82 protein-coding genes and 1 pseudogene (1 of these 83 cut by a window edge) are annotated in these 86511 nt (G+C 70.3%); 42 read left to right on the top strand and 41 right to left on the bottom strand.

All coding sequences use genetic code 11. The features are described 5' to 3' along the window. The 4 genes from ACIHCQ_RS22475 to ACIHCQ_RS22490 form a co-directional block, all read left to right on the top strand. On the top strand, positions 1–1803 hold the 3' end of the coding sequence (locus ACIHCQ_RS22475) for a putative T7SS-secreted protein (protein WP_399664947.1). The gene continues 2811 nt to the left of window position 1, outside the view; the window shows 1803 of its 4614 coding nt (coding positions 2812–4614); its start codon lies beyond the left edge, outside the window; its stop codon occupies positions 1801–1803. 4 nt (positions 1804–1807) lie between these two features. Then, a complete protein-coding gene (locus tag ACIHCQ_RS22480; RefSeq protein WP_399664950.1) occupies positions 1808–2194 on the top strand; it encodes a hypothetical protein in 387 nt (128 codons plus the stop codon). An 87-nt stretch (positions 2195–2281) separates the two neighbouring features. Then, entirely contained in the window at positions 2282–2473 is a 192-nt protein-coding gene (locus tag ACIHCQ_RS22485) for a hypothetical protein (protein WP_399664953.1), read from the top strand. A gap of 258 nt (positions 2474–2731) precedes the next feature. Beyond that, positions 2732–2995: a hypothetical protein gene (locus ACIHCQ_RS22490; protein WP_399664956.1), complete on the top strand. Its 264-nt coding sequence runs from the start codon at positions 2732–2734 to the stop codon at positions 2993–2995. Between the two features lie 162 nt (positions 2996–3157). Here ACIHCQ_RS22490 and ACIHCQ_RS22495 read toward each other — a convergent pair whose 3' ends face one another. Together ACIHCQ_RS22495 and ACIHCQ_RS22500 are read right to left on the bottom strand one after the other, a co-directional pair. Continuing rightward, positions 3158–3553, bottom strand: coding sequence for a hypothetical protein (locus tag ACIHCQ_RS22495; protein ID WP_399664959.1), 396 nt, complete (start codon positions 3551–3553; stop codon positions 3158–3160). Further along, a complete protein-coding gene (locus ACIHCQ_RS22500; protein ID WP_399664962.1) occupies positions 3550–3828 on the bottom strand; it encodes a hypothetical protein in 279 nt (92 codons plus the stop codon). Before ACIHCQ_RS22500 ends, ACIHCQ_RS22495 begins: the two co-directional genes overlap by 4 nt. Before the next feature lie 244 nt (positions 3829–4072). Between ACIHCQ_RS22500 and ACIHCQ_RS22505 the strand changes: the two genes are divergently transcribed. Further along, entirely contained in the window at positions 4073–4522 is a 450-nt protein-coding gene (locus tag ACIHCQ_RS22505; protein ID WP_399664965.1) for a VOC family protein, read from the top strand. Positions 4523–4570: 48 nt separating this feature from the next. Beyond that, positions 4571–5053 carry a hypothetical protein gene (locus tag ACIHCQ_RS22510; protein WP_399664968.1) on the top strand — a complete coding sequence of 161 codons (483 nt, stop codon included), beginning with the start codon at positions 4571–4573 and terminating at the stop codon, positions 5051–5053. 5 nt (positions 5054–5058) lie between these two features. Here the strand turns inward: ACIHCQ_RS22510 and ACIHCQ_RS22515 are convergent, their stop codons facing one another. Together ACIHCQ_RS22515 and ACIHCQ_RS22520 are read right to left on the bottom strand one after the other, a co-directional pair. After that, complete coding sequence (locus ACIHCQ_RS22515) at positions 5059–5505, bottom strand: subtilase-type protease inhibitor (RefSeq protein ID WP_399664971.1); 447 nt, start codon at positions 5503–5505, stop codon at positions 5059–5061. A gap of 226 nt (positions 5506–5731) precedes the next feature. After that, the gene (locus tag ACIHCQ_RS22520) at positions 5732–6178 is read right to left on the bottom strand and encodes a winged helix-turn-helix transcriptional regulator (protein ID WP_399664974.1); all 447 of its coding nucleotides are present in this window, start codon (positions 6176–6178) and stop codon (positions 5732–5734) included. Between the two features lie 24 nt (positions 6179–6202). Here ACIHCQ_RS22520 and ACIHCQ_RS22525 point away from each other — a divergent pair, with 24 nt between their 5' ends. Together ACIHCQ_RS22525 and ACIHCQ_RS22530 are read left to right on the top strand one after the other, a co-directional pair. Continuing rightward, on the top strand, positions 6203–6643 hold the full coding sequence (locus tag ACIHCQ_RS22525; RefSeq protein ID WP_399664977.1) for a YybH family protein: 441 nt from the start codon (positions 6203–6205) through the stop codon (positions 6641–6643). A gap of 486 nt (positions 6644–7129) precedes the next feature. Then, a complete protein-coding gene (locus ACIHCQ_RS22530; RefSeq protein WP_399664980.1) occupies positions 7130–8323 on the top strand; it encodes an RNA-guided endonuclease InsQ/TnpB family protein in 1194 nt (397 codons plus the stop codon). A 162-nt stretch (positions 8324–8485) separates the two neighbouring features. Here the strand turns inward: ACIHCQ_RS22530 and ACIHCQ_RS22535 are convergent, their stop codons facing one another. Both ACIHCQ_RS22535 and ACIHCQ_RS22540 read right to left on the bottom strand, forming a co-directional pair. After that, positions 8486–8707, bottom strand: coding sequence for a DUF397 domain-containing protein (locus ACIHCQ_RS22535; protein ID WP_399664982.1), 222 nt, complete (start codon positions 8705–8707; stop codon positions 8486–8488). Continuing rightward, complete coding sequence (locus ACIHCQ_RS22540) at positions 8704–9555, bottom strand: helix-turn-helix domain-containing protein (RefSeq protein ID WP_399664985.1); 852 nt, start codon at positions 9553–9555, stop codon at positions 8704–8706. The genes ACIHCQ_RS22535 and ACIHCQ_RS22540 overlap by 4 nt, the downstream gene beginning before the upstream one ends. Positions 9556–9808: 253 nt before the next feature. Between ACIHCQ_RS22540 and ACIHCQ_RS22545 the strand changes: the two genes are divergently transcribed. Continuing rightward, a complete protein-coding gene (locus ACIHCQ_RS22545; RefSeq protein ID WP_399664988.1) occupies positions 9809–10207 on the top strand; it encodes an ATP-binding protein in 399 nt (132 codons plus the stop codon). A gap of 8 nt (positions 10208–10215) precedes the next feature. Here ACIHCQ_RS22545 and ACIHCQ_RS22550 read toward each other — a convergent pair whose 3' ends face one another. The 4 genes from ACIHCQ_RS22550 to ACIHCQ_RS22565 all read right to left on the bottom strand — a co-directional run bounded on the left by ACIHCQ_RS22550 (position 10216) and on the right by ACIHCQ_RS22565 (position 14301). Continuing rightward, entirely contained in the window at positions 10216–11043 is an 828-nt protein-coding gene (locus tag ACIHCQ_RS22550) for a hypothetical protein (protein WP_399664991.1), read from the bottom strand. A 45-nt stretch (positions 11044–11088) separates the two neighbouring features. Continuing rightward, entirely contained in the window at positions 11089–12717 is a 1629-nt protein-coding gene (locus ACIHCQ_RS22555; protein WP_399664993.1) for a transporter, read from the bottom strand. Further along, on the bottom strand, positions 12714–13535 hold the full coding sequence (locus ACIHCQ_RS22560) for an ABC transporter ATP-binding protein (protein ID WP_399664996.1): 822 nt from the start codon (positions 13533–13535) through the stop codon (positions 12714–12716). The genes ACIHCQ_RS22555 and ACIHCQ_RS22560 overlap by 4 nt, the downstream gene beginning before the upstream one ends. A gap of 76 nt (positions 13536–13611) precedes the next feature. After that, complete coding sequence (locus ACIHCQ_RS22565) at positions 13612–14301, bottom strand: bifunctional DNA primase/polymerase (protein ID WP_399664999.1); 690 nt, start codon at positions 14299–14301, stop codon at positions 13612–13614. Positions 14302–14629: 328 nt separating this feature from the next. On the opposite strand from ACIHCQ_RS22565, the gene ACIHCQ_RS22570 reads away from it, so the two are divergent. After that, positions 14630–16012, top strand: coding sequence for a transcriptional regulator (locus ACIHCQ_RS22570; RefSeq protein WP_399665002.1), 1383 nt, complete (start codon positions 14630–14632; stop codon positions 16010–16012). Between the two features lie 60 nt (positions 16013–16072). Here the strand turns inward: ACIHCQ_RS22570 and ACIHCQ_RS22575 are convergent, their stop codons facing one another. Then, positions 16073–16486 carry a hypothetical protein gene (locus ACIHCQ_RS22575; RefSeq protein WP_399665005.1) on the bottom strand — a complete coding sequence of 138 codons (414 nt, stop codon included), beginning with the start codon at positions 16484–16486 and terminating at the stop codon, positions 16073–16075. Between the two features lie 42 nt (positions 16487–16528). Between ACIHCQ_RS22575 and ACIHCQ_RS22580 the strand changes: the two genes are divergently transcribed. Next, positions 16529–17632, top strand: coding sequence for a hypothetical protein (locus ACIHCQ_RS22580; RefSeq protein ID WP_399665008.1), 1104 nt, complete (start codon positions 16529–16531; stop codon positions 17630–17632). Positions 17633–17678: 46 nt separating this feature from the next. On the opposite strand, the gene ACIHCQ_RS22585 is transcribed toward ACIHCQ_RS22580, so the two are convergent. Continuing rightward, positions 17679–19034: an ABC transporter substrate-binding protein gene (locus ACIHCQ_RS22585; RefSeq protein ID WP_399665011.1), complete on the bottom strand. Its 1356-nt coding sequence runs from the start codon at positions 19032–19034 to the stop codon at positions 17679–17681. A gap of 173 nt (positions 19035–19207) precedes the next feature. Between ACIHCQ_RS22585 and ACIHCQ_RS22590 the strand changes: the two genes are divergently transcribed. Both ACIHCQ_RS22590 and purU read left to right on the top strand, forming a co-directional pair. Next, positions 19208–19654, top strand: coding sequence for a hypothetical protein (locus tag ACIHCQ_RS22590; RefSeq protein WP_399665204.1), 447 nt, complete (start codon positions 19208–19210; stop codon positions 19652–19654). A 45-nt stretch (positions 19655–19699) separates the two neighbouring features. Further along, complete coding sequence (gene purU, locus ACIHCQ_RS22595; RefSeq protein WP_399665014.1) at positions 19700–20551, top strand: formyltetrahydrofolate deformylase; 852 nt, start codon at positions 19700–19702, stop codon at positions 20549–20551. A gap of 10 nt (positions 20552–20561) precedes the next feature. Here purU and ACIHCQ_RS22600 read toward each other — a convergent pair whose 3' ends face one another. From ACIHCQ_RS22600 to ACIHCQ_RS22610, 3 genes are read right to left on the bottom strand one after another with little or no spacing between them, the layout of a single operon-like run. Further along, positions 20562–21878, bottom strand: coding sequence for an extracellular solute-binding protein (locus ACIHCQ_RS22600; protein ID WP_399665017.1), 1317 nt, complete (start codon positions 21876–21878; stop codon positions 20562–20564). Further along, complete coding sequence (locus ACIHCQ_RS22605; protein ID WP_399665020.1) at positions 21875–22969, bottom strand: hypothetical protein; 1095 nt, start codon at positions 22967–22969, stop codon at positions 21875–21877. Before ACIHCQ_RS22605 ends, ACIHCQ_RS22600 begins: the two co-directional genes overlap by 4 nt. Further along, positions 22966–26631: a tetratricopeptide repeat protein gene (locus ACIHCQ_RS22610; protein ID WP_399665023.1), complete on the bottom strand. Its 3666-nt coding sequence runs from the start codon at positions 26629–26631 to the stop codon at positions 22966–22968. The genes ACIHCQ_RS22605 and ACIHCQ_RS22610 overlap by 4 nt, the downstream gene beginning before the upstream one ends. Before the next feature lie 141 nt (positions 26632–26772). Between ACIHCQ_RS22610 and ACIHCQ_RS22615 the strand changes: the two genes are divergently transcribed. Beyond that, positions 26773–27078 carry a trypco2 family protein gene (locus ACIHCQ_RS22615; protein WP_399665026.1) on the top strand — a complete coding sequence of 102 codons (306 nt, stop codon included), beginning with the start codon at positions 26773–26775 and terminating at the stop codon, positions 27076–27078. A gap of 175 nt (positions 27079–27253) precedes the next feature. On the opposite strand, the gene ACIHCQ_RS22620 is transcribed toward ACIHCQ_RS22615, so the two are convergent. Both ACIHCQ_RS22620 and ACIHCQ_RS22625 read right to left on the bottom strand, forming a co-directional pair. Then, positions 27254–28507 (bottom strand): zf-HC2 domain-containing protein, encoded by a 1254-nt coding sequence (locus ACIHCQ_RS22620; RefSeq protein WP_399665029.1) that lies wholly within the window; start codon positions 28505–28507, stop codon positions 27254–27256. Then, complete coding sequence (locus ACIHCQ_RS22625; RefSeq protein ID WP_399665032.1) at positions 28504–29085, bottom strand: sigma-70 family RNA polymerase sigma factor; 582 nt, start codon at positions 29083–29085, stop codon at positions 28504–28506. Before ACIHCQ_RS22625 ends, ACIHCQ_RS22620 begins: the two co-directional genes overlap by 4 nt. A gap of 290 nt (positions 29086–29375) precedes the next feature. On the opposite strand from ACIHCQ_RS22625, the gene ACIHCQ_RS22630 reads away from it, so the two are divergent. Together ACIHCQ_RS22630 and ACIHCQ_RS22635 are read left to right on the top strand one after the other, a co-directional pair. Further along, positions 29376–29747 carry an STAS domain-containing protein gene (locus ACIHCQ_RS22630; RefSeq protein ID WP_399665035.1) on the top strand — a complete coding sequence of 124 codons (372 nt, stop codon included), beginning with the start codon at positions 29376–29378 and terminating at the stop codon, positions 29745–29747. Positions 29748–29870: 123 nt separating this feature from the next. Continuing rightward, complete coding sequence (locus ACIHCQ_RS22635; RefSeq protein ID WP_399665037.1) at positions 29871–30386, top strand: EF-hand domain-containing protein; 516 nt, start codon at positions 29871–29873, stop codon at positions 30384–30386. A 33-nt stretch (positions 30387–30419) separates the two neighbouring features. On the opposite strand, the gene ACIHCQ_RS22640 is transcribed toward ACIHCQ_RS22635, so the two are convergent. Then, a complete protein-coding gene (locus tag ACIHCQ_RS22640; protein WP_399665040.1) occupies positions 30420–31940 on the bottom strand; it encodes a class I adenylate-forming enzyme family protein in 1521 nt (506 codons plus the stop codon). A 135-nt stretch (positions 31941–32075) separates the two neighbouring features. On the opposite strand from ACIHCQ_RS22640, the gene ACIHCQ_RS22645 reads away from it, so the two are divergent. The 4 genes from ACIHCQ_RS22645 to ACIHCQ_RS22660 all read left to right on the top strand — a co-directional run bounded on the left by ACIHCQ_RS22645 (position 32076) and on the right by ACIHCQ_RS22660 (position 36236). Then, complete coding sequence (locus ACIHCQ_RS22645) at positions 32076–33269, top strand: amidohydrolase family protein (protein ID WP_399665043.1); 1194 nt, start codon at positions 32076–32078, stop codon at positions 33267–33269. Beyond that, complete coding sequence (locus ACIHCQ_RS22650; RefSeq protein WP_399665046.1) at positions 33269–34402, top strand: acyl-CoA dehydrogenase; 1134 nt, start codon at positions 33269–33271, stop codon at positions 34400–34402. The genes ACIHCQ_RS22645 and ACIHCQ_RS22650 overlap by 1 nt, the downstream gene beginning before the upstream one ends. 6 nt (positions 34403–34408) lie before the next feature. After that, a complete protein-coding gene (locus ACIHCQ_RS22655; RefSeq protein WP_399665049.1) occupies positions 34409–35323 on the top strand; it encodes an acyl-CoA dehydrogenase family protein in 915 nt (304 codons plus the stop codon). A 427-nt stretch (positions 35324–35750) separates the two neighbouring features. Then, positions 35751–36236 carry an ATP-binding protein gene (locus ACIHCQ_RS22660; RefSeq protein ID WP_399665052.1) on the top strand — a complete coding sequence of 162 codons (486 nt, stop codon included), beginning with the start codon at positions 35751–35753 and terminating at the stop codon, positions 36234–36236. Positions 36237–36249: 13 nt separating this feature from the next. Here ACIHCQ_RS22660 and ACIHCQ_RS22665 read toward each other — a convergent pair whose 3' ends face one another. Beyond that, complete coding sequence (locus tag ACIHCQ_RS22665; RefSeq protein ID WP_399665055.1) at positions 36250–37185, bottom strand: cyclase family protein; 936 nt, start codon at positions 37183–37185, stop codon at positions 36250–36252. Positions 37186–37268: 83 nt separating this feature from the next. On the opposite strand from ACIHCQ_RS22665, the gene ACIHCQ_RS22670 reads away from it, so the two are divergent. The 3 genes from ACIHCQ_RS22670 (at position 37269) to ACIHCQ_RS22680 (ending at position 41100) form a co-directional block, all read left to right on the top strand. After that, positions 37269–38183, top strand: a complete 915-nt coding sequence (locus tag ACIHCQ_RS22670; protein WP_399665058.1) for an SDR family NAD(P)-dependent oxidoreductase — start codon at positions 37269–37271, stop codon at positions 38181–38183. Positions 38184–38884: 701 nt separating this feature from the next. Then, on the top strand, positions 38885–40042 hold the full coding sequence (locus tag ACIHCQ_RS22675) for an acyl-CoA dehydrogenase family protein (protein ID WP_399665061.1): 1158 nt from the start codon (positions 38885–38887) through the stop codon (positions 40040–40042). Further along, positions 40039–41100 carry a Zn-dependent alcohol dehydrogenase gene (locus tag ACIHCQ_RS22680; protein ID WP_399665064.1) on the top strand — a complete coding sequence of 354 codons (1062 nt, stop codon included), beginning with the start codon at positions 40039–40041 and terminating at the stop codon, positions 41098–41100. Before ACIHCQ_RS22675 ends, ACIHCQ_RS22680 begins: the two co-directional genes overlap by 4 nt. Positions 41101–41359: 259 nt before the next feature. Here the strand turns inward: ACIHCQ_RS22680 and ACIHCQ_RS22685 are convergent, their stop codons facing one another. After that, positions 41360–42418 carry a GlxA family transcriptional regulator gene (locus tag ACIHCQ_RS22685; RefSeq protein ID WP_399665067.1) on the bottom strand — a complete coding sequence of 353 codons (1059 nt, stop codon included), beginning with the start codon at positions 42416–42418 and terminating at the stop codon, positions 41360–41362. Between the two features lie 60 nt (positions 42419–42478). On the opposite strand from ACIHCQ_RS22685, the gene ACIHCQ_RS22690 reads away from it, so the two are divergent. Continuing rightward, positions 42479–43828, top strand: coding sequence for an MFS transporter (locus ACIHCQ_RS22690; protein WP_399665070.1), 1350 nt, complete (start codon positions 42479–42481; stop codon positions 43826–43828). 30 nt (positions 43829–43858) lie between these two features. Here ACIHCQ_RS22690 and ACIHCQ_RS22695 read toward each other — a convergent pair. The 5 genes and pseudogenes from ACIHCQ_RS22695 to ACIHCQ_RS22715 form a co-directional block, all read right to left on the bottom strand. After that, a pseudogene (locus ACIHCQ_RS22695) lies at positions 43859–44062 on the bottom strand (helix-turn-helix domain-containing protein); the annotation flags it as partial. Positions 44063–44158: 96 nt separating this feature from the next. Next, complete coding sequence (locus ACIHCQ_RS22700) at positions 44159–44770, bottom strand: flavin reductase family protein (protein ID WP_399665207.1); 612 nt, start codon at positions 44768–44770, stop codon at positions 44159–44161. Positions 44771–44947: 177 nt separating this feature from the next. Further along, a complete protein-coding gene (locus tag ACIHCQ_RS22705; protein ID WP_399665073.1) occupies positions 44948–45784 on the bottom strand; it encodes an enoyl-CoA hydratase/isomerase family protein in 837 nt (278 codons plus the stop codon). Positions 45785–45854: 70 nt separating this feature from the next. Beyond that, positions 45855–48086, bottom strand: a complete 2232-nt coding sequence (locus tag ACIHCQ_RS22710; protein WP_399665076.1) for an acetate--CoA ligase family protein — start codon at positions 48084–48086, stop codon at positions 45855–45857. Between the two features lie 189 nt (positions 48087–48275). Beyond that, the gene (locus ACIHCQ_RS22715; RefSeq protein WP_399665079.1) at positions 48276–49433 is read right to left on the bottom strand and encodes a flavin-containing monooxygenase; all 1158 of its coding nucleotides are present in this window, start codon (positions 49431–49433) and stop codon (positions 48276–48278) included. 173 nt (positions 49434–49606) lie between these two features. Here ACIHCQ_RS22715 and ACIHCQ_RS22720 point away from each other — a divergent pair, with 173 nt between their 5' ends. Both ACIHCQ_RS22720 and ACIHCQ_RS22725 read left to right on the top strand, forming a co-directional pair. Next, complete coding sequence (locus ACIHCQ_RS22720) at positions 49607–50056, top strand: DoxX family protein (RefSeq protein WP_399665082.1); 450 nt, start codon at positions 49607–49609, stop codon at positions 50054–50056. Further along, positions 50056–50451 carry a Zn-ribbon domain-containing OB-fold protein gene (locus ACIHCQ_RS22725; protein WP_399665085.1) on the top strand — a complete coding sequence of 132 codons (396 nt, stop codon included), beginning with the start codon at positions 50056–50058 and terminating at the stop codon, positions 50449–50451. The genes ACIHCQ_RS22720 and ACIHCQ_RS22725 overlap by 1 nt, the downstream gene beginning before the upstream one ends. Before the next feature lie 36 nt (positions 50452–50487). Here ACIHCQ_RS22725 and ACIHCQ_RS22730 read toward each other — a convergent pair whose 3' ends face one another. Further along, positions 50488–51174 (bottom strand): pyridoxal 5'-phosphate synthase, encoded by a 687-nt coding sequence (locus tag ACIHCQ_RS22730; protein WP_399665087.1) that lies wholly within the window; start codon positions 51172–51174, stop codon positions 50488–50490. Positions 51175–51240: 66 nt separating this feature from the next. Here ACIHCQ_RS22730 and ACIHCQ_RS22735 point away from each other — a divergent pair, with 66 nt between their 5' ends. Then, positions 51241–51822, top strand: coding sequence for a TetR/AcrR family transcriptional regulator (locus ACIHCQ_RS22735; RefSeq protein WP_399665090.1), 582 nt, complete (start codon positions 51241–51243; stop codon positions 51820–51822). 55 nt (positions 51823–51877) lie between these two features. Here ACIHCQ_RS22735 and ACIHCQ_RS22740 read toward each other — a convergent pair whose 3' ends face one another. After that, positions 51878–53047, bottom strand: a complete 1170-nt coding sequence (locus tag ACIHCQ_RS22740) for a thiolase C-terminal domain-containing protein (protein WP_399665093.1) — start codon at positions 53045–53047, stop codon at positions 51878–51880. Between the two features lie 105 nt (positions 53048–53152). Between ACIHCQ_RS22740 and ACIHCQ_RS22745 the strand changes: the two genes are divergently transcribed. Together ACIHCQ_RS22745 and ACIHCQ_RS22750 are read left to right on the top strand one after the other, a co-directional pair. After that, positions 53153–54436, top strand: coding sequence for an acyl-CoA dehydrogenase family protein (locus ACIHCQ_RS22745; RefSeq protein WP_399665096.1), 1284 nt, complete (start codon positions 53153–53155; stop codon positions 54434–54436). After that, a complete protein-coding gene (locus ACIHCQ_RS22750; protein WP_399665099.1) occupies positions 54436–54912 on the top strand; it encodes a nitroreductase/quinone reductase family protein in 477 nt (158 codons plus the stop codon). Before ACIHCQ_RS22745 ends, ACIHCQ_RS22750 begins: the two co-directional genes overlap by 1 nt. 203 nt (positions 54913–55115) lie before the next feature. On the opposite strand, the gene ACIHCQ_RS22755 is transcribed toward ACIHCQ_RS22750, so the two are convergent. After that, a complete protein-coding gene (locus tag ACIHCQ_RS22755; RefSeq protein WP_399665102.1) occupies positions 55116–55763 on the bottom strand; it encodes a TetR family transcriptional regulator in 648 nt (215 codons plus the stop codon). Between the two features lie 244 nt (positions 55764–56007). On the opposite strand from ACIHCQ_RS22755, the gene ACIHCQ_RS22760 reads away from it, so the two are divergent. From ACIHCQ_RS22760 to ACIHCQ_RS22775, 4 genes are all read left to right on the top strand, one after another. Continuing rightward, entirely contained in the window at positions 56008–56808 is an 801-nt protein-coding gene (locus tag ACIHCQ_RS22760; protein WP_399665105.1) for a VOC family protein, read from the top strand. Between the two features lie 296 nt (positions 56809–57104). Next, positions 57105–59582: a PQQ-binding-like beta-propeller repeat protein gene (locus ACIHCQ_RS22765; protein ID WP_399665108.1), complete on the top strand. Its 2478-nt coding sequence runs from the start codon at positions 57105–57107 to the stop codon at positions 59580–59582. Between the two features lie 439 nt (positions 59583–60021). Next, positions 60022–60591 carry a hypothetical protein gene (locus ACIHCQ_RS22770; RefSeq protein ID WP_399665111.1) on the top strand — a complete coding sequence of 190 codons (570 nt, stop codon included), beginning with the start codon at positions 60022–60024 and terminating at the stop codon, positions 60589–60591. Positions 60592–60699: 108 nt separating this feature from the next. Beyond that, positions 60700–61200: a hypothetical protein gene (locus tag ACIHCQ_RS22775; RefSeq protein ID WP_399665114.1), complete on the top strand. Its 501-nt coding sequence runs from the start codon at positions 60700–60702 to the stop codon at positions 61198–61200. A gap of 15 nt (positions 61201–61215) precedes the next feature. On the opposite strand, the gene ACIHCQ_RS22780 is transcribed toward ACIHCQ_RS22775, so the two are convergent. From ACIHCQ_RS22780 to ACIHCQ_RS22790, 3 genes are read right to left on the bottom strand one after another with little or no spacing between them, the layout of a single operon-like run. Beyond that, positions 61216–61992: an enoyl-CoA hydratase/isomerase family protein gene (locus ACIHCQ_RS22780; protein ID WP_399665117.1), complete on the bottom strand. Its 777-nt coding sequence runs from the start codon at positions 61990–61992 to the stop codon at positions 61216–61218. Further along, positions 61989–62417 (bottom strand): Zn-ribbon domain-containing OB-fold protein, encoded by a 429-nt coding sequence (locus ACIHCQ_RS22785; protein WP_399665120.1) that lies wholly within the window; start codon positions 62415–62417, stop codon positions 61989–61991. The genes ACIHCQ_RS22780 and ACIHCQ_RS22785 overlap by 4 nt, the downstream gene beginning before the upstream one ends. 1 nt (position 62418) lies before the next feature. Continuing rightward, complete coding sequence (locus ACIHCQ_RS22790; protein WP_399665123.1) at positions 62419–63567, bottom strand: lipid-transfer protein; 1149 nt, start codon at positions 63565–63567, stop codon at positions 62419–62421. Between the two features lie 73 nt (positions 63568–63640). On the opposite strand from ACIHCQ_RS22790, the gene ACIHCQ_RS22795 reads away from it, so the two are divergent. Further along, positions 63641–65179 (top strand): FadD3 family acyl-CoA ligase, encoded by a 1539-nt coding sequence (locus ACIHCQ_RS22795; RefSeq protein ID WP_399665126.1) that lies wholly within the window; start codon positions 63641–63643, stop codon positions 65177–65179. 152 nt (positions 65180–65331) lie between these two features. Here ACIHCQ_RS22795 and ACIHCQ_RS22800 read toward each other — a convergent pair whose 3' ends face one another. The 9 genes from ACIHCQ_RS22800 to ACIHCQ_RS22840 all read right to left on the bottom strand — a co-directional run bounded on the left by ACIHCQ_RS22800 (position 65332) and on the right by ACIHCQ_RS22840 (position 74772). Next, positions 65332–66567, bottom strand: coding sequence for a cytochrome P450 (locus ACIHCQ_RS22800; RefSeq protein ID WP_399665129.1), 1236 nt, complete (start codon positions 66565–66567; stop codon positions 65332–65334). Next, on the bottom strand, positions 66564–67781 hold the full coding sequence (locus ACIHCQ_RS22805; RefSeq protein ID WP_399665131.1) for a cytochrome P450: 1218 nt from the start codon (positions 67779–67781) through the stop codon (positions 66564–66566). Before ACIHCQ_RS22805 ends, ACIHCQ_RS22800 begins: the two co-directional genes overlap by 4 nt. 62 nt (positions 67782–67843) lie before the next feature. Next, positions 67844–68485 (bottom strand): GTP-binding protein, encoded by a 642-nt coding sequence (locus ACIHCQ_RS22810; RefSeq protein WP_399665134.1) that lies wholly within the window; start codon positions 68483–68485, stop codon positions 67844–67846. Next, the gene (locus tag ACIHCQ_RS22815) at positions 68460–68819 is read right to left on the bottom strand and encodes a DUF742 domain-containing protein (protein WP_399665137.1); all 360 of its coding nucleotides are present in this window, start codon (positions 68817–68819) and stop codon (positions 68460–68462) included. The genes ACIHCQ_RS22810 and ACIHCQ_RS22815 overlap by 26 nt, the downstream gene beginning before the upstream one ends. Next, on the bottom strand, positions 68816–69238 hold the full coding sequence (locus ACIHCQ_RS22820; RefSeq protein WP_399665140.1) for a roadblock/LC7 domain-containing protein: 423 nt from the start codon (positions 69236–69238) through the stop codon (positions 68816–68818). Before ACIHCQ_RS22820 ends, ACIHCQ_RS22815 begins: the two co-directional genes overlap by 4 nt. Continuing rightward, entirely contained in the window at positions 69235–70740 is a 1506-nt protein-coding gene (locus ACIHCQ_RS22825; protein ID WP_399665143.1) for an ATP-binding protein, read from the bottom strand. Before ACIHCQ_RS22825 ends, ACIHCQ_RS22820 begins: the two co-directional genes overlap by 4 nt. Before the next feature lie 189 nt (positions 70741–70929). Further along, a complete protein-coding gene (locus ACIHCQ_RS22830; protein ID WP_399665146.1) occupies positions 70930–71121 on the bottom strand; it encodes a hypothetical protein in 192 nt (63 codons plus the stop codon). A gap of 213 nt (positions 71122–71334) precedes the next feature. Next, the gene (locus ACIHCQ_RS22835) at positions 71335–71583 is read right to left on the bottom strand and encodes a hypothetical protein (RefSeq protein ID WP_399665149.1); all 249 of its coding nucleotides are present in this window, start codon (positions 71581–71583) and stop codon (positions 71335–71337) included. Positions 71584–71823: 240 nt separating this feature from the next. After that, entirely contained in the window at positions 71824–74772 is a 2949-nt protein-coding gene (locus ACIHCQ_RS22840; protein ID WP_399665152.1) for an AfsR/SARP family transcriptional regulator, read from the bottom strand. Positions 74773–74937: 165 nt separating this feature from the next. On the opposite strand from ACIHCQ_RS22840, the gene ACIHCQ_RS22845 reads away from it, so the two are divergent. The 7 genes from ACIHCQ_RS22845 (at position 74938) to ACIHCQ_RS22875 (ending at position 83414) form a co-directional block, all read left to right on the top strand. Next, positions 74938–76158 carry an amidohydrolase family protein gene (locus ACIHCQ_RS22845; protein ID WP_399665154.1) on the top strand — a complete coding sequence of 407 codons (1221 nt, stop codon included), beginning with the start codon at positions 74938–74940 and terminating at the stop codon, positions 76156–76158. A 125-nt stretch (positions 76159–76283) separates the two neighbouring features. After that, entirely contained in the window at positions 76284–76697 is a 414-nt protein-coding gene (locus ACIHCQ_RS22850) for a PaaI family thioesterase (protein WP_399665157.1), read from the top strand. Between the two features lie 171 nt (positions 76698–76868). Continuing rightward, entirely contained in the window at positions 76869–77813 is a 945-nt protein-coding gene (locus ACIHCQ_RS22855) for an LLM class F420-dependent oxidoreductase (RefSeq protein ID WP_399665160.1), read from the top strand. Between the two features lie 10 nt (positions 77814–77823). Continuing rightward, positions 77824–78576, top strand: coding sequence for an SDR family NAD(P)-dependent oxidoreductase (locus ACIHCQ_RS22860; RefSeq protein WP_399665165.1), 753 nt, complete (start codon positions 77824–77826; stop codon positions 78574–78576). Positions 78577–78669: 93 nt separating this feature from the next. Next, complete coding sequence (locus tag ACIHCQ_RS22865; RefSeq protein WP_399665209.1) at positions 78670–79794, top strand: LLM class flavin-dependent oxidoreductase; 1125 nt, start codon at positions 78670–78672, stop codon at positions 79792–79794. Positions 79795–80211: 417 nt separating this feature from the next. After that, on the top strand, positions 80212–81951 hold the full coding sequence (locus tag ACIHCQ_RS22870) for an amidohydrolase family protein (RefSeq protein WP_399665168.1): 1740 nt from the start codon (positions 80212–80214) through the stop codon (positions 81949–81951). Next, entirely contained in the window at positions 81948–83414 is a 1467-nt protein-coding gene (locus ACIHCQ_RS22875; protein ID WP_399665171.1) for an aldehyde dehydrogenase family protein, read from the top strand. Before ACIHCQ_RS22870 ends, ACIHCQ_RS22875 begins: the two co-directional genes overlap by 4 nt. Before the next feature lie 185 nt (positions 83415–83599). On the opposite strand, the gene ACIHCQ_RS22880 is transcribed toward ACIHCQ_RS22875, so the two are convergent. After that, positions 83600–85114, bottom strand: a complete 1515-nt coding sequence (locus ACIHCQ_RS22880; RefSeq protein WP_399665174.1) for a CehA/McbA family metallohydrolase — start codon at positions 85112–85114, stop codon at positions 83600–83602. Positions 85115–85318: 204 nt separating this feature from the next. Between ACIHCQ_RS22880 and ACIHCQ_RS22885 the strand changes: the two genes are divergently transcribed. Beyond that, positions 85319–86155: an LLM class F420-dependent oxidoreductase gene (locus ACIHCQ_RS22885; protein WP_399665177.1), complete on the top strand. Its 837-nt coding sequence runs from the start codon at positions 85319–85321 to the stop codon at positions 86153–86155. Positions 86156–86511 lie beyond the last annotated feature (356 nt).

Consider the following 86511-nt stretch of genomic DNA (forward strand, 5'->3'; position numbering starts at 1 on the left):
CTCATATCCGAGACCGACTTCGACAACTGCAGGCTGGCGTACACATACGACGGAGCGAACCGCCTGACGGCTCGCACCAACGGCCTGGGCCAGATCCTTCGGTTCGAGCGCAACGAACTCGGCCAGGTCCTGCGTAAGGACGCGGATGGTGCGGTTACCACCTTCGAGTACGACCTCTTCGACCAGCTCGCCATGGCAACCGGTCCTGATACGACGCTGATGCGCCTACGTGACCAGTTCGGACACCTCAAATCCGAGACTGTCAACGGCCGCAAGCTCGTATTCGACCACGATGCCCTCGGCCGCCGAATACGCCGGACGACTCCGAGCGGCGCAGTCAGCTCGTGGAAGTACGACGGGGCCGGGCGCCGCCCCGAGCTGACGACGTCCGGCCGCACGATCTCATTCGAGCGCGACCTGGGGGGCCGTGAACTCGTCCGCCGCATCGGTGAGACAGCCACGTTCAGGCACGCGTTCGACGCCATGGGCCGCCTTACCAACCAGGAGATAACCGGCCAGGGCCGCAGCCTTCAGCACCGCGCCTACACCTACCGCGCTGACGGCAACCTCATCGGGATCGACGACCAGCTCTCCGGCACCCGTAGGTTCGACCTGGACGCGATCGGCCGCGTCACGGCTGTCCACGCGCCGAACTGGACCGAACGCTATGCCTACGACTCGGCGGGCAACCAGACGGAGGCGTCCTGGCCCACATCCCATCCCGGCCAGGAGGCCACGGGTCCTCGGACTTACGTCGGCACCCACATCACTCGGGCCGGTAACATCCGCTATGAGCACGACGCACAGGGCCGTATTGTCCTGCGTCAAAAGATTCGCCTCTCCCGGAAGCCCGACACCTGGCGCTACGAGTGGGATGCCGAAGATCGTTTGGTCGCGGTGGTCACCCCAGACGGCACCGTCTGGCGCTACAAGTACGACCCGCTGGGCCGACGCACCGCCAAGCAACGCCTCACCATTGATGGCCACTTCGTGCTGGAGGAAGTCTCCTTCACATGGGACAGCGCGACGCTGTGTGAGGAGACCACCCACGCCGAGGCTCTGCCCAACCCCGTCACCCTTACCTGGGACCACGACGGCCTGCGCCCGCTTGCTCAGACCGAACGTATCCTCGCGACGGACGCCCCGCAGGAATTGATCGATGAACGGTTCTTCGCGATTGTCACGGACCTGGTCGGCACTCCGAGCGAACTCATCGACGAGTCGGGAAACCTGGCATGGCACACCCGCAGCACCCTTTGGGGCACGACGACCTGGTCAACCGCCAGCACGGCGTACACCCCACTCCGATTCCCCGGCCAGTACTTCGACTCCGAGACCGGCCTCCACTACAACTTCCACCGCCAGTACGACACTGAAACAGCACGGTATCTGACGGCGGACCCCCTTGGTCTGGCACCCGCCCCTAACTCGGCAACGTACGTTCATAACCCTCATACTTGGATCGACCCGCTCGGTCTGGCACCTTGCTTTCCGCAGGAAAAGGTGATTAACACACCAGAGGTCGTTGATCCGAAACCTCGAAAGCCACACCAGGCGATGGCCGAGTGGGAGGAATTTCTAGGCGAGGGACCCTATACAAACATTCACCCGAGAACAGGTCAACCGGACCCTGACAGACTGGTGTCCGCCGATGGGCAGCGCAGCATCCGTATGGGCGATCACGAAATGAATAGCAAGCCTACGAAATTTCATTTCCACAAGGAGACATGGACGTTCATTTCCCCGTCGAATACGTGGGTAGTGGATAATACGATGGTGCGAGTTCCACTAGGATTGAAGTGAGTACGTGAGAATTTCAATTTCCCAGATTCTTGACCTCAAGCTTCGGATCGTTGAGTTCAGTGGACCGGCTGGGTCGGCGTGGGGGTACTGGCGAGGGTCGACCGAACCCCGAGTCGGCGAGTACAATGTCGAATTCGATATCCCAGAATTGGTTACCTCGTGGCACGTAGCCGGCGGGCCGGATCTAATTGAAGGAGACTTTTCGCAACGCGAAGTGACACTTCGCGGATCGGTTCAATCCGTAGGCGATAATGATGACGCCGTTGTGGCAATTCGCATCGACCTTGATATCGTGCTCGTTGAAGTCGGAGACGGCATTCCAGTGACATGTATTGGTGAGTCGATTGAATTTACCGTACCGAATATCTCCCTGTATCCGTACTCGATTTGACGGAATTCTGCGCATTCTCTCGTGGTCCTCTCTTTAGGTCGGCGCCACGCTCTCCGGAGCAGCTTGAGGGGATGGTGGCCGGATCCGTTGCCCGATGCAACCGGGCTGGTGGTAGCTATTCACAGCCTTATCAGAGAGGCTGGGCCGGACGCTCGCGACTTCAATGAAGCGATGGCCGCCATCACGAAGAGCGATCTGGGCTTCTGTGAGGCGACAGCCGTAGACCTTGAGAGGATTCTTCAGGCATTGGCTGCGGCCGACGTCGACGACAATGGCTGACCCTTGCTATGAGCCAGGCGCAAGTTCCCGAAGGGCACCGCCGACGCCGCGCATGCGAAGTTGGCTCCCGACCTGCTGGGGCCGGGCCTGGGTCGCGCAAGGTAGAACTGACATGCCCGGCATGGTGGAATATTGCGGGCAACGGCAAAGCGCTGAATATTGGCTGGCTTGAGAAAAGAGAGAGAGCTTTCATGCTGGTAAAACCCTAAAGGCATGAGACTGGCCGCCCTCTGGCGTTGTGAATGCCATAATGGCGTCATGGGTGATGACACCGACTTCCTCCTCGGCGAGGGCCCCAGCAGCGGGATCTCCGTCACGCTGACCGCCGGAACCGTGCAGGCCATCCGTGAGCGGGTCGGCAAGCACGGGGTCTCCGCCTATCTGGAGCGAGCCGCGCAGCGCCAGATAGAGCGCGACAACCTTGATGAGCTGATCGCTGATTTCGACAAGGTGCACGGTCAGGCGGACCCGGAGGCGGTAGCGGCCAAGCTCACCGGCCCCGCGCCCGAGGCTGCTGCATGAGCGGCTCTCTGGTACTGGACAGCGAGGGCCTCGCACATCCTGACCTCCGATGTGGAGGTCATTGAGATGCTAACCGCCGACCATGCTCGGGTGGTGGCCGAGAAGGTCTGAACCGCCTTGGTCGGTCACCGATTTGGCGGGGCCGGGCGCGTTGCGGTGTGGTCAGCGGTTGAGGTCTATCACCCGCACGCCCAGCCCCTCGTACGCCGTAGGCGCGACCGTGGTGACGAGCTTTCCCTCCGGGAATTCCGCGTCCGGCCGTGCGGCGTGAACGGCCGCCGCGACGCCGAAGGGGATCTGGCGCCGGTGCATTTCCGCGAGGGTGTGAGCGGCTTCGTAGTCGGCTGCGATGGGATGGAGTACATCCAGGATGCCGACGTACTCGACGATGCCCGGCCGCTCACGTTCGGCCTCCAGCATGCTCACCACCGGAACCCACAGTCGCATGTACTGATCGCCGCTCGCGATGTGGATCAGGCCGGAGACCTGCTTGTTCCCACCGAGGGCGAGGAGCGTTTCCGTGTCCAGGACGAAGTGTTCGAGATGATCGAAGGTCACGCCGCATCGCCGGTCCCGCGCAGGGCTGCTCGGTGCGCGCTGTACTCCTCGCGCATGCGGGAGCGCAGCGCGGCGGAGTCCTCGTCACTGAACCGGTGGCCGAATTCCTCGGAGAGGAAGGCGCGCGTACGCTCCGCGCGCTCCTCGAGCTGTTGGGGGGTGAGCGCGGTGGCCGCGAACTCCTCGATCAGGGCACGCATCGTGGTACCTCGGACCTGAGCGAGAGCCGCGAGTTGGTCCCTCGCCTTCGAGTCGATCTTGATGGTGGTGTCCATGGCTCGAGTATACCGGCGGGAATACTGCTCGTCCTCCGGTCCGTTGGCCGCTTCTGCCGACCCCCAACCGCCCACTCCACCTTGCCCTTCCTGTCGCAATCGAACACAAAGACGATCAGTCCGGGCCTTCCGAGGCCGAGTCGGATGTGAAACGAGGAGCGGGGTACACGACGGCGGGGAGAGCCTGACGGAAGCGGTCGAACAAGGCTCTCCCCGATGCCAATCCCACGGAACGGAAAATGTCATGCCGGTTCTCAACCATCACATCGTGGCCGTGCACAACAAGGAGAAGACCGCCACCTTCTTTTCCGAGCTGCTCGGCCTGCCCCAGCCAGTCAGAATGGGGGAATTCGCCGTCCTGCAGGTGAGTAAGGACACAACCCTCGACTTTATGAACAACGACGGCGATTTCGACAAACTGCACTACGCGTTTCTCGTGACCGAGTCCGAGTTCGACGAAATCTTCGCCCGGATCCAGGAGCTGAAGATGCCTTACTGGGCGGACCCCTTCCACAACCAGCCGGACGAGATCAACACCTGGGACGACGGCCGCGGCGTGTATTTCGACGACCCGAACGGCCACCGCCTCGAAATCCTTACCCGCCCCTACGGAAGCGGCGGAACCGAGGCCGCGCACCCGCACCCGCTCATTGCGCCCGTCATCGACACCCCGCAGCAGGGGATTTGGTCGTAAGGGACACCGGACAGGCCTGCCAGTGCCGCAGCCCGGAGTTACGGATATGTGGGGCCCGCCGAGATTCGGGCCGCCGTACGGCCTGGGAGCGAAGGCCGGCTGATCCGCACGCTTCGCGACTTCGAGGAGTGGGTCTCGGAGCAGGCGCTGGACGAGTTGGCGGAGCCGTTCACGTACGTCATCGACACCAGCGAGGACCTGTGGTTGGACCGCGGCGCAGTGAGCACGTCGCGTGCGCTGGGCGCGGGTGGGTGCTTGGTGCGGGAGAGATCGCCTTCAGCCGTGGCGGCAACGGCTGGGGCGGTCAGCGAGGTCAGCAACCAGTCGACCGGCTACTGCCCCGACCTCGGTTCCTGGCCGGCGGTCGCCGATGCCCTGGATCGGGTCGGGCTCGGTCGTCCTGATGGATTCACGTATGAGGTCGTCTTCCGGCGGTGCGTCGGCTGCGGGGAGATCAACGTCGTGCGGGAGGACGACTTCGTGTGCGTCTTCTGTGGGGGCGGACTACCGGCCTCGTGGAACGTCGCGTGACGCGGTCAGAAGGCGAAGACCGTGCTGCTTTCCGCCAGGGTCCCTTCCATCTCGCACGCGTTGCCGAAGGTGGCCGACCAGGAGACGTGCTTGCCGTCCCACACGCCCTGGGCGGTCACGACAACCGGGTCCCACTGGCGCGTGCACATCTTCTGTGACGGCTCCTCGGTGAGGGCGGCGAAGCGACCGTCGACGGAGCGCAGTTCCGCGCAGGCGGAGGCGGGTGCGGGGTGGGTCCCGGTGGGGCGGGGAGCGCAGTTCAGGGTGACGGCGCGCTCGACGGTGGCTGTCGCGGCTCGCTCGCCCTTGCCGATGGCGAGTACGAGGGCGGACGGGGCGTACAGGCCGGCGGGCTGGGCGTGCGCGACGCCCGCCGCCGCGGTGCCGGTCAGGACGAGGGCGGTGGCTGTGGCTATGGAAGCCGCCGTGAGTGTGGTGCGGATGTAACGCATGCGTGGAGCTCCTTCGCTCGCGGTTGTGATTGCGGTCGGGAGTCTTACGTATGCGGACAGTGAGAGCACGTTGGTCATCCCCTTTCCGGCCGCGCGACTCGGGAGCTCGTGACCGAATGGTCGTTCGGGCAGCTCGGGGCGGGTGCGCGAGGGTGTCCAGCATGTGGACGTATCTCGATGGTACAGCGGAAAACTACCCTCTGACCTGCGTAGATGCTCGGGCGGGTCATTTCCCGGGCGACCCGCTTCGACCGGAAAGCGCCGCTTGTGTGCGGGCGGGCGGGCCCCCGGCATCGGCGGCCGTCAGCGCCGCCCCTGTGCGGTACAGCTCGATGAGCAGTGGCCTCAGGGCTGCGCCGGCCGGGGTCAGCTGGTAGCGGGTGCGTACGGGAAATCCGGCCAACCGGTCGTGAGCCACCAGGCCTCGCCGCTCCAGTACGCGCAGGCGTTCGGTGGGCACCTTGGCGCTGATCTCGGGCAGCCGTTCCCGCAGGCTGCCGAAGGAATGCGGCCCGTGCATCAACTTGCGCAGGACGAGCGTGGTCCAGCGGCCCGCTACGGCGGCGAGAGCGACCTCGACCGGGTAGGCGGGCTCGGGGCGGCTGGTGCGCCCGCGCTCCTCGGGTACGAGTGCGTCGTCCCAGTCGTCGTGGGTTTCCGTTTGGTGAGCCACGCTGTGGCCGGGTTGGCTGGTGCCATGAACATTGAGCCGAACGTCGGGCGTGACCATGCCCCCACTGTTTCCTTGACCACCGCCCCGGAGCAACACCCTGCGGTATTCGCCGAGGCCTTCAACACGGGCAGAGCGGATGCGGTGGCGCAGGTGTACGAACCTGGTGCCGTCTTCGTCCCCCACCCCGGTCAGCAGGTCACGGGAGACGCGCTGGCCAAGGCCACGGCCGACTTCCTGGCCCTGGGCCTGCCGATCAGCGTCCAGCCTCGGCATACGTATGTCGCCGACGACATCGCTCTGCTGATCGTCGACTGGGTCATCGATGGCCCGGGGCCGGGGGGGGCGAGCACGTGCACATTGAGGGCACGGCGACGGATGTGGCACGCCGGGGCGCGGATGGCCGGTGGCGCTACCGGAATTAATCGCAGTGCGCCGGGCTTCAGCCCGGTGGTGAAGCGATTCTGAGATGTGCCCTGACCCGCAGGTTTGAGCGGAGGGTTTTGCTGCTCGGTTGCTGGCGGACGATGGAGGCTCTGGCTCCGCAGAGGGACCTGGCGAAGTAGGAGCCGGACCTTGCCCTGCCTTCGGCGGGAAGGCCCCATGCTTGTTGGCCCGGTAATAGTGGGGCACCGGGTCGTGGAACTCCTACGGCATCCGTTGGCAGGACACGCCCTTGAGGAGTCGGCTGGTTTTGGAGACGGCGACCTTGGGCGGAAGTCGATGAGGAGGAGACGCGTTCGGCCTCACCGTTGGACTCGGTCAGTTCGCTCTCGAAGTCCGTGCACACTGCCGGCCTGATTTTCTCGCACCGCGTCAGATGTCAGTCGGTGAACACATTGCGACGATATTTGATCAGGAACATTACGTGCGCGTGCGGGGCGAAAAGAGCAATATCTCCCAGTACTGATCTTTCCGTACTGGGTCATGAACCGGCCGTCATACGGTGCAGGTATGCAGCTTCGTTACTCCTTCCGCATCGAGCCGGGTCCCGGTCAGCGCACCGCGCTGAGCAGGGCATTCGGCTGTGCGCGGGTGGTGTTCAACGACTGTCTTCGAGCGCGGCGGGACGCGCGCTTGGCGGGTTTGCCGTATCCGACGTCGGCGGAACTGTCGAAGCGGTTCATCACCGAGGCGAAGAAGACACCCGAGCGGGCATGGCTCGCCGAGGTGTCGGCGGTGGTGCTGCAGCAGTCGCTGCGGGACCTGGACGCGTCGTATTCCAGCTTCTTCGCGAGCCTCAAGGGGACCCGCAAGGGGGCGAGGGTCGGTGAGCCGCGCATGAAGTCCAAGCGGGACAGCCGGCAGACGGTACGGTTCACCGCGAATGCCCGCTGGTCCATCACAGCGGACGGGAAGCTGAACCTTCCCAGGATCGGCCCGGTGCGGGTGCGCTGGTCCCGCACGCTGCCGTCCGTGCCGACCACCGTGACCGTGATCAAGGACGCGTCCGGCCGGTACTGGGCGAGCTTCGTGGTGGAGAGCGATCCGGCGAACGAGATTCTGTCCCCGCTCGACACCGATCAGGGGATCGACCTGGGCCTGGCCCACTTCGCCGTCATGGCCGACGGCTCCCGGGTCAGCTCACCCCGCTTCTTGCGCAGGGCGGAGAAGAAACTCTGCCGTGAGCAGCGCCGCCTGTCCCGCAAGGCCAAGGGCTCGAAGAACCGCGACAAGCAGCGGGTCAAGGTCGCCCGCGCGCACGCTAAGGTGGCCGATGCACGCAAGGACTTTCACCACAAGCTCTCCACCAAGCTGATCCGCGAGAACCAAGCCGTCAGCGTGGAGACCTTGAGTGTGAAGGGCCTTGCCCGCACCCGGCTGGCCAAGTCCGTCCACGACGCCGGATGGTCGACGTTCATCACCATGCTGGAGTACAAGGCCACCCGGTACGGCCGCACCCTGACCAAGGTGGGCCGGACCTTCCCCTCCTCCCAGGTGTGCTCGGCCTGCGGGCACCGCGATGGACCCAAGCCCCTGCACATCCGCACCTGGACCTGCCCCGCCTGCGGAACCCGCCACGACCGCGACCACAACGCGGGCAAAAACATCAAGCACGAAGGACGGCGCATCCGCGCCGCACAGACACCCTCAGCAGCACCACCCACCCCCGGACCGGGGGCCCTTGCCGGGCAACCAGCAAGGTAAACGCCTGCGGAGCGCATATAAGACCAAGGGGCTTGCCCCGGGCAGCGCGCACAACCCCCCACCCATGGCGGGGAGGAAAACAGGAACCCGACTCAAGGCGCACCACACACGCGGACGCCAGGGAGAGAATCCCCCACATTTCATGTGGGGGAGGAGGTCAAATCATCGACAATCCGTTCGGCACGGCGCGCCCGTCTTGAGGGCGGTGATCAGGGCGCGAAGTGGTGCTGGGCTTGTGGTCAGCACGGCTGTGGGGGCGTCGCTCTCGCGGACGTGGATGCCGGCGGGGGCGCTCGCCAGTTCTATGCAGTTCTCCCCCGAACCTCCGCCCGAGAAGGACGACTTCTGCCAGTGGAGAGGTGTGGGCACGTTGATCCCTTTCACAGTTCGTGAACGATGCGGTTGATGAGGTCTTGGGAGGGCGCGGGTGCGAGGGCGGTGGTCTGGATCTGGCCGTAGCGTGTTCGGTACTGCTTGAGCCGTGGTTCGGCATCCAAGAAGACTCCGCCGTGCGCTGTGTCGAGCTGGACGGTGTCGAGTTGTGGCACGGGGCCGCTGATGTAGAGCATGGAGTGTCCGGCCCCTGCGAAATCCTCCGTGTCGAAGGGGATGACGCCAACGGTTACGTGATCCAGTTCGGAAAGCTCCAGGATGCGCTCAAGCTGGGCCCGGGCCGTCTTCCGGCCACCCACCTTGATGCGCAGGGCGGCCTCGTGGATCAGCGCCTCGAACGGGGTCTGCCCGCTCTCGGTGATGATCTGCTGCCGGCGCGAGCGGAAGGCGACGTGCGCGTCGAAGTCGGCCTGGGGCCAGTCCGGAGACACGTACCGGAACGCCGCCCCCATGTGGTCCTCGGTCTGGAACAGGCCAGGAATGTGGGTGACTTCGAACGTGCGAATTCCGGTGGCGTGGTGCTCCAGTTCCGCAAGATCGAGGCCCGCCGGGGCGATCGTGCCCCGGTACGCCACCCACCAGCCCTTCCCGCGCTCGGTGGCCATCGCGACCAGCGCGTCGATGAACTCTGCGTCGTCGCAGGCGTAGTAGGCGGCGAGTCGTCGGATTCGATCCTCGCTGATGCCGCTACGGCCGGACTCGACGTGGCTCATCTGCATGGGATTGGAGCCAAGCAGCGCGGCAGCGCTCCGAGCCGTGACTCCGGATCGCTCACGCATCTTGCGCAGCTCTGCGCCCAGGCGTTCTTGCCGGGCCGTGGGGTTGCTCCTCGGCGGCATGCGTCAACTCTCCCTGGTGGCCGCGCTCAACGGGTAGGCCGGGCCAGCATGGCACGGGGTCCGGGGGTAATGGCAATCTTCACCATGAGGTTGCGCCACCATTATCTATTCCCCTACGGTGTGTAGCGCGTCCAGTACGGACCGTTGCGGCCGTACTGACTGCCGGTTGGAAGCGCACTCGCCAGGCAACGCTGCGCGGGCTAGGCAACCGACTGGCATCAACGTCACCCATCACCAGTGGAGTTGATGAGCCATGCCCTCGTACACCCTCTTCTGCCCGTGCCTGGACACCTCGCCCCGCATCGCCCGGGACTTCGTCGCCTCCGTCCTGCGCGCCCAGCAACTCCACGACCTCGTCGAGCCCGCCACCCTGTGCACCTCCGAACTCGTCACCAACGCCTGCGTACACGCAAAAGGCATCGGCTCCCTGGTCCGGCTGGCCATCGACGCTTCCGACGTGCGCGTCACCGTGTACGACGGCGAGCAGAGCCCGCCCGTCATGCAGCAGGGCTACGACGGCGAGGGCGGGCGCGGCATGTGGATCGTTGACGCGGTCACCGAAGGCCGCTGGGGAACCGACACAGGGACGCCCCTCGCGCTCGGGGACCTCAACGGCAAAGGCGTCTGGTTCGAGCTCATCAGCCCCAACTGAGCGAGCCGTCAGCCGATCGGCTTCCGGGTCTCCTCGCGGATCTTCGCCGTTGCTTCCGCCACCGCCTTGAGGTCGACCTCCTCCGGGGACTGTTTCGAGGTCTCGACCGTGGTCAGGGCCACGGCCGTGGTCGTGTTTTCGTCGGCCCACGCGCACATCGGGAGCGTGCTGTTGCCGCTGCCGTCCGTCTGTTCGGTCGTCAGTACCTGGCAAGTGATGGTCACGTCCGAGCCGGCCGGAGTGAAGTCCTTTGCCGGTACGGCGATGGTGGATCCGTCCGATTCCCCGGCGCCCTTCAGGATTCTGCTGCGGGCCTCGTCCGCGTCCTTGATGCGGCCGTGCATGCCCGATATGACGAGGACGCCGGCCTCGGACGTCGAGACGTACTGGGCCACGGAGGCCTTGGGATCGCGAATGTTGGCCTCGCTTGTCCCCGCCAACTGCCCCTGACGCTCCGCGGATTGGTCGTCGGACAGCTTGTATTTTCCGCCGAGCAGCGTCTGGGGGCGCGTGAGTTGGTACTCCGCCGCGGGGAAGCTGTCGTCGCTGCCGCCGTCCGATCCGCTGACGATGTTGTTTCCGAACCACGAGAGCGCCAGAAGACCCGCGATCGACGCCAACGTGATCAGCGCGATCTTTGGGCCCTGGTTCTTCTTCGGCTGCGGAGGGAGAGGGGGCGGCGTGGGCCAGCCCCCGTACCCCTGGGTCTGGCCCTGCTGCGGGTACTGCTGCCCGTACTGCTGCGGATATTGCTGCGGGTACTGCGGAGGTTGCCCGTAAGGCCCGTAAGGATTCGGCGGCGGCTGTCCGTAAGGGTTCGGCGGCGGTGTTGACATGATCGGCACGCTACTTCACTGGCGCGAACAGCCGTACGGCCAGGCTCATCCCTTGCTGACCGCCGTCAAGATCTCCGGCAGCCTCGCCGCCGTCTGCGGCGCCGCCACCCGCACCCCCGCGTACCCGATCAGCGCCCCGTACACCGCCCCCACCGGCAGCAGCAGCCACAGCGCCGACTCCGCGTTCGACGCGTTCAGCCAGATCACCAGGGCGATCAGCGGCGCGCACAGCAGCGCCGCCGAGACCATGCCGCCGAGGATCGAGATCCACGCCAGCCCCGCCTGCCCCGGCGCGACATTCTTGTACGCGCTGTCCTGCGGGATCGAGTACGGGAAGCGGGCCGAAGCCACCGCTCCCGTCGCCAGCATCGCGCCCAGCAGCGCGAACGACAGCCCCAGCACCTCCGGCAACGCCCGCCAGTCGCCCAGCAGCGCCGCCGTCACGACGCAGACCAGCACCGTGTACGGGAACGTGATCACCAGCAGTGCCAGTGCCCGGGCGCGCAGTTCCATGTACGCGTCCTTCGTGGACGAGATCGTCAGCGCCACCATCCAGAACGCCGACGTGTCCTGCCCGAACTGGTTGTACATCTGGATGCCGAGCATCCCCGCCGCGAAGCACGCGAAGTACAGCGAGCCCCCGCCCTGAACCGCGTTGAGCACCGGCGCGATCAGGCCGATCGCCAGCGCCGACACCCACGCCGCCTTCGTCTTCGGATCCCGCCAGACATAACGCAGGCTCCGCTGCATCACCGTGCCCGTACGGCCCTCGGGCAGCAGCCGATGCAAGCCGGAGGACGCGCCGCTCTCCTGACGAGTGGGCTCCGACGCCGCCGCCAGGGTCGAGCCGTCCGGGCTCGTCGTCAGCTTCGTCAGGCTGCCCTGCCACCAGCGCAGAAGCAGCAGCAGAGCCGCCGCCGACAGCGCCAGCTGACCCGCGGCCACCGCGTACGCGCCCTCGCTCGCCGAGTCCACCGCGCCGATCGCCGACGCCGGCGGCAGCCACCGTACGAACTCCGCGGCCGGGTCCAGCGCCGACAGGCCGCCCGCGTCGCCGAGCCGCTGCAGGCCGAAGCTGACGAACTGGATGCCCACCGCGATCACCAGGCCGCTCAGCACCGCCAGGTCGCGGCCCTTGCGTGAGGTCAGCAGGCGGATATTGGCCGCGGCGACCGCCCGTGCCAGGGCCACGCACACCAGCAGAGTGAGAGGCACGGCGAGTACGGAGACGAGCAGAGCCGCCGCGCCGTGCGTGAGGGCGAGTGCCGAGCCCACCGCCAGGCACAGCGTGAACAGCGGGCCGATGCCCACCAGGGACGCCGCCAGCAGGGCCCGTACCAGCGGCGCGGGGCGCAGCGGCAGCATCACCAGGCGGGTCGGGTCCAGTGTTTCGTCGCCGCCGGCGAAGAACAGCGGCATGAACGCCCAGCCCAGTGCCAGCACGGCCGTCAGCAGTACCACCGCCGACGCCGCGTCCTCGTTGCCGCGCAGCGCGATCAGGCCGATCAGCTGGAGCGCCGCCAAGAGCAGTGTGACGACGATCGAGGAGATGTACGCGGCCTTCCGGCCGGACGACTGCTTCAGGCCGTTGCGCAGCAGCGACAGCTTGAGGCGGATGAAGATGGGGGTGAGGGCCGTTGACGTACTGCCAGGCCTGCTCGCGGACGTACTCAACGGGTGCCTCCGCCGCCGAGCCAGTCCAGCGACTCCCCGGCCCCCGGGCCGGTCGCCCCCACCAGCTCCAGGAACGCCTCCTGAAGCGTCGGCGCACTGCCCCGTACCTCTTCCAGCGTGCCCTGCGCCCGGATCCGGCCCGCCGCCATCACCGCCACCCAGTCGCACAGCGACTCCACCAGCTCCATCACATGGCTGGAGAAGACGACCGTCGCGCCCGACGCGGTGTACCGCTCAAGCACCCGGCGGATCGTCTGCGCCGACACCGGGTCGACGCCCTCGAACGGCTCGTCCAGGAACAGCACCTCGGGATTGTGGAGCAGCGCCGCCGCGAGCCCGATCTTCTTCCGCATGCCCGTGGAGTAGTCGACGACCAGCTTGTGCTGCGCGCCCGCCAGGTCCAGTACGTCCAGCAGCTGCGTCGCGCGCTTGTCGACCTCCTCGCCGGGCAGGCCGCGCAGCCGCCCGCTGTAGGCCAGGAGCTCGCGGCCGGAGAGGCGCTCGAAGAGGCGCAGCCCCTCGGGCAGTACGCCGATGCGTGCCTTCACCTCGACCGGGTCGCGCCATACGTCGTGGCCCGCGACCTCCACCCGGCCCTGGTCCGGGCGGAGCAGGCCAGTCACCATCGACAGCGTCGTCGTCTTGCCCGCGCCGTTCGGGCCGACCAGGCCGATGAATTTGCCCGCGGGGAGCGTGAGGTCGATTCCGGCGACCGCGATCTGTTCGCCGAACCGCTTCCACAGGCCTTCCACACGAACGGCGGGCCGCGCCGTTCGCGCTTCGCCCGCCTCCGTGGCTCCGATCGCCTGGTCCGGCATGCTGCCCCGCCTTTCGGTGTCCCTGTGGCCATTCGCGCCGCCGTGCAGCCGTATACAGGACCACCCTATGTATGCCCTACCGCCCAGGCCCCCGCCGGGTCCGCTCCGCCGCCGCCTCCCTCCCGCACGCGTACGCCAGCGGGCTGATCAGGTCGTCCGCGTCCGGCAGCCACCTGTTGGCGGGCGTCGGGCGGCGCGCCCACTGCACCGCGCCATGGCCGCCGATCCTGGTCGGGGGCGCCGCGACGTAATGGCCCTCGCCCCGCGCGACCAGATCGATCGTGCTCGGCATCCAGCCCAGCGTACGTACGAGATGAGGTGCCTTGACCGCCGCGCCCGGCAGTACGAAGAACAGCATCCGGCGGTCGGGGGTGCAGGTGACCGGGCCGAGCGGGAGATTCATCCGCTCCAGTCGTGCCAGTGCCAGGAAACCGGCCGACTCCGGGACCTCCAGGGCGTCGAAGGCACGTCCTGTCGGCAGCAGGATCGACGCCCTCGGCTGCGCCGACCACAGTCGGCGGGCCCCGACCGCGCTGCCGGTCGCCAGGTTCTCCCAGTCCGGGCGGACCGGGTGCGCGCCCGGCAGGGGGCAGGCGGTGTCGCCGCACGAGCAGCGTTCCGCGCCCTCCACCGCCTCCAGCCAGGTGCCGGGGAACACGTCCCAGTGCCGCTCTTCCGCGTACCGCACGGCGCTGTCCAGCAGCTGCTCACCTCGCTGCTGCGGGATCCGCGCGGTTTGAGTGAGTCCGATGGTCGTTTCTTCCACGCCCCACTCAACTCCCGCTTTCACCTTGGGTTACGGGCGTCACTCGGCGGTGCGTGAGGCATCGATCCTGCACGCGGGGCGCATGGGTGCACCGGCGGGGGCGCGCATGACGCCATGCGGTGGAGGGCGGGTAACCACAGGCAGGGGGGTGGGGGACGGGGGCGTCATCGCGCACGTAGGACGCCGGGGTGGAGGCTCGTACGAGTACACGTCGTACGGGTGCACGTCGTACGGAAAAAACCGTCCAACGCCTTCTTAAGTCTGCATTCTCCGCATATCAGCCGGGCAGTGATCACTTCATGGATCACCGCGGCCTCAGGGGGTATTCATGGCAGCCAGGCCTCTCATCGCCCGACAGCCGAACGAACGGTTGCAGGCACTCATCCAGGAAGCAGGGTGTTCCAACGCCGGGCTCGCCCGTCGCGTGAACATGGCAGGCGCGGAGCGCGGGCTGGACCTGCGCTACGACAAGACGTCCGTGGCGCGCTGGCTGCGCGGGCAGCAGCCGCGCGGCCGGGCGCCGGGCATCATCGCCGAGGCGCTGGGGCGCAAGCTCGGCCGTACGGTCACGATCGACGAGATCGGCATGGCGAACGGCAAGAACCTCGCCTCCGGAGTCGGTCTGCAGTTCTCGCCGACCGTGGTCGGCGCGATCGAGCAGGTCTGCGAGCTGTGGCGCAGCGACGTCGGCCGCCGCGACTTCCTGTCCGGGTCGGCGGTCGCGGCGTCCGCGCTGGTCGAGCCCAGCCGCGACTGGCTGATCACGGGCGCGGACCAGCAGGTCGCGCGTACGGCGGGGGCACGGGTCGGGGCCTCGGACGTTCAGGCCGTACGGGCGATGACGAGCGCGCTTACCGAGCTGGACCACCGCTTCGGCAGCGGCCATGTCCGGCCGGTCGTCGTGCACTACCTGAACAGCGTGGTCTCCGGGCTGCTTTCGGGCTCGTACCGCGACTCGGTCGGCCGTGAACTGTTCGCGGCGGTCGCGCGGTTGACGGAGCTCGCCGGTTATATGGCCGTCGACACCGGGCAGCCGGGGCTCGCGCAGCGCTACTACATCCAGGCGCTGCGGCTGGCCCAGGCGGCTGGGGACCGGGGGTACGGCGGCTATGTGCTGGCCGCCTCCATGAGCCATCTGGCCGGGCAGCTGGGGAACCCGCGGGAGATCGCCCAACTGGCGCGCGCCGCGCAGGAAGGCGCCCGCGGGCACGTCACACCGCGGGCCGAGGCGATGTTCTACGCCGCCGAGGCGCGCGGACACGCCCTGCTCGGGGACGCCCGCACCTGCCACGAGGTGGCTGCCAAGGCGGTCGCCGCGCTGGAGCAGGCCGAGCCGTCGGCGGGCGACGACCCGGCGTGGATCGCCCACTTCGACCAGGCGTACCTCGCGGACGAACTGGCGCACTGCTACCGCGACCTGGGGCACGCGGACGTGGCGGCGCACCATGCGACGGACGCGCTGGACGGCCACCCGGAGTCGCGGGCGAGGCGGCGGGCGATCGGGCTTGTCCTGCTGGCCACGGCGCAGGTGCAGCAGCGGGAGGTGGAGCAGGCGTGCCATACGGGGACGCGGGCGATGGAGCTGCTGGGGAAGCTGCGGTCCAGCCGGGGGGCGGAGTATCTGGACGACCTTCAGCAGCGGCTTGAGCCGTACGCGGAACAGTCGGCGGTACGGGAATTCGGGGCGCGGATGGAGGTTCTGGCGGCGTGAGGCCCGGTGGGCGGGGCGGTGGGCGAAGCAGTGGGTAAAGCAGCAGTCTTGTCACTGCTTTCACACGTGTGTGCGGAGCGGCTGAGCCAGCCGGTAGCGTGACCCGACGTTCGGTTGTTCCACACGCCACACGTAGGAGTCCCGGTGACGCATAGCGGACAGGGTGACGAACAGCAGCTTCCCGCTGTTCGTCACGCGCACGAAGGCGTCGTGCTGCCCTCCGACGGAAGTGAGCCCTGGATACCAGGAGTCACGGAAGAGCAGGTGGCTCCTACGGGTGGGCAGCCGTGGGGGCAGTCCTGGGGGCCGGAACAGCAATCTCCGCAGCAGCCCGGGCAACAGCCCATGCCCCAGCCCGGGCAACAGCCCATGCCCGGGCAGTACGGGCAATACGGGCAGTACGGGCAGCAGCAGCCCGCGCAGGGTGGCTACGACGGGTACGGCGCCCAGCCGCTGCCACAGCAGATGCCGCATCCGCAGCCGATGCCGCAGGCCTTGCCTCCGCAGGCGCCCGTCATGGGCGCCTCCGACGCGACCCAGTACATCGCGCCGATCACGGGCGCCGGGCCGCTGCCGCCCGAGACTCCCGCCGAGTCCACGCAGTACCTCGGCGTCCAGCCGGGAGCCGCGCCCGCGCCCATGCCCGTACCCCCGGGCGGGTCGGAAGCCGACGCCACGCAGTTCCTCCCGCCCGTCCCGTCCGCGCCCAGCAGCGCGCCCTTCGACGGACGGCCCGGGGCGCCCGGCGAGCGACCGCCGCCCGCCGAGTTCGACAGCCTCTTCCGCGCGGAGGGGGTCCCGGCCCAGGCGCCCCCGGACGCGACGGCGCAGTTGCCCCGCTTCGAGCCCCCGGTCGGCGGTCGCCAGCAGCGTCGGCAGTCCGCGCCGCCGCCCCCGCAGCAATACCAGCAGCAGCACCAGCAGCCGGCGTATCAGCAGCAGCCGCAGTACGGGCACCAGCAGCCCGCGCCCGAGCCCGAGCGGCGCAGGTCCTCGCGTTTGCCGGTCGTGGCCGCCCTTGTCGTCGGATGCGCCGTCCTCGGACTCGGCGTCAGCGCCGTGATGTTCAGCGGCGACGACGACAAGGAGAAGGACCCGGGCGCCGGCAAGAACGTGGCCGCGAGCTCCGCCGCTCCCGACGGTTCCGCCAAGGCAGCCGACGACCCCGCCAAGGCGCAGGCCGAGTCGCTCGACAAGCTCCTCGCGGACAGCAACAACAGCCGCGCCGCGGTGATCCGCTCGGTGGAGAACATCAAGCAGTGCAAGAACCTCGACCAGGCGGCCACCGACCTGACCGGTGCGGCGGAGCAGCGGCGCGCGCTGGTGACGCGGCTGGAAGGTCTGACCATCGACAAGCTGCCCGACAACGCCGCGCTGTCCACCTCACTCACCGAGGCGTGGAAGGCGTCTGCCTCGGCCGACGACCACTACGCGGCCTGGGCCGGGCAGGTCAAGGAGAAGAAGGGGTGCAAGGGCGGCAAGGCGCGCAACACGGAGCACACCGCCGAGGCCACCCGCGCCAGCGGTGACGCGACCAAGGCCAAGAAGGAAGCGTCCGGCCTGTGGAACAAGATCGCGGGCAAGTACGGGCTCACGGAGCGCCGCAGCGAGCAGCTGTAGCGGCAGGGGCAGGGGCAGGGGGCGGGTGGCTGGCGGCGGGCGTCCGTCAGCTGACGGGCTCGGAGTCCGTCAGCGTCTTGCCGACATCCACGAAGCCCGGCTTCTGAGCCACGAGCCGTCCCTTGCGCACCACTTGGAAGGTCACGTCCCGGTTGACGATCCGCGGGAAGCCGGGCGCGCCGAGCATGTCATCGAACTTCCAGCGCAGCGTCGGCGTGAGACCGCCGGTATCCACCTGTACCCCGCGGTCGAGGCTCTGCGCGATCTTCACCGCGCTGATGTCGTCGTCCTTGAGGTGCTCAAGGACCCTCTTCAACGTGGTGTACGCGATCCAGGTGGTCTGCACGCCCGGGTCCGCCGGGTCGATGGCGTTGTCGCCGAAGGCGTGCGTACGGATCACATCCCGCATCGGCGCCCAGAGCGGGTCGGCCGCCTCCGGGTACCAGCTGGTGACGTACGCGCCCTCGAAGGGACCCGTGCGGCCTCCGGTGCGGTCGATGAGCGGCTGGCCGACGCTGCCGATGACCGAGGAGACGCGGATCTTCCGGTCGTCGGGCGGCAGCCGCCGGAAGGAGTCGAAGAAGGTCTCGGTACGGTCCCCGAGCGCGGACGTGACACACCCCGGCCGCTTGTCCGATTCCGAGCCGCCGCTCTCCGGCCCGGCCGCTTTTTTGCGCGCCTGGGTGGCCTGCTTGGTGTAGTTGGTCGCGTCGTCCGGCGCCAGGATGTCCGCGGCCTTGCTCGCGTTGCCCTTGGCGAGGCCGGAGTTGAGGAGCTCGGGCATGTCGTCGCCGGCGAGGGAGTCCGGCCGGACCAGCGCGACCCGCTCGCAGACATCCGCGAGCTGCGTGCCGTTTCCGGCGAGGAGTGCCGCCTGACCGCCGTTGACGGGGTAGGAGAGATAGCTGGTGAACTCTTCCTCGGAGATCCCGTACCCGCCGATGAAGGGGATGCCCGCGGCCTGCAGCGGGGCCATGAAGGCGTTGCCGTGCTGGCTGTACGAGCCGACCACCGCGGCCACGCCCTCCTTGACCGCCTGCCGGGCGCAGGTGGCCGCGCCGATGGTGGTGTTTTTCTCGTTGCAGGTGATGACGCGCAGCCTGTGGCCGTCGATGCCGCCGTCCGCGTTGGCCCAGCGGGCGTACGCCTTCGCCATGGCGGGCATCCCGGCCATGTTCGTCGCCAGGGTCCCCTCCGGAGCGAAGGTCATCACCGTGACGGTCTCCCTGGAGCCCCCCGAGCCCCCAGGGAGCACGCCACAGCCGCCGACCAGCGACGCCCCGGCCGCCACTGCGGCCGTCGTGGTCAGACGCACGGCACGCACGGCACGCACGGCACGTACGACGCGAACACGTGCGGTCCTTGAGGGGCGGGGTGAGGTGGGGCGTCGCCAACCTGTCATGAAGCAGCACGCTTCCGCCTCCCGGGTAACGGGGGAGTGAGCATTGCCCAACGCCAAGTGATGTCGAGGTGAATTACAGGGGGCCGCAGGCCCCCACGGGAGGGGAACGTACGATCGACCGCGTGCAGCAAGCTTCGGACAACCCTTCCCGTCGCGGCCGTCGCTCCTCCACCATGGGCGACATGCCGCTCAATAACATGCCGTGGTGGCGCTGGCGCTGCAATGTGCGCTCGGCGCTGCACATGCTTTCCGACCCTGTTTTCCACGAGGAGTGCTGGCTGGCCGGCCACGAGGGGTACGGCGATGTCACCGACGCCGTGTACCGCCTGGTCGAGGACACCTGGCTGGACAACTGGTCCGCGGAGAGGTACGTCGGGACGATCTTCCGCGACTCGGGCGAGGCCGCCCTGGTGGATGTCGCGGTCCTGCGCGTGCTGCGGATCATGCACCAGGTGGGCGCGGACGCTCCGGTGTCCGCGTATCTGGAGCACCATGGCTGGCCGGAGGCCGTACGGGCCGCCCGCGAGGCGCACGTACGGATGGCGGGCAACGACGGGGACGACCCGGATGTGCCGCCGCGGTCGCTGGATGTGCTCCGGATCATGACCCGGTCCGCCTGACGGACCGGCTCGGGCATTGCCCCGCGGATATGGCACCCTACGAGCATGACCGACCAGTACGTCCTGACGCTCTCCTGCCCGGACAAACCGGGCATCGTGCATGCCGTGTCGAGCTATCTCTTCATCACCGGCTGCAACATCGAGGACAGTCAGCAATTCGGAGACCAGGACACGGGCCTGTTCTTCATGCGCGTCCACTTCTCGGCGGAGCCGCCCGCGACCGTGGAGAAGCTGCGGTCCAGCTTCGCGGCCGTGGGGGACGCGTTCCAGATGGACTGGCAGATGCATCTCGCCGAGGAGCGGATGCGGATCGTCCTGATGGTCAGCCGGTTCGGCCACTGCCTGAACGATCTGCTGTTCCGGTCCAGGACCGGAGCGCTGCCGGTCGAGATCGCCGCGGTCGTCTCCAACCACACCGACTTCGCCGAGCTGGTCGGCTCGTACAACATCCCCTTCCGCCACATTCCGGTCACCAAGGACAACAAGGCCGAGGCCGAGGCGCAGGTGCTTGAGCTGGTGCGCGCCGAGAATGTGGAGCTGGTGGTCCTCGCCCGCTATATGCAGGTGCTCTCGGACGACCTGTGCAAGCAGCTGAACGGCCGGATCATCAACATCCACCACTCCTTCCTGCCGAGCTTCAAGGGCGCGAAGCCGTACCACCAGGCGCACGCCCGGGGTGTGAAGCTGATCGGCGCGACCGCGCACTATGTGACGGCCGACCTCGATGAGGGGCCGATCATCGAGCAGGTGGTCGAGCGGGTCGGCCACGAGGTCACGCCGGAGCAGCTGGTGGCGATCGGCCGCGATGTGGAGTGCCAGGCGCTCGCGCGCGCGGTCAAGTGGCACGCGGAGCACCGGATCCTGCTGAACGGCCGGCGCACGGTCATCTTCGGCTAGGGATCTTCGGCTAGGGATCTTCGGCGGTGCTGGGTGGGTCGCACAGGTCGCCCAGTACGAAGGCGTTCTCCCGCTTCTGAAGCTGCCGTTCCGCCTCCAGCTGGGTGAGCAGCTGGGTCAGCAGGCCGTCGTTCTGCGGGTCGCCCAGGAATTCCAGTACGGAGCGGTAGAACGCGTCGCGCAGGGTCGGCGGCATCGCGTCCGAAGCGTCCAGACAGATCTGCCCCGCGTCGTTGAGCAGCCGCTGAACTTCGCGGGTGCCGGGTGAGGGCTGGGCGGAGACGGTGCCGCCCGGGAAGTACGGGTGGTCCCTGCTCTCCCCGTCCTTCGCGCTCTTCGCGCGCTCCGCCGCCTTCGTCGCCCACGCCTTGCGGGCAGCGCTGGAAGTGAGCTCCCTGAGGAGGTCCCAGGCGGCGTCGCTTTTCTTGAACACCGCGGCCATGTCGCCGGAGACCTCGAAGGCGTTCTCGGCGGTGGGCTTCCCGGTGCCGAGGTAGGCGGTGGTGGGTGTGGGCAGGACGTCGTCGCCGTAGTGGCGGCGGATGAACGAACCCTGGTGCTCGTGGGTGCACCGGCCGCTGTTCAACAGCCCGTGCCGACCGTTGGAGAACCGCTGCTCGTAGCCGGTCCTGAGAGCCTCCGCGCCCCGGTTCTCACCGTTCGCCCGGACGATCTGGTCGGCCCACTCCTCCCACACCCGCCTGGTGTCCTTCCAGTCCATTCTTCCGGTCGCCCACCGCTCGTAGTCCGCCATTCCCCGCCGTTGCAGCAGCAGATCCTCCAGCCAGTCGGTGCCCGGCCAGCCCGAGGTGGCGTCCGCGCCCATGCCCAGGCACCAGTCCGGCTTCTCCCCGGCATCCGCCTTGCGGCTCCACACGATCGACTTCAGGTCCACCCGGACCGGTACCCAGTACGCGCGCGTGCGGGGTTCGCCTTCGTCGTCCCTGAGGGTGATGTGGGGCGCCCATGGCGGCCCCGCGGCGTCCACCACGTCGTCGCGAAGCCACTCCGCCTCACCGGCGCGGGCGTACTCGGCGAGCTCGCCGACGCTGTTCAGGATCGCCAGATCAGGGGGTGCGTCAGCCTCGAGCTGGGCGACCAGGGTCTCGCGCAGGGAACTGGTCCCCTCGTAGTGGTACTCGTCCCCTGTCCGCTCCTCGATGCCGTCAAGTGCCTCCTGGAACGGTTCCTCCTCGCCGTTCGTCCATGGGCCGAGGACGACCAGCGTGCGCTTCTCCCGCGCTTCCGAGTAGTCAGAGCAGCCCCCGGCCGCCAAGGCGACAGCGGCGAGCAGACCGGCGGTCAGCCGTACCCTCAAGCGCTTCATGAGTTGTCCACATACTTCCGTGCGGTCCGGACGGCCGGGTAGGGGCGGGCGTAGACGAAGAGCGTGACGCCGCAGACGACCGCGCCCACCCCGCCGACCGGAACGGTGATGCCCGCGGTCAGCGACCAGCCGCCGGGGTGGGCCGCGCGCATTTCATCCGCCGCGCCGCGGGCCGTGGTCTCGATCCGGCCGAGGGCCTTGGGGTTCTCGCGCACCTGCTTCAGCTTTCCGACGACCTTACGGACGCGCTCCTGCGCGGCGTGTTCCTGCGCGCCGCCGACGGCGAGCAGTACGGGGGTGAGCAGCACCGGCACCGCGGCGAGTGCCAGTTGCAGGCTGATCAGGCGCAGCCGGTCCCGCAGGAAGACGCAGGTGCCGAGGAGTACGAAGGCGAAGAGGACGGCCGACAGGGCGGCGGCGGTCGCGCCGGCCAGGCTGAGGGGGCTGAGGGCGGCCAAGTCGCGTGCCTCGTCGTGGAGATCGCTCTCCAGCTCGTTGATGCGGTCCAGGATCGTGGTGGGATTGTCGGGAGTGGTTGTGCCGGGGCGGCGGCGCAGTATTCCCTCGGCGTAGCCGATCCCGGCGTTGCGCAGCAGCTCACTCGGCCCGCTCGATTTGCCGTCCGTGTTCCGATGCCGGGCCGCCCAGGCGATTTTGTCGTCGTACGCGACGACCAGACCGGACACCACCCGCAGCTTCTGCTCCTCCGCCTTGTCCAGTGCCCCGGTCTGCGCGACCTGGTTGAGGCTCTGTGCGGCCTTGGTGAGCAGGGAGCTGTACCTCTCGCCGAGCTCGACATTCTTGGATTTCTTCAGGCGCAATTCGGCCTGGCTGTGAGCCAGTTCAAGGGCGATCCGTGCCTCCGCCAGATCCGCCAGCGCGGGCGCGCAGCGGTCCCGCACCCGCTCCGTACGGCTGTGGATGTCGCCGTACGCGGCGGTCGAGAGGCTGAGGGCGATCACGGCGAGCGCCGGCAGGACGATCATGCGGCGGCGCAGGAACGCGGCGGTGGGCTGTGCGCCCTCGGGCGTACGGCCCCTGGCGCGGTCCCACAGCGCCCCCAGCAGGCGCGAGGGCGAGGGTGTATTCATCGGCTCTCCCGGGTGCCGGAGGAGCGGGGCCGCAGCAGATCGAGCGGTAACCAGGGGACCAGCGCCGCCCATGGTGTACGCGCCCGCCGCCGCCCCCGGTAGTGCTTGAAGCCCACCGGACGGGTCCGGTACGCCTTGTCCAGAAGCGCCTCCGCCAGGGCCGCGTCCTCGGCCCGGTCGGTGCGCGCGACCTGCTTGGCCAGCAGGCGGTAGCTGGCGGAGAGTTCCTCGCGCAGCTCCCGCTCCGTGGCCGGGACGGGGATCGCGGCGGGCAGCGCCGCCCGTACCTCGGCCAGTGGGCCGGCCGGGGCTTCGGCCTGCGGACCGGCGTGGGCCGGTGGGGCCGCGCGGACCAGTTCGAGGAGCAGCTCCCTCAGCTCCGCGGTGAGCCGCTCGTAGGACTGCCGGTCCGTCAGCCCCTCGTGGCTCACCAGCCGGTGCAGGGCCGTGTACGCGTGTACCGCCGAGGCCACCGTCGGCGCGGACCCGTCGGCAGGCAGGCTCGCGCGGATGCGCAGCATCGCCGTACGAGCCGCGGTGCGGTGCCGGGAGTCCGGCGGGACGCCGGTGAGCGAGGCCAGTGCCCCGTCCGCGCTGCCGCGGGCCAGATGGATCCGGGCGAGACCGAAGGCGGCGCTGCCGAGCGCGTGGTTGCGCCGCCAGACCGTTTCGTAGAACTGCATGGCCCGCTCTTCGTGTGTCTTACGCGTCTCGTCGGCCTGGGGGGCGCTGTCGTCCCCGGCGTCGGGCCAGGCGTCGGCCAGCTTCTCGTGGCAGTAGCCGAGGGCGAGCTTGGGCGCGTACTCGCCCGGTATGGCCCGGTACACCTCGTCGAAGGAGTTCATGGCCCGGCGCAGCCGCCCGTGGGCGAGCTCGGTCAGGCCGCGGTGCCAGTCGAGCCGCCAGTCGTACTGGGCGAGGTCGCCGAGCAGGCGGCGGGCGCGGTCGAGTTCCATGGCGGCGGTGACCAGCTCCTGGTCCCGCTGGCCCTTCCGGTGTCGTACGTGGTCGCGGGCCAGCTCCAGACGGAGGCGGCAGCGCAGCAGATGCAGCTCGGGCGAGGGCAGCCATTCGCCGCTGAGCTGGAGCAGGCCGACCGGGTCGTCGTACGAAGTACGCTGTAGCTCTTTCCAGTTGGGGTCCCGCCGGTCCGCCTTGGGCACGGGCAGGGCCACCGCGGCCTCGGCCGGTTCGGGCACGCCCGCGCCGAGGGGATGGCCCCGGCCGTCCGTCCGCCAGCTGAGCAGTGGCGGGGCCTTGCCCAGCTGTCCGTCCAGGGCGGTGGCCGCCCGGTCGAACAGCGGCGACGGCTCGAAGGTCTCCTCGCCCAGCCGCAGGGAACGCAGTTCGCGCAGCACTCCACGCAGCTGGAGAGCCATCTCCTGGGCCGATGCGTACCGCTGGCGGGGATCGGTGGCCATGGCGCGGTTCAGGGCCCGTTGCAGCGATTCGGTGCCGAGGTCGTCGGGCGGCTCCGGGGCTTTGCCGAGGAGCTCGCTGAGGACCACGCCGACGGTGAAGAGGTCGCCCGCCGTCGTCATCCCGCCCCCGGCGCCGGTCTCCGGCGGCGGGTGGCTGACCGGTCCCGGCGCGTTCGGCTCGCGTACGCCCGCGACGTCGATCAGCTTGATGCCGTTGCCGCAGTGCAGGACGTTGGTCAGGGAGAGGTCGCCGTAGACCAGCCCTTCCTGGTCGTGGAGGTAGCTGAACGCGTCCAGGATGCGCAGTCCGTACGAGACGATGAACTCACGCACCCGGGACCCCGCGAATGGCGGGTCGTGCTGGGCGATCCGGGTCGCGACCCATTCCAGCGAAGCCCCGTCGGCGTACTCCATCACGATGAACTCGGCCGAGGACGACGGATGGCGGGCGTAGTTGACCACCTGGATGATGGACGGGTGGTTGAGGCTGACCAGCCGCAGCCGCTCCTGGTGCGCCTGGCGGACGGCGTCGGGGTTACCGGGGTCGAGGATGCCCTTGAGCGCCACGGGCCGGTTCTCCAGCAGCAGATCGCGGGCGAGGTACACCTGCCCGTGGTTGCCCTGCCCGAACGGGCCCACCACCTCGTACTGCTCGTGGAGCAGGGTGCCGCCCGCCAGGTGGGGCCCGGCGGGGCCGGTGACCAGCGCCTCCGGGTCGCGTACGGCGACGACCGGCAGATCGGTGAGGCCGTCGCCCGGCGGCTCTACGACGAACTCGTGCGGGCCCAGCGGTCCGGCCAGTGCCTGTTCGGCGTACTCCGCGTCCAGCAGCGCTGTCTCGATGGCGACGGCGAGCTGGAACAGGGCGCGCGGCAGGGCGGGAGACGCGTACAACGGTCCTTCGGGGCGTACCTCCTGGAGCTTCTCGCGCAGCTTGGGCGTCTGCGGCTCGGGGCGCCGGGGCGGGGGACGGCCGCCGGTGCCGGGGTGGCGGGGCAGCTGCCACAGCCGGTGCTCGGCCTCGGCGAGCCGGTCCACGCGCCCGGCGAGCCGGTCGGCGCGTACGTCGCGCCAGTCCGGCTCCAGCAGTTCGGCCTGTACGAGGGCGAGCAGCGGGGAGTGGGGATCGCTGAAGACGAGAAGGAGCCGGCTGTCGCCCCCGGCGAGGAGGGCACGCAGGAGTGCGACGATGTCGGCGCCGGGGGCAGCGGAGCGGTCGACGGAGAGGAAGGCGGCGATGAGGGGCGGGCTCTCGTCGGCGATCCGTGCGAGGAGCGCAGGGTATTCCGTACCGGCCGGGTAGTTCAGGCCGATGCGTTCGGCCGCGTGCACGGCGAGTTCCTCGGCGGTGTGGTTGGTGGCGTGGAGGGCGATGTCGATGGACCCCGCTTGTGGCTCGCCCGTCGTCAGGATGCCGGAGGCTGACGGCGGGCTCAGCTCCCGGTCGGCGAGGGTGAGGACCGACCGGATCGTGTGCAGCACGGCGTGCTCGCCCTCACCGGCGAACGCCAGCTCGACGGGGTCGGTGTCGGGCGCGCCGTCCAGCCAGCGGGTCAACCGCCGGTACACCCCCGGGACCCGGCCGGACGCGGTCCTGTCGGGCGGGACGGCGACATCGCGGGATACGGCACGGGGACCTCTCACGTCCAGCCCCAGCCGCTCCAGCGGCAGGTACTTCAGCACGGTCTCCGTCGGGATCATGTACGCGTGCTCGCGCCGTACGCGTGCCTGCGGGGTGCCGAACTGATGGGCCACGATGCCGATGACCCGGTGCGAGTGGCTGTGGACCACGCCGGTGCCGCTGTAGCCGTGCCGGACGACGTACGGCGTGCCGTCGGTGTCGAGTTGCACCCACTCGGAATGGGGCGCGGGCCCGCCGCGCCCCATGAGCCGGGCATCGACGCCCTCGCCGCCGGGCAGGTCCTCCGGGTAGCCGGTGAAGTGGACGTGTTCGCCGCGCGCGGGGATCTGGCGGTGCAGCACGGCAGGCTGCACGGGCGGCTCGTCGTCGAGCTTGAGGAGGGCGAGGTCGCCGCTGAAGTGCGGGGTGAGCGGGACCAGGTAATCGCGGAGCACGCGGGCGCGCAGCGGCTCGGGCAGCCCGTCGCCGGAGTGCGCGGAGTGCGGGGCGTGCGGCAGGTCGATGTATACCGTGTCGAACGGGGTGCGGACGCCTGCCGCGTCGGGGCGGGACAGCACCGTATGGGCGCAGGTGAGGACGAGGCCCCCGGGGAGCAGCACTCCGGCTCCGAGGGGACGGCCTGCCCGGTCCTGCGTACGGAGCAGGCAGACCCGCCAAGTCTCTGCCGGTGACTGTGAATTGGACGTCCGCGACGGCTCCCCCATACTCGGCAATGATAACTACGGGAATCGAGGGGCGCGATGGCTGAGCGTGACGATAATGCGGTGGTCGGGCTTGCCGAGGTCATCGGGCAGGTCCGGGACGAGCTGGAGCGCGCACAGCGGGCGGGCGAGGGCCGTGGCCTCAAGTTCAGCGTGGAGAAGGTGAATCTGGAGTTCGCGGTGCAGGTGCGACGCGAGGGCAGCGGCCGGGCCGAGCTGCGGATCGGGGTGCTCACGGCGGGCGGCGGCGGCACGGCGGCACGGGACACCACGCACACGATCCAGATCGAACTGAAGCCGCAGGGGAGCGACGGCAACCCGAACATCAGCGTCGGCGGCGAATGACCCCCCGGGCGCGCCCACCTCGCTAAAGGCCGGGCGCGCCCAACTTCTGAAACGCGCCCTAGGAGACCGATGAAGATCTTGAAATCGCGCCCGGGTTGCACCGGTTCGACCTAATTGACATTTACTGGCAATCCGGGGTGAATCGGGCGGCCCGAGCAAGATCTTCAGGAATCTTCTAGAGCCTGCTCATTGACGCCGCGGCGAACAGGACGTCCTGGATCGCCTCCCGGTCGCCGTTCTGGCCCGCCATCGCCTCCTCCGGCAGGACGTGCCCCGCCGCCAGCCGGCAGAACTCCACGCCGTCCAGTGCCACGTGCGCCACCGACCGGTCCGCCGTGCCGAGCGCTGCCGGTGAGTCCAGGGCTATGTACCAGTCACCGCCGCCCGAGCCCTCGACCTCAAGGTGTAGTGACCGGCCCGGGGAGCCCGCCGCGACCAGGTGTCTTGCCGGACCCGCGAGGCCCATGCGTCTGCGGTGGGCGAGGACCGCGGGCAGCAGTCGCGCCGCCAGGTCGATCATCCGGTGCAGATGGGAGCCTCTCGGTGGCTCGTACGGATAGTCCACCGCGTCCGCGATGTCGCTCGCGTGCACCCAGCACTCGAAGGCGCGGTCCAGCAGGGAGTCCCGCAGCGGCAGGGCGAATTCCCCGTACGACACGGACAGCTCGGCTGCGCCGCGGCCCGCGAAGGAGACCGTGCGGATGAGCGTGTGACTCTGGTCGCGCCAGGGCCCGTGGACCGTGCGGGTCAGCGGCACGCGCGACCGGCCCCAGAACGCCTCGGTGCGGGCGGCGGGCGCGCCCGGCGCGTTCTGGCCGAGGGGGTCGTCCAGGCCGAGGGCGCCGGAGACCAGTCCGTCGACGGTCATCAGGTGGCCGATGACCCCGGCGACGGTCGCTCTGCGGCTGACCTGGCGCTCGCCCTCGAACCACTTGAGACGTACCGGCGCGTGCCACTCCGAGTCGCCGAAGTCCCGCAGCAGCGCGTCGAGCCGCGCCGTCTCCGCGTCGTACGGAACAGTCCAGGCGGGCACCGGGATACGGGCGGGCCGTCGGCTCAGGCAGTTCTCCAGCACCTGGAAGCGGAGCCCCGGGTCGAGATCCAGGTCCCCGTCGGTGTGCAGCAGGGCGACGGCGTCACGCAGCCGCACCGCCTCATCCGCGCACGACGCGCAGTCGCTGAGGTGCGCCTCGACGGCCGCGGTCTCCTCGGCGGAGCAGGCGGTCAGCGCCCACGCGCCGAGCAGCGACTTCAGCACGCTGTGGGGCGGCTTCTCGCCGTTGCCGGGCAGCAAGGGCCGGGTGGAGGGCGGGTTCGCATCGTCCGCCGCCGACCGCGGGCCCGGGATGCGCGGCGCTCCCTGTACGTCATCGCGGCCTTCGTCCGCGTCGTCGTCGCCGCCACGGCCGCCGTCCAGAGGCCCGCTCACAAGGAGGGTCCGTATCCGGGCGGGGACGAGCCCTCCACCGGACGCGTATTGGCGGTGGAGAGCAGCTGCAGGCCCAGCCGCAGCCTGCGCCTGACCTCGTCCTCGGGGACCCGCAGGTCGGCGGCCGTCTGCCGGTAGTTCCTGCGCTTCAGGTATGTGGAGTCCAGCGCGGCCCGCAGCGGCGCCGGCATCGCGTTGACGATGTAGTCGGCGCGGGCCGCCACCGCGGCCCTGTGGACCTTCTGCTCCAGCTCCTCGGTCGTGCCCTCGCCGCCCGCCGCGAGCGCGGCGGTCTCGGTCTCGCGCAGCCGGCGCACCGCCTGACCGTTGGTGAGCCGGGCGACCCAGGAACGCATCGGGCCCTGCTTGGGGTCGTACGCGTCGGGGTTCTCCCATATGTACCCGAAGACGTCGCGGGTCACCCGGTCCGCCGCCGCGTCGTCGCCGAGCACCCGGTGGGCGAGGCTGTGCACGAGCGCGGCGAACCTGTCGTACAGCTCACCCAGCGCGGCGGCCTCTCCGCGAGCGAGCCGCTGCTGCATCTTGCGGTCCCAGCGCGGTTGTGTGTCCTGTGCCATGCGGCCCCCAAGCGTGCGCCGTGTGCCTGTCGCCCCTCTTTGAATGTAGTGCGCGCGGCCGAGGGCACAGGCGCCTTTGCGGCAAGTGTGCGTGTACGGGCGGCCTGGCTGGTAAGGGACCCATCCGTCGTGTGCATCGTGTTTCATGGGTGAGTGGCGGGGCAGCCGCGAATGGAACGACAGCTTCCGGATCTCTGTGTCTACTGATCGGCGTCTTCGGCATCTTCGGCGTCCGCTGATCGGCTGCGCGGCGGCTTCTCCGGATCGGCAGGAGGAGAGGTCCGGTCGCGATGCTCAAGGTGGACGAGTCCCGGCAGGGTGCGTGGACCGTGCTGCACGTCCGTGGCGAGCTGGATCTCGTCTCCTCACCCGTGGTCCGCCAGCACGTCCATGACGCGGTCGCGGCGGCCCGCCGCGATCTCGTGCTCGACCTGTCCGAGGTGCTCTTCTGCGACTCCAGCGGCGTCGGCGTGCTCATCGCCGCCCGCCGGCTGCTGCGTTCCTGTCAGGGGCGGCTGCGGCTGATTCTCCCCGCCCGCGGCGCGGAGGACGGCTCGCACGTCAACCGGGTGCTGGCCGCGCTGGGCGTGCGCCGTCTCTTCGACGTGTACGCGGACACGGGCTCGGCCACGGACGAGGAGGCGCAGCCACTCTCCGCGTGAATGTCCTGAAAGTGTCTCAACTCACCCCTTGGAGGCGTCTCTCCGTGTACCTCACACGGGTGTGAGGCAGGCAATTGGGGAACTAGTTGCACGCGTCAGCTCTCGGAGCCGTACGCTCCCCGCATGGACAGCGCAGAATACGAGCGCAAGATCGCTTCCCGATTTGCCGCCTTCGACCAGGACGGCAATGGCTATATCGACCGTGAGGACTTCAGCGGGGCAGCCGCCGCGCTGCTCGCCGAGTTCTCCACGACCGCCCGCTGCGACAAGGGCCAGTCCCTGTACAGCGGTGCGGAGGCGTTCTGGCAGGGCATGGCCGGAATCGCCGACGTGGACGGGGACCAGCGGGTCACCCGCGAGGAGTTCATCACGGGCGCGGCGAAGAGGCTGCGTGACAGGCACCAGCGGTTCGCCGAGATCGCCCGCCCCTTCCTCCACGCCGTGATCGCCATCGCCGACGAGGACGGCGACGGCGTGACGACCTCGGCCGCCGAGCGGGTGCTGCGGGTACTGCGCGTGGAGCCCGGTCTCGCGGCTCAGGTGGCGACCGGTCTGGACGCGGACGGTGACGGCAGGATCTCGGAGGAGGAGATCCTTTCGGCCTTCGCCGCGTACTACGTCACTCCCGAGCCGTCGTAGTCGGTTCCGTCGGTTCCGTCGGTTCAGTCGGTTCTACGAGTAGCGTTCGCGCAGTTTGTACTTGAGTACCTTGCGCAGGGTCTCGTTCCGCGGCAGCGCGTCGACGAGTTCCAGTTGCTCGGGCAGCTTGTGCACCGACAGCCCCTGCTCGCGCAGATACGCGGTGACGGCGTCGAGGGTCAGTTCCTCGGCGCCGCCGGACGAGGCCGGGGTTTCCACCACCGCGCACACCCGCTCCCCGCGCTCCGCGTCCGGCAGCCCGATCACCGCGACATCCGCCACCCCCGGATGCCCGTGGAGCAGGTCCTCGATCTCCTTCGCGGAGATGTTCTCGCCCTTGCGGATGATGACGTCCTTGATCCGCCCGGTGAGGACGAGGTGCCCGGACTCGGTCACGTGCCCCAGATCCCCGGTGAGGAAGAAGCCCTCGCTGTCGAAGGCGGCAGCGGTCTGGTCCGGATCCAGATACCCCTGGCAGACCGCCTCGCCGCGCAGCCGCACCTCGCCGTCCACGATCCGTATCTCCATGCCCCGCGGAGGCCGTCCCTCCGTCGTGGCCAGGTTCTCCGGGGTGTCGTCGGGCGCGCCCATGGTGATCATGGGGACCTCGGTCATGCCGTAGCCATGGGTGAGCCGGCAGCCCAGCTCCCGTACGACGGCGTGGTAGATCTCCGGCGGCTTCGGCGCCCCGCCGCCCGCCAGCAGCCGCAGGCTGGGGACGATCCTGCGCGTCGGCTGCTTGCGCTGCTCGGCGAGGAACATCGAGTAGAAGGCGGTGGAGCCGCCCGCGATCGTCACCCCGTGTCTGCGGTACTCCTCCAGCGCGCCGGGGAGCGCGAACTGTTCGAACATCACCGCGGGGAATCCGTACAGCAGCAGCATCACCGTGTAGTCGGGTCCGGCGATGTGCGCGAAGGGGAACGCCATCGAGCCGACGTCGTCGGACGACAGGCGCAGCGCGTGGGCGAGGCAGGAGCCGCCCGCGATCAGCGAGCGGTCGGTGTGCAGCACGCCCTTGGGGTCCGAGGTGGTGCCCGAGGTCCAGTAGATCCACCGTACGTCCGTGCCGGAGGCGGGCGGCGGCGGCAGTACGGCGGGGTCGGCGTCCGGCAGCGTGTCGTACGCCTGAAGGACCAGCGGCGGCCGGGGCAGTTCCCGCGCGAGCCGGTGCGCCATGCCGGTGTGGTCGAAACCGCGCCAGACGCCCGGCACGGCGAAGAACGCCGCCTTGGACTCCCGTAGCGCGAAGCCCACCTCGCGGTCCCGGTAGAAGGGGATCAGCGGCGTCTGTACGGCTCCGAGGCGGGCGAGCGCGAAGGAGAGCAGGGCGGATTCGATACGGGTCGGCAGCTGCCAGGCGACCACGCTGCCGGGTCGCACGCCGAGCTCGTACAGCCCCGCGGCGACGCGTTCGGAGCGGTCCCGCAGCTCGCCGAAGGTGAGGCGGCGATCGCCCTGGAGGAAGACGGGACGGTCCGGAGTGAGTGCGGCGCGGCCTTCGACCAGTTCCCAGAGTGTGCGCGATTCGCCCAGGGCGTGTGCGGTGCGGGTCATGCCCCTGCCTCCCTGTCTGACGAGTAGTCAGGTAACGCCGAGAGCGTAGGGCTCACCGCCTTGTCGGTCCAGGGGCGCGGGGCTAGCCTGATATCTGACGACCCATCAGAAGAGGACGGAAGAGGGCCGGACACCATGACGGAACTGCCTCGGATCATCAGCGTCGACGACCATGTGATCGAGCCGGCGCACCTCTTCGAGACCTGGCTCCCGGCGAAGTACCGCGAGCGCGGACCCCAGCCGCTCACCGCCGGAATCGGCGAGCTGGAGTACACCGGCGGCAAGTACGTCATCACCATGGACCCGGACGGGCCGCCGACGGACTGGTGGATCTACGAGGACCTGAAGTTCCCGTACAAGCGCAATATCGCCGCCGTCGGCTTCGACCGCGACGACATGACGCTGGAGGGGATCACCCGGGCGGAAATGCGGCGCGGCTGCTGGGACCCCAAGGAACGCCTCGCGGACATGGACCTCAACCACGTCGAGGGCTCGCTCTGCTTTCCCACCTTCCCGCGCTTCTGCGGGCAGACCTTCGCCGAGGCGCACGACAAGGAGGTCGCGCTCGCCTGTGTACGCGCGTACAACGACTGGATGGTGGAGGAGTGGTGCGGCGACAGCGGCGGCCGGCTGATCCCGCTCTGCCTGATCCCGCTCTGGGACATCGGCCTCGCCGTCGCCGAGATCCGCCGGAACGCGGCGCGCGGCGTGAAGGCCGTGACCTTCAGCGAGATTCCGACCTATCTGGGGCTGCCGTCGATCCACTCCGGCTACTGGGACCCGTTCTTCGCGGTCTGCCAGGAGACCGGCACGGTCGTGAACATGCACATCGGGTCCAGCTCGCAGATGCCCGCCGCCTCACCGGACGCGCCGCCCGCCGTGCAGGCATCGCTCTCCTTCAACAACGCCATGGCCTCGATGATGGACTTCCTCTTCAGCGGGGTGCTGGTGAAGTTCCCGCGGCTGAAGCTGGCGTACAGCGAGGGCCAGATGGGCTGGATTCCGTACGCCCTGGAGCGCGCCGACGACGTGTGGGAGGAACACCGGGCGTGGGGCGGGGTGCGTGATCTGATCCCCGAGCCCCCGTCGACGTACTACTACCGGCAGATGTTCTGCTGCTTCTTCCGCGACAAGCACGGGGTCGCCTCGCTGGATGTGGTGGGGCGGGACAACGCCACCTTCGAGACCGACTATCCGCACGTCGACTCGACGTTCCCGCACACCAAGGAAGTCGCGCTCGATCATGTCAAGGGCCTCGACGAGGAGACGGTGTACAAGCTGATGCGGGGCAACGCGATCCGCATGCTCGGCCTCGATCTGGATAATTGATGGACCTGACGTACACGCCGGAAGAGGAAGACTTCCGGGCGCGGCTGAGGGAGTGGCTGGCGGTGTCGCTGCCCAAGCTGCCGCGCAGGCCCGATCCGCTCGACTGGCCGGCACGGCGCGCGTACGACACCGGCTGGCAGCGGACGCTGTACGAGGCCGGGTACGCCGATGTGCACTGGGACGCGTCCCCGACCCAGCGGCTGATCTTCCTGGAGGAGACGGAACGGGCCGGGGCCCCGTACGTCGGCGCCAACTTCGTGGGCCTGCTGCACGCGGGCCCCACCATCGCCGCCGAGGGCACACCCGCGCAGCGCGCCCGCTGGCTGCCGCCCGTGCTGCGCGGCGACGAGGTGTGGTGCCAGGGTTTCAGCGAGCCGGACGCGGGCTCGGACCTGGCCGCACTGCGGACGAAGGCGGTCCGGGACGGCGACGCGTATGTGGTCACCGGCTCCAAGATCTGGACCTCGCACGCCGAGGTCGCCGACTGGTGCGAGCTGCTCGTACGGACGGATCCGGCCGCGCCGCGCCACCGCGGGATCTCGTGGCTGGCGATGGCGATGGACGCGCCCGGCGTGACGGTGCGACCGCTGCGTACGCTCGCGGGCTCCACCGAATTCGCGGAGGTGTTCCTGGACGAGGTCCGCGTCCCGGTCGCGAACCGGGTCGGCGAGGAGAACGACGGCTGGCGCGTCACCATGGTCACCCTCTCCTTCGAACGCGGCACGGCCTTCGTCGGCGAGGTCGTCGCCTGCCGCCGCACGCTCGGTGAACTGGCCCGTACGGCACGGGAGAACGGCAGCTGGGACGACGCGGTGGTGCGGCAGCGTCTCGGCAGGCTGAACGCGGAGTTCCGCGCGCTGTGGCGGCTCATCCAGTGGAACGTCAGCGAGTCCCAGGCGAGCGGCGGCCTGCCCGGCGTCGGCGGCTCGGTGTTCAAGCTCCGCTACTCGCACGCGCGCCAGGAGCTGTACGAGGCGGCGGCCGACGTGCTCGGACCCGACGCGCTGGACCTCGACCAGGAGTGGGCCACGGACCGGCTCGCCTCCCTCTCGTACACGATCGCGGCCGGTACCTCCCAGATCCAGCGGAACATCGTCGCCGAGCGGATCCTCGGCCTCCCGAAGGGACGCTGAGGGCTGATGGACTTCCGGCTGACCGACGACCAGCGCGCGCTGCGGACCGGCGTACGGGAACTGCTCGCCGCCCGCTTCGGGCGCGACGCGCTGCGGGCGGCCGTGGACCGGGAGGGCACGGTCGACCGCGAGCTGTGGCGGGAGCTCGGCGAAGCGGGGTTCTTCGCGCTGCGGCTGCCCGAGGCGGCGGGCGGGGCCGGGGCGGGGCTGGTGGAGTCGGTGCTCGCCTTCGAGGAGGCGGGGCGGGCGCTGCTGAACGGGCCGCTGGTGGCGACGCATCTGGCGGCGGGGGAGGTGGCGGGCGCGGCGGAGGGTGCCCAGGTGGTCACCTGCGCCACCCAACTGACGGGGCTCGTCGCGCATTTCGGCGATGCGGACGTCGTCCGCCACCTTCCGGGGGACCTGCCTGCGGCGCCGCGCCCCGTACGCGTACGGTCCATGGACCCGCTCACGCCGCTGCACCGGGTGGCGGTGGCCGGCCACCCGGACCCCGTAGCCGTAGACCCCGTAGCCGTGCTCCTCACGGCCGCCGAGCAGCTGGGCAGCGCCGCGCGTACGACCGGGATGGCCGTCCAATACGCCAAGGAGCGGGAACAGTTCGGGCAGCCCATCGGCGGCTTCCAGGCGGTCAAGCATCTGTGCGCCCAGATGTTCGTACGTACGGAGGTGGCCCGCAGCGCGGTGTACGCGGCGGCCGTGACGGAGGACTTCACCGAGATCGCCGGCGCCAAGCTGCTCGCCGACGAGGCGGCCACAGGCAATGCCCGGGACTGTCTGCAGGTGTTCGGCGGGATGGGCTTCACCTGGGAGGCGGATGTGCATCTCCACCTCAAGCGGGCCTGGCTGCGTGGCCGGATGTGGCTGAGAGCGGCTCGGGCGGCGGAGGTCCAGGCGGAGGCGCTCGTCTCGCCATCGTCATGAGGGTCTCGCTGTGACGGTCTCGCTACGACGGCGACGGAGAGTCGATCAGGGGTTGATACCGGGTTGTGTCCTTCGCGGGAGTCGTCACCGGCTGGAGTCGGGACCTTGCTCCGGTACTCTCCGTGGCATGCGAGTAGTTTCGAGGCCTATGTGTCGCGGTGTCGCCAGTGTGGCGGCTCCGGGCCCGGGAATGCGCGCCGTTCATCCCATACGGGATCGGTCTGCGTGCCTCAGTTCGACTCCCCGCAACGTGCGTCGCACAGTATGCACCATGGGTACTCCTTCGCGCTGGAATATGCCCGAAGCGCTTGTTGCGGTGACTGTACGTCAACCATGCTGTCTCGCAAGGGAGTCACGTTCGGTGACCTGGCTCAAAACCTTGTCGAGGCGCGAGGCGATGTGTCCGCCGGTTCGGATGGTGTGAACGGTGCAGGTGCTTCTGGTGCAGTTGGAAGTAGGGCCCGATCCCGCGGAGGTGGGGCGAGCGCGGAGATGGGCCCGTTCCCGGCTCGTACGGTCCGGGATAAGGGACGACGAGCCGCTCGCGGAGACGCTGATCCTGCTGATCTCTGAGCTGGTCACCAACGCGGTCGTGCACACGGGCTGTCCGGCCGTGCTGCGGATGCGCTTCGGCGCGGGCGCGGGCACGCGTGCGGATGCGGCGCGGCCCGGGACGGTACGGGTGGAGGTCGCCGATATCTGCGCCCGCCCGCCGCAGCAGCGCCAGGCTGAGGGCGACGACACCAACGGCCGGGGGCTCGCCCTGGTGGACGGGCTCGCCGACCGGTGGGGCTGGCAGCCGGAGGGCGCGGGGAAGTCCATCTGGTGCGAGGTGGACGGGGGCGGCGAGCCGGAGCCGGCGGAGCCTGCGGCGTACGAGTCCGCCCCGCGCGGCTTCGTGACCACGCCGTAGCTCTCAGAAGCTGTTAGAGGACGGCGACAGGGGCGACGGGGGTCCCCGTGCCGCCGATGAAGGGCTCGGGCATGGCCGACAGCAGGAACGAGTAACGCTTCTCTTCCGCACAGGCTGTGGACAACTCCTCCAGATTCCAGTTCTGGCCCTGCAGCATGCCCATCTCGACCAGGTCGAGGGCGTGCACGGGCAGCCAGAGGTCCTCGATCTCGGGCGGGAAGATCTCGAAGGTGAGGGTGTCGTTGGCGACGGCGGCGACATCGCGGGCGTGGAACCACTCGGGCGTACGGAAGGACAGGCCCGGGGACGGGTATCCGTACCCGTGCTTGTCGCCGGAGAGGCAGACCTGCATCTGTCCGGTCCGTACGAGAACGATGTCCCCGTGCCGGACGGTGACCCCCGCGAACTCCGCGGCTTCGTCGAGGTCCTCGGGTGTGACGGCGTGGTCGCCGGGCAGCCGGTCAAGGCCCTTCGCGCGGGCGACATCGAGCAGTACGCCGCGCGAGACGACGGGCGTGGCCTTGTCGATACCGCTGAACTGGGAGCGGGTGTGCGGGGTGATGGAGTCGGCGGGGCGGCCGTTGTAGATCTTCCCGGAGTGGGAGACGTGGGTCAGGGCGTCCCAGTGCGTGGCGGCCTGCAGCCCCATGGTCACGGCATCGTCGCTGGTGGCGACGGTGCCGGGGCCGAAGATCTCCTGGTTGATCTGGACCATGGTGTGCAGGGGGTTGACGCGGCCCGGGATGAGGCCGGTCTGGATGCCGTCCTGGTGGAGGGGGAGGGCGAGGGGGACGCGGCGGCCGGTGCGGATGGCGGTGGCGGCGCGTCTGACGACGTCCTCGGTGATCAGGTTGAGGGTGCCGATCTCGTCGTCCGCGCCCCAGCGCCCCCAGTTGTTCACGCGTTTGGCGATGTCGTGGAATGCGGCGGGCAGTGATGTCGGGGACATCGTGCCTCCCGGGGGTTGTGTTGGGCTGTCCGGCTGACCGTAGAATCTAACGGATCGTCAGAAACCGCGGGAAGGGGCCGGGCGTGGGGAACTTCTTGGCAGGCAAGGTCGTCGCCGTGACGGGGGCGGGGCGCGGCATCGGCCGCGCGGTGGCGCTGGGAGCGGCGGCGCAGGGCGCGCGGGTCGTCGTCAACGACTACGGCGTCTCGGTCGAGGGCGGCGGCGAGCCGACGAGCGAGGTCGCCTCGGCGGTCGTCAAGGAGATCACCGCGGCGGGCGGGGAAGCGGTGGCGGTCGCGGACGACATCGCGACGATGGCGGGCGGCCGGCGGCTGGTGGACGTGGCGCTGGCGGAGTACGGCCGTATCGACGGTGTGGTCTGTGTGGCCGGGATCCTGCGCGAGCGGATGCTCTTCAACATGTCGGAGGAGGAGTGGGACCCGGTCGTCGCGACGCACCTGAAGGGGACGTTCACGGTCTTCCGGGCGGCGTCGGCGGTGATGCGGAAGCAGGGCGGCGGGACGCTGATCGGCTTCACCAGCGGCAACCACCAGGGGAGCGTGTCCCAGGCGAACTACTCGGCGGCGAAGGGCGGGATCATCTCGCTGGTGCGGAGCGCGGCGCTGGGGCTGCACAAGTACGGGGTGACGGCGAACGCGGTGGCGCCGGTGGCGCGGACGCGGATGTCGGCGAATGTGCCGATGGAGCTGAAGGAGATCGGGGAGCCGGAGGACGTGGCGGCGCTGGTGGTGTATCTGCTCTCGGAGCGGGCGCGGGAGGAGGGGATCACGGGCCAGGTGTACACGATCGCGGGCCGGAAGCTGGCGGTGTGGGCGCAGCCGAGGGAATTGCGGGCCGGGTATGGGGAGGTGCCGTGGACCCCGGAGAGGATCGCGGAATTCCTGCCGGGGACGGTGGGGGTGGACCCGATGCCGATGCTGGCGCAGCTGGAGGCGATGTCGAAGGCGGCGGCGTCGGGGAGAAGACCAAACGGGTGAGGGTTGTTGCGGGGCGCGGGCCGCTTGTGGCTCGGGCCTTGGCCCCTGGGGTGCGTGTGCCTCGGGTCCGGGGCGGGGGTGCGGGTTGCTTGTGGCTCGGGCCCGGCCGTTGTTGGGTGCGGGTGCGGGTGCGTCGGTTCGGGCCGCGGGGCCACGTCGGATGCGGGTCCTTGTGCCTCGGCACGGCCCTTGCCCGGCGCGGGCGCGTGCGGTTCGGGCGCCTTGGCCCCCTGGGGTGCGGGTTCTTGTCGGGGTGCGGGATCCGGGTCCCCTCCGGGCTCGACTCCTCGGGGTCGGCGGCATACAGGTCGCTGGTTTGGGGCGTCCTGATTTTGCCGCCGATCCCCTGCGGGGACGACCCTGCACGGCCCCTCTCCACCAGACGGGACACAAGGCCGGGGCACCCGGACCGAACCGGTGCCCCGCACCGGGGCAGCCCCAAGCCACCGCAGAAGTGCGGGCCGTTGTCTGCTCCGCGAAGCTGCCGCACGGAGTGTCCGGGCACCCTCCCGCCATCCGGCCGCACCGCAGGCTGGCGCCCCTGCTCGCTCCGCGGCGGAGCCGCCGGAACAGGCAGGGGTGTGGGGGCGTCAGCCCCCACCAACCTTCCCCCGCCAGGGGGTCTGGGGGCGTAGCCACCAGTTACGGGAAGGGGCGGGGTGGGGGAAACAACCCAACCCCCACCCCGAACAGGAGGAACCGTGGAGTTCAGCTTCGGGGAAGGCGACCACGCCTTCCGGGCACAGGCCCGCGCCTGGCTCGGCGCGCACCTCGCGGAAGGCCATGCGGACTCCCCCCGCGCCTGGGAGCGCGAGCTCGGCCGCGGCGGCTGGATCGGCATGGGCTGGCCCACCGCCGCCTGCGGGAACCGCCGGTGCACCCTCACCCAGCAGGTCGTCTGGGCCGAGGAGTACGCCCGCGCCCGCGCCCCCGCCCGCGTCGGCCACATCGGGGAGAACCTCCTCGCGCCCACTCTCCTCGCCTACGGCGACCAGGCGCAGCAGGACCGCTTCCTGCCCCCCGTCGCCCGCGGCGAAGAGCTCTGGTGCCAGGGATACAGCGAGCCCGGCGCCGGCTCCGATCTCGCCGCGGTGCGGACCGCCGCCGTCCGGGACGGTGCGACCTACCGCGTCAGCGGGCAGAAGATCTGGACCTCCCTCGCGCAGATCGCCGACTGGTGCTTCGTGCTCGCCCGCACCACCCCCGGCTCCCGCCGCCACCACGGCCTGTCGTTTCTGCTGGTGCCCATGGACCAGCCCGGCGGCCGTATCGACGTACGCCCGATCCGGCAGATGTCGGGGGACGCGGAGTTCAACGAGGTCTTCTTCGACGGCGCGGTCGCCGCCGCCGACCACGTCGTCGGCGGCGAGGGCAACGGCTGGCGCGTCGCCATGGGCCTGCTCGCCCTGGAGCGCGGCGTGTCCACGCTCGTCCAGCAGATCGGCTTCGCCGAAGAGCTCGCGCAGATCGTGCGGACCGCGCTCCGCACGGGCGCGGCGGCCGACCCCGTGCTCAGGGAACGTCTCGTACGGCAGTGGGCCGAGCTCCGCACCATGCGCTGGAACGCCCTCCGTACGTTGGGCGAGTCGGGGGAGTCGGGCGAACCGGGCGCGCCCAGCGTCGCCAAACTCCTCTGGGGCGGCTGGCACCAGCGCCTCGGCGAGCTCGCCATGGCCGTACGGGGCGCGAGCGCGGCGGCGGGACCGTACGACTGGACCCCCCACCACCCGTACGAACTCGACGACCTCCAGCGGCTGTTCCTCTTCACCCGCGCCGACACCATCTACGGCGGCTCGGACGAAATCCAGCGCAACATCATCGCCGAGCGAGTGCTCGGCCTACCGAGGGAGCCCCGATGAGAGGCGTCGTCTTCGACGGCACACAGGCCCAGGTGGTTGACGACCTGGAGATACGGGAACCGGGTGCGGGCGAGGTGCTGGTCGCCGTCGCCGCCGCCGGGTTGTGTCACAGCGATCTGTCGGTGATCGACGGGACGATTCCGTTCCCCGTGCCGGTGGTGCTCGGGCACGAGGGCGCGGGCGTCGTGGAGGCGGTCGGCGCGGGCGTGAGCCATGTCGCGCCCGGCGATCACGTATCGCTCTCCACGCTCGCCAACTGCGGCACGTGCGCGGACTGCGACCGCGGCCGGCCCACGATGTGCCGCAAGGCGATCGGGCGGCCCGGCCGCCCCTTCTCGCGCGGCGGCGAACCGCTGTTCCAGTTCGCCTGCAATTCCGCCTTCGCGGAGCGCACGATCGTCAAGGCCGTCCAGGCGGTGAAGATCCCCGCCGACCTGCCGCTCACCTCCGCCGCGCTGATCGGCTGCGGCGTGCTGACGGGAGTCGGAGCCGTACTGAACCGCGCGAAGGTCGACCGCGGTGACACGGTCGTGGTCATCGGGGCGGGCGGGATCGGGCTCAACGTCCTCCAGGGGGCGAGGCTCGCGGGCGCGTCCACGATCGTCGCCGTCGACTCCAACCCGGCGAAGGAGGAGACGGCCCGGCGGTTCGGGGCGACGCACTTCCTCGGATCGGCGGACGGTGACGACGGCGGCGTACGGAGGATCCTGCCGACCGGCGCCGATCACGTCTTCGAGTGCGTCGGGCACGTGGGGCTGATCCGGCAGGCGATCGAGCTGCTCGACCGGCACGGTCAGGCGATTCTGCTCGGGATGGCGGGGGCGACGGCGGAGGCGTCGTTCGTGCCCGCGGGAATGTTCCTGGACAAGTCGATACTGGGCTGCCGCTACGGTTCGGCGCGCCCGCAGCGCGATATCGCGATCTACGCGGAGCTGTACCGGCAGGGGCGGCTGCTGCTGGATGAGCTGGTCACGGAGACGTACCCGATCGAGGACTTCGCGAAGGCGGCGGACGACGCGCACCACGGGCGGGTGGCGCGCGGGGTATTGACGTTCTGACGTTCTGAAGTGCTGCTGTCACGGACGGACGCCCGCCGGGCTACGGTCGGGAGCTCGCCGGTCGCGATGGCCCCGCTCGCACTCGTCTTCCTGGTACGCGAGCGGCCCGGTGGATACGGCTTCGCCCGTACGCTCGCGCTGCGCGAGGTGCTGCCCGCGCGGCTGCTGAACGTCGTGGCGCCGTCGACGGCGATTCTGGCGGGGGTGGGGGCTGACGGTCGTACTGGCCGTGGTCAGCGCCCTGGGGGAGCGGCGGCTGTCAGCCCGGCGTACGGGTATCGGTGCCGGTGCCGGTGCCGGTATCGATATCGGTGTCGGCGCGGAAGGCGCGGCGGTAGACGGTCGGCGGGACACCGAGCGCGGTCTGTAGGTGCTGGCGCATCGACTGTGCCGTACCGAAACCCGCGTCCTGCGCCACCTGATCGACGGAGAGATCCGTGGATTCGAGCAGATACCGGGCCCGTTCCACGCGCTGCCGCGTCAGCCACTGGCCGGGACTGATGCCCGCTTCCTCGCGGAAGCGGCGCGTGAACGTCCGTACCGACATGGACTCCTGACCGGCCATGTCGCGCAGCTGGATCGGCTGGTGGAGGTGACTCAGCGCCCACGCCCGGGCGCTGGTGGTGGTAGCCGACTGCGGTTCGGGAACGGGCCGTCGGATGTACTGGGCCTGGCCGCCGTCCCGGTGTGGGGGCACCACCGTACGGCGCGCGACCTCGTTGGCGACGGCCGTGCCGTGATCACGCCGCACGATGTGCAGGCACAGATCGATTCCGGCCGCGACGCCCGCGGAGGTGAGCACGTCCCCGTCATCGATGAACAGGACGTCCGCGTCGACTTTGACGGACGGGAAGAGCCGCTGGAAGTGCTCGGCCGAGGACCAGTGGGTGGTGGCGGGGCGCCCGTCGAGGAGACCGGCGGCGGCCAGGACGTAGCCGCCGGTGCAGATGGAGACCATACGGGTGCCCGGCCGGATGTGCGCCAGGGCGGCGGCCAGCTCTTCGGTGAGCCGGCCCTCCTCGTAGACCGGCCCCAGTTCGTACGAGGCGGGGATGACGACGGTGTCAGCGGTGGCCATCGCCTCCGGGCCGTGCTCGACGTGGATGTCGAAGTCGGCGTCGGTGCGGACGGGGCCTGGCTGGAGCGAGCAGGTGACGATCTCGTAGAGGGAACTGCCTTCGGCGTCCTTGGCGCGGCCGAAGATCCGGTGCGGAATGCCCAGCTCGAAGGGGAGCAGCCCGGTGAGGGCCAGCACGACGACCCGATGCCTTCTCCCCTTGCTCCCCTTGCTTCCCTTGATCTCACGACTCTCACGCATGGCCCGATCCTATCGAATGCTGTCTTCCGGGCCAGTCGTACGGGCTGATCACGCCAACGGATGCTGTCTTACGTGACGCAGACAACCGGACTTCCCAGACTCCCCGGACCCCCCGGACCCTCGGCCCCTCGACGCCCCGGCCGGGTGCACCGGGCGTGGTTCGTCGCGGCGGTGGCCTTTGTGACGATCGTGGGGGCCGGCTCCTTTCGTTCCCTCCCGGGTCTGCTGGTCGATCCGTTGCAGAGGGACTTCGCCTGGTCGCGCGGAACCATCGGCTTCGGGGTTTCGGTGAACCTCGCTCTGTACGGGCTGACGGCGCCTTTCGCGGCGGCGCTGATGGACCGGTTCGGCATTCGCAGGGTCGTCGCCGTCGCTCTCACCATGATCGCCGTGGGCTCGGGTCTGACCGTCTTCATGTCGTCGTCCTGGCAGTTCATCCTCTACTGGGGTGTGCTGGTCGGTCTCGGCAGCGGCTCGATGGCGCTGGCCTTCGCCGCGACCGTCACCAACAGGTGGTTCACCGAGCGCCGCGGCCTGGTCACGGGCGTCCTCACCGCGGCCGGCGCCTCCGGTCAGCTGATCTTCCTGCCGCTGCTGTCCTGGCTGGTGGAGCAGCACGACTGGCGTCCCGCGTCCATCACGGTGGCCCTGTCGGCGCTCGCTGTGGTCCCCTTCGTCTGGCTGCTGCTGCGTGACCACCCGGCGGACGTGGGCCTGGCCCCGTACGGTGCGAAGGAATTCGTCCCGAAGCCCGCCCCGGTGCCGGGCGCCGCCCGCCGCGCCCTGAGGGTGCTCTTCTCCGCCGCACGCACGGGTCCCTTCTGGCTGCTGGCGGGCACCTTCGCGATCTGCGGCGCCTCGACGAACGGACTGATCCAGACCCACTTCGTGCCCGCCGCCCACGACCACGGCATGCCGATCACGGCCGCGGCGTCGCTGCTCGCGGTGATCGGCGTCTTCGATGTCATCGGCACGATCGCCTCGGGCTGGTTCACCGACCGCTTCGACGCGCGCCGACTGCTGGCGGTGTACTACGCACTGCGCGGGATCAGCCTGCTGTTCCTGCCGATGCTGCTGGTGGCCCCGTCCGTCCAGCCGCCGATGATCTTCTTCATCGTCTTCTACGGCCTGGACTGGGTGGCGACGGTTCCGCCGACGATCGCGCTGTGCCGAGAGCACTACGGCGACGACAGCGCGATCGTTTTCGGCTGGGTACTCGCCTCGCACCAGGTGGGCGCGGCGATCGTCGCTTTCGCGGGCGGCCTGGCGCGGGACACGTTCGGCTCGTACGACGTGGTCTGGTACGGGTCGGGGGCGCTGTGCGCGGCAGCGGCGCTGCTGTCGCTGGTGATCCGCCGCAAGCCGTTGCCGAAGGTGCCGAAGCTGCCGGAGCCGGCGCCGGTCGCTTGACCGGCACGGCTTCTTTGCGGCGAAACGGCTCAGCGGCTCAGCGCCTGCCTCGAAGCGCGCGACGGCGGGCTGCTGAAGGCCGGCTGCCCCGGCGAGCTGGGCCTGGGTCATGCCGATGGCCTCGCGGCGCTCACGCACGGCACGGCCGAGTTCATAGCGGATTCGGGTCGCCTGATCCTGATAGGCATCCCGCGCCTCAGGCTGAGCGAGGGTTTCCTCGCTCAGTTCGGCCAGGTTATGAACCGGCTATCGCGGTGTGCTGCCGAACGTCCCTGATTCGCCCGGTCGTGAGTCGGGCGCGTACAGCGTATGCGCCACAGATCAGGCAGGTCAGTCAGCGAGGTGGCCGAACTTCCCCCGATAGAAGAGCAGCGGCGGCGCGGCCTCCCCCGCCGCGTTCCCCTCCGCCGCCCCCAGCGCCGCCACCCGCCCCACCACGATCAGGTGGTCCCCGCCGGTGTGCACGGCGTGGATCGTGCAGTCGACCCAGGCCGGTACGCCGTCCAGCAGTGGCGAGCCCGTCGCCGGAGATCCCGTGTACGCGACCCCGGCGAACTTGTCCGCGCCGCTCACCGCGAAGCCCCGGCACAGTTCGCCTTGGTCCGCGCCCAGGACGTTGACGCAGAACGACCCGGCGCGGGCGATGCGCGGCCAGGTCGTGGACGTACGGGCGACCATGAAGGCGACCAGCGGCGGATCGAGCGACAGGGACGCGAAGGACTGACAGGCGAACCCGGCCGGGCCGTGCTCCTCGTCGTACGCCGTGATGACGGTGACGCCGGTGGCGAAGTGCCCGAGCACCCGCCGGAATTCGGCGGGGCCGACGGGCTGCCGCTCGTCGTCGCCGACGGCCCGCAGGTCGGGCCGGGGCAGGGCGTCAAAGGGCTCGGTGGCCGTGGGGGCCCCGACCGACCTGAGGTATCGGACGGCGGTGGCCGCCATCCCCGCGTGTCCCATCACGCTCCCCATTGAACGTGACGGTACGTCAGATTGGAAGCCCTGTCACCGGTCCCCCTGTGCGCCATCCCCGCGATCGGCGGTACGGAGGGCCCGGCCCGAGCTCTCCAGCTTCCTCGGGGGCCCGGATTCCGGCGGCCCTCGCGTGCTGGTGAAGCAGCCCTAAAGCCCCCGGTACTGGGGCGTGCGGCGCTCCATGAAGCTGGCTACGCCCTCGTTCGCGTCCCGCGTCGTCATATTGATCTCCTGCGCCGACGCCTCCGCCGCGAACGCCGTCGCCCTGTCGGCGTCGAGCGACGCGTTCACCAGTTGCTTGGTGAGGGCGATGGCCCTTGTGGGGCCCTGCGCGAGCCGCTCGGCCCACTCGCGGGCCGTCTTCGCCAGCTCCTCCGCCGGTACGACCCGGTTGACCAGCCCGAGCCGTTCCGCCTCCACCGCCCGGAGCGAGTCCCCGAAGAACATCAGCTCCTTCGCGCGCTGCGGCCCGATCAGCCGGGGCAGCAGATACGCGCCGCCGCCGTCCGGGACCAGGCCGCGCCGTACGAATACCTCGATGAATGTCGCGTGTTCCGCCGCGAGTACGAGGTCACAGGCGAAGGCGAGATGCGCGCCGATGCCCGCGGCTGTGCCGTTGACGGCGGCGATGACAGGCTTCTCGCAGTCCAGTACCGCCCCGATCAGGCGCTGCGCCCCCAGCCGTATCGTCCGCGTCACGTCCCCGGCGATTCGCTCCCGCCGACCGGTCGGCGGGGTACCGCGCAGATCGGCACCCGCGCAGAAACCCTTGCCGGTGGCGGTGATGACGACGGCCCGTACGTCCGGGTCGGCGGAGGCGTCAGCGAGGAGCGCGATGATTCGTTCCCGCTGGTCCCAGGTGACGGCGTTCATGGCTTCGGGGCGGTTGAGGGTGATCCACGAGACGCCGTTGTCAGTGCTGTGTTGTATCAATGACTCAGCGTGATCAATGGGATCGGCGGATTCCTCGGGGGAGGACGTCATGGGAAGTGAACTCCGTTTCGTACGGCTGGTCGTACGGCGGGGCGTTCGGCGGGGCGTACGGTTCGTGCGGTCATCGGCAGACCGCGAGCGCGTCCAGCGCCACCGCGCCCTGCCCCCGCTCCAGCACCATCAACGGGTTGACGTCCAGCTCAGACAGCTCGTCGCCCAGCTCCAGCGCCATCCGCTGGACCCGCAGCACGACCTCCACCAGCGCGTCCACATCCATCGGCGGTCCGCCCCGTATGCCGTCCAGCAGCGCCCGGCCCCGCAGTTCGCCGAGCATCGCCCGCGCCTGGTCCTCGCCGAACGGCGGCACGCGTACCGCCGTGTCGTGCAGCACCTCCACCAGCACCCCGCCGAGGCCGACCGTCACCGTCGGGCCGAACAGGGCGTCCTGGGTGACCCCGACGACCATCTCCACGCCCCGCTCGACCATCTGGCAGACCAGGATCCCGTCCAGGTCGACGCCCTCGTAGCGGGCGATGTCCGTCAGTTCGCGGTAGCCGTCGCGGATCTGGCTGGCCGAGGTCAGCCCGACCTTGACCAGGCCCAGTTCGGTCTTGTGGGCGAGCTGCGTCCCGGACGCTTTCATGACGACCGGGTAGCCGACCAGCCCCGCCGCCCGCACCGCCGCCGCCGCGCTGGTCACCAGTTGCTCGCGCGGCACCCTGATGCCGTACGCCCGAAGGAGCTGCTTCGCCGCGTGCTCGCTCAGCTGCTTGCCCGGGCGCATCAGTGCCTGCGCCTTGCGGAAGGAGGGCGAAGGCGTGCGCGGCGCCTCGTCGAAGGGCGAGCGGTAGCCGGCCCTGAAGCGGTGGTGGTCCAGGTAGGCGCGGACCGCGCTGATGCAGTTCGCGAATGTACGGAACGTGCCGACCCGGGAAGACCCGAGCAGCGTCTGGCGGTACGCCGCCTCCGTGCCCACCGGCGACCCCCACACCACACACACCAGCTTGTCCGTGGCCTCCGCCGCGTCCACCAGGTCCTGCGCGAGCCTGTCGCTCATCGGCGGGAAGGGGCCGGTGATCGGGCAGATCAGCACACCGACCTCAGGATCGGCCAGGATCGCGTCGATGATCTTGCGACCGCGCCAGTCGCCGACCGGGTGCCCACCGTTGTCGACGGGGTTGGCCACGTCCAGGTAGTCCGGTATCCACGTGTGCAGTTCGGCCTGCTTGGCGGCGGAGAGACGCGGCAGCCTCAGCCCCGCCGCGCACGCCAGGTCCGAGAAGTGCGCGCCCGTGCCGCCCGAGATCGAATAGACGGCGACCCCGTCGGCCACGGGCCTGCGCGCCCGCGCCAGCAGGGCCGAGGTGTCCTGGAGTTCGTCAAGACCGTCCACCCGGATCACGCCGAACTGCCGCATCGCCGCGTCCACCACATCGTCCGCGCCGGTCAGCTTGCCGGTGTGTGAGGCGGCCGTCCGCGCGCCGGTCTCGGTGCGGCCGACCTTGACCGCGACGACCGGCACGCCGCGCCGCGCGGCCCGGTCGGCGGCGAGCAGGAAGGAGCGCCCGTCCTTGAGCCCCTCCACATAACAGGCGATGGCCCCGACCTCGGGGCGTTCGGCGAAGTACGAGATGAAGTCGGCGGTCTCCAGATCGGCCTCGTTGCCGGTGGGCGCCCAGTGGGAGAGGCGTACGCCCAGCTCCTGCATGGTGAAGACGGGCCGCCCTTGGTGACCGGACTGCGTGATCAGCGCGATCGCGGGCCCGTCCAGGTCGTCGCGGAACTTCTCGAAGGCGTTGAGGTTGGTGTTGGGCCCCAGCAGCCGCAGCCCCGAGCGCTCCACGGCAGCCGCCAGCCCCTTCTGCGCCGCCGCGCCCTGCTCCCCGGTCTCGGCGTATCCGGAGGCGAAGGCGACGGCGAACCTGACCTTGGCCTCGGCCAGTTCCTCGATGACAGGCAGCGGGTCGCCGACGAGCAGCACGGCGAGATCGACCTGCTCCGGCAGTTTCGCGACGGAGGTGACACACGGCAGACCGAACACGGCGGTACGGCTCGGATGCACCGGGTACAGCCGCGCGCCGACCCGCTCGGCCCAGGCGATGAGCTGCCGGGTGATGCCGGTATTCGGCCGCCCCTCGGCGTCGGACGCCCCGACGACGGCGACGGACCCGGGCCGGAAGAACCGGTCCAGATCGGGCACGGACGTGTACAGCGGTCGCCCGCTGACATCAAGGTCACCGGCGGACGCGGTGCCGGCGGCCGTCTCATGGATGGCGCTGCGGGGCTGCTCACCGCAGGCCACGACGCGCGCGCGGAGGTCGGAGGTGAGGGTGCCGTGAGTAGATCCAAGCATCGCTGATCCCCGCTCCTGCTCGTTGGCGGACTTAACTGACGCACTGTCAGATTACAGAGCCGACGTGCTGCCAGGAACGGTCCTGCGGGCAAAGGCTGCCGACGGAGGCAGATTTGCGGGCCCGGCCGCTTCGTACGCGCCCGGCCGCTTCGTACGCGCCGGGCCGCCTCGTACGCGCCCGGGCGGGCGTCAGCGCTCCGCCAGCGCCTTGGCGATCTTGCGGGCGTCGATCGCCATCTCGCGCAGCATCCCGCTGATGGGGTTGGTGAAGCCGGTGAAGTAGAGCCCCGGCGCCTTCGCCGACGCGCGTCCGCCGTGCGTGACCGGCCTGCCCCGCTCGTCCAGTACGCCGAGATGGCCGACCAGGTCCTCCAGGGCCCGCCGGTAGCCCGTCGCCGCGATCACCGTGTCCGGGGAGAGGTGGGTGCCGTCCGCCAGTACGGCCTTGTCGTCCTCGAAGGACTCCAGCGCCGCGACCGGCTCGACCTTTCCCTTCCGTACGGCGTCGATCAGGCCCACGTCCTGGACCGGGATCGCGCCTTCCTTGACCCGGGAGTACAGGCCTGTGTCAGGGCGGGGCAGGCCCTGTACGCCGAGGTCCGGCACGGCGATCCGGCACATGATGTCGCCGGCCCGGTCCACGAGGCGGACCGGCAGCCGGCGGACCAGGATGCCGGAGCGCTGGGCGGGCCAGCCCGCCGTCGAGCGGCGCACGATGTGCGGGATGGTCCGTACGGCGAGGCGTACGCGTGCCGCGCCGCCCTCCACCAGGTCGACCGCGATCTCGGCGCCCGTGTTGCCGACGCCGACGACCAGTACGTCCTTGCCCGCGTACGGGGCGGAGTTGCGGTACTCGCCCGCGTGCAGCAGCTCGCCGGTGTACGAGTCGCGGCCCGGCCAGTCGGGCAGCCGCGGGGTGTGGTTGTAGCCGGTGGCCACGACGACCGCCCGGCCGGTCAGCTCCCGGCCGCCGGTTGCGTGCAGCAGCCAGTCGGAGCCCGAGCCCGACGGTTCGATGCGGGAGACCTTGACGCCCGTCACGATCTCCAGCTCGTGGAACTCCGCGTACTTGGTGAGGTAGCGGATGATGTTGTCGCGCGAGACCCAGCGCCCGAAGGACCGGGGGATCGGGAGTCCGGGCAGGCCGGAGAGCCGCCGGGTGGTGTGGAGGTGCAGCCGGTCGTAGTGGCCGCGCCAGGACGCGCCGACCGATTCGGACTTCTCCAGCACTACGGCGCGTACGCCCTTTTTGCGCAGTGCGGCGGCAGCCGCGAGACCGCCGGGGCCGCCGCCGATGACGTAGACGGGCCGGTCGTTCGTGCGGTCGAAGTCCTTTTCGTCGGCCATGAAGCGTGAGCGTAATCGGCCAATCATTTGATGGGTCTCAGTCAAGAGGGGAATCGGTTGCGAATCGATCACGCCTGCGCCGGGCCCGCACGCCTCTTGCGCGAGGCCGCCATATCCGCTGAACTGCTGAACTCGAACTGACGTACCGTCAGAAACTAGAGAGGTTGTGTCTGATGGAGACCATCTGGCTCACCGGCGCCGAATGGCTCGCGGTCCTCCGTATCGGGCTAGGTCTGTGGTGGCTGGAGAGCTGGCGCCACAAGGACAAGAAAGCCTGGTTCGAGCGCGGCACCGGCATCGCGTGGGCGGCCGATGTCGCGAGCAAGCACAGGTGGGCCGCGGTGAAGGCGGGCTTCGAGAAGGTGGTCCAGACCCGCCCCAAAGTGATGGCGTACGTCGTCGTCTACGCCGAACTCGCCCTCGGTCTCGGCCTGATCAGCGGTTTCCTGACGCCGGTCGCGCTCGTCGGCGGTCTGCTGCTCAACCTGCTCTACCTGGTCCTGATGATCCACGACTGGGCGGAACAGGGGCAGAACGCGATGATGGCGCTCATCTCGCTCGTCGCCCTGTTCGCCATGTCCTGGCAGAGCTGGTCCCTCGACAACGCGCTTGGGCTCTTCTGATGACGGCGACGCCCGAAATTGACGACTTCACCAGCCCCTTCTGGGCCGCGGCGGGGGAGGGACGGCTGCTGATCCGCCGCTGCGGCGGGTGCGCGAAGGCGCACCACTATCCGCGCGAGTTCTGCCCGTACTGCTGGAGCGAGGAGGTCACCTGGGAGCGGGCGAGCGGCCGGGCCACGCTCTACACCTGGTCGGTCGTCCACCGGAACGACCTGCGGCCGTTCGCGGGCCGCGTTCCGTACACCGCGGCGGTGGTGGACCTCGTGGAGGGGCCGCGGATGATGACCGAGATCGTGGAGTGCGCGGAGAGCGACCTGCGCGTCGGGATGGAGTTGGAGGTTACGTTCCGCCGTGAGGTCGACGGGTTGAGCATCCCGGTCTTCCGCTCGGCGTAACGCCTTGAGGCACGTCCGGCACGTCCGGCACGGCCGTCATGGCCAGAGGAGCTCCTTCGCCCAGCCGCCGCCCTCGTCCTCCTCCTTGGCCTCGTGGCGGTAGCGCAGCCGTACGTGCCGCCGTTGCTCGTCCCCCTGGAAGAACTCCACCTCGTAGGGCCGCAGCACATAGAGCGTCCAGGTCGGCACGGGCACGTCGGGCTCGGCCCGCGCCCGTTCCCACGCCGCCCGGGACGCGGTCGCCAAGTCCTCCTGGGACGAGAGCACGTCACTCTGGCGGCCGGTCAGCGCCGCGGCCAGCGCGCCCGTCGAGCGGGCGTGCAGATCCGCCTGACTCTCCGCGTACGAACCCACGCTCACCCGGCCCCGGATCCGGACCTGACGGCCCTGCGCCGCCCAGTAGAACCCCAGCGCGGCATCGGGGCGCGCCGCCAGCTGCCGGCCTTTCGCGCTGGTGGCGTGCGAGGCGAAGTGCCAGCCGCGCTCGTCCGCGTCGTGCAGCATCAGCGTCCGTACGTCGGGCCGCCCCTGCTCGTCCACGGTCGCCAGACTCATGGTGTGCGGCTCGACCTGGCCGGCGGCCACGGCCTCGGCGAACCACTGGTGGAAGAGCGGCAGCGGTTCGGGGGGCGCGGCGGCGGGGTCGAAGGCGGGGAGGGCGGTGTCCCAGACCCGCTGTTCGTGCAGGAGCCTGCGGAAGGTGTCCTGCTGGTCGTTGTCCATGGGGACATTCAACTCCGGTAGGGCGTAGCACTACACTCGGAGTGGTATGGCTCTGGAGGCTGACGTATGAGGCAGAACCTGGCGCGCCGTGCCGCGCTCGTCGACGCGGCCATTGAAGTGCTCGCCCGCGAAGGCGCCCGTGGACTGACCTTCCGGGCCGTGGATGCCGAGGCCGACGTGCCCCAGGGCACCGCGTCCAACTACTTCGCCAATCGCGATGACCTCTTCACCCAGGCCGGGGGCCGGATCTACGAGCGGATGCGGCCGGACGATGCCGCCATGCGGGCCATCTACGACGGGCCCACCACCCGTGCGCGGACCGTGGAGCTGGTGCGCGATGTCATCGAGCGGGTCTCCGCGTTCAGTACGGGATACCTCGCCCTCCTTGAACTGCGGCTGGAGGCCACCCGGCGCCCCGCGCTCCGTGCCGTCCTCACCGCGCGCGTCAGCGAGGACATCGAGAACAATGTCGCCCGCCATCTGGCCGCCGGGCTGCCCGGCGATGCCGACGCGGTCAGGATGATCTATCTGGCGACCAACTGGCTCGTGGTGGAACGGCTCACCCTGCCGGATGTTTTCCCGAAGGGGCAGGCGGGCGAGCTGATCACCGCCTTGGTCGAACGGTTGCTTCCCGCGGACCCGGATTAGCACGGCTTGGCACGGCTGACCCGCACGGCTGACCCGCACGGCAGAGAGGGAGGCCTCAGTCCCGGCCCAGCACCACCGTTCCCGACGAACAGAACCACCCGCCCGTACCGGACGCCACCGCCACCTTCGGCAGCCTGCCGCCCGCCTTGCGTACCTGATGCGCGCCCGCCTCGCCGCGCAGCTGCCGTACCGCCTCGACCAGCAGGAACAGTCCGCGCATACCTGGATGGCAGGCGGAGAGGCCGCCGCCGTCGGTGTTGACCGGCAGTTCGCCCTCCCGGGTCAGCCGCCCCTTCTCCACGAAGGGACCGCCCTCGCCCTTGGCGCAGAAACCGAGGTCCTCCAGGGTCACCAGGGTCATATACGTAAAGGCGTCATAGATCTCGGCGATATCTATATCGGCAGGGGTGACGCCCGCGCGCTCGAAGGCGAGCCTTCCCGAGACCGCCGCGGGGGAGAGCGTGAAGTCCGCCCACTCCGACATGGCGGCGTGCGAGACGTACTCGCCGGTGCCGAGGATCCACACCGGGGCTTTGGGGGTGTCCGTTACGTACTCCTCCGCGGCCAGGAGCACCGCGCAGCCGCCGTCGCTGCGGATGCAGCAGTGCAGTTTGGTGAACGGGTCCGCGATCAGCGGCCCGTCCAGTACGTCGTCCACGGTGATCGGCTCGCGGAACATCGCGTCCGGGTTGGCGGCGGCGTTCGCGCGCGCCTGGACCGCGATCTGGGCGAGCTGCTCCAGTGTCGTCCCGTACTCGTGCATATGGCGGCGGGCGGCCATGGCGTACTTGGAGACGAGCGTGTGCCCGTACGGCACCTCGAACTGAAGCGGTCCGCGCCCGCCGAAGGAGAGGTTGGCGGTGCGGCGTCCGGCCTTGATGTCGGCGCGGGCGGTCGACCCGTAGACGAGGAGTACGGCGTTGGCGTGACCGGCCGCGATCGCGTCGGCCGCGTGCGCCGCCATGACCTCCCAGGTGGCCCCGCCGACGGCGGTCGAGTCCACCCACGTCGGCCGCAGCCCCAGATACTCGGCGACCTCGACCGGGGCGAGGGCGCCGAGGCCCGCCGAACCGAAGCCGTCGATGACGGACCGTTCCAGACCGGAATCGGCCAGTGCGCGGCGGGCGGCCTGGGCATGCAGGGCATAGGGGGTGGGGCCGTCGACGCGGCCGCAGTCCGAAAGCGATATGCCGACGATGGCTACCTTGCGCGGCGTTGAAGGCATGAAACTGACGGTACATCAGATAACGTGCGTGTGCGCGTACGCCTCTGTGCATCTGCGGCCGCCCCCCCTAGCATGACGACCCGCCAGACATGGAGGGTCGATCCCATGGACACCGCCTTCACCGCCGAGCAGGACGAGATCCGCCGTACGCTGCGCGAACTGCTGACGAAACGGTCCGGCCCGGACGAGGTCAAGGCCGCCGTCCGCACCGCCGCCGGGTACGACGTGGAGCTGTGGGCGCTCCTGTCCGAACAGCTCGGCCTGCCGGGGCTCGCGCTGCCCGAGTCGTACGGGGGCGTGGGCTGCGGACTCGTAGAACTGGCCCTGGCCTGTGAGGAGACCGGGCGGGCGCTGCTCCCCTCGCCGCTGCTCGCCACGTCGGGGCTCGCGGCCCCGCTGATTGCCTCGCTCGGCACCGCCGCGCAGCGCGACGAGCTGCTCCCGCGCATCGCGGCCGGTTCGCTGACCTGCGCACTCGCCGTGCCGGGCAGCAGTCTCGCGCCGGCACTCGGGCTGAGCGACGACAACACGTCGGGGGAGTGGGCGGGCGGCGGCCGGGCCGGCGGCGTACAGGCGCGGCGGGCGGGGGATTCCGGCGGCTGGGTGCTGTACGGGGAGGCCGGGCAAGTGCTCGACGGGCACAGCGCGGGGCTGCTGGTGGTCGCCGCGCATACGGGCGGTTTTGCCCGGAGCCGTACGCTCCTCTTCCTGGTCGGGGCGGACGCGGCGGGCCTTTCGCGCACGCGCCAGACGTCGCTGGACGAGACACGGCCGCAGGCCCGCGTCGAGCTGCGCGACTGCGCGGCCGAGCTGCTGGGCGCGGAGGACGCGGGCGCGGGCGTCCTGGGGGCGCTGCGCGTGGTGGGCGCGCGGGTGGCCGCGCTGCTGGCGGCGGAGGCGGTGGGGGCGGCGGCGAGCGCGCTGGACCGGACGGTGGAGTACGTACAGGGGCGCGAGCAGTTCGGTCGGCCGATCGGCTCCTTCCAGGCGGTCAAGCACCGGCTGGCCGATCTGTACGTACGCGTCCAGGCGGCCCGCTCGGCGGCGTACTACGCGGCCTGGGACCCGGGGGAGGGCGGGCTGGCGCTGGCGGCAGGCCTGGAGACGGCGCGCGTGGTCGCCGGGGAGGCGGTGCAGCTGCACGGCGGTATCGGGTTCACGTGGGAACACGAGGCGCATCTGTACTTCAAACGGGCGGCGGCGGACGAGCTCCTCTTCGGCCCGGCGCACAGGCTGCGGGCGCATGCGGCGGAACGGGCGGGACTTTTCGCCTCGGGCTCGGAGGGCCCTGAGGACCGTGAAAGCCCTGAGGACCGTGAAAGCCCTGAGGACCGTGAAAGCCCTGAGGACTGTGCGGGCCCTGCGGGCCCCGAGGCGGTGGCGGTCTGATGCCGGCGGTTCCGGGTGTGCGGCTGGTCCAGAAGGTGTCGTCGACCCGCGCCTTCGCGAAGGTCGCGCCGCACGTCATCCCGGCGCTGGACCGCGCGGTCCACCGCCTGACGCGGGGAAAGGTGCTGCTCAGCGCCCAGATGCTGCCGGGCCTCATCCTCCGGGCCCGGGGCGCGCGGAGCGGGCTGCCGAGGATCACACCCCTGGCCTGCATGCCGGAGAAGTCGGGCGACTGGATCCTGATCGGCTCCAACTTCGGCCGCCCGGGCCACCCGGCGTGGACGTCGAACCTCCTGAAACACCCGGACGCGGAGGTGAACTGGAAGGGCGACGACATCCCGGTGCGGGCGCGGCTGCTGGAGGGGGAGGAGCGGGCGGAGGCGTGGGGGGCGGCGCTGGCGTTCTGGCCGCCGTACGCGACGTATCAGGCGAGGGTGGAGAGGCAGATCCGCGTCTTCCGGCTCACGCGGCGGTGAGCGAGGCGGGGGCGGGCTGGATTTCCAGCCCCGCCGGCGTTTGAGGCGCGGGGTTCGGGGCGGAGCCCCGACAAGGGCCCGAGGGCAAGCGCCCCCAACACAAAATGGTGCCGACGGCGGTCACCAGAGGTGGACCGCCGTCGGCATGACAGGACTTGACGTGACGCGAATGACGCGGCGCGAGTGACGCGACGCCCTCGCGTCTACCTCGTTGGCTTCTTCCCCGTAATACCCAAATGCACCAACAGCGCCAAGTTCGGCTTCAGTTCCGCCTGCTTCACACCCCAGGTCGTAAACCCCTTCTGGTGCGAAGCCACCGCCGCCAGCATCGCCACCAGCGACCCCGCCATCGCCGCCGGCGAAATGTCCTTGTCCACCTTGCCCTTGGCCTGGAGTTCCTTCACCGAGTCCGTAAGGGAATTGGTGACCGAGTTCAGGATCTTCATGCGGATCTTGTAGAACCGCTTGTCGCCCTCCGCCGCGCCGAGGTCGACCACCCGCAGAATCGCGTCATGGCGGCGCCAGAAGTCGAGGAAACCGTCGACCAGCTCCTCCGAGGTCTGCCAGGCCGCCTTGCCGACCCAGGAGCGGCCGGAGACCAGTTCGGTCAATCCCGCGCCCTCCTTGGCCATTTCCTCGGCGAGTTCCAGCACCGCGCCTTCCACGTCCGGGAAATACTGATAGAAGGTCGCGGGTGAAGTGCCCGCCTTCCGGGCCACGTCGATGACTTTGACGTCCCGGTACGGCGAGGAGCTGAGCATCTCGCTGAGGCAGTCCAGCAGTTTCTGCCGCGTAGCCTGGCCGCGTCGTCCGGCCACGCGGCCGTCGACGGTGCGTACTTGTCCTGTCATGCCGTCAGCTTACCGACGGGTGATCGGCGCGCGATTCGGCCGACTGCAAATGGGGTGGGCATTAGTGTTATCAACAGCCTGTGGAAAACTTCTGTGCATAACTCACCGAAATGGACCCCCAATCCTGGCCCGAGATCCCGACAAGTGATCAAATGTTGGGTTGGGTGCCCTGCGCCGCCTGTGGCGCGCCGTTAGGTTGACTGTGATGGGCGCCACATCCCGTACCAGGGAAGGAACCAGGTCCATGGCCGCATTCACGGAGGGCACGCCGTGCTGGGTCGACGCGGCGCTCCCCGATGTCGAGGCGGGCAAGCGCTTCTACGGGGAGCTCTTCGGCTGGACGTTCGAGAGCGGGGGTTACGGGAAGTACGCCGACGCCTTCAGTGAGGGAAAGCTCGTCGCCGCTCTCGCGCCCAAGAAGGACGGCCGGATGCCCACCGTCTGGGGCGTCTACTTCGCCACCCGGGACGCCGCCGTCCTCGCCAGGAAGATCGAGAACGCGGGCGGCCAGGTGATCACCTCCCCGGAGCTGCTCGGCTCCTCCGCCACGATCGTGGTCGCCGCCGACCCCGGCGGCGCGGTCTTCGGGCTCTGGCAGCCCGGCGACCGGCCCGGCTTCGAGAAGCAGGGCAAGCCCGGCTCGTTCTGCTGGGCCGAGGTGTACACCCGCGACAAGGAACGCGTCGACGCCTTCTACGAGTCGGTCTTCGGCTTCCAGGGGACGGACCTGCCCGACGTGTCCATCGACTTCCGGATGTGGTCGCCCGCCGGTACGGAGCCGGGCGAGGATACCGCCATCGGTGGCCGCTCCGTGCTCACCGAGGCCTTCCCCGCCGCGATGCCCGGCCACTTCCTCACCTACTTCAGCGTCGAGGACTGCGACGCGACCGCCGCGACGGTCACCCGCCTCGGCGGGCGGATCCAGGCGGCTCCGTTCGACATTCCATACGGCCGTGTCGCCGTGCTCACCGACAATCAGGGCGCCATCTTCGCCGTACTCGCCGAGCCGGATGCGCAGCCCGGCGTGAAGCCCGAGGCGGCGTAAAATCGCGACTGCGACGACGTGAGCAACCCGAAGTGGACTGCCCGCGTCAGGACCGTGTACGGGGCTCCACACCGCTCCGAACCGCTCCACACCGCTCCGAACCGCTCCGAACCGTGCCGACCTTGCCCGAAACCGGGTGAGACACCCCGATCCGCCCCCGGGTTCGCAACCGTCGCCTCCGACAGGAACAATCAGGGTGCGCACCGCTGAGGGTCTCGGTGGTGAGACGCTGCACGGGGCTGTAGTTGACGGGCTCCTTTCATCTGGGGCCCGTACGGGGAGGTGGCAGGCAAGTGATGGAGCAGCTGACGCAGCATGATCCGAGACGGATCGGTCCGTTCGAGGTACTGGGCCGGCTCGGTGCCGGCGGTATGGGGCTGGTTTATCTCGCCCGGTCGGCCTCCGGCCGCCGGGTGGCGATCAAGACCGTCCGCACCGAGCTTGCCGAGGACCAGCTGTTCCGTGTCCGCTTCACGCGTGAGGTGGAGGCCGCCCGCGCGGTCAGCGGTTTCTACACGGCCGCGGTCGTGGACGCCGATCCGCGGGCGGCCGTGCCGTGGCTGGCCACCGCGTACGTGCCTGCCCCCTCCCTCGAGGAAATAGTGAATGAGTGCGGGCCGATGCCCGCCCAGGCGGTGCGCTGGCTGGCGGCCGGTATCGCCGAGGCCCTGCAGTCCATCCACGGCGCGGGTCTCGTCCACCGTGACCTCAAGCCGTCGAACGTACTGGTCGTGGAGGACGGGCCGCGGGTCATCGACTTCGGCATCGCGTCCGGAGTCTCGAACACCCGGCTGACCATGACGAACGTCGCCGTGGGCACGCCCGCGTACATGTCGCCGGAGCAGGCGCGCGACTCCCGCAGCGTGACGGGCGCGAGCGATGTGTTCTCGCTCGGCTCCACGCTGGTCTTCGCGGCGACCGGGCACGCCCCTTTCCACGGCGCGAACCCGGTCGAGACCGTCTTCATGCTGCTGCGCGAGGGGCCAGATCTGGAGGGGCTGCCGGACGAGCTCCGGCCGCTGCTCGACGCGTGCATGCAGATGGACGCCTCGCGGCGGCCCACACCCGAGGATCTTCAGGCGCAGCTCTCCCCGCATCTCTTCTCCTCCGGCAGTGACGACAGCGGTACGGCGTCGGCGTGGCTGCCGACAGTGGCCACCGCGATGATCGAGACCCGGCGCGGCGGTCGCCTGCCGGTCCCGGCTGCCGTCCCTGCTCCCGTTCCGGCGGCTCCGGCCGCTCCCCCGGTTCCGGCGATCCCGCAGGCACCGCCGCAGCCGCCCCGGCAGCCGGCCCAGCAGCAGCGTGCCGCGGACTGGGACTCCGCCTGGCGCGGCGGCAACGACCCGCGCACCGGCCAGGCCGCACCCCTGCCCGCCGCCATCGCGGGGGTCGGCGGCCCGGTCCGGCTGTCCGGCTCCAAGGTGCCCATCGGCCCCGGCCTCCGGGTCGCCGACGCGGGCCGCGGCGCGGTCGCCGAGGCCGACCCCACGACCGGCTGGGTCCGCCCGCCCGGCGGACTGAACGGCGCGCAGGCCGCGACCAGCGCCCTGCCGGCGCCCGTACCGTCAGCGGTGCAGTCGGCGTCGCCCGTGCCGCCGCCCGCCTCGCCCCCGGACGGCGCGGCCGGGCACTGGCGCCCCTGGCGCTTCCGGATGTCCAACGACGTCTGGGGCACTCCGGTGGTCGCCGGGGACCTGCTGTACGTGACCTCCTTCGAGGTGCACGCCCTGAACGTGGGCAGCGGGCGCCGCCAGTTCAAGACCAGGGACGTGGCGTGGGCGATGGCCGTCGCCGGGGGCCGTATCCACGCCTCGGACGGCCCGACGCTCTACGCCCTCGACGCGGTCGACGGCCAAGAGCGCTGGCGGCTCCAGACCGACGCCTGGGTCTACTCCCTCAAGGTCGACCGCGGCACCGTCCTGACCGGGACGCGCGGCGGCGGCGTCCAGGCGTGGGAGGCGTCCAACGGCGAGAAGCTGTGGGAGACGACCGGCGGCCAGACGGACTTCGAGACGCCCGAGGCCGGGCCGATGATCTTCGGCGACACGGTGTACGTATGGAAGGACGCGCGCCTGCGCGCGCTGGAGGCGCGTACGGGTGTCGAGCGGTGGTCGTATCCGATCGGCGACGCGGCGTCCTGCGGCGGAGTGCCGGTACGGGTGCACCCCGCGTCCGACGGTTACGTCTATATCGCGGCGGGCACCCGCGTCCTGGCCGTCGACATCGCGAACGGCCTGGTCCGCTGGCACTTCGAGTCGCCCGCGGTCTTCCTCTCGGCGCCGGTCTTCGCACCCGGCCCGGCGGTGACGGGCGGCGGCGTCTATCTCGCCGACTACCTCGGCACGGTGTACGCCCTGGACGCCACCACCGGCAAGGACCGCTGGCGCATCGCCACGGAACCGCGCCAGTCGATAGAGCCGGTCCTCGTCGCCAGCGGCAACATCCATGTCGGCAGCGGCAGCGCGCTCTACACCCTGGACGCGGTGACGGGCACGCCGATGTGGCGCTTCGCGGCGGGCGGCGAGGTCATCGGCACGCCTGTGGTGGCCGACGGCCGGGTCCACTTCGGCTCGGCGGACCATGTCCTGTACACGCTGGACGCGAGCGGCGGTCAGCTCCGCTGGAAGCTCGCGACGGGCGGCGAGATCACGGGCTCACCGGTGGCGCGGGGCGGAGTGGTGTACGCGTGCAGCAAGGACCGCTGCGTGTACGCGCTGGACGCGGTCAAGGGCACGGCCACGGGCCGGGGCTCTCCGGGAGCGGCGCGCTAGTCCCGGGCGCCTGGCGGCGACCGCGCCGCGGTAGGTGGTCCGCCTACCGCCCCCAGACCCCCGGTCCTCAATCTCCCCCTACGCCCTGAGGGCGTGGGGGGACCCCCAGACGGGCTTGAATTGCCGGGCAATTCAAGCCTCGCCGGCGTTTGAGGCGCGGGGTTCGGGGCGGAGCCCCGACAAGGGCCCGGGGGCAAACTAAGCCTCGCCGGCGATTGAGGCGCTGGGGGTCCCCCCACGCCCGGCAGGGCGTAGGGGGCGGGTTCGGGGCAGCGCCCCGACAAGGGCCCGAGGCGAAAATTGAGCCCCGCCGGCGATTGAGGCGCGGGGTTTGGGGCGGAGCCCCGCACACCGCGGAACCGTACGCTCCGGTGCCGTGGCGGGCCGTACGCCTCCGGCGTAGCGTCGTCGTCGAGAAGCGACGCATGGGAGGCCGGCGATGACGATCCGCAACATCATCGGTTCGGTCCTCGCTCTCATTGGAGCGACGGCCGCCGTATGGAGCCCCTTCCGTGGCTGGTACGACGGCCGTCGCGGCCGCTATTACCGCGTCGAGGACCTCTTCAACGGCATCACCGCGACCAGGTCCGACCTCGCGGCCTCGATCCTCCTGCCGCTCGCCTTCGCCGCGCTGGTGACCCTCATCGGCCTGGTCCTGCGCTCGCGGCCCCTCGTCGCGCTCGCCGGGCTTGTCGTGCTGGGCTTCACGGTCCTGTGGATGGTCCGCCAGGGTCAGGAGGCGGGCAGCCTGGTGGTCGGCGGCGACGGTTCGGGGCTCGGGGACGGCGTCGCGCTCGCCGTTGGCGGCGGGGTGCTGCTGCTCGTGGCGTCGGTCGTGATGAGCGGTCGCCGCCGCCGGGAGGCGCTGGAGGAACCTCCCGGGTACGGTCCCACGGGATATGGGGCCCCAGGATATGGGCCTCCGGAGTACGGACCGGCTGGACACGAGCCTCCGGAGCACGGTCCCGGGCCGGATCGCTGGGACGAATCACCGCCCGGTCGCAGCTGATACACGGCCCCGGCTTTTGCGGACGCCGGGGTCTTGATCAAGCGCTGCTATGGTGACATGCGCTCGTCAGATCGAGCACACACCTATGCGTTCAACGGGGGTTGAAACGTGAAGATTCGTCATGTCCGCGCCATCGCCGTCTTCGGCATCGCGATCGTCGCCCTGACCGGAGCCCGCGGTTCCAGCGGCGGCAGCTGTGGTGGTTCCAGCAGCGGAAGCGGCTCCAGCAGCAGTAGCGGCGGCGGCAGCAATGACAACAGCACCACCACAGGCGGCTCCACCGGCTCCGTCTCCGGCGGCTCCAGCGCCAACAAGGCCGAGCGCGACGTCCGCATAGACGAGTGCGGGCTCGACGCCGCCGGCAAGAACCTCACTGTGAAGATCACCGTCACCAACAGTGACTCCCTCGCGTACGCCTACGACGTCAGCCTGCAGTTCAAGGGCGACCTCGGCGACGACGTGAACACGGCCATCGCCCGGGTCGACGACCTCCAGGTCGCGGCGGACGGCACCCAGTCCGGCGAGGCGAGCACCCCGTACACCGGCAGCGGCGACGGCTCCGAGTACAAGAAGTGCGAAGTCGTCAGCGCCAGCCGCACCGCGAGCTGACACCTCCCAGAGGGACTAGCGCAGGCGGTAATCGCCCCTGCCCCGCCCGCTCGTGAAGAGCTCGGCCTGCCGTTCCGGCGGCAGGTTCCCGAGCGCGATCAGGTGCGGGGCATGGGCGAGCGCCTGCGTACGCGCCGCCTCCTTCGCCGCCCACACCGCGCGGACGGTGCCCTGCACCGCCTCCGTCGGGTACCCGGCGATCGTGCGGGCGCAGCGCACGGCCGCGTCCAGCGCGCCGCCGGGCGCGGTCAGTTCGGACACCAGCCCCGTTTCGTACGCCCGGCGCGCGGAGAGCCGCTCGGCCGTCCCCATCAGCGCCATCCGCGCCACCTCGCCGAACGGCATCCGCTGCGCGAGGTAGATCGTCTCGTACGCGCTGACCATGCCGTACGTCGTATGCGGATCGAAGAAGGCGGCCTCCTCGGAGGCGACGATGAACTCCGCCTCGCCGAGCAGATAGAACGCCCCACCGCACGCCATCCCCTCCACCGCCGCGATCACCGGCTTCCACAGGTCGTTCGCCTTCGGGCCGACCGCGATCAGCGGATCGTCGATCGAGTACGGGGACGGGGGCTGCGCCACCTCCGCCGAGCGGTCAAGCCCGGTGCAGAAAGCACGGCTCCCCGCGCCGGTGACGACAAGCGCCCGTACGCTCTCGTCGCGCCGGAACTCCCGCCACACGGCGGCCAGGTCCCGCGCCATGCCCAGATCGATCGCGTTGTGCTTCTCGGGCCGGTCCAGCGTGACGACCGCGACCCCGGTGTCCTTGTCCGCCTCGATGCGTACGCTCACGGCCGCTCCAGCAGCCACCGCGGCACCGCGAGCTCGCCGAGGCGGCCGAACGTCACCTTCACCCCGGCCCCGATGCGCAGCCGCGCCGGATCCACCGAGTTCAGCGGCGCGTCCGCCGCCGCGACCACATTGCCGGCCAGCCGGATACGGGGTGCTTCCAGCAGCTCCACCACGACAGCGTTGTACGGGGCCTGGGCGGCGTACGCGGGCAGCAGCGGCGGATGCGGAAGTACGTACGACCAGATACGGCCGCGACCGCTCATCCTGACCCACTCGCCGGAGAAGGACCGGCAGTGCGGGCAGCAGGGCCGCGGCGGAAAGCGCAACTCGCCGCAGTCGGCGCAGGCCTGGACGCGCAGTTCGCCCTGGGCGGCGTACTCCCAGAAAGGCGCGCCGTCCTCATCGAGGACCGGTGCGAGCAGCATCTCAACTCCTCAGCAATACGGCTGACGTGGGGACTCCCTCGCCCGCCGTGACCAGGCAGGTCGCGGCGTCCGGGACCTGCGCGGTGCTGGTGCCGCGCAGTTGCTTCACGCCCTCGGTGATGAGGTTGAAGCCGTGGACGTACGCCTCGCTCAGCCCGCCGCCGCCGGTGTTGAGCGGCAGCCGGCCGCCGATCTCCAGCGCCCCGCCCTCGGTGAAGGCCGCGCCCTCACCGCGTCCGCAGAAGCCGTAGCCCTCCAGCGACAGCGGGACGAGCGGGGTGAACGCGTCGTAGATCTGGGCGACATCGACGTCCTGCGGGCCGAAGTCGGCGGTCTTCCACAGCTGCCGGGCGGCGGTCCAGGCGGGGCCGGTGAGCGGGTCGTCGGTCCAGTAGTTGACCATTCCGTGGTGCTGGGCGGGCAGGCCCTGCGCGGCGGAGTGGACGTACACCGGCCGGCGCGGGCAGTCGCGGGCGCGTTCGGCGGAGACGAGTACGCAGGCCAGCGCGCCATCCGTCTCCAGACAGTTGTCGAAGAGGCAGAGCGGCTCGCTGATCCACCGGGCGGTCATATACATCTCGCGGGTCAGCGGGCGTTCGTACATGATCGCGGCGGGGTTCTGGTTGGCGCGGTTGCGGCAGGCGAGCGCGACATTGAAGAGGTGGTCGCGGGTGGCGCCGTACTCGTGCATATAGCGGCGGGCCAGCATGCCGATCTCGTCGGCGGGCCGCAGCAGTCCGAAGGGGCGGGTCCACTGAGCGGGGGTGGGGAGCTGCACCGCCGTGTTTTTCCAGGGCCGTGGGCCCGAGCCGCGTTTACGGGAGCGCCAGGCGACGCCGACGCTCGCCTGGCCGGTCGCGATGGCCGCGGCGAGGTGGGCGAGGGTCGCGCAGGAGCCGCCGCCGCCGTAGCCGACCTTGGAGAAGAAGGTCAGATCCCCGGTGCCGATGGCCTTGGCGACCTCGACCTCGTCGGTCTCCTCCATGGTGTACGAGGCGAAGCCGTCGACCTCGGAGGGGTCGATCCCGGCGTCGGCGAGCGCGGCGAGGATGGCGCGGCAGGCCAGCGCCTTCTCGGTTTCGGGGAGGTGTTTCGCGAACGGGGTCTGGCCTATGCCGACGATCGCTGTCGCGTCCTTGAGGCTCGCCATGGCCCGGAGAGTACAGCTAATCTGACGGTTAGTCAGCTAGGTCGGCTACGTCGGCTACTGGAGGGGTGGCGTCATGGACTGGTGCAGCGTTCCCGAGCTGGTGTGGTCGTCCGCCGAGCGGTACGCGGAGCGCGAGGCGGTGGCCGAGGGCCGTACGCGCGTCTCGTACGCCGAACTCGGCGAGCGGGTGGAGCGGGCGGCGGCGGCCTGCATGGCCGCGGGCGTCGAGCCGGGCGACCGGGTCGCGGTGTGGGCGCCGAACACCCTGGACTGGATCGTCTCGGCGCTGGGCGCGGTGAGCGCGGGGGCGGTGCTGGTGCCGCTGAACACACGCTTCAAGGGCACGGAGGCGGCGTACGTCCTGGCCCGTTCCCGCGCGAAGCTCCTCTTCATCACCGGAACCTTCCTCGGCACGTCGTACGTTGCCTCACTACGGCGCTCCGGCGCCGAACTGCCCGACCTGGAACAGGTGGTCGTCCTCGCCGACTCGGCCCCCGAGGACTACCGCGCCTGGAAGGACTTCCTGGCGGGCGGCGACGGCGTGACCTCGCGAGAGGTACGGGCCAGGGCCGCGTCCCTGACGCCCGGCGACCCTTCCGACATCATCTTCACCTCGGGCACCACCGGAAGCCCCAAGGGCGCGGTCATCACCCACGCGCAGACGCTGCGCTGCTACGACACCTGGTCCGAACTGGCCGGACTCCGCGAGGGCGACCGCTATCTGATCGTGAACCCCTTCTTCCACACCTTCGGCTACAAGGCGGGGATCATCGCCTGCCTGACGCGCGGCGCGACGATGATCCCGCAGCCGGTCTTCAATGTGGACACGGTCCTGGCCAACATCGCCGCGGAGCGGGTCTCGGTGCTGCCGGGTCCGCCGACGCTCCACCAGTCCCTGCTGGACCACCCGCAGCGCGGGGCGTACGACCTGTCGGCCCTGCGTCTGGTCGTGACGGGCGCGGCGGTCGTCCCGCTCCAGCTGGTCGAGCGCCTCCGTACCGAGCTGAACGTCTCCACGGTGCTGACCGCGTACGGCCTGAGCGAGGCAAGCGGCATCGTGACGATGTGCCGCCGGGGCGACCCGCCCGGGGTCATCGCCTCGACCTCGGGCCGCGCGATCCCCGGCACGGAGGTACGCATCGAGGCGGGCGAGGTCCTGGTCCGCGGCTACAACGTCATGCGGGGCTACTTCGAGGACCCGGAGGAGACGGCGAAGGCGATCACGGAGGACGGCTGGCTGCGGACGGGGGATGTGGGGGTCCTGGACGAGGAGGGCAACCTCCGGATCACCGACCGGATCAAGGACATGTTCATCGTCGGCGGCTTCAACGCGTACCCGGCGGAGATCGAGCAACTGCTCGGCCTCCACCCGGCTGTGGCGGACGTGGCGGTGATCGGGGTGCCGGACGCACGGCTGGGCGAGGTGGGGAAGGCGTACGTGGTGAGGCGGCGGGGGGCGGAGCTGGCGGGGGAGGAGCTGATCGCGTGGGCGCGGCGGGAGATGGCGAACTACAAGGTGCCGAGGGGGGTGGAGTTCGTGGCCGAGCTTCCGCGTAACGCGAGCGGCAAGGTCCTGAAGCGAACGCTGCGGGTGCGGCGCCCTGACGCGTGACCTCGGGCCCTTGTCGGGGCGCTGCCCCGAACCCCGCTCCTCAATCGCCGGAGAGGCTTAGGTTTCTCGCCGGCGGGGCTCCTTTGGAGCCTGTCCGGCGATTGAGGACACCGCCCGAAGGGCGGTACGGGGTCTGGGGCGGAGCCCCAGTTCTACCCGCCCAACCGCACCGGGATCTCCTGCCACCCGTACGCGATGAACGACGGGACCTGCCGCAATTCCTCCGGCGTAACCGCCAGTTCCAGGCCCGGGAAGCGCTCGAACAGCGCCGGCAGCGCCGTCCCCGCCTCCATCCGGGCCAGCGGAGCACCGATGCACCGGTGCACCCCGATCCCGAACGCCATATGGTCATCCGCTCCCCGCCCCGCATCGAACGACTCCGCGCTCTCCCCATAGTGCGCGGGATCCGTTCCCGCCCCCGCGTACGTCGTCAGGATCGCGTCCCCCGCGGGGATCGTCACCCCGTCCACCGTGATGTCACTGACCGCGAACCGCAGCGGCAGGCTCGCGATCGACGGATGGACCCGCAGCACCTCGTCGATGACGCCGTCCCAGCTGATCTCACCCGCCCGCACCGCGGCCAGCTGTTCCGGGTGGGTGAGCAGCGCGACCACCGCGTTGCCGATCAGGTTGACCGTCGTCTCGAAGCCCGCGCCGATGACCAGCAGCAGCGTGTAGAGCAGCTCCTCGTCGCTCAGCCGGTCGCCGTCCTCGTCGTCGCGGACCTTGATCAGCTCAGTGGTCATGTCGTCGCCGGGGTGGGCGCTCTTGTACGCGATGAGCGCGGGCAGCACCGTGCCGATCTGCTGCTGCACAGACGCGGCGTGCTCCGGGCTGGGGTCGGACGTGTCCATGATCGCGGCGATCATCCGGCCGGTGTCCTCGCGCATGTCCTCGGGGACGCCGAACAGCTCGCAGATCAGCCGCATCGGCAGCGGCTGCGCGAAACCGGCGCGTACATCCACCGGTTCACCGGACTCCCCCGCCACCGCCAGCTGCTCCAGCAGCTCCGCGGTGATCTCCTCCACGCGCGTACGCATCAGCTCCGTACGCCGCGCCGTAAAACTGGGCGCGACAAGCTTGCGCAGCCGTGTGTGATCCGGCCCGTACGTCGACAGCATGTTGACCACGCCGACCCAGCCCATGATCCAGCCCCACGACGGGTGTTCGCCGATCTCGGGCCACAGCGACCAGTGCTTGCGCGGGTCCTTGCTGACCCGGGGGTCCAGGATCAGGCCCTTGAGCGTGTCGTAGCCCGTGGGCGCCCAGGCCGGGATGCCGCCGGGGAGTTCTACGGGCACGATCGGGCCGAGGGCCCGCAGCCGGGCGTACTCGGCGGTGATGTCGGCGCCGAACGGGTCGAGGGCCACACGGCTGGTCATGGTCATGCACGCTCTCCTGGCTGGTCGGGGGTACGGGGGGTGAAGCGCACGGGAAGCGCCGTCAGGGAACGGTGGAACGGGCCCGGCCGCCAGGTCAGGCGTTCGCGCGAGGTGACCGGCTCCAGGTCCGGGAGCCACTGGGTGAGCCGTTCGATCGCCTCCGTGGCGATCAGCAGGGTCTGCTGCTTGACCGGGCACGCGTGCTCGCCCGCCGACCACGACAGGTGCGAGGCGTCGTGCGGATGGTGCGCGCCGACGAACTGCTGCTCGGCGAAGTGGCCGAGCGCCCCGTACGAGACGACGACCGGAACCGCCGCCTGGATCCAGACGCCGTGGAAGCTCAGCGACTCGCGCGCGAAGTGGATTCCGTAGTTCGACAGCGGCGTCTCGTACCGCAGCACCTCGACGACGGCGTCCATGACGGGACGGGAGCCGCTGGTGAGGGTCGAGTAGTAGGCCGGGTTGCCCAGGATGCGGGACAGCGCGTTGGAGACGAGGTTCGCGGTGGGCTCGTGGCCCGCGCCGAGGGTGAGGAAGACCTGCCAGGTCACTTCCTCGGGGGTGAGGGCCAGCGGGTGGTCGAGCAGCCAGCTGGTCAGGTCATTGCCGCGCTGGTCGCTCTTGGCGGCGATGAGTTCGATGACGTAGCGGCCGTACTCCGCCTCGCCCTGCGCCGACTGTTCGCCGCCCTCCATCAGCATGCCGAGCGCGTCGCTGAGGCGTCCGCTCTCGCTGTCCGGCAGGCCGAAGAGGTTGTTGAAGATCAGGCCCATCAGCGGGCGGGCGAATCCCGAGACGAGGTCGGTGCCGCCCGCGGGGCCGAACCGCGACACCAGCACGTCCACCGCGTGGTGCACGCGCTCGCGCAGGTCCTGCGGCTCCACCAGGTCGAAGGCGTCGACGAGGGTCCGGCGGTAGCGGTTGTGCGCGTCGCCGTCGGAGAAGAGGGCGTTGGGCCGCCACCGCATCATGCCCAGGATCGGCGAGTCCTCGGCGACCGTCACCTCCCAGGCCCTGGGGTCGTGCGACCAGGTCTCGGTGTCGTGCAGCAGATCCAGGGCGGCGCGGCGGTCGGTGACGACGTACGCGGGGACTCCGGGCGCGAGTTCCGCCCAGCCGATCGGGCCCTGGGCCTTCAGCGTCGCGTAGTAGCGGTGCGGGTCGGCGGCGAAACCGTCGTCCCACAGCCGGACCGGCGCGGACAGCGAGAAGGCGTCCACGGGAGCGGGGTACGGGGAAGGGGAAGGGGAAGCGGAAGTGGAAGCGGGATACGAGGTCGGATTCACCGGGTCTCCGGGCTGTGGCTCTGGGCGCTCTGGCTCTGGCGGGCGATGAGGTGCTGTACGAGGGAGAGCAGCGCGTCGATCGAGGCGTTGGTGTCGCGGGCGTCGCACGTCACCATCGGCGTACCCGGCTCCAGGTCCAGGGCGCCGCGCAGCTGCTCCTCGGTGTACGGGCGGGAGTCGGGGAAGGTGTTGAGCGCGACGGCGTACGGCAGCCCCGCCTCCTCCACCAGTCCCAGTACGTCGAAGGAGTCGTCGATACGGCGCGTGTCGACCAGCACGAGCGCGCCGAGCGCCCCGTACGCGATGTCCGCCCACAGGGAGCGGAAGCGTTCCTGCCCCGGGGTGCCGAACAGATACAGGACGATCCCCCCGGCCAGCGAGATCCGCCCGAAGTCGATGGCGACGGTCGTCGTGGTCTTGTCCCGTACACCGGCGAGGTTGTCCACCGAGACCGACGCCTCGGTCAGTTGCTCCTCGGTGTGCAGCGGCCGGATCTCGGAGACGGAGTCGATCAGAGTCGTCTTGCCGACCCCGAAGGGGCCGGTCACCACGATCTTCACCAGTTCACGGGCGGTGTCCGGCAGGTGCAGGCCACCGCTGCCGTTCTTGAGGCTATAACTTGAGGGCGCGGAGGCCATCGGCGACTCTCTTCAGCAGGTCACTGTCGGGCTTGGCAGCGAAGGGGACCGGCGGGCGGGCGCTCACCAGCCCCTGGTCGGTCAGATCGGCAGCGAGTACGCGTACGGCCGACACCGGCAGCTCCAGCAGCGCCGCGGTCTCCACCACGGTCAGCGAGCCGCCGTCCAGCGTCCGGAGCAGGTTCTGCTGGGCTGCGGGGAGCGATGCGGGCACGGGCCCGGCGCCCCCGGTCAGCACGGAAAGGCGCTCCAGGCTGTTACGGCTCGGCCGCGCGACTCCGCCGGTGGACAGGTACGCGGGGACCAAGGGGCGACCGCTCCGGCGGCCGGTCATGCCTCGGCGCCGCCGTCGGCTCCGCGGGGGGCCGCGGCCATCGTCTTCTCGCCGAGCCTGGCCACCTGCGAGTGGACGCGGTGGCCGAGCAGGTCGAGTCGTACGTGGGGATCGCCGAAGGCGGCCACGCAGGTGCCGTGGTCGGTGGGCGCGACCAGGATGTAGCCGAGGTCGGACTCGATGACGACCTGGCGCAGGTGGGCGTTGTCCTGATCGGCGAAGGCAGCGGCGGCGGTACGGCACGCGCCCTGCACGGTGCCGATGATCGCGGCGACGCGTTCGGCGGAGGCCTGGGACAGCGCCGTGGAGTAGCCGGAGATGAGACCGTCCCTGGTGAGCAGGACGGCGGCCTGGACGTGCGGGATCTCCAGGATGGGATCGAGCACCCATGCCGTGTCGCCGGTGTCGCGGCTGGTCATCGGGGGTCGTTCCCTTCGGTGGTGGCGGGCGCGGCGACCGTGGCGACCGCGGCGGCGTTCCGTGCGGCGGCGGTCGCGGCTTGGAGGGCGCCGAGCGCGGCGGCGGCCTCATCGGGGCTGCGCGGTGGCGACAGGGGCTCGGTGGCCGCCGCGGGCGGGGGCGGCGGTCCTTCACCCCGGGAGCGGCGGCGGCGCTGGGGCAGTACGTCACCGTCCGGCGCGGCGGCGTGCGTGATGGCGGCGTACGGACTCCCGGTGTCGGCATCCGTGACGGGGGCGAGGGGCGTCGTGGCGGGGTCCGTGTCGTAGCCCGCAGCCGCCTGTGCCTTCTCGGCAGTCGAGGGCGTCGAGGGCATCGAGGGCGTCGAGCGGGTCGAGCGGGTCGAGGGCGTCGAGCGGGTCGCGGCCGGCCGGGTGGACCGTGCCGCGCTGGCCGCCGGCGGTCGCTCGGCCGAGTCGATGTGGCTGAGCAGATGGTTCTTGATCAGCAGCACCGCGCGTACGCCGCCGTAGGGCGACGGCGTCGACAGGTCGACGGACAGGTCGAACTGGCGCGTCAGCTGGCCGATCGCGGCCAGTCCCATCCGGGGCGGGTCGCCGAGCTCGGAGAGCATAATCGGCTCGGTCCCTGCCACCATCCGCTGCGCGTGGGCGCGTTCGTTTGTGGCCATGCCGACACCGGCGTCGTCGATGGTCACCGACACGCCGTGGTGGGCGCGTTCGAGGCTGACCGCGACGGTGGTGTCCGGCGAGGAGTGGCGCAGGGCGTTGTCGAGCAGCTCGGCGACGATGATCGCGACCGGCTCGACGGCGTGCGAAACGAGTGCCGTGCCGTCTTCGAGGTGGTTGTGGATCTGGATCCGGTGGTAGCCGACGAGCCTTGCCTGACCACCCGTCACCGCGTCGACGAGGTGTGATTCCTCGCGGGCCAGCCCCACCCACGCCCCGCACACCACCGCGGCGACCTGGGCGCGGCGCAGCGACTGCTCGTTCTCGTGGTCCAGCGCGAAGAAGGTCTGTGACAGCTCGGGGTCGTCGTAGCGCTGTTGCAGCCCGCGCAGGACGTCCTGCAGCCGGTAGAGCCCGGCCTGGATCTCGCGGGTGGCGCCGCGCATACCGGCGCGGGCGGCGGCGTCGACCCGCTTGCGCTCCTGCGCCATCGCGCTCCGGAGCCCTTCCAGCACGCCGTCCAGGCCCGCGCCCAGCTCGGTGCCGGGGACATCGGGGTGCAGGGTGCCGGGCACCTGGACGTGCGGGTGGGCGGTGCGGGAGGCCTCGGCGGGGATGCGCTGCTGTGCCAGGTGGACGACCTCGGCGGTGAACGCCTGTGTGGCGCGGCTGATCTCCTGGCGGGCGAAGTCGACATGAGCCCGCAGACCGGCGATCTCCTCGCGCTGTCTGGCCCGTTGCCGACGGGAACGCAGCAACCCGCTTCCCAGGACGAATGCCGACAGGGTCCCGGCGGCCAGGCCGCCGACGGCCAGGTCCGGTATTTCGATCATCGATTAGACCTCGGGAAGACAGGGGGTGGGGCCGCCCCGGGAGGCGGACTTGCCCATTACACACTGCCTTTGGACCGTCGCGGTCCGTTTTGCGGGAAGATCCTTACGGAATTGTCCCCGAGGTGACTGAATTGGTGTCAAAAGTGTCGTGTGTCTGGCCCCGACGGGGTGTGGTGTGGGAGCGCCGGCTCAGGGCGCCTGGTGGTCGCCGAAGGGGGCGACGGGCGTGTGGTTGTCGCTGAGGGGGGTGAGGGGCATGTGGTTGTCGCTGAGGGGGGTGAGGGGCGTGTGGTGGTCGCCGGCCACTGCGGGCGTCGCGATGCCGGTGGTCAGGGCCACAGCGATGAAGGCTCCAGTCATCAGCCGCTTGGTGCGAGTCATGCCATCTCCTCTGAAGGGTGTGGTCCGCCATTCGCCATTGACTCTAAGCGTGATGGGAACACAAGATCGATGAGTGTCGATGAGTATCGATGAGTGGAGTGCTATTCGGACAACGTTTGGCTGGAACGCGTGGCCGGACATGCCGCGACCGCGGCGGCCCCCCTCCGCGCCGCCGCGGTCGCACCCCGTCCGGTGAAGTCCGGTGTAGTTGGCTCAGCGCGGGCTGGGCGCCGGTGCGTGGTTGTCGCCCTGCGTCGTGGCACCGCCGTCGCTCAGCAGCGCCGGCGGCGCGGGCGCGTGGTTGTCGCCCATCGTGGTGACCGCTTCTTCGGCGACGACTGCCTCGGAGGCGATTGCCTCGGTGAGGAGTTCGTCGGTGATCAGTCCATTGGCCGGCGGCGCGGGCGCGTGGTTGTCGCCCATCGTGGTGATCTCGTTCAGGTTCTTGATGCTGTCGCTCATTTTTCTGCTCCCCCATGGGATTGCCCGACACGAACTGAAGGGGCCTTCTGCCCGGAAACTCCCCCGAGGGTCGCCGGGCAGAAGGCCTGAGAGGACCACACGCCCCATGCGGAGTAGGGTCCCGAGTCGTTCCGCCTGCCCCCCGACGCGACGGATCGACTGCTGTAGAGCATGTCCGACGAGGATAAACATTCGATGAACGGCCTGGTCGGAGGGGTTCCCTCCGCGCCCGGGTGCCCCTTACGCCGCGCTGAGCGGCGAGAGCAGCCCCCGTACTTCCTCGGCCTCCGCCGACCCCAACTGCTCGTGCAGCGTCAGCGCCTCGTGCCAGCACGCCCGTGCCCGGTCCGCCTGCCCCAGGCTGTCCAGGGCCCTGCCCAGGGTGATCAGCACATTCGCCCGGGTCCGGTCGCCGCCGATGCAGCCGATCGCGAGCGCCTGCTCGGCGTGCTGGGCGGCCCGGGCGGGGCGGCGGGCCGAGAGGTGCGCCTGCGCGATACGGAAGAGCGTGGTCCCCTCCCACAGCCGCTGCCGGTTTGCCTCGAAACTCTCCAGCGCCTCGAGCAGTTGCTCCAGCGCCTCGGCGTGGCGCCCCGCCTGCGTGAGCGCGACGCCCAGGGCGTAGCGGGCGTTGGCCAGCCGCAGGGTGAGCCCGATGTGGTCGTAGATCTCCAGGCCGCGCCGGGCGAGATCGATGGCGTTGGACGTACGGCCCATGAAGAGGTTGAGCCGGGAGAGGTTGCACAGGGCGGTGGCTTCGCCCGGAGCGTTGTCGTCCGCGCGGGAGCCTTCCATCGCATCCAGGAGATACCGCTCGGCCTCCGCGTACCGCCCCTGGATGAGGGCGATGATGCCGCGGTCGTTATTGGCCCAGTAGAGGGGTGTGAAGTCGTCGGCTCGCGCCGCGAGCACCGCGGCCCGGCCCGCCTCTTCGTCCGCCTCGTCGTAACGCCCCGCTACCAGGTGCACATTGGTGAGGATGGTATGCGCCCGCGCCTCGGCGCGGATGTCCCCGGCCTCCTGCGCGGCTCCCCGCGCGATCAGCGCGGCGGACTCGTACTGCTTGGAGTTGGCGCCCGACTCGCCCAGGTCCTTGGCCGCCCACAGCAGGTCGATCGCGCGCCGCAACCGGTTGCCGGACATGGACTGCTGCGCGCACGCCAGCAGGCAGTTCGCCTCGGTGTACAGCCAGTCCAGCGCGGCGTGGCGTCCCGAGAAGTCCAGACCCTCGTACGTCGTCGGCTCCAGGTGGTTCACCAGACGGTCTCCCGGGCGCTCGATCGCGTACACCCGGGCCGCCGTCGCCAGGTAGAAGTCCAGCAGGCGCGACAGGGCCAGTTCCCGTTCCACTGGGGGGTGTTCGTCGCGTTCGGCGCATACACGCGCGTAGAGGCGAACCAAGTCGTGGTAGCGGTAGCGGCCCGGCGCGGCCGACTCCAGGAGTGATGTGTCGACCAGGGTTTCGAGCAGGTCCTCTGCCTCTTGGAGCGGAAGGTCCAGTACCGCGGCGGCCGCCGCCAGCGACATGTCCGGGCCGTCCGCCAGGCCCAGCAGGCGGAACGCGCGGGCCTGCGCCGGCTCCAGCTGGCCGTAACCCAGCTCGAAGGTGGCCTTCACCGCGAGGTCGCCCGCCTGGAGTTCGTCGAGCCTGCGGCGCTCGTCGGCGAGCTTGGCGGCCAGGACCGAGACCGTCCAGGTGCGGCGGGCGGCGAGACGGGACGCCGCGATACGGATGGCGAGCGGCAGGAAGCCGCAGGCGGCGACCACATCGAGGGCCGCCTCACGCTCGGCCTGGACGCGTTCCGCCCCCACGATCTTCGTGAAGAGCTGAAGGGCTTCCTCGGGGGACATCACGTCCAGGTCCACCAAGTGCGCCCCCGCCAGGTCGACCATGCGGATACGGCTGGTCACCAGCGCCGCGCAGCCGGCCGTGCCCGGCAGCAGCGGCCGTACCTGGGCCGCGTCGCGGGCGTTGTCCAGCAGGACCAGAATGCGGCGGCCGTCCAGCGTCGAGCGGTACAGCGCGGCCCGCTCGTCGAGCGTGTCGGGGATCGCGGAGTCGGGCGTGCCCAGCGCCCGCAGGAACGTGCCCAGTACGGTTTCGGGCTCAACGGCCCGGGTTCCGGCGCCCTGGAGGTCGATGTACAACTGCCCGTCCGGGAAATGCGGGCGCGCGTCGTGCGCGATGTGCACCGCGAGTGTCGTCTTGCCGACCCCGCCGATGCCCGCGAGCGCCGACACGGCCATCACCGCCCCTTCGGCGCCGCCCAGCCGGTCACCCAGCTCCCGGACGAAGGCGGCGCGGCCGGTGAAGTCGGCGACCGTCGCGGGGAGCTGGAAGGGCCGGGAGACCTGCGGCGAGGAGGGCGCGGGCTCCTCGCTCGGGCGGGCCAGCTCCTCGTCGGCCTGGAGGATGCGCTGCTGGAGCTTGGCCAGTTCGGGGCGCGGGTCGACCCCCAGCTCGTCGGCGAGCAGGCGGCGGGTGTCGGCGTACACGGCCAGCGCCTCCGCCTGCCGGCCGCTGCGGTACAGGGCGAGCATCAGCAGCTCACGCAGCCGCTCCCGCAGCGGATACGCGGCGGTGAGCGCGGTCAGCTCGGAGACGGCGTCCGCGTGGCAGCCGACCTCCAGGTCCAGGTCGAGGCGGGTCTCCAGGAGCTGAAGCCGCCACTCCTCCAGGCGGGCCCGCTGATTCTCGGCGTACGGCCCCGGCACATTGGCCAGCGGCTCGCCGTCCCACAGGCCCAGCGACTTGTTGATCAGCAGCCGGGCCTGGCAGCGGTCTCCGGCGGCGCGTGCCTTCTCCGCCTGGGTGGCCAGCTCCTGCGCCACCGTGAGGTCGAGGGCGTCGCTCCCGACCCGTAGCGCATAGCCCCCGGACTCGCTCACCAGGGCGTCGGGACCGAGGGTCTTGCGCAGCCGCGAGGCGTACGTCCGTACGGCCGCGAGGGCCTGCGAGGGCGGGTCCTCGCCCCAGATCGCGTCGATCAGCTCGGACGCGGTCGCCGTACGGCCCGTGCGCAGCAGCAGCGCGGCGAGCAGGGCGCGCTGCTGGGGCGAGCCCGAGATCAATGTCTCTCCGCCGCGCCAGGCGCGCACCGGGCCCAGCACGCTGAAACGCAGGTCAATGATGCCGCTCCGCACCGGAGAGCGCTGCTCCGGTACGTGTGGTCCGCTGTCACGGTCCATCGCTGCTCCCTGCCCCTGCCCCGTGCCGCCGGAATCGCCCTCGACAGTCTGCCCTGTGCATGGCGGCTCCGTCAGCAGCGGGGCGAGTGATCCTCGTGCCTGTTCGGCTGTCGTGGGGCGTCCCACTAGCTGACGATCCGTCAGGTAGCCGCTACCGTGGACCGCATGGAGACCTTCCCGAAGATCATCTCGGTGGACGACCACACGGTTGAGCCCCCCAACGTCTGGCGGGACCGCCTCCCGTCGAAGTACCAGGATCTCGGCCCGCGCATCGTCCGGGCGCCGCTGAAGGAAATGACCTTCCTGGGTGGCCGGTTCGCGCCGGTGATGGGCGCGCAGGGCGACGCGGGGCCGGTGGGTGACTGGTGGGTGTACGAGGATCTGCACCGGCCGCTGACCCGCCTGGACACGGCGGTCGGCTTCGACCGCGACGAAATCAAGCTGGAGGTCATCACGTACGAGGAGATGCGGGCGGGCTCGTTCAGCGTGCCGGAGCGGCTGGCCGACATGGACGTCAACCATGTGCAGTCGGCGCTCTGCTTCCCGACCTTTCCGCGCTTCTGCGGCCAGACCTTCACGGAGGCCAAGGACCGCGAACTGGGGCTGCTCGGGGTGCGGGCGTACAACGACTGGATGGTGGAGGAGTGGTGCGGCCCCGAGGCGCACGGCCGCCTGATCCCGCTGACGCTGATCCCGCTGTGGGACGCGGAACTGGCGGCGGCGGAGGTACGGCGCAACGCGGCGCGGGGCGTGCGGGCGGTCTGCTTCTCGGAGATACCGCCGCATCTGGGGCTGCCGTCGATTCACACGGACGAGTGGGACCCGTTCCTACGGGCGTGCGACGAGACCGGCACGGTCATCGCCATGCACATCGGCTCGTCGAGCCGGATGCCCTCGACCTCTGCGGACGCGCCGCCGGCGGTCGGGTCCACGATCACATTCGCCAACTGCTGCTTCTCGATGGCCGACTGGCTGATGAGCGGCAAGTTCGAGCGCTTCCCCGGCCTGAAGATCATGTACGCGGAGGGCCAGATCGGCTGGATCCCGTACATCCTGGAGCGGGCGGACGTGGTGTGGGAGGAGAACCGCGGCTGGGGCGGCGTCGCGGACAAGGTGCACCGCCCGCCGTCGGAAACCTTCACGGAGCATGTGTACGGCTGCTTCTTCGACGACGCGTTCGGGCTGCGGAACCTGGACGCGATCGGGGTGGGGAATGTGCTGTACGAGACGGATTACCCGCACTCGGACTCGACGTGGCCGAAGTCGAGGGAGGTCGGCGAGGCGCAGATGGGGCACCTGGCGCCGGATGTGGTGGACCGGATCGTGCGGGGGAACGCGATCGATCTGCTGGGGCTGACGGCGGAGGGACTGTGGGCGGGGGCGTAGTGCCTCCAGCCGGGGCGTGAGCGGTGCGGTAGGGCGCTGGCGGCGCCCCGGGAGGGGGAGCTTCGGGACACACCGGCCTGCCCGCTGGGGTGTCCTGGTACGGCACTCCAGGGCACGATCAGGGCATGACGCTGCCGCTCGCCGAAGCCGAGAAGATCCTCGCCGACAACTTCGCCCCCTGGGTGCTCGACCTCGGGCTCTCCGTCGTCGATACCGGCGAGCGGCATGCCGTGCTGCGGCTGCCCTGGTCGGCCCGTATCGCGCGCGAGGGCGGCGCGCTCTCGGGGCAGGCGCTGATGGCCGCGGCGGACACCGCGACCGTCATCGCCGTCGCCTCCGCCCTCGGCGGGTACGCGCCCATGACGACGGTCCAGCAGTCGAGCACCTTCCAGCGCGCGATCACCGGCGCCGACGTACTGATCGACGCCCGGATCACCAAGCTCGGCCGGCGCATGGCGTTCGCGGACATCACCATGACCGCTGACGGGTCGAAGGACGTGGCGGCGCGAGCCTCGACCGTGTACGCCCTGCTGGGCTGAGACGGGGGAGAGCGGCGCGCACGGTCCTGCCCGCGGCCTCGCGAACCACGGGAACACTCCGGCGTGAGCGCGCCCGCGCGCCGACCCCTTGCCTGACGCTCCATCAGCTACCACGATGGGGTTCGCCCGACGTATATGACGATACGTCAGATCAGGCGAGGAGGCGGCGGCATGGTGCAGGTACTGCCCCAAGGGTGGCTGTCGTACGGCATGCAGCTCCCCATCCAGTCGCAGAGCACCATCTACGCCGAGCCCTGGGAGGCCGGCGCCGGAGCCGACGATCTCGCCGAGATCGCCAGGACCGCCGACCGGACCGGGTTCGCGTACCTCGCGAGCTGTGACCACGTCGCGATCCCGCGGCGGCTCGCCGACGCCATGTCCACCGTCTGGTACGACCCCGTCGCGACCCTCGCTTTCCTCGCCGGGATCACCGAGCGCGTACGCCTGCTGAGCCATGTCGCCGTCGTCGGCCTGCGCCACCCCCTCGTGACCGCCAAGCAGTACGCCACCCTCGACCACCTCTCCGGCGGGCGGCTGATCCTCGGGGTCGGGGCCGGGCATGTGCGGGAGGAGTTCGACGCCCTCGGGGCCGACTTCGCGGGGCGGGGGGCCGTGCTGGACGAGACCATGGACGCGCTGCGGGCGGCGCTCGGGCAGGACGAGTACCCCGAGCACACCGGGAAACGGTTCTCCTTCGGCGACCTCGGGCAGCGGCCCAGGCCAAGCCAGCCGCAGGTCCCCCTCTGGGTGGGCGGCTCCTCGCCCGCCGCCCTGCGCCGCGCCGCCCTCCGCGGCGACGGCTGGCTGCCGCAGGGCGACCCGCGCGACCGGCTGCCCGCGCAGATCGCCCGGCTGAAGGCGCTGCGGGAGAAGGCGGGGATCGCCGAGCCCATCGAGATCGGGGCCATCGCCGAGCCGCTGTACGTGGGGCAGCCCGACTGGAACACCGGACGGCACACCCTGAGCGGCAGGCCCGACGCCCTCGCCGAGTCGTTGCGCGACTACGCCGCGATGGGTGTGCACCAGGTCCAGGTGCGGTTCCGCAGCCGGAGCCGCAGTGAACTCACCGACCAGATGGCGGCCTTCGCCGCCGACGTCGCTCCGCACCTGAACTGAGGAGAGTGTCATGGGCAAGCTCGACGGACGCGTCGTCCTGATCACGGGCGCGGCGCGCGGACAGGGCGAGCAGGAGGCGCGCCTCTTCGCGGCGGAGGGCGCGAGGGTGGTGCTCGCCGACGTACTGGACGAGCCGGGCGAGGCCCTCGCCAAGGAGCTGGGTCACACATACGTTCATCTCGATGTGAGCCAGGAAGTCGACTGGATCGCCGCCGTGGCCGCCGCGAAGGAGCGCTTCGGCAAGATCGACGGGCTGGTCAACAACGCCGGGATCCTGCGGTTCAACGAGCTCGTCGCCACCCCGCTGGAGGAGTTCCAGCTGATCACACAGGTGAACCAGGTCGGCACGTTTCTCGGGATACGCAATGTCGCGCCCGAGATCGAGGCGGCCGGCGGCGGCACGATCGTCAACACCGCCTCGTACACGGCCATGACGGGCATGGCGGGCGTCGGCGCGTACGCCGCGTCCAAGCACGCGATCCTCGGCCTGACGCGGGTCGCGGCGCTGGAGCTGGCCGCCAGGAGGATCCGGGTCAACGCGATCTGCCCGGGCGCGGTGGACACCCCGATGAGCAACCCGGACGGCGTGGACCCGGCGGCCGTGGCCGAGCTCTACGGGAAGCTCGTGCCGCTGGGCCGGGTCGGGCAGCCGGAGGAGATCGCCAAGCTCGCGCTGTTCCTGAGCTGCGAGGACTCCTCGTACATCACCGGGCAGCCGGTCGTCATCGACGGCGGCTGGCTGGCCGGTGTGAGCCTGTTCTGACTCCCCTCTGTTGACTGTGCATGCGTGCGGTGGAACAGTCGGTCCCATTCAAATCTGACGATGCGTCAGAAACATAGGACGGTGGTGAACCCCGTGGAATTCGGGCTCTTTGTACAGGGCTACCTCGGCAAGCGCGCCGAAACCGACCCGCTCGCGGAGCACAAGGTGCTGATGGAGGAGACCGAGTACGTCATCCAGGCGGACAAGTCCGGGTTCAAGTACGCCTGGGCCTCCGAGCACCACTTCCTGGACGAGTACTCGCACCTGTCGGCCAGCGACGTGTTCCTCGGCTACCTCGCGCACGCGACGGACCGGATCCACCTGGGCTCGGGCATCTTCAACCCGCTGGCGCCCGTGAACCACCCCGTGAAGGTCGCCGAGAAGGTCGCCATGCTCGACCACCTCTCCGAAGGCCGCTTCGAGTTCGGTACGGGGCGGGGGGCCGGCAGCCACGAGATCCTCGGCTTCCTGCCGGGCATCACCGACATGAACCACACCAAGGAACACTGGGAAGAGACGATCGCCGAGTTCCCCAAGATGTGGCTCCAGGACGAGTACGCGGGCTTCCAGGGCAAGCACTGGTCGCTGCCACCGCGGAAGGTCCTGCCGAAGCCGTACGGGAAGTCGCACCCAGCCATGTGGTACGCGGCCGGGTCACCGCCGTCGTACGCCATGGCGGCGAAGAAGGGGCTCGGGGTGCTGGGCTTCAGCGTGCAGAAGGTCTCCGACATGGAGTGGGTGCTGGAGCAGTACAAGACGGCGATCATCGAGGCGGAGCCGGTCGGGGACTACGTCAACGACAACGTGATGGTGACCTCGACGGCGATCTGCGCGCCGACGCACGAGGAGGCGGTGCACATCGCGGCGACCAGTGGTCTGCACTACCTGCAGTCGCTGGTTTTCCGGTACCACGACACGTTCCCGCGGCCGGAGGGGTTCCCGGTGTGGCCGGAGACACTGCCGGAGTTCAACGAGGAGATCATCGAGCTGCTGATCGCGGAGGAACTGCTGATCTGCGGGGATCCGGGGGAGGTGCTGCGGCAGTGCAAGAGGTGGGAGCAGGCGGGCGCGGATCAGTTGTCGTTCGGGCTGCCGGTCGGGATCTCGTACGAGAACACGCTGCAGTCGATACGGCTGATCGGTGAGCATGTGATTCCGCAGATCGACACGGACCCGGTGCACCGGACGTCGCGGTTCCGCGAGGCGGCGGGCGCGTAGCCGCTGCGCGGGGCTTGTCCCCTACCCGCCCTCCCCCTACGCCTAGCGGCGTGGGAGGTACCCCCATCCCTTAACCAAGGGGCTTCGCCCCCTGGACCCCCGTACCGCCTTCGGCGGTGTCCTCAAACGCCGGACGGGCTTGGTTTCCCGCCCGTCCGGCGGAAAACCAAGCCTCGCCGGCGATTGAGGCGCGGGGTTCGGGGCGGAGCCCCGACGAGGGCCGGACATTGTCAGCCTCGCCGGCGATTGAGGCGCGGGGGCTCGGGGGCAGCGCCCCCGACAAGAACGGCGACGGCCTCCCGGACCGTCGCCCACCGCTCCGGCCGGAGCGCCCGCACCCGGCAGCGGCCTGCCCGCGCGCCCCGGCCGGAGCCACCAACCCGGAGCCATAAATCCGCACGGAAGGGACTTCACGCCATGCTCGACCACCTCATCCGCGCCGCCACCGTCGTGGACGGCACCGGCGCCCCCGCCTACCCCGCCGACCTCGGCATCCGAGACGGCCGCATCGCCCTCATCGCCGCCCCCGGCACCGTCACCGAAGACGCCAGGACGACCGAGGACGCCACCGGGCTCGTCCTCGCGCCCGGGTTCGTGGACCCGCACACGCACTACGACGCGCAACTCTTCTGGGACCCGTACGCCACCCCCTCCCTCAACCACGGCGTCACCACCGTCGCCGGCGGCAACTGCGGCTTCACCCTCGCCCCCCTCAACCCCGACCGCCCCGACGACGCCGACTACACCCGCCGCATGATGTCCAAGGTCGAGGGCATGTCCCTGGTCGCACTCGAAGAAGGCGCGCCCTGGAACTGGCACACCTTCGGCGAGTACCTGGACGCCCTGGAGGGCCGTATCGCGGTCAACGCGGGCTTCATGGTCGGCCACTGTGCCCTCCGCCGCCACGTCATGGGCCCCGACGCCATCGGCGGTCAGCCAACGCCCGCCCAACTGGACCAGATGCTCCGCCTCTTCCACGACGCGATGGACGCGGGCGCGTGGGGCCTGTCCACCACCCAGTCCTCCACCCACTCCGACGGTGACGGAAAGCCGGTCGCGTCCCGCCACGCCCAGCCCGCCGAACTGCTCGCGCTCTCCCGCGCCGTCGCCGACCACGAGGGCACCCAGCTCGAAGCGATCGTCGCGGGCTGCCTGGACCAGTTCTCCGACGACGAAATCGGCCTGCTCGTGGAGATGAGCGCCGCCGCCGGACGGCCCTTGAACTGGAACGTCCTCACCATCGACGCCTCCGTCCCCGAGCGCGTGCCGCGCCAGCTCCTGGCGAGCGAGCGAGCCCGGAAGTCCGGTGCCCGCATCGTCGCCCTGACCATGCCGATCCTCACTCCCATGAACATGTCGCTGGGCACCTTCTGCGCGCTCAACCTCATCCCCGGCTGGGGCGACATCCTCGGCCTCCCCGTCCCCGAGCGCATCGAGAAGCTCCGCGACCCTGCCGTACGGGCGGAGATGCTGCGCCGCGCCGACTCCAAGGAGGCGGGCGTCTTCCGCCGCCTCGCCCACTTCGGCCGCTACGTCATCGGCGACACCTACTCCCCCGAGAACGAAGGCCTCAGCGGGCGCGTCGTCAAGGACATCGCCGCCGAACGCGGCCAGGACGCGTTCCAGTGCCTGGTCGAGATCTGCTCCAACGACCGGATGCGTACGGTCCTGTGGCCCATGCCCACCGACAACGACCCCGACTCCTGGGAGCTGCGCCGCCAGACCTGGCTCCACGAGGACGTCATGCTCGGCGGCTCCGACGCGGGCGCGCATCTGGACCGGATGTGCGGGGCGCCGTACACCACCCGCTTCATCGGCGACTGCCTGCGCGGACGCAAGCTCGTCAGCCTGGAGGAGGCGGTACGGATGCTGACCGACGACCCGGCGCGCCTCTTCGGTCTGCGCGAACGCGGCCGGATCCAGGAGGGCTTCCACGCCGACCTCGTGCTCTTCGACCCGGAACGAATCGAAGCGGGCCCGGCCACCCTCGTACACGATCTGCCCGGCGACAGCCCGCGCCTGGACGCGAAGGCCATCGGGATCGTTTCGGTGCGCGTCAACGGCGTCGAGGCGATACGGAACGACCAGGTCACCGGGGCCGTACCGGGCCGGGTTCTGCGCTCCGGCCGGGACACCAGGACGGTGTCCACCAAGTGAGCGCAACGCAGCCGCTTTTCATCGGGGGCGAGTGGGTCGAGCCGGACGGCGGCCACTACGAGGTCGTCAACCCGGCGACGGAGGCAGTCGTCGGTCTCGCGCCCGAGGCGAGCCGCGCGCAGGTGTACGCCGCTGCCGCCGCCGCCCGCGAGGCGTTCCCCGCCTGGTCGCGTACGCGCCCCGAGGAGCGCGCCCGGATCCTCGACGCCGCCGCCGACGTCATCCAGCGCGAGTCGGAGCCGTACGCCCTCCTCGCCCGCGCCGAGAGCGGCGCGACAACCGCGACCGCGCGCGGAATGCAGGTCGCGGTGGGCGCGGCCCGCTTCCGGCGGTACGCGAAGGGCGCGCTGGAACCGGTCGAGCAGGCGCTGCCGCCACAGATCAACGCGGCGGGCCCGATGGGGGCGGCGGGCGTCTTCGGGGCGCTCGCCGTACGCCGCCCGGTCGGCGTGGTCACATGCGTCACGTCGTACAACAACCCCTGGGCCAACCCGGCGGGCAAGGTCGCGCCCGCGCTGGCGATGGGCAACACGGTGGTGGTCAAGCCCGCCCCGCAGGACCCGCTGTCCGTCTACCGGATGGCCGAGGCACTGGCGGAGGCGGGCGTGCCGCCGGGTGTCGTGAATGTCGTCACCGGGTCGCGTACGGAGGTGGGGGAGGCGGCGGTCGAATCCCCGGACGTCGACATGGTCAGCTTCACCGGCTCCACGGCGGTCGGACAGCGCATCGCGGAGGTCTGCGGGCGAAGCATGAAACGCCAGCTGATGGAACTGGGCGGAAAGGGCGCGGCGGTCGTCTTCGACGACGTGGACGAGGCTCGGCTCGCCTCGGCGGTGAAGGGCATCGGCACGACGTTCGCCTTCTACAGCGGCCAGATCTGTACGGCTCCGACGCGGGTGATCGCCCAGCGCGGGATCTACGACCGGCTGGTGGCGGGCCTGACGGCGTACCTGGGCCATCTGACGGTCGGCGACCCGGCCGAACCGGGCACAGTCGTCGGCCCGGTCATCTCGGCGGCCCACCGGGACCGCGTCGAGTCGTACATCGAACTCGGCCGGAAGGAGGGCGCGCGGCTCGTGGCGGGCGGCGAGCGGCCTGCGCGGGAGAAGGGCTTCTACGTCGCGCCGACGCTCTTCGCCGACTGCACGAACGACATGCGGGTGGTGCGGGAGGAGATCTTCGGCCCGGTGGTGGTCGTGGTCCCCTTCGACGCCGAGGAGGAGGCCATCGCGCTGGCGAACGACAGTGACTACGGTCTGATCGACTACGTGTGGTCGGGGGACGTGGCGCGGGCGTTCCGGGTGGCGGGGCAGCTGCGGGCGGGCGGGGTCGGGGTGAACACGATCGGCCGGAACATGGAGGCGCCGTTCGGCGGGTTCAAGAAGAGCGGGGTGGGGCGGGATGTGGGGTCGTACGCGCTGCACGCGTACAGCGAGCTGCAGTCGCTGGTCTGGCCGGGCTAGACGTCCAGAGCAGCGGAAAGGGTGCGATGTCTCTGCCGGAGATCCGTATTCCGGGGGCTTGCACACCCCCCGCGCGATCAGCACGTCCAGCAGCACGACCTCGCCCTTCTCCTGATACACCGTCGTGAACCCGGATTAGCGCCTGCGAGGGCAGTGCGTTACGCCAACTGCGTGGCGCGCGGCCCTCAGCCGCCCAGGAACACCGGATTCGTGAACGCCGCCAACGGCCCCGGCAGGCCCGGCACCACCGCCGCGTGGCGGACCTCCGCGCGGACGTACGCCGCGTACGACGCCGTCGTACGCCACTCCACCGTCGCCACCCCCGACGCCGGGATCGCCGCCGTGTGCAGCACCCCCTGGTCCGTCACGATGCGCGCCGAGCAGTCCGGCGCGCCCGCCACCTCCAGGCGGACCGTGACCGGATCATCCGCATCGACCCGCAGCCGCTCGCCGATGCCCGCATGGCGGCCACGCCCGCCCGCCGCCGAGAACGAAAGCGACACCGCCTTCGACTCGGCGACGTACGAACGTCCCGCGCGGATGCCGTCGAGGATCGCCTCACGCGTCAGGTCCTCCGCGAGGACCACCGTCTGCGGGGTGCCGATCGGGTCCGGGTGGCGGTGTGCGTCGCTGCTGCCCATGGCGGGGGTCCAGCGCTTGCCGGACCATACGGACGCGACCAGCGTGTTGTCCCACGCCTGGAGCGAGACCTCGTCGTCCGGCCCGAACGGGCCGTTCCACACCTCCACCGCGTCCGCCTCGCCGAAGCCGAACTTCCAGTTGCAGCCGATGCAGGTGGCGTGCGGATGCGCCGGTACGACCAGGCCGCCCGCGCGGCGGATCTCGCGCGCGTAGTGGCCGAACCGGTTGTCGCGCGCCCGGTAGCGCCAGTCGATGAACGTGCCGGGGTCCGTGCCCAGCGCCACCAGATGGCCGTTGCGTGTGGTGACCTCCTCGCCCATCAGGATCAGCAGGTCGTCGCCCGCCTGGTCCGCCCAGTGGGCGTGCGCCGCATGCGTGTTGTGCTCGGACGTGTTGACGAAGTCGAGCCCGGCGGCACGGGCGAGCGCCGCGATCTCGGTGGGCGTGCGCCTGCCGTCCGAGTACCAGGAGTGCAGATGACAGTCCCCCCGGTACCAGGCCCGGCCCCGCCCCTTGGCCCGCTCCGGCGGATAGACCGGCTTCGCCGTCTGGCCGGGCGCGCCGTACCGGAGCGTGATGGTCACCTCGTACGTCAGGCCCGCCGGCGAGACGGTGTACGGACCCAGCGCGATGTTCCAGGTGCCCGCGCGCACGGGACCGGGGATGTAGCCCGGGGTCGCGTCGTCCGCGCGGATGAAGAACTCCGTACGGGCGCCACCCGACCAGCCCCGGAAGCCCTCGCCGCCCAGCTCCGTGCCGCGCTCGTCGAAGATGCCGATGTCCAGGGCGTTGCCCTGCGTGCCGGCGGGCATGACGGGCCGCTCGTAGAGGTACGAGACGTGGATCTCGCGTACGCCCCGGGGGACTTCGACCGGCAGATAGACGAAGTCGGGGGAGCCGGTCGGCAGAGTGCCGCGTACGACCTTGGTGTCCTCGCCGCTGCTCGGGGCGGCGTTCGCGAAGCTCACGCTTCCCAACGTAAGGGCAGCGGCGGCTCCCGTCACGAGCAGTCCGCGTCTTCCCATCGCGTGGTGCGGTGCGTGTTCGTCGTTGCACATGCCGTCGGCTCCCCAGGGTGATGAGTGGGACAGGGGTGGATGCACTGCTGCACTCGAACCCTGGTATTGAGCCGTGAACGGCCGGGCAAGCGAAGGGGTTTGGTGGATGGCGCGGCCATTTCCAGTCGGGGTGGCGGTCCCGGTGCGTGCGGTGCGGCATACCGTTGACCAGCCACCAAAGAAGATGGACGACGGAGGAGCCCGATGCGGATCTCGACCACGATCTTCCTCACGGACGAGACGATCACGCCCGTACGGCTGGCGCGTGAGCTGGAGGAGCGCGGGTTCGCCGGGCTCTACCTGCCCGAACACACCCACATCCCGGTGGAGCGCGCGACCCCGTACCCGGCGGGCGGTGAACTGCCACCCGAATACGGCCGCACCCTCGACCCCTTCATCGCCCTCGGCCAGGCGGCGGCGGTCACGGAGCGACTCGGTCTCGGCACCGGTATCACGCTCATCGCCCAGCACGACCCGATCGACCTCGCGAAGCAGATCGCGACCCTGGACCACCTGTCGGGCGGCCGGTTCACGCTCGGCCTCGGCTTCGGCTGGAACAAGGAAGAGGCGGGCGACCACGGTGTGGAGTGGACGTCACGGCGTGAGCTGGGCCGGGACCGGATGGCGCTGATGCGGGCGCTGTGGGCGGACAAGCCGACGGCGTACAAGGGGGAGTTCGGGTCGGTACGGGCGTCGTACGCCTACCCGAAGCCGAAGGGCGGCGCACCGCGCACGCTGGTCGGGGGAGCGGCGGGGCCGAAGCTCTTCTCGCACATCGCGGAGTACGCGGACGGCTGGCTGCCGATCGGCGGGCGCGGCCTGACGGAGTCCGTGCCGGTACTGCGTACGGCGTGGGAGGCGGCGGGCCGCGACCCGGGGGCGTTGCAGGTGGTGCCGTACGCGGTGCTGCCCTCACCGGGGAAGCTCGGGCACTACGCGGAACTGGGCGTGGAGGAAGTGGTGCTGCAACTGCCGCCGGCCGGGGAGGCGGAGGTACTGCGGGTGCTGGACGAGTACGGGCAGTACGTGTCGTCGCCGTAGCCGCCGGGGAGTACGGGGCCGGGCGCCCATACGGCGGGCGCGCCGGAGGCGATGAGGGAGAAGGCGGGCGGCAGCATGGCGGCGGCCATCGCGGCGGCGGCGAGGAGGGGCGAGGGCGAAGGTGAGGGCGAAGTCTTCATGCCGCCTCAGCCTGCCGTGCGGGCGGGGCGAGGCGGCATAGACACGCACAAACCGCATAAACCTCAGCCGGTCGAGTGCGCGCGGGCCCCTGCCCGAGCTGCTCTCTAGTACGGCAGTGCCAGCAGCCTGATCAGCCAGAGAGCCGCCGGGATGGCGAGGGCGACGCCCCAGAAGCCGACGAGCATGAACGCGCCCAGGGCGGTCACCAGCCACTC

Origin of the sequence: Streptomyces sp. NPDC052236, assembly GCF_044548015.1 — a bacterium.
GTDB lineage: Bacteria > Actinomycetota > Actinomycetes > Streptomycetales > Streptomycetaceae > Streptomyces.

Excerpts from the sequence above, each read along its gene's own strand:
- ACIHCQ_RS22665 (WP_399665055.1), bottom strand. The coding sequence starts at position 37,185 with ATGTCCCCGACATCACTGCCCGCCGCATTCCACGACATCGCCAAACGC.
- ACIHCQ_RS22530 (WP_399664980.1), top strand. The coding sequence starts at position 7,130 with ATGCAGCTTCGTTACTCCTTCCGCATCGAGCCGGGTCCCGGTCAGCGC.
- ACIHCQ_RS22835 (WP_399665149.1), bottom strand. The coding sequence starts at position 71,583 with ATGAGCGACAGCATCAAGAACCTGAACGAGATCACCACGATGGGCGAC.
- ACIHCQ_RS22545 (WP_399664988.1), top strand. The coding sequence starts at position 9,809 with ATGCCCTCGTACACCCTCTTCTGCCCGTGCCTGGACACCTCGCCCCGC.
- ACIHCQ_RS22730 (WP_399665087.1), bottom strand. The coding sequence starts at position 51,174 with ATGGACAACGACCAGCAGGACACCTTCCGCAGGCTCCTGCACGAACAG.
- ACIHCQ_RS22870 (WP_399665168.1), top strand. The coding sequence starts at position 80,212 with ATGCTCGACCACCTCATCCGCGCCGCCACCGTCGTGGACGGCACCGGC.
- ACIHCQ_RS22855 (WP_399665160.1), top strand. The coding sequence starts at position 76,869 with ATGGTGCAGGTACTGCCCCAAGGGTGGCTGTCGTACGGCATGCAGCTC.
- ACIHCQ_RS22725 (WP_399665085.1), top strand. The coding sequence starts at position 50,056 with ATGACGGCGACGCCCGAAATTGACGACTTCACCAGCCCCTTCTGGGCC.
- ACIHCQ_RS22525 (WP_399664977.1), top strand. The coding sequence starts at position 6,203 with ATGAACATTGAGCCGAACGTCGGGCGTGACCATGCCCCCACTGTTTCC.
- ACIHCQ_RS22840 (WP_399665152.1), bottom strand. The coding sequence starts at position 74,772 with ATGGACCGTGACAGCGGACCACACGTACCGGAGCAGCGCTCTCCGGTG.
- ACIHCQ_RS22755 (WP_399665102.1), bottom strand. The coding sequence starts at position 55,763 with ATGACAGGACAAGTACGCACCGTCGACGGCCGCGTGGCCGGACGACGC.
- ACIHCQ_RS22830 (WP_399665146.1), bottom strand. The coding sequence starts at position 71,121 with ATGACTCGCACCAAGCGGCTGATGACTGGAGCCTTCATCGCTGTGGCC.
- ACIHCQ_RS22705 (WP_399665073.1), bottom strand. The coding sequence starts at position 45,784 with ATGACGTCCTCCCCCGAGGAATCCGCCGATCCCATTGATCACGCTGAG.
- ACIHCQ_RS22540 (WP_399664985.1), bottom strand. The coding sequence starts at position 9,555 with ATGCCGCCGAGGAGCAACCCCACGGCCCGGCAAGAACGCCTGGGCGCA.
- ACIHCQ_RS22760 (WP_399665105.1), top strand. The coding sequence starts at position 56,008 with ATGGCCGCATTCACGGAGGGCACGCCGTGCTGGGTCGACGCGGCGCTC.
- ACIHCQ_RS22560 (WP_399664996.1), bottom strand. The coding sequence starts at position 13,535 with ATGCCGGACCAGGCGATCGGAGCCACGGAGGCGGGCGAAGCGCGAACG.
- ACIHCQ_RS22710 (WP_399665076.1), bottom strand. The coding sequence starts at position 48,086 with ATGCTTGGATCTACTCACGGCACCCTCACCTCCGACCTCCGCGCGCGC.
- ACIHCQ_RS22570 (WP_399665002.1), top strand. The coding sequence starts at position 14,630 with ATGGCAGCCAGGCCTCTCATCGCCCGACAGCCGAACGAACGGTTGCAG.
- ACIHCQ_RS22650 (WP_399665046.1), top strand. The coding sequence starts at position 33,269 with ATGGACCTGACGTACACGCCGGAAGAGGAAGACTTCCGGGCGCGGCTG.
- ACIHCQ_RS22740 (WP_399665093.1), bottom strand. The coding sequence starts at position 53,047 with ATGCCTTCAACGCCGCGCAAGGTAGCCATCGTCGGCATATCGCTTTCG.
- ACIHCQ_RS22490 (WP_399664956.1), top strand. The coding sequence starts at position 2,732 with ATGGGTGATGACACCGACTTCCTCCTCGGCGAGGGCCCCAGCAGCGGG.
- ACIHCQ_RS22600 (WP_399665017.1), bottom strand. The coding sequence starts at position 21,878 with ATGAAGCGCTTGAGGGTACGGCTGACCGCCGGTCTGCTCGCCGCTGTC.
- ACIHCQ_RS22765 (WP_399665108.1), top strand. The coding sequence starts at position 57,105 with ATGGAGCAGCTGACGCAGCATGATCCGAGACGGATCGGTCCGTTCGAG.
- ACIHCQ_RS22500 (WP_399664962.1), bottom strand. The coding sequence starts at position 3,828 with ATGGACACCACCATCAAGATCGACTCGAAGGCGAGGGACCAACTCGCG.
- ACIHCQ_RS22850 (WP_399665157.1), top strand. The coding sequence starts at position 76,284 with ATGACGCTGCCGCTCGCCGAAGCCGAGAAGATCCTCGCCGACAACTTC.
- ACIHCQ_RS22630 (WP_399665035.1), top strand. The coding sequence starts at position 29,376 with ATGCTCAAGGTGGACGAGTCCCGGCAGGGTGCGTGGACCGTGCTGCAC.
- ACIHCQ_RS22580 (WP_399665008.1), top strand. The coding sequence starts at position 16,529 with ATGGGCGCCTCCGACGCGACCCAGTACATCGCGCCGATCACGGGCGCC.
- ACIHCQ_RS22720 (WP_399665082.1), top strand. The coding sequence starts at position 49,607 with ATGGAGACCATCTGGCTCACCGGCGCCGAATGGCTCGCGGTCCTCCGT.
- ACIHCQ_RS22605 (WP_399665020.1), bottom strand. The coding sequence starts at position 22,969 with ATGAATACACCCTCGCCCTCGCGCCTGCTGGGGGCGCTGTGGGACCGC.
- ACIHCQ_RS22515 (WP_399664971.1), bottom strand. The coding sequence starts at position 5,505 with ATGCGTTACATCCGCACCACACTCACGGCGGCTTCCATAGCCACAGCC.
- ACIHCQ_RS22505 (WP_399664965.1), top strand. The coding sequence starts at position 4,073 with ATGCCGGTTCTCAACCATCACATCGTGGCCGTGCACAACAAGGAGAAG.
- ACIHCQ_RS22885 (WP_399665177.1), top strand. The coding sequence starts at position 85,319 with ATGCGGATCTCGACCACGATCTTCCTCACGGACGAGACGATCACGCCC.
- ACIHCQ_RS22820 (WP_399665140.1), bottom strand. The coding sequence starts at position 69,238 with ATGACCAGCCGCGACACCGGCGACACGGCATGGGTGCTCGATCCCATC.
- ACIHCQ_RS22845 (WP_399665154.1), top strand. The coding sequence starts at position 74,938 with ATGGAGACCTTCCCGAAGATCATCTCGGTGGACGACCACACGGTTGAG.
- ACIHCQ_RS22655 (WP_399665049.1), top strand. The coding sequence starts at position 34,409 with ATGGACTTCCGGCTGACCGACGACCAGCGCGCGCTGCGGACCGGCGTA.
- ACIHCQ_RS22625 (WP_399665032.1), bottom strand. The coding sequence starts at position 29,085 with ATGGCACAGGACACACAACCGCGCTGGGACCGCAAGATGCAGCAGCGG.
- ACIHCQ_RS22815 (WP_399665137.1), bottom strand. The coding sequence starts at position 68,819 with ATGACCGGCCGCCGGAGCGGTCGCCCCTTGGTCCCCGCGTACCTGTCC.
- ACIHCQ_RS22785 (WP_399665120.1), bottom strand. The coding sequence starts at position 62,417 with ATGCTGCTCGCACCGGTCCTCGATGAGGACGGCGCGCCTTTCTGGGAG.
- ACIHCQ_RS22770 (WP_399665111.1), top strand. The coding sequence starts at position 60,022 with ATGACGATCCGCAACATCATCGGTTCGGTCCTCGCTCTCATTGGAGCG.
- ACIHCQ_RS22615 (WP_399665026.1), top strand. The coding sequence starts at position 26,773 with ATGGCTGAGCGTGACGATAATGCGGTGGTCGGGCTTGCCGAGGTCATC.
- ACIHCQ_RS22685 (WP_399665067.1), bottom strand. The coding sequence starts at position 42,418 with ATGCGTGAGAGTCGTGAGATCAAGGGAAGCAAGGGGAGCAAGGGGAGA.
- ACIHCQ_RS22715 (WP_399665079.1), bottom strand. The coding sequence starts at position 49,433 with ATGGCCGACGAAAAGGACTTCGACCGCACGAACGACCGGCCCGTCTAC.
- ACIHCQ_RS22790 (WP_399665123.1), bottom strand. The coding sequence starts at position 63,567 with ATGGCGAGCCTCAAGGACGCGACAGCGATCGTCGGCATAGGCCAGACC.
- purU (WP_399665014.1), top strand. The coding sequence starts at position 19,700 with ATGACCGACCAGTACGTCCTGACGCTCTCCTGCCCGGACAAACCGGGC.
- ACIHCQ_RS22640 (WP_399665040.1), bottom strand. The coding sequence starts at position 31,940 with ATGACCCGCACCGCACACGCCCTGGGCGAATCGCGCACACTCTGGGAA.
- ACIHCQ_RS22635 (WP_399665037.1), top strand. The coding sequence starts at position 29,871 with ATGGACAGCGCAGAATACGAGCGCAAGATCGCTTCCCGATTTGCCGCC.
- ACIHCQ_RS22880 (WP_399665174.1), bottom strand. The coding sequence starts at position 85,114 with ATGTGCAACGACGAACACGCACCGCACCACGCGATGGGAAGACGCGGA.
- ACIHCQ_RS22795 (WP_399665126.1), top strand. The coding sequence starts at position 63,641 with ATGGACTGGTGCAGCGTTCCCGAGCTGGTGTGGTCGTCCGCCGAGCGG.
- ACIHCQ_RS22745 (WP_399665096.1), top strand. The coding sequence starts at position 53,153 with ATGGACACCGCCTTCACCGCCGAGCAGGACGAGATCCGCCGTACGCTG.
- ACIHCQ_RS22645 (WP_399665043.1), top strand. The coding sequence starts at position 32,076 with ATGACGGAACTGCCTCGGATCATCAGCGTCGACGACCATGTGATCGAG.
- ACIHCQ_RS22690 (WP_399665070.1), top strand. The coding sequence starts at position 42,479 with ATGCTGTCTTACGTGACGCAGACAACCGGACTTCCCAGACTCCCCGGA.
- ACIHCQ_RS22575 (WP_399665005.1), bottom strand. The coding sequence starts at position 16,486 with ATGCGGCATCTGCTGTGGCAGCGGCTGGGCGCCGTACCCGTCGTAGCC.
- ACIHCQ_RS22700 (WP_399665207.1), bottom strand. The coding sequence starts at position 44,770 with ATGGCGGCCACCGCCGTCCGATACCTCAGGTCGGTCGGGGCCCCCACG.
- ACIHCQ_RS22750 (WP_399665099.1), top strand. The coding sequence starts at position 54,436 with ATGCCGGCGGTTCCGGGTGTGCGGCTGGTCCAGAAGGTGTCGTCGACC.
- ACIHCQ_RS22800 (WP_399665129.1), bottom strand. The coding sequence starts at position 66,567 with ATGACCATGACCAGCCGTGTGGCCCTCGACCCGTTCGGCGCCGACATC.
- ACIHCQ_RS22735 (WP_399665090.1), top strand. The coding sequence starts at position 51,241 with ATGAGGCAGAACCTGGCGCGCCGTGCCGCGCTCGTCGACGCGGCCATT.
- ACIHCQ_RS22680 (WP_399665064.1), top strand. The coding sequence starts at position 40,039 with ATGAGAGGCGTCGTCTTCGACGGCACACAGGCCCAGGTGGTTGACGAC.
- ACIHCQ_RS22810 (WP_399665134.1), bottom strand. The coding sequence starts at position 68,485 with ATGGCCTCCGCGCCCTCAAGTTATAGCCTCAAGAACGGCAGCGGTGGC.
- ACIHCQ_RS22590 (WP_399665204.1), top strand. The coding sequence starts at position 19,208 with ATGGGCGACATGCCGCTCAATAACATGCCGTGGTGGCGCTGGCGCTGC.
- ACIHCQ_RS22860 (WP_399665165.1), top strand. The coding sequence starts at position 77,824 with ATGGGCAAGCTCGACGGACGCGTCGTCCTGATCACGGGCGCGGCGCGC.
- ACIHCQ_RS22550 (WP_399664991.1), bottom strand. The coding sequence starts at position 11,043 with ATGTCAACACCGCCGCCGAACCCTTACGGACAGCCGCCGCCGAATCCT.
- ACIHCQ_RS22585 (WP_399665011.1), bottom strand. The coding sequence starts at position 19,034 with ATGACAGGTTGGCGACGCCCCACCTCACCCCGCCCCTCAAGGACCGCA.
- ACIHCQ_RS22825 (WP_399665143.1), bottom strand. The coding sequence starts at position 70,740 with ATGATCGAAATACCGGACCTGGCCGTCGGCGGCCTGGCCGCCGGGACC.